Below are 115,343 nucleotides of genomic sequence, written 5' to 3'. Positions count from 1 at the left end.
TTATTTTCAGTTAAATAATCCTAATAAGCGTCATATATATCGCCGTAGAAGCCGCGATACTAAGCAGGGTATTTTTAAATTTTAGATGAATCAAAACCGCGCTAAAAACGGCTACCGCTTCGTTTAGTCCGTATGGATAAACGTCAAATTTGATGTCCTTTAGTCCGTAGCACACCAAGACGACCATTATCATCAGCCCCATGTGTCGCTCCACAGCCGTTAGCCACGGACGCGGCTTATAGTTTTTGATAACGTAAAACGGCGCGGCGCGCGTCAAAAAGGTCGCAAACGCGCTTAGCAAAACGGCGGCGAATATCGCCCACTCGCTAGAACTCACGCTTATCAAAGCTTATCCTTAAAAACTAAAATAAAAATAAAGCAAAGCGCCATCGAGCCTACCAGCATCGCTTTAGCAGGCATAAGCGCTACGCCGGCGACTCCAAAAAAGCACGCCGCGCCCAGCACTTTATAATTTTTATCGTTTTTAAACATCTCCATCACGATCACGATAAAAAGCGCCGTCAAGCTAAACTCAAGCCCGCTCGTATCGACCCTAATAAGCTCGCCGGCTAGGCATCCGACCGCCGTACCCGCCGCCCAGTAGAGCCACGAGAGCAAATTTAGCCGCGTAAAAACATAGCTACGCTCCGCTGCGTCTGCGATCTTAAGTGCCTTAAATATCGCAAAGGTTTCGTCCGTGAGAGTCGCGATATTAAAAAGGCGAAATTTGAGATCTTTGTACTCTTTTAAAAGCGCCAGCCCGTAAAAAGTATGGCGTAAATTTACCAGATACGAGACGATAAAAACCTCCAAAAGCCCCGTACCCGCGCTAAAAAGCGAGAGCATCATAAACTGCGCTGCACCGCCGTAAGCTAGAGTGCTAAGCGTTATGGCGATAAATGCGCTAACGCCCATGCTTTTAGCTAGTATCCCAAAGGCGACGCCGAGGGGAAAATAGCCCATAAATATCGGAATACTAAGCTTAAAAACGTAACTAAAATGCAAAAATTTTCCTTAATAAAAGCGCGATAATATCTAAAATTTTAAAAAATTTGGATAAAGGCGGGAGATTTGAGTAAATTTGAGCCGATGGCGCGCTGGGCAAATTTAACCAAACCAAATTTAGCGTTTAATATAAAAATTATCCAGATTTTAATAATAAATCTTATAAAATGGCGCTAATCTTTTTATAGGAGCAAAAGCATGAAAAAAATAGTCATAGCGGTAGCATGCGCGGCGGTTTTGTTTGGAGCGGGCGATGACGCAAAAAGGCTGCAAGACGCTTGCGACGGTGGAGATACAAGAAGCTGCTATAATCTTGGCTTTTCGTACGCAAGCGGTGAAGGCATAAAACAAGACTATAAAAAGGCTAGCGAGCTATACTCTAAAGCTTGAGAGGCTGGAGAAGCTCTAGGCTGCGGCAATCTCGGGCTTTTATACGAAAAAGGTCAAGGCGTAAAACAAGACTTTAAAAAGGCCACTGAGCTATACTCTAAAGCTTGCGATATGAGCTATGAGGGAGGCTGCTATAATCTCTGGGTTTTATACCTAGAGGGACAAGGCGTAAAAAAAGACTACAAAAAAGCTAACGAACTATTTTTGAAAGCTTGCGAGGCGAACTATGCAAGAAGCTGCTACAATCTGGGCGTTTCGTACGCAAACGGGCAAGACGGCGTGGAGCTAGACTATAAAAAAGCTAGCGAGCTATACGCTAAAGCTTGCGATATGGGCTTAAAACAAGGTTGCGATAATTACAAAATCCTAAGCAAATAAAGAGCCATTACAAAACGGCTAAAATTTAACTCAAATTCGGCCGTTTTGTTTAATTAAATTTAAAAAGCCGCCCACTCCGTCAAATTTGCAAAACAAATCTCGGATTAGGCGGCTCAAATTTAGCCTATTTTAGGCTATCTCTTTAGGCTATTTACGATAGAGAGCATATCGTCGCTCGTCGTGATAGCCTTTGAGTTGGCTTCGTATGCGCGCTGACCAGTGATGAGGTCGGTCATCTCTTCGACCAGTTGCACGTTACTCATCTCGACAAATCCCTGTCTGATCGTACCCAGACCGTCAAGACCTGCCGTGCCGACCACGACCTCGCCGCTAGAACCCGTAGGCAGATAGAGGTTGTCGCCCATAGAGTGCAGGCCTGCCGGGTTGATAAAATTTGCTAGCTCGATGCGACCTACCTGCGTCATCTCAGTGTTGCCAGGTTGCAGCACGGAGACGGTGCCGTCGGTGCCCACCGAAACCTGCGTAGCGTCGGCAGGGATAGTCATCTGAGGCTGAAGCACGTATCCATCGGAGTTTACGATCGTGCCCTCGCTATCTAGCTTAAAGGCGCCGTTTCTAGTGTACGCCGTCGTGCCGTCCGGAAGCTGCACCTGGAAAAAGCCGTTACCAGCGATAACCATATCGAGGTTGTTGCTCGTTTCTTTAAAATAACCTTGCGAAAATATCTTCGTTATCGCCGTCGGACGCGCGCCCAGACCCACCTCGATACCCGTCGGGCTTTTCGTCGTGGCACTAGTTGCCGTGCCTGCATACTCCATGACCTGATACATCAGATCGGCAAACTCGGCGCGGTTTTTCTTATAGCCGATAGTGTTTACGTTTGCGATATTGTGCGACGTAACGTCGATCTGGGTTTGTTGGGCGATCATGCCGGTGGCGGCGGAATAAATAGACCTCATCATTTCATTTTCCTCTTTCTACAGGCGCGTCGCGCTTTGGTTTTATACGTCGTTGTGTTTTATTTTGACTTCGGTCACATACGCCCAGTATGCTCCCTCGCCAAAATAAAACCCGCCTCGTCTAATCCGCAAATCGCTTCCGCTTAGTCATTACCTTAGCTTTGAGCGCCTTATCTTTAATTTGTTTAATTTGCAAAAAATATTCCAAATTTGCAGTCTTAAATTTTACGCTTTTGCATAAAACCGTCGCCGACTGCTTTATGCCTGGCAAAAGTCTAAAATTTACAAATTCGGCGCGATTTCTCGCATTTATTGGGTATTTAGCAAAAGGCGTTCCAAATTTGCAAATTTTGGGAAATTTGAAAATATTTTGGCGAAAGTATTTTAAAATAAAATTTTGAGAGAAAATTAGAGTTGAAGCACCTGCGATCGTAAGCAAAAAAGCAAATTTAACATAGCTATAATAAGCAAAGTATTTTTAGATGATTTTTAATGCTGTTGCAGTTTTTGCGACTGAGGCTAACCATGAAGGTTGCCGAAGAAGCAAAAACCAAACTCATTAAAAAGCGCTAAAAAGACGCAGCTTATTAGACTTTCGTATTAGCAAGCTTACTTATAGCTTCCTGATTTAGATCATCCATATGGCTCGTCATCACCTTTTGATACATCTCGACAAAGCGCTGCGTCTCGATCAGTCCGACCATCTCAGTCACGGCGTTTACGTTGGAGATTTGAGTGTATTTCCACGCGACTGCGTCTATCTCGCCGCCCACGTCCTCAAGCTCCTTTAAATTCGGCAAAACATAGAGATTATCGCCCTCTTTTGTTAAATTTCGTATCTCTTTTGGCTGCGCGATATAAAGCCTAGCTAGCGGCTCCTCGTTTGAGTAGAGATTGCCGTTTTTATCGGCGGAAAAGCGCTCTCCCTGCGGGATTTGGATACCTTGAAAATTGTTCGTAAAATAATCGCTCGGCAGCACTTTATAGCCCTCTTTTGTTACCAAAAATCCGTCCTCGTCGAGATTAAACGAGCCGTTTTTAGTTAGGCGCACGTCACCTGGCTTTACTTCGACTAGGAAAAATAGATCCTCGCGCTTCATCGCAAAGTCAAGGTCGTTGTTTGAAAATTTAAGCCCGCCCTGACTAAAATCCACGTATTGCTCAGAGATCTGCGGCACTCTATCGATAGTTCTGTTTAGGAATTTCGCCGCGTCTTTCGTGTGATTTTCTATCGGTAGCTCGTCGCGGTACTCCTTAAAAATCCTCTCAAAATCACCCACCACGACGTCGTCGCGTTTAAAACCGATAGTGTTTATATTGGCAAGATTGTTTGCGATGACGTCTAGGCGGTTAAACTGCGTCACCATGGCGCCGGTTGCTTGGTAGTAGCCGTTGTTCATTTACTTTTCCTTATTTTGGCGACTTGTCTCGCGAGCATCTTTGAATGGGTTTGCCAAAATTTAGCTCGGCAGGCCACTCGCCTAGCCTACGCAAAATTTTGGCTTCACGATATTCAAATCCACCTCACGATACTTCGCCTCACTGTTTTATTTTTACAAATTTGGCGCGATTTATCGCATTTTTCTGACAACATTAGCAACTTTCGTTCCAAATTAAATTTAATAAAATTTTCAGCAAATTTAGCCTACATAAAAACGCCCGAATAATCGTATTTTTATTAATATTTAAAGAAGTTTGGGTATAATCCTCGTTTTCTACAAAAAGAAGGAATCCCGAATGAGTACCGCAAAAAAAGAGGCATTGTCGCTCATAGAAGAGCTTTTCAAAGAAAATGCCAAAGGCTATATCACTTACGAAAAACTTGTTAAATTTCTAGACAAAGCGCCGACGGCAGCGATAGCAAAAAAAATAGAATCGCTGGCAAAAGAAAATAAAGTCCAGCTCATAACCTCGGCTGAAATCGCAAAAATGCGCAACATCGAAGATGCTAAAAAGCGCCGCGAGGAGCTAGCAAAACTAGCCGACGACAATCTGGAAGAAGAATTTGACCTCGCCAGCGAAACGGACCTGCTCGAGTGGTCGCGCTCGGATAGCCCAGTGCGTATGTATCTGCGCGAAATGGGTCAAATCGCGCTACTAACCAAAGAAGAAGAAGTAGAAATCAGCAAAAAAATCGAACTTGGCGAAGATATCATCATCGACGCATTTTGCTCGGTACCATACCTTATCGATTTTATTCTTGACTACAAAGAGCCGCTTATAAACCGCGAACGCCGCGTAAAAGAGCTTTTTAGAAGCTTTGACGACGAAGGTGAGGAAGGTAGCGAAGAGGTCGAAGAAGAGGAAGAAAACGAAGAAGTCGAGGATGATGTCGAGGAAGGCGAAGAGAAAGAAGCCAAGCCAAAAAAACACAATAAAAAAGACGACAAACGAGCCGAAAAAGTAATCGAAAGCTTTAAAGCGCTCGAAAAGGCCAAAAAAGAGTGGTTAAAAACTGCAAATAAACAAAACGAAGTAGAGACTGAGGATGAGTTTTTAGCAAAGATAACGCTTGCGTTTAAAAAGAAAATTTTAAAAGACAAGCTAATGGATCTAGGCCCTACCAGCAAGCTCATAACCGAGATCGTAAAGTCGATGGAAACGGCGCTAAAGAGCGATGATGAATTTGACAGAGAGCTAAAAAGACTCGAGTATAAGCTGCCTATGTTTAGCGACGAGCTAAAGAAAAATCACAAGTCGATCCTAAAAGATATCATCAAGCTCAGCAAAGAAGATATAATCGCGCGAGTACCCGAGGCTACGATGGTATCAACCTACGTGGAGATCAAAAAGCTATTTGCGACCAAGGAAGCGAGCAAGAGCGGATTTAACCTAGATCCGATACTTTTAAAGGAAATTTTAGAGCAGATCAAACGCGGCAAAAAGATATCCGACGAAGCAAAAGCTAGGATGGCAAAGTCAAATTTACGTCTTGTCGTAAGTATCGCCAAGCGCTACACGAACCGCGGTTTGCCGTTTTTAGACTTGATTCAAGAGGGCAATATCGGGCTAATGAAAGCGGTTGATAAATTTGAATATAAAAAAGGGTATAAATTTTCTACCTATGCGACGTGGTGGATACGTCAGGCTATTAGCCGCGCTATCGCTGATCAAGCACGCACGATACGCATACCTATCCATATGATAGAAACGATAAACCGTATCAACAAAATCAACCGAAAATACTTACAAGAAGAAGGCAAAGAGCCTGATATAAACGTAATCGCAGCCGAGGTCGGACTAAGCGCGGACAAGATAAAACAGGTCATCAAAATAACCAAAGAGCCTATCAGCCTAGAAGCTCCTATCGGCAACGAAGACGACGGTAAATTTGGAGATTTTGTCGAGGATAGAAGCTCGCTAAGCCCGATGGATCACATCCTAAAAAACGATCTAAAAGAGCAGATCGACGAAGTCCTGGATCAGCTAAACGAGCGCGAAAAAGCCGTCATCAGGATGAGATTTGGCCTTTTAGATGACGAGAGCGACCGCACGCTAGAAGAGATCGGCAAAGAGCTAAACGTAACACGCGAGCGCGTCCGCCAGATCGAAAGCTCTGCGATCAAAAAACTAAAGCACCCAAAAGTCGGTAGAAAACTCAAAAACTACATCGAGGGCTAAATTTAGCCCTCCTCTTTTATAGCCGATCGGCAAATAAAATCAACTACCAAATTTAAAGAAAATCCAAAGGCGCAAAGATGAATCAGAAGCTCCTGACCGAGATAAAATTCCGCGGCATAGCTTCTAATATTCTGCTAATCTGCGGCTACATATCTATTTGGATTTTGTGCGAATTTTGTAGCCGCGTCTCGCTGGCTGGTTTTTTGACCGCCGTGTTTTTCGTTTGGCTTATATTTCTCGCATCGATGATTTTTAGGCTTCTTGCCGCTAGACAAATTTCCAAACTATCCGCAAGCAAACTTTTTATCAAAACTTCCTCCGCGCTAATCGCAGCGGCGCTAATGGCGATTTTATGGTTATCTATGGCATTGTATTCGGTAAGTCAAGTCGGTTTTAGCGCGGTAGAGTATGCCGCGGCGCAGATCGGAGGCTCTTTTGTCGACAATGCTTATTCTGTAATCAGATCAGTCGCAAATAATTTTTTAAATATACAAGGCTCGGCCATTACGATATTTCTTACTATAGGCTCTATTCTAACTATCTATTTTTGGCTTATGCTCGGCGTTGCGTACTATCTGCTCGGCAAAGATACGCAGAACAGTGCTTTCTACTTCTACCCAGGCTTAGCCTTTATGTGCACAGCGCTTCAGCTTATCGATATTTCGCCACTTAAAGGTTCAGTAACTCCGTATGCGCTGCTTACGATAGCGCTCTTAATCCCGCTTTACGAACTAGCAGCTTGGACTAGGATCAAAAATATCACTCTTGCGCAGCCTTAAAATTTATAAATTTCAAATTTCATCGCAGCTACCACGCTTGTCGTTTCGCTAAATTTATCAAAAACTACACCAATGTCGCCCCTCAAATTTACCCGTAAAACAAAATCTGCAAATTTATAATAAATTCATCGCCGTTCTTGTAATATACTACTATTTATTTATGGGTTAAAAATACCAATTCTAAGCCAATAAATAAATATAATTTAAAAACTTAAGGAAAAAACATGAGTAAGCCTCACTCTTTCGCGCTAGCTCTTGCGCTGTGCGCGAGTTCGCTTTTTGCCGATCGCGTCGTAACCGATCAGCTAGGCCGCGATGTCACGCTACCGGATGAGGTTAAGCGCATAGTCGTGCTTCAGCACCAAAGCCTAAACGCGCTCAATGAGCTAAACGCGCTGGATAAAGTTGTCGGCATTCAGGAGTCATGGGAAAAGTCGCTCGGCAAAAACTACGTCCGCCTAGCGCCAAGCCTAAAAGACATGCAGACGCCTGGCGATCTAAAGGTCATCAACTACGAAGCGGTGCTTAAGCTAAAGCCCGACGTCGTGATCGTCACAAACTACATCCCACAAGAATACATCGATAAGATGAGCGAGCTCAAAATCCCTGTCGTCGCCGTTAGCTTTCAGCGCAGCGACGCCGCCGATAAGAGCAAGCTAAATCCGACCTTCAAAGACGACGAAGCGGCCTACACCGAGGGCTTTTACGACGGGATCGAGCTTCTTGGCAAAGTCGCAAACCGCGAAAAAGAGGCCGCCGAGCTCATAAGCTTCGTCAAAACCTCACAAGAGCAGCTAAAGGCTAAATTTAGCGACTTCATCGTGGATAAAAGGCCTAAAATTTACATGGCAAATCCCGATCTCACGACCTACGGCAGCGGCAAATACACGGGCATAATGTTTATGCGTGCAGGCGCGCAAAACGTCGCGGCAGAGAGTATAAAAGGCTACAAACAGGTATCTGCAGAGCAAGTTTTAGCGTGGGCGCCGCAGATGATCTTCGTGCAGGATCGCTACCCTCAGGTGCCCGCCGAGCTTAAATCCAACCCGCAGCTTGTAAATTTGAGCGCGGTCAAAGAGGATAAAATTTACATGATGCCCGAATACGCCAAAGCGTGGGGCTATCCGACCGCCGAAGCCATGGCGCTTGGCGAGTGGTGGCTAGCGATGAAGCTCTATCCGACGCACTTTGACGAGGCGGAGTTTGACAAAAAAGTGGAGGAATTTTATCAAAAATTCTACCGCACGAGCTATAAATGAAATTTTCCGCCCTGCTGCTGCTCTGGATCCTGCTATTTGCGGTATCGCTGGGCATCGGGCAGTATCCGGTTAGCCTAGAGGAGACGGGTAAAATTTTACTCGGCTCCTCCGCCGACGAGACGGCAAAGAGCGTTGTGCTAGATATCCGCATCCCGCGCGCCCTACTTTCGAGCCTTTGCGGCGGGATACTGGCGCTTAGCGGCCTCGCGCTTCAGGCGGTGTTTAAAAACCCGCTCGTAGGCCCGCACATCGTAGGCGTTAGCACCGCGGCGGCATTTGGCGGCGCGCTTTGTATCATGCTAGGTTTTGGCTCCTATTTTATCGTAGGCTTTGCCTTCTTTTTCGGGCTTGCAGCGCTTTTTATGCTCTATTTTATCGCCAAATTCGTCTCGCGCAGCGACGTCTTTTCGCTCATCCTAGCTGGCATCGTCATAAACGGCGTTTTTGCCGCGCTAACGAGCCTCGTACAGTATCTAGCCGACAACGAAGACGTGCTGCCAAACATCATCTATTGGCTGCTTGGCAGCTTTGTGCGGGCTGATTACGACAAGCTCGTCATGCTCGCCGCCGTTTCGGCGCCCTGCGTCGCGGCGCTCATCGCGATGCGGTGGCGATTTAACCTACTCAGCCTCGAAGACGGCGATCTAAAGGTGCTCGGCGTAAACATCGTGCGGCTGCGCTCGGTCATCCTCGTCATCTGCACCCTGCTAGTCGCCGCGCAGGTCAGCGTTAGCGGAAACATCGGCTGGATCGGCCTGGTGGTACCGCACGTAGCCAGGATGATATTTGGCAGCGATCACTTGCGCTCCATGCCCGCTTGCTTCGTCGCGGGAGCCGTTTTTATGCTCGCTATCGACGACGTATCGCGCTCGATCAGCTCTAGCGAAGTGCCGCTTAGCATCATCTCCGCGCTCATCGGCAGCCCGACATTCGCCATCCTCTTAAAAAGGAGCGCCGATGCGAACAGAAGGTAGTTTGCTCTCGATCAAAGACGCTGGATTTTTCTACGAAGAGGGCAAATTTCTTTTTAAAAAATTGAGCTTTGAGATTGAGCGGGGTCAAATTTTAGCGATTTTAGGACTTAACGGTCAGGGCAAAAGCACGCTGATGTCGTGCATGATGGGAATTCTAGGCCTCAAAGAAGGGCATCTTAGTACGCAGGCAAAATTCGGCTTTCTGCCGCAAAGCTTTAGCGTGGCGTTTGATTACAGCGTGCAAGACATCGTGGCGATGGGACGCGTGCGCGATATTTCGCTATTTTCAAAGCCGAGCAAACGCGACGTGCAGATCTGCCTGGACGCGCTTGAGAGCCTTGAAATCTCGCATCTGAAAAACAAGCGCTTTAACTCGCTCTCGGGCGGTCAAAAGCAGCTCGTGCTCTTTGCCAGGGCAATCGCGAGCAAGAGCGAAATTTTATTTTTGGACGAGCCTGCCAGCGCGCTTGATATAAAAAACCAAGACCGCGTGCTAAGCCTCATCGTAAATTTAAAGCAAAAAAGCAACGCCAGCATCGTTTTTACCACGCATCAGCCAAACCACGCTCTTGCGGTGGCAGACCGCACGCTCATTTTAAAAGACGATCTTAGCTACGTTTACGGGCCCAGCGCCGAGGTTTTGAACGAGGAAAATTTAAACGCGCTTTACCGCGTGCGGATGAAAACGGCGGAATTTGACGTTGCGGGCGAGCAGATACCCAGTATCACACAGATTTTTAGCGCGCAGGTGAAGTAGTTTTTGGGTTATTAATCGGCAAATTTTGCGCTGTGCGTAAAATTTTATGTATTTTGAAATTTACAAGTTCGTGAAATTTGCCGATTATTTAAAATTTTAGATTAGTAATTTGCGCAGACTACGAGCTTTGCGGCGTTTATTAAACTACACGTAAGCCACCCAAATTTATCAGGCGTAAATTCTATTTTCCTGTTTGCGGTCTCAAATCATCTTTCATTCTAGAAACTCAAATTTGACGCAAACGATACTTTTTCCTGCTTATGACTTCTCTTTTTTGTATTTTTATGCCGTGATTTTTACCCGGCCTGCTAGGTTAAATTTAATAAATATTTTAAACTTGTTTGTGTAAAATTTTTATTAACTTAATAAAAGGAAAAATATGCAAGAAAACTTTATAGGACGCATAAGTACGGCAAGGACGCTCGGTATGACGTCGGGGATTTTGGTTATTTTAAATTTGCTCTCGCAAGAGATGGTTTTACCAAAAAGCCTCTTTGATATCGCAACGAGCGCGCGCGTAGCGATGTTATTCGTCTCCGTCATCTGCCTTTACGGCGCTATATCAAAGGTAAACAAACTCGCAGGCGGAGGCGTGTTTAAGCTTTACCGCATTTTTATCGCTATTAGCAGCACAATGATTTTGCTAAGTTTTAGCACAAACTACGCACCAGCCAGCACGCACAAGGTCCTATTTTTCGTCATTTGCGGCACGGCGGTGCTTGCCTTTTTGCTTTGGATAAAGATAAATTTAAAACTCGGTGACGTCACGCAAAACGCCATGTTTTCAGGCTATGCCGTACTTTGCGTGATCGGCACTTTTATCGCTGCGGCGCTAAAGCTTTTACTAACCAAAGCCCTGCGCGATCCCTACCCTATCGAGCTTGCGGTGCTTGGCATCTATCTAGCGTTAGGGTTTATCTACGTGCTTGCCTGGTCGAGAGTGGATTACGTCGAAAACCGCAATCAAGACTAAGCCAAATTCGTCAAATTTGCGTTTTAGGCAAATTTAGACGATAAAAAATCGCGCGGCTATACTAAGCCCGTCCAAATTTAAGCCAGGTCAAATTTAAATTTATCGCAAATCTGCAAATTTGAGCTAACGACGGCTTTAAATTTAACTCCGCAAAACTCCAAATTTAACTCGTAAAATGTGCCTAAAAACTTTGCTTCAGTCACGTCTGCTTCGTATTTCTCGCCGCTTATTATTAGCTCCGGACGAAACATAAAGTTTCTTTGCTCCAGCCACGCTCTAAATTCAGCCGGCAAATTTTGCGCATCCCGCTCATCGATCAAATTCATATCGCCCAAAAAGCAAGCGATCTCGTAAGAAGCTGGGTTAAAATACAGCTCCCTGGGCGCGCCGAAAGCTAGGACCTTGCCGCCTTTTATCAGCGCGATTTTATCGCTTAGCAAAAAGGCGTCCTCTTTATCGTGCGTTACCATGACCGCACTGATGCCGTTTGCCTTTATCATCTGTTTTAGCTCGCCTCTTAGCGCGCTTTTTAGGTTGCGATCAAGGTTTGCGAAGGGCTCATCGAGCAAAAGCAGCTTTTCGCGGTTTGCTACGGCTCTGGCAAAGGCCGTTCTTTGCGCTTGACCGCCCGAAATTTGATCGGGAGTTTTGTCCTTTAGTTCGGAGATTTTAAATTTCTCCAGCAGCTGCGCGCTCCTTTGGGCTCGCTCGGCGCTAGGGAGTCGCCACAGCGCAAATTCTACGTTTTTACATACGCTTAAATGAGGAAAAAGCGCGTAGCTCTGAAACATCATAGCCGTACCGAAGCCGTCTTTTACGGCGATTTGCCCGCCGCTTGGCGTCTCAAGTCCCGCTATAATGCGCAAAAGTGTGCTTTTGCCGCAGCCGCTATCGCCTAAAATGCTTAAAATTTCGCCCTCGTTAAGGCTTAAATTTACGTCCTTTAAAACCTCTAAATTTCCGAATTTCTTGTTTAAATTTACGACTTTTAAAATTTCAGCCATGTTTTTATCTTTCTTGTTTTTTTCTGGAGATTATCTCTAGCCAAAGGACGGCAACTAGCGACATCGAAACGATGAGAAACGACGGCAGAGCCGCAGCATAAAGCCTCTCGTCAGCAGCGTAGAAAAACGCCCTGATACTAAGCGTCTCAAAGCCCAAAGGCCGCAAAATGAGGCTAAGCGGCAACTCCTTAATGATGTCGATAAAAACGACGATGAGCGAGAGAAAGAAAAAGTGGCGAAGCAGCGGAAAATGCACTTTGAAAAACAAATTTAACCGCGAGCCGTTTAGCAAAAGCGCGGCATCGTCGATGCTTGCCGGGATCTTGGTGTATCCGCTCTCGACGGCATATATCGAGGTCGCCAAAAAGCGCACGACGTAGCCAAAAATCAGCACTACAAAGCTCGACGAGAGTAGATGCGTACCGAAATTTCGGTCAATATAACCAAAAACTATCATCACGCAAAGCCCGATACTAGCGCCCGGCAGCGCGTAGCCTAGCGAGACAGATTTTAGCAAAAAGGCGTTTAGCGCTTTGTTTTTTATAAGTCTCGTCGCAAAAACGAGGAAAAAACTCACCGCCGTGATGAGTATCGCTGCGCCTGCAGCCATCAGAAGCGAATTTGCCGCCATCTGTACAAACTCAAATTTAAAACTATCCAGCTCGTGAATACTCCAATACAAAAGCCAGGTAAAAGGAAAGGCAAACGCCAGACAAAACACGCTCGCGCACCACAAAAACGCCGCCGCCGAGCCAAATTTACCAAGCTCCTTTTTTTGCGTAAATTTGGAGGTGTCGTGCGTGGAGAAGCTGTATTTTTTAGAGTTTTTATTAACGTGCTCAAATATCATCAAAACAAACACGAACATCATCAAAAGCCCCGCTAGCACTGACGCGGAGTACGAGTCGCCCATGTCAAACCATAGCTTAAAAATGCCCGCGCTAAAAGTCTCTACGCCGTAATAAGCCGCCGTGCCGTAATCGCTAAGCGTCTCCATGAGCACCAGCATCGCTCCGCCCACGATCGCCGGACGTGACAGAAATATCGCAACCCTAAAAAACACGGCGGCGCCTGAGAGCTTATAAATTTTACAAACATCGTAAATCGCTGCGGACTGCGTTTTAAACGAGGTTTTGGCAAACATATAGATGTATGGATAAAGCGACAACGACAGCACAAAAATCGCTCCGTAGATATTCATAAACTCTAACCTAAAGCCAAAAATTTGATGAAAATATCCACCGTAATCCATAATCCCGACGTAGCAAAAGCTAAATATATAAGCAGGAATCGCAAACGGAAGGATGAGGGCATATTCAAAGAAATTTGATAGCGCAAAGCGGTAGTTCGCCACCAGCCATGCAGAAACTACGGCGATAACGAGACTAAGCGCCAAAACGCCCGCCGCGACGGCAAAAGTACCTTGGATATACCTCATAAAAAGATACTTAAAAAAATGCTCGAGCAAGGAGTAGTCGCCCAAAGCGATCTCGAAAAATATGCTAAAAATGGGGATCAAAACGATAAGGGCGATCAAAATCGCCCCGAATTTTACTTTCATTATTTCCAGCCGGCTACGTCGTAAATTTTAATAGCTTCGTTCGTGTTTTGCACGCTTTTATAAAGCGGAGTGGAGTCTTCTTTAAATTTACCAAAGCCTTTTACGATGTCGCTAGGCTCGACCTCTGCGTTGATCGGATACTCGAAATTTATACCCGCAAGTATCTTTTGCGCCTCAGGGCTCACCATAAACTCCATAAATTTAACTGCGTTTTCTTTATTTTTAGCAGCCTTTGTTAGCGCGATACCGCTGATATTTACGTGCGTGCCGCGATTGTCCTGATTTGGAAAAATTATACCCAAATTTTTCGCAGCCTCCACGTCTTCGGCTTTTGGAGAGGTTAGCATGAGGCCTATGTAGTAGGTGTTCATAACCGCTACGTCGCCCTCACCAGCGTAGATGGCCTTAGCCTGATCCCTATCGCCGCCTTTTGGATCGCGGGCTAGATTTTTTAGCGTGCCTTCCGCCCATTTAGTAGCCGCGTCTTTGCCGTCAGCCTCGATGATAGCAGCTAGCAGCGACTTGCTATACGGAGCCGTCGCGCTTCTGATTAACAGTTTGCCTTTTAGCTCCGGTTTTGCTAGATCTTCGTAGTCCTTGATGCCTTTAGGATTGAAGTCTCTTTTATCATAAACGATGACTCTAGCGCGTTTTGAGATAGCAAACCACTGGCTGTCGTTGTCTCTATACTGCTGTGGTACGATTTTTTCCAGAGTTTCTGATTTGACCGCTTGCAACACGCCTTTAGTCTTTGCGGTGTAGAAATTTCCAGCGTCTGCGGTGATAAAGATATCCGCCGCGGAGCTACCCCCTTCAACTTCGAGCTTTTTGATTAGCTCGCCGGCTTTTGCCTGCGTGGCGTTTACCTTGATGCCCGTTTTTTGCTCGAAAAGCTTATAAAGCTCGCTGTCGGCGTCGTAGTGACGCGCAGAGTAGATATTTACCTCCGCGGCAAACAAAAAGCTTGAAAGCAAGCTAAGCGCGAAAAAACTTTTTTTCATTTTTATCCTTTGTATTGATATGGATTTGCGATTATAGCGTCTGACCGATGAAAGTAATATTAATTATTAAAAAAGAAAAATTTATGCCGGAGTGATTTTAGAATGACAAAATATTTAAAATTGAGTGCTAATATTCGCGCCGTCAAATTTAAGGAGAGAAAATGAGAAAAATTTTACTTTTAGGAGCGGCGGCAGCAATGGCTTTTGCGGAAATTTCTACGGTTCAAGTTAGTCCCGAAGCGATCAAAAACTACGAGCAGATCGTAGATATCAGGACACCTGCTGAGTGGATGGAAACAGGCGTGATAAAGGGCGCAAAGACTATCACTTTTAACGCAACCGATAAAGAGGGATTTTTGAACGAGCTTAAAGCCAATGTCGATCTAAAAAAACCGGTCGCGCTCATATGCAGAAGCGGGCGCAGAAGCGCTGCGGCGGCGATGATGATAGATTCGCCGGAACTAAATATAATAAATCTTGACGGCGGTATGGGTAGCCTCATAAATCAAGGCTACAAGACGACGCCGTATCAAAAATAATCTGCGGTTTTACTTTATAAATTTCGTCCGTCAGGCTTAAATTTACGCTAAATTTTAAGTCTGACGGCGCTGTTTTTTGTCCTACTCCCGTGAAAAACGGCAGTAAATTTTAAATTTGTCGCTGCTTTTTTTACAAATTTAATAAAATAAAACGCATCTACTTTAAATTTTAGCGGACGTAAATTTGACCAAAATTTACGCCAAAAATATCCTAGGCTTTAGCTTTAGCAAGCAAACATACGCCGCCAGCGCGCTTTGCTCTCTTATGTAGTTGCGGTCGCCGTTTAAATTTAGCCTCTCGATCATGCACTCGCCGTCTTTGGCGTAGGCTCCCACAAATACCGTCCCCACAGGCTTTGCCTCGCTACCGCCGTCAGGCCCCGCGATACCGCTGATAGCTAGCGAAAAGTCCGATTCGCTCGCCTTTAGCGCGCCTTTTAGCATCGCCATCACGCACTGCTCGCTCACCGCGCCGTATGTTTGCAAAATCTCATCGCTAACGCCCAGCCAGTCGCGTTTCATCTCGTTTGCGTAGGTCACTAGCGAGCCGTTAAACGCCGCCGAAACTCCGGCAAAAGCGCCAAATTTAGCCGCGGCAAGCCCAGCCGTACAAGACTCGGCAAACGTAAGCTTGAGTCCGCTTGCTATAAGCGTGCTCGCAACGTGGCGGAAAACATCCTCGCCCTCAAAAAATTTGCCCGAAAAGAGATTTTTCGCGCCGTTTATAAAGCCGCTCGTTTGACCGAATTTGTTTGCTTCCACTCTGATTAGAGCCAAATTTGATAAAATTTGAGACGAATAAATCTGCACTTCATAGGTTTTTGCTAGCGGTTCGAGCAGGATTTTCGCACTCTCCTCGTCGATATCGACCAGGTGAAAGTAGCCGAAATCTCGCTGCGTTTTGATATCTATGGCAGGCAGTTTTTGATTCGCGTCAGCCTTTAGTAAATTTACATAAGTTTGATTTAGTTTGATTAAAAATCCATCATCGCTAAATTTTTCAGCCCTGCTCGGAGCTAGCGTTTGCGGGGATTTTAGTTCCAAAATATCGCCGCTTAACGTAGCTAAAATTTTTGCCGCGACGGAGCAGTTTTGACTCGACGCGTAGATACAAAGACTATCCGAGCGCGCACAAAGATGCTCGATGATAAACGGCAGCTCCTTGTCGCTGCGACTAACGAATCTAAACTCGCCAAGCTCGCCGAAATGCCGCTTGTAAGCGCAAAAAATATAATCCAAAAAAGGCGCGTTTACGCCGATATCTTCGCCGATAATCAGTAGTGCGTTTTTCACTGTTTTCTCCTTTAAAAGCCGAAAACATCTTACATAAATTTAGCTTAAAATAGCGTTTTTTCAGTAGCATTTAATCGCCGTTTGGATAAAATCTACCAATTTTTTACTTCAAGGCGAACCTATGGATTACAAAGATACATTATTGCTTCCAAATACCGAATTTCCCATGCGCGGCAACCTGCCGGAAAACGAACCCAAACGCTTAAAATCGTGGTTTGACGATAGAAAAATCTACGAAAAAATGAAAGCTAAAAGGCAAAAAGCCGCAAAAAGCTTCACTCTGCACGACGGCCCTCCATACGCCAACGGCAACATCCACATCGGACACGCGCTAAACAAAACACTAAAAGACATCATCGCAAAAACGCACTATTTCTTCGGCGAAAACGTGAGATTTACGCCGGGCTGGGACTGCCACGGACTACCGATCGAGCAGCAAGTCGAGGTAAAACTGGGCGACAAGAAAAAAAGCCTGAGCAAAACGCAAATCCGCGAGCTTTGCCGCGAACACGCTAGAGAATTTATCGACGTGCAAAAGGAGAGCTTTAAGCAGCTTGGCGTCGCCAGCGACTGGGATGATCCGTATCTGACGATGAAATTTAAATTTGAAGCCGAAATTTACAAAACCCTTTGCAAAGTCGCCAAGCGCGGACTTTTGATCGAGCGAAGCAAGCCGGTGTACTGGAGCTGGGCGGCTAGAAGCGCTCTAGCAGAGGCCGAAGTCGAGTACGAGGACAAAGAGGACTACAGCATCTACGTCGCGTTTAAGCTAGGCGAAGAAGCTGCGGCGAAAATAGGCGCAAAAGACGCCCGCGCGGTCATCTGGACGACTACGCCTTGGACGCTGCCGGCAAACCAAGCCATCTCGCTAAATCCAAATGAAATTTACGTTTTAACAGCTGAAAATTTGATATTTGCCAAAGAGATGCTAAGCGAGCTGGAAAAAGAAGGGCTAACTAAGGGCGAAATTTTAAAAGAATTCGCCGCAGCCGAGCTTGAAAACCTGCACGCTATAAATCCTCTAAACAGCAGAAAATCACTATTTATCCTAGGCGATCACGTCACGATGGACGGCGGTACGGGTCTAGTGCACACAGCTCCGGGGCACGGCGAGGACGACTACCACGTGAGCCTAAAATACGGCATCGAAGTCATCATGCCTGTAGATGAAGGCGGTCTGTACGACGAGACACTAAAGGCCAAAAAGTTATTTCCAGACGGTGTAGCGGACGAGCTAATCGGCATGCATATCTTTAAAGCAAACGAGAAAATTTTAGAGCTTCTAGGCTCAAATTTGCTAAAAGTCAGCAAATTCGTCCACTCATATCCATTTTGCTGGAGAACGCACAAGCCGGTCATCTACCGCGCTACGAAGCAGTGGTTTATCGCCATGGACGAGCCGAAAATCGAGGGCAAAACGCTACGAGAAGTCGCGCTAAAAGAGCTTGAAAACGTCAAATTTTATCCTGCAAGCGGCGTAAAAAGAATAGGCTCGATGATAGAAAATCGTCCCGACTGGTGCATCTCGCGCCAACGCGACTGGGGCGTGCCGATAGCGTTTTTTAGGCATAAGGATACTAAAGAGCCGATATTTGACGATGAAATTTTAGATAACGTCGCGGCGATATTTGAGCAAAAAGGCGCTGACGCGTGGTGGGATAGCGAGATAAAAGATCTCTTACCGGCAAACTGCAAATACGAGCCGCAAAATTTAGAAAAAGTTATGGACATCCTAGACGTCTGGTTTGACAGCGGCTCGACGTGGGCTGCTGTGCTAAAAAGCGGCGACTACGATGCGGGCAGCTATCCTGCGGATATGTACCTGGAGGGCAGCGATCAGCACAGAGGTTGGTTCCAAAGCTCGCTACTACTAAGCTGCGCCGCGCAAGGAAGAGCGCCGTACAGAAGCGTGCTCACGCATGGATTTACCGTCGACGAAAACGGTCAAAAGATGAGTAAGAGCAAGGGCAACGTCGTAGCTCCGGCGGACGTCGCTAAAACCTACGGCGTGGAAATTTTACGCCTTTGGGTTGCGCTTAGCGACTACTCCAGCGACCTAAAAATCAGCGAAAACATCCTAAAACAAGTAAGCGAGCAGTACCGAAAAATACGCAATACGATAAGATTTTTACTAGCCAACGTAAACGATCTAGAGGATATCGAAACATCAAATTTCAACATCCTAGACCGCTGGATACTAAGCCGCGCGAAAAAAACATTTGATGAGACCGAAGCGGCGTTTAGAAACTACGATTTTTCAAAGGGCTTTAGCCTGCTGATGAATTTCTTAAGTGCGGATTTAAGCGGCATATACCTTGATATCTGCAAAGACCGCCTATACTGCGACGCCAAAGACAGCGATACGCGCCGCTCGGCTCAAAGCGCCATGGCGCTAATCACTAGAGCGCTACTGCCTCTCATCGCTCCGACGCTAACCTACACCGTGGACGAGGCGATGGACTATGCGCCTAAGATCATCAAAAACGGCGCGGCGGACGCATTTGATCTAGAGTATGCGTCGCTAGATTTTGAGTTTAACGTAGACGACGAGCTGCTAGTGGCTAGCCGCGAGAAGTTTTTCGAGCTAATCGATGTACTCAAAAAAGATAAAAAGATAAAATCAACCCTCGAGCTAGTGCTGCAAACCAGCTCAAATTTGATCCTGAGCGAGGATATAAACGAGATAAGCGACTGGTATATGGTTAGCGACGTCCAGAGCCTAGACAGCAGCGACAGCCTGGCTGAATTTGACGTCGGCAACGATAAATTTAAACTCGTTTTATCGACGCGTCACAAATGCCCGAGATGTTGGAAATTTACCGCTAAGCACGACGGCGAAACATGCCCGAGATGCGAAAAGGTACTAAAAAATGTTTGAGCCCATCTCCGCTTGGTTCGTCGCGGCAACCATCGCGACCATCCTCGCGGTCACAGCCGCAGGTATCGTAGCGGTAATAAAATTTAAGGATAAAAAATGATAACTTTAAAAGAGGCTCTAAAGCTAAGCGCCGGCGAAATATCCGAGCTTAGAAACGAGCTGGAAAAGAAAATTTTCGCGGATAAAGAACTTGGCGCTTACGTCGAGCAGCTGGCAAATTTGCCGCTTGACAAACTGGGCGCGGGCGTGCCGATCGCTATCAAAGACAACATCCAGGTAAAAGGCTGGAGCGTAACGTGCGCGTCTAAAATTTTACAAGGATACGTAGCGCCTTATAACGCAACCGTCGTCGAAAAGCTGCTGGCGGCAGGCTTAGCGCCGTTTGGCCGTACGAATATGGACGAATTTGCCATGGGAAGCACGACCGAGAGCAGTTACTACGGCAAAACGTTAAATCCCCTAAACCGCGAAAGAGTCGCAGGCGGTAGCTCGGGCGGCTCTGCTGCCGCGGTCGGTGCAGGACTAGCGGTGGCTGCTCTAGGAAGCGATACGGGCGGCTCGATACGCCAGCCTGCGGCATTTTGTGGGTGCGTCGGGCTAAAGCCCACCTACGGACGCGTTAGCCGCTACGGTCTTGGCGCCTACTCCAGCTCGCTCGATCAAATCGGCCCGATAACGCAAAACGTCGAGGACGCCGCGATCTTGTACGATATCATCGCAGGACACGACGACAAAGACAGTACGAGCGCGGATATAAAATTTGAAAGCGTCGCGGACAAGCTAAACGCAGATAAAAAACTAACGATCTGCGTCATCGAAAACTACATAAACGAAGCCTCAGAAGAGGCTAAAAAAGCGCTTTTAAAAGCGGTTGATGTTTTAAAAGCCGCAGGCCACAAAATAATCTATAAAAATTTAGAAAACTCAAAATGCGATATCGCAACCTACTACATCATCGCTACGGCCGAAGCCAGCGCAAATCTCAGCCGCTACGACGGAGTGAGATACGGACGCAGAGCCGAAGCTAAAAATTTAAAAGAGCTCTACATCAACTCGCGCTCGGAAGGGTTTGGCGAAGAGGTAAAAAAGAGAATTTTACTCGGTACTTTCGTACTTAGCAGCGGCTACTACGACGCGTATTACATCAAAGCTCAAAAAGCTCGCGCCCACACTAAGGCCAAGTATGAGCAAATTTTGAGCGAATGCGACCTCATTTTGATGCCTGTCGCCCCTAGCACGGCGTATAAATTTGGCGAGCTAAAAAACCCGCTAGACTCCTATCTATCAGACATCTATACGATCAGTGTAAATTTAGCCGGCCTGCCAGCCATCTCGGTTCCGGTAGCAAAAGACGCGGACGGCCTAAACGTCTCTGCTCAGCTCATCGCAAAGGCGTGGGATGAAAAAACGCTGCTAGAAGGCGCGCTCAGTTTAGAAAACTCTATAAAAGGATAAACGAATGAAGATAGTTACGAAGGCTCTCACCTTTGACGACGTTTTGCTCGTCCCGCAGTACTCCGAAATTTTGCCTAAACAAGTCGATATAAAAACGCGCTTTAGCAGAAACGTGGAGCTAAACATCCCGATCGTATCGGCTGCGATGGACACCGTCACCGAGCACCGTGCGGCGATCATGATGGCGCGCCTGGGCGGTATCGGCGTCATACATAAAAATATGGACATACAAAGTCAAGTTAAAGAAGTACGCCGTGTGAAAAAAAGCGAAAGCGGCGTAATCATCGATCCTATCTCCATCTCGCCAAACGCTAGCGTAGGCTCCGCGCTTGATATGATGGCGGATCTGCATATCTCGGGCGTTCCGGTTGTAGATGAGGAAAATAAATTGATAGGAATCCTAACCAACCGCGATTTGAGATTTGAAAACGATAGAAGCGTCCTCGTAAAAGATAGGATGACCAAAGCCCCGCTAATCACCGCTCCAAAGGGTTGCACGCTAGACGACGCGGAGAAAATTTTCTCTCAAAACCGCGTAGAAAAGCTACCTATCGTCGATAAAGACGGTCACCTAGAGGGCCTCATAACCATAAAAGATCTGAAAAAACGCAAAGAGTATCCAAACGCAAACAAAGACGCCTACGGCAGACTCCGCGTGGCAGCAGCTATCGGCGTCGGGCAAATGGATAGAGCAAAAGCCCTAGCGGAAGCAGGCGTAGACGTCATCGTCATCGACTCCGCCCACGGCCACTCAAAAGGCGTGCTAGACACGCTAAGGCAAGTCAAAGCCGAGCTAAAAGTGGACGTCGTCGCTGGAAATATCGCAAACCCGGCCGCCGTCAAAGACCTAGCAGAAGCAGGCGCCGACGGTATCAAGGTGGGCATAGGACCAGGCTCCATCTGCACCACTCGCGTAGTAGCGGGCGTTGGCGTACCTCAAATTTTCGCCGTCGATAGTTGCTCGGCCGAGGCTGCAAAATACGGTATCCCGGTCATCGCAGACGGCGGACTAAAGTACTCGGGCGACGTGGCTAAAGCCCTAGCCGCAGGCGCTAGCTGCGTGATGGCTGGTAGCTTGCTAGCGGGCTGCGAGGAGACTCCGGGCGAGGTGATAACATTCCAAGGACGCCAGTACAAAGTCTACCGCGGCATGGGAAGTATAGGCGCGATGACGAAAGGCAGCAGCGATAGATATTTCCAAGAAGGCACCGCTCAAGATAAACTCGTACCAGAAGGCATAGAGGGCCGCGTACCGTTTGCAGGCAGCATAAAAGAGGTCGTGCATCAGCTAGTTGGCGGCCTACGAAGCGCGATGGGCTACATGGGCTCAAAAGATATCAAAACCCTTCAGGAAAAAGCCCAGTTCGTCGAGATCACGAGCGCTGGACTAAAAGAGAGCCACGTCCACGACGTCGTCATAACACAAGAAGCCCCTAACTACAAAGTCAATTAGTGCTAAATTTAAAAACCGGCAAAGTAAAATTTGACGAGCCGCTCTATCTGGAGAGCGGCCGAATTTTACCCGAATTTGAGCTTGCTTACGAAACCTACGGCGAGCTAAACAAAGATAAAAGCAACGTCATAGTCGTCTGTCACGCGCTAACGGGTAGCCACCATGCCGCGGGCAGATACGAAAACGAGCAGAAATTCGGCTGGTGGGACGCACTCATCGGCGAGGGTAAGGGTATAGATACGAGCAATTTTTTCGTCATCTGCGTAAATATCCTCGGATCAAATTTCGGCTCGACAAATCCCCTCAGTATCGAAAAAAGCACGGGCAAGCAGTATCGTTTGCGCTTTCCGGTGCTAACCATCAGTGACGTCGTAAAGGCGCAGATGAGGCTTTTTGAGCACTTAGGTATCGAGCGAGCGCATGCGGTCGTGGGCGGCAGCCTAGGCGGTATGCAGGTGCTTTGCTTTGCGATCGAGTTTCCAAATTTCGCCAAAAACGTCATCATCCTAGCTAGCACCTATCAGAGCAAGGCTTGGGCGATCGCGTTTAACAAAATCGCGATCGAGGGCATCCTGCGCGATCCGGGTTTTAAAGACGGGCAATACGACGAAAACGACATCGCCGCGCAGGGGCTAACCGGCATGGCGCTAGGACGTATGGCGGGACACATCAGCTTTCTCTCGCCAAGCTCCATGGACTCCAAATTCGGCCGCAACTACGTCGAAACAGACGGTCTTTACGAGCTTACGGGGAGGTTTCAGGTCGATCGTTATATGGAGTACAACGGCCACGGCTTTCCTAAGCGCTTTGACCCGCTGAGCTACCTTTACATCGTAAAGATGATGAATATCTTTGACTGCACGCGCCATTACGACGACCTCGCGCACGCCCTTTTGCCTATTTGCGCCAAGGTTACGCTGGTCGCATTTAGCGGCGATATGCTATTTCCGCCAAGCTGTATGCGCGAGATGCACGAGACGCTACAGGGCATCGGCAAGGCGTGCGACTACCACGAGATAGACAGCGACTACGGCCACGACGCGTTTTTGGTCGAAGTAGATAAATTTGAAAAAATCATAAAAAAGGTTTTAGATGAGTGAAAATTTAAGCGAGGATTTTGAGAGCAAACTCGCCAAAGCAAATGAAATTTTAAAACAGCTCGGCGATGAAAATTTAAGCCTCGAGCAAAGCGTCAAGCTGCACAAAGAGGGCAAAAAGCTGCTCGAGGAGGCAGACAAAATCCTGCAAAACGCAAAGCTAGTCGTAAAGGACGCAGACGATGAATAACGCTACCGCAGCCGTTTGCGCCTTACAGCTGCCGACTCAGCCCATGAGCGAGTCGAGGTTAGATTATTATTTTAGGATTTGCGCCGACGAGGGCGCTAGGCTCGTGGTACTCGGAGAGTACATGCTAAACAGCTTTTTTAAAGAGCTAGAGCTAATGCCAAAAAGCCTCATCAAGGAGCAAAGCGAGCGCAAAAAACACGCGCTTGCCGCGATGGCGCAAAAATACAATCTAGAAATCCTAGCTCCGCTCGTACTGCCAAAAGGCAAAGGCTTCGTCAAGGTAGCAGCTAGATTTAGTCCTGCGTCCTCGCGCTTTTACGAGCAGCAGATCTTGATGCCCTACCCGCACTGGAACGAGGCGAAATTTTTTGCTAACAAGGCTGAAGGCGAGCTAAATTTGCCCGTTTTTAGCTACGAAAAATTTAAAATCGGCGTGATGTTTGGCTTTGAGGCGCATTTTGATGCAGCTTGGGCGTATATGGCGCACAAGAAGGTCGATGCCATCGTAGTTCCCACCGCGTGCACGTTTTTTAGCGAGTCGCGCTGGGAGGAGCTGCTAAAAACCCGCGCCTTTACGAACAACGTCTATGTCCTGCGCGTAAACCGCGTCGGCAATCACAAGGCCGCTAGCGGCGAGCAGTGGAGCTTTTACGGTGATTCGATGCTGATTAGCCCATTTGGCGAGGTGGTTTCGCGCCTAGGCAAAAACGAAGAGATGATGGTAGCAAAGCTCGAAAAAACCGAACTCGCGCAGGCTAGACACCTGTGGGGATTTTCTCAAATTTTACATAAAAGACTAGGCTAAATTTAGCTTTCAGGCGGCAAATATGGTAAAATTTGCCGCCTTTTCTCTACAAATTTTGTCGATTTTCTAAATTTACCCTGCCCTTAAATTTTATATTATCGCCGAAATTTGATCAAATATATTTTTATATCTTTAAATTTTGCACAATAAATCAACTTAATTAGACTAAATTTAAATTTATTTTTGTTCTATCCCTACCCCGATATAATCACGTCTTTAGGCTAAATAAATCTTTAAATATTACTAATAAATTGCAAATTACACCTTCATTTAAGCTTATTCTTTAAAGTTAAGTCCTATAATAACACTAGCTAAAATAAATTTAATCTAAGGAGGACGCCCAAAAGACGCCAAAAGTAATAAAGGTATTTAGAGTAGAGTCGTAAATTAAAGATTTACAAGTAGATAGCTAACATAAATTTAAAGGAGAAGCTATGAAAAACTCAAACGTTTCAAGAAGAGATTTTGTTAAGTTAAGTATGGTAGGTGCCGGAGCTTTAGCTCTAGGCGGAGTAAATGCGCAAGCTGCGGTTAACGCTAAAGACGTCAAATTCGACGAAGAGTGGGACGTAGTAATCGTCGGTTCCGGTTTTGCAGGACTAGCAGCCGGTATCACCGCAGCCGAAAAGGGCAATAAAGTCCTAATCCTAGAAAAGATGGGACGCGTAGGCGGTAACTCCGTTATTAACGGCGGAATATTTGCCGTTCCAAACAGCGATAAACAAAAAGCCGAAGGCATCAAAGATAGCAACGAGCTATTTATCAAAGACTGCCTAAAAGCCGGCCGCGGACTAAACCACGTAGATCTCATCGACACCATCGCTACTCGCGCGCAAGACGCATATAAACTAACTCTAAAATGCGGCGCTAAATACATAGATAAAGTTACTCACGCAGGCGGACACAGCGTACCTAGATCGCTTCAAACCGCTAACGGTTCAGGCTCAGGTATCGTTCAGCCGATGGTAGAATACTTTAAAAATCTACAAGGCTGCGAGCTAAGACAAAGAGCTAAATTTGACGAATTCGTCCTAGGCGAAGATGGCGGCGTAGACGGCGTGATCATCAGAGAGGATTATAAATTTGATCCAAAGAGCCAAAAAGACGACGCTGAAAACACTACCGGAACTAAAAAGACTATAAAAGCTAAAAAAGGCGTAGTACTGGCTGCGGGAGGATTTTGCCGCGACGTATTCTTTAGACAGGTTCAAGACCCATCTATCCTACCTACTACGGATAGCACCAACCACCCTGGCGCAACAGCAGGCGCTATGAAAGAGGCGTTTAGAATCGGCGCAACTCCAGTGCAGCTAAGCTGGATACAGTTTGGTCCATGGGCATGCCCTGATGAAAAAGGCTTTGGCGTAGGCTCTATGTTTAACGTAAACGGAAGTTTCCGCTACGGAATTTCAGTAGATCCAAGAACCGGCAAACGCTATATGAACGAGCTAGCGGACCGCCGCACCCGCTCTCAAGCTATGTTTAAAGTAATCGACGCAAAAGCGGATATCTATCCTATCAACTTCTGCGACTCTGAGGGCGTAAAAAATATGGTCATACCTGAACACTACACTAAACCGCTGGAATCCGGCGTACTAAAGAAATTTGAGACCCTAGACGAACTGGCTGCGGCTTATAAAATCCCTGCTGACGAGCTAAAAAAGACGGTCGAGAGATATAACAGCTTCGTTAAATCAGGCAAAGACGAAGACTTTGGCAAACCTATGGATAAAACCACTACAAACGGCGTAGATATCTCTAAACCACCTTTCTACGCTATGCGCGGTACGCCAAAACTTCACCACACTATGGGCGGTATCGATATCAATACCAAAGCTCAGGTTATCTCATTGCAAACCGAGATGCCGATCCCAAGATTATTTGCCGCAGGCGAGATCACGGGCGGCGTACACGGAGCTAGCCGCTTAGGTAGCGTAGCGATTGCTGACTGCTTAACGTTTGGTATGATAGCCGGTGAGAATATAGGCTAATTTGAGGCGTCTTTTGGACGCTTTTTGTGGAGCTTGCTAAAATTTTGCTTGGCAGACTAATTTTTGCTTCGCGCTGCTCGCAACTGCAAGCAGAAGTCTAGCCTGCGCAAAATTTTAGCCGCGCAACCCCAAAAATCGCCTCGAAATACTTGCAAATCTTATTTCGTATCGCAGGTCAAATTTAGCCTGCGATACTTTTAAATTTAAAGCCGAATTTGCAGTTAAATTTGTAAATTTGACATCCGAAAGGAATTCGCATGAAACATAAAGCGTTTCTCGCCTTGTGCGCATCTATGCTACTATGCTCTTTTGCATTTAGCGCAGGCGCACCAAGCGCAAAGATAACGTCTTTAGTAGATCTTAACGTCACCGACGAGCTGCGAGCCAAACACCCCTTAAAGCCTCATCACGAAAAACTAAGCTTCACCTGTCTTGATTGTCACGAAGGACAAGGAAACGACGCTAGTAAATTTAAATCTATCGGCGATAAAGGCTGTTTGTCCTGTCACGGCGACAAGAAAAAGATAGCTAAAAGACTAGAATACATGGATCTGCTAAAAGCAAATCCCCACAACTCGGTTCACGACGGCCCTACGCTATACTGCGACGAGTGCCACAACGAGCATAAAAAATCAACCAATATGTGCACGGAGTGCCACGAACACGAAGTTCCGCAATGGATGGGGGTAACGCCATGAAAATTTCAAAGAAAGTACTAGCGCTTATTATATTAGTAAGCGGCATTATAGGGTTTTTAGTCGTACTGCCCGTACATTACGCCCTAGAAGAAACTAGCGGAGAGAAGTTTTGCGTAGTATGCCACGAGATGGATCCTATGGTTATAGCTTATAGTAACGACGTTCACAGCGGCAAGGGTAAAAGCGGAGTAAGGGCTAAATGCGTAGACTGCCACATACCTCACGACAACCTAGCCAAATACGTCTTAGTTAAAGCCAAAAACGGACTAATGGAGGGATATATTCATTTCTTTAAAGATCCGGAGGCTATAGACTGGCATAAAAACAGAGAGAAAAGAGAGCACTTCGTATTTGACAACGGTTGCGTTAGCTGCCATACGAATTTGGTGGATAATAAACTAACGAGCCCGCAAGCTCAAAAAATGCACGCTCACTATCAAAGCTTGCTAAATACGGATAAGCAACTAACCTGCGCTAGCTGTCACGCCGAGGTAGGCCACAGCGGGCTAAACAATATGCTAAACTACTGGAAGCCTGAATACAAAATCTACGAAAAGAAAGCCGCAATCAAAAAAGAAGAGATAAAAAAGGCATATTTCGGGGAGGATTATGTGGGGCCTAAAGAGGTGAAGGGTGAAGATAAAGCGGATAAAAACGCGACTAAGTAAATTAACTCTAAAATTTAAGATAGTCTGTATAAAATCAGACTATCTTCTTAAAATATAATAAAAATTTAAAATAACTTAATACAATTATCTCAAAATTAAGTTTGGTTTACGCGATACTGCAGTACAATTTTTAATATAAAAAACAAATTTTATTAAATACTTATGTATATATAAAATTTGTAATTTAATATCTAAATTTCAAGGAGAGAATCATGGCAAAAAGTAACGTTTCAAGACGCGACATGCTCAAAATGAGCTTAGTAGGTGCCGGTGCGCTTGCGCTAGGAGCGGTAAATGCAGAAGCCACAGTAAGCGCAAAAGACGTAAAATTTGACGAGGAATGGGACGTCGTCATCATCGGCAGCGGATTTGCGGGTCTTGCAGCGGGCATCAAAGCGAGCGAACGCGGAAACAAGGTGCTAATCCTAGAAAAAATGGGTCGCGTTGGCGGAAACAGCGTCGTAAACGGCGGAATTTTTGCCGTACCAGGAAGCGAACTACAAAAGAAAAACGGCGTTAAAGACTCAAAAGAGATTTTCATCGCCGACTGCGTAAAGGCGGGTCTTGGGCTAAATCACGTCGAGCTACTTGAAGTGCTAGCCGACCGCGCCGTAGATACGTTTAACTTTACAGTCAAACACGGCGCAAAATACCTAGACAAACTCATCCTAGAGGGCGGTCATAGCGTGCCTAGAACGTACTACACCGAAAACACTAGCGGCTCTGGCATCGTGCAGCCTCTCGTAGAATCCTTTAAAAAATCAGACGGTTGCGAGCTTCGTACTCGTACGAAATTTGACGACTTCGTAACCGACGAGAGCGGTCGCGTAGTAGGCGTAACCGTGAGAGAAAACTATAAATTCGACAAAGATCTCTTTAGCGACGACCGAGAAAACAAAGGCGGCGACAAGAAAATCATCAAGGCTAAAAAAGGCGTCATACTCGCAAGCGGCGGCTTTTGTAGCGATAAATTCTTTAGAAAACTCCAAGACCCTCGCGCCGTGCCAGAGTTTGACACTACAAACCACCCTGGAGCTACTGCAGGTGCGCTCATCTCAGCGTTTAAGGCAGGCGCGCTACCGGTGCAAGTCGGCTGGATCCAGTATATCCCGTACAAATGCCCAGACGAAAAGGGCAACGGCATCACGAGCAAATTTGCCGCGCAAGCTAGCTTCCGCTACGGATTTTCCGTTGATCCGAAAACCGGCAAACGCTATATGAACGAGCTAGCCGACCGCAAAATCAGAGCCGACGCGATGTTTAAAATCATCGACGCCAAGGCAAACAGCTACCCAATAAACCTCTGCGACTCCGTAGCTGCGGCAAAACTAGTGCCGAGCGACCTCGAAAATCCGATGAATAGCGGCGTAATTAAAAAATTCGACACCCTTGAGGAGCTGGCGGCGTTTTATAAAATACCTGCGGGCGAGCTAACCAAGACCGCCGAGCGCTATAACGGCTTTGTGGCGTCGGGCATCGATAAGGATTTCGGTAAACCGATGAAACTAACCGACGGCATCACGGTCTCAAAACCGCCGTTTTACGCTATGCGCGGCGCTCCGAAGCTGCACCATACCATGGGCGGCGTAAAGATCAACACCAAAGCGCAAGTCCTAAATATCGACGACGAGCCGATCGCCGGTCTATACGCCGCGGGCGAGGTTACAGGCGGTACGCACGGAGCTAGCAGGCTAGGTAGCTGCGCGATACTAGACTGCCTAACGTTTGGTATGATAGCGGGAGAAAATATTTAACTCTACAAGGGGGAGCAAAATCCCCCCCCTCTGCGCTAAGCATTTCTGGCTTTAACAGTTTATTACTTAATATATCTACGCTATAAATTTAACTGCACCTTTCATAAATTTTGCGGTAATTGGTTGTAAATCAAATAATCAAATTCGGCGCTTAAATTTAATAACTGTTTAAAACAAATTTATGTATATTTTCTCTTTTACAATCACTTAAATTTGACGAAAATTTGAGCGTCAAATTTTGCAAATTTAAAACCAAAACCACCGAAAGAAAAAAATGAATAGAAATTTTAACAAAGCAAGAACGCAAGGCATCCTCGGCGCAGTTTGCATCCTGTGTGCGAATGCGAGTTTTCTAACTAGCGATCAGAGCCTGTTTTGGATCGTTCGCACGCTAGCGTGGCTGTTTGCGCTGACGTTTTTCCACTATGCGCTTATCCGTGCGCAGGAGCTATCAAACTCAAACGTCTTTACTATCTTTAAATACGCCTACAACGGCTTTTTAGCCGTAATCCTCTGCACGGTCGCGCTCTACGTTTTTGATAAAAATTATCTCAGCCTCATCTCTGACGTCATCATACCGCTTGCCGTATTTGCCGTCTCTATCGCGTGGGTCGTCATAAATCTCAAACTCGCAAAGGCCTCAAGCTGCGCGCTTTTTAGCATTTACGCGTGGATGCTTGCCGCTAGCCTGGGTGCAAACTTTATTTATGGCATACTAGAGGTCCTCTCGCCAGCTCTCATCGCTACCGCCGCCAAATTTGCACCTCTTGTCAACGCGCCCTTTGATCTAGCGACTTCGGGCGTATTACTCGCAGCGTGGATCAGCGTGGAAAATTTCTCAAACGAGCAAGGCGAAATCGAGATAAATTTGACCAACCAGCACGGCGATAGGCCAAATTTAAGCGCCCAAAACGCAAGCGAGCCGAATTTTAGCGCTCAACACGAGCAAGCAACGGAGCTCAAATTTGACGCCGACCAAATCAAAATAAATAGATAAAATTTGACCGAAAGGATAAACATGCAAGAGACATCATATAACCAAAAGGTGCTAAAAGAAGCCAAAAGGCAAGGTATAATCTCGTGCCGGCTTATGCTAGCGACCGTTGCCGTATCGTTTTTTGCCAAGCTTTATCTGATATTTACGCGGCCGCACAGCGAGGCACAAGAGCAGCTGATAAAACTGCTTGAAGGCTCGGTAAATTTCGTGCTTTTTCTCGCCGCGGCCGTTTATATGTGGCATGCACTTAAAAAACTAGAGGAAATTTACGACGCCGACGTGCTTAGCATCTATAAACAGATGATTTTTGTATCTATCATATTTGCGGCAGTTGGTATAGTGTTTGGCTTTATACGCGGCATAGAGGACCGACCTGCTACTGCTGGTACTGGGCTGGCGGGCTTTTTATACTGGCTATCGCCGTCTATCTTGCCGTCCTTTGGGCTAAGTTAAATTTCAGCCTTGCAAAGATTACAGAAAACAATCTTTTTAAGACTTACGTATTTTTCGCTATCACTAGCTTTGTTATCGCCTTTGCGCTGCAGATAATGCTATCCATAGGCTATTTTACGGCGGTCTTTTCCATACTGTTTGCAGCGCTAGCCATCGCGATACTCTACGTGCTGCCGACTGCGTTTTACCTATACGCTTGGACTATGATAAAGGATGAATGAGTTGAGAAAAAACGAACAAAATTTGACCGAAGACAGAGCCCAAATCATAAAAAACGCAAGAAATTTTGGATTTTTAGCGGCTCTTTGCGCGTCGCTTACTATTTTGTCGTTTTACATTGTAGCTTTTTCGCCGCAGTTTCAAAACAAAAATCATTGGGTGCTCGCATCCATAGGCGCACTCGTTTGTTTTTACGTGGCTCTTAGAGTGCTTCAGCCTCTATGCGAGTTGGATCTTATGCGGCCGTTTCATGCGAGTTGGACTTTTGGGATTGCCATGCTGACAACGGTATATTTAAAGGAAAGATTTTATAGCGCCGAGTTTATGCTTATATTTTTTACATTATTTACTTTGTCGGCGATTTCTTGGACGATTTTAAATTTTAGGTTGGCGCGTCACGCAAAATCCGCTGTTTAAAATTTATGCCTACATGTTTATACTCTCGGTTTTATCCGGCTACATCGCGGTTTTTGCAAAAGCGCAAATCGGCGGCGCGCTCCACTGGACCAATATCTTGATAACGGCGACGGCTCAAGCTCTGCTCGTTGGTGCGTGGTGTGGCGTGGAAAATATGGAGGATGTTTAGTCAAATTCTGCTGTAAAATTTCATAAAATTAACTAACACAACTTAAATCTAAGTCGTTTTATATAAAGATATTTTTTAGCAAATAAAAACTATAATAAAAGTAAATTTGGTCTCTTGGATCAAATATAATCAGTAAATTTTCAAAATTAAGAAAAAGGGAAACATGTGGAAAATGATAACGAAATTTTTAATAATAAATTAGAACACATAAAGGATTTTGCATCTTTTGCAAATGTATTTTTTATAGCCAGCTTATTTATGTGGAATAGTGAATGGTCAGTCGGAGGCATAGTATTTCGCTTAATTTGGCTAATACTTATGTATGTTGCCGTTTCAGGGATTGCCAATATCGCCAAATCATCATCTTTGATGACTTTTTATACACTATTTATTTTGGGTATAATATTTTCAAATCTCATAACTATTCCTGCTTTAGATAACCCAAACATGCCTCTAAATGCCGGTATTGCTTTAGGAGCTTTAAGTATATTATTTTTAATTTGTATGTGGGCATTGATGTTTTTTGAACTCGCTAAGATAACCGGCGTAAAGCTATTTAGATGGTGCATATATGGCTACATTCTTTGTTTTATCGCGCTATCTACTACCCTTTACATGCTTTTAAACTCATTTTGGATAACCGATGAGATAAGATACGGCTTTGGTATAACTATAATAATATTTGTAATAACACAAATACTTTACTTTATCTCTTGGAATCGTATAAATATAATTCAAGAAGAGCAGAAAAGCAAAGAGAGCTAAGCTGGCTCGTTAAATTGAATATTTTTAATCATTAAGACTAAAAAACAAGTCCATTTATGGTTTGAGTTAAATTTTAGCTTAGCTTTGTTCAATTTGCAAAAGAGGCTATTAAATTGAAACGGATAAGTGCCGATTTTGCCGTTCGTATCAAAAAGGTGCGGGACGGCCGAGTCAAATTTGACACATTTAGGCAAATTCTCGCGAGACCGTTTGCCGCGCCGCACGTCAAATTTGACCCAAGCTCGCCCTACCCGTTCATCTTGGACAACTTCTCGTTTTTGAGATTTGCCTCCATCTGGCGTATCTCTTCCTCGCCGCTTCTTACGACGTTTTCGTCGCACTCAAAGTTTTTGGCGTCTATTTTTTTCGGGTATTCGACGTTTGCTAGGATGTATCTAAAAAGATTTATGCGAGCCTGCTTTTTACTGTCTGAGACGATGATGGTCCACGGACAAAACGGCGTGTTTGAGGCTAGCAGCATCGAGTACTTGGCGATGGTGTACTGATCCCAGAGCTCCTGGCTTTTCTCGTCTACTGGGGAGATTTTAAACTGCTTTAGCGGGTCGGTGAGGCGCTCTTTGAAACGCTTTTTTTGCTCCTCTTTTGAAACTGAGAGGTAAAATTTAAAAAAAATAATGCCCGAGTTTTTAATCATCTCCTCAAATTTAGGCACTTCGCGCAAAAACTCCTTGTGCTCCTCCTGTGTGCAAAAGCCCATCACGGGCTCTACGCCAGCGCGGTTGTACCACGAGCGGTCAAAGATCACGATCTCGCCAGCGCTTGGTAAATGCGCGACGTAACGCTGAAAATACCACTGCGAGCGCTCGACGTCGCTTGGCTTTTCAAGCGCCACGATGCGGCAACCGCGCGGATTTAGATGCTCGGTTAGGCGCTTTATCGAGCCGCCCTTGCCCGCCGCGTCGCGCCCCTCGATGATTATGAGTACGCGCAGACCCTGCTCTTTTACGTGATTTTGAAATTTTAAAAGCTCGATTTGCAGCTTTCGAAGCTCGTGCTCGTAGTCGAATTTTACGCTATCCGTGCCGTTTTTACTCACTCTAAACCTCCTTTGGACATTTTTAAAATGTTACTATCAAATAATTAAAATTTAGCTAAAATACGCCTCTTAATTTAACATTTAACGCTGACTTTATGGGAGCTTGTGTAAAATGCGACAAAAATTTCAAGGAATATTATGATTTTTAGGATGATTTTTGCGGCGATTCTGACTTGCTGCGCTATGTTTGCCGAACCGCTTTCGGTCAAAGAAGCCTTCGGTCTCACCGCACACGCCGACGAGCAAAACGTCGAGTTTAGATTTGCCCCCGCGCCAAATATCCATGTCTATAAAGACAGCCTAGCAGCGAGTCTAGGCGATAAAATTTTAAACTCGCATCTAAACTTCCCAAAAGGCGAAATTTACGACGAACGCGAGGTTTATACGGATAAATTTAGCCTTTTCGTACCGATAAATTTGCTAAAAGGGCTTAGTGGCGGCGAAAATTTCACTCTAAAGCTCGAATACCAAGGCTGCGCCAAAGACGGCATCTGCTACCAACCGCAAATACTCAAATTTAGCGTCAAAAAGGGTCTTGGCGGCTACTCCGTCGCGCAGATCATAGAGGCCGCCGAGCCTGAGTTTGCCGGCTCGCAAGCCCCGCTTTCTGAGCAAGACTCCATCGCCGCAAGCCTTAGCAGCGCAAATTTCCTCCTCTCGCTCGCTACGTTTTTCGGCTACGGACTGCTACTCTCGCTCACGCCTTGCATCTTTCCGATGATCCCGATCCTATCATCTATCATCGTCTCAAAACAAGCTAGCAGCGCGCATGACGGCAAAAACGGTGCCGTAAATTTAAGTGCGTCAGACGCAAACTCGCACAAATTTGACAGCGACAACCAGCACGCTAAAAATGGCAACAGTAAAAACCCTCGCGCCACGAGCGGCTTTTTCCTCTCTCTTATCTACGTTTTTGCGATGGCGTGCGCCTACGCGGTCGCAGGCGTAGCGGCTAGCGTTTTTGGCTCGGGCGTGCAAAGCGTGCTGCAAACACCGGCCGTACTGATCGGCTTTAGCCTCGTTTTCGTCGCGCTCGCGCTTTCGATGTTCGGACTTTACGAGCTTCAGATGCCGCTTGCTATGCAAAATGCGCTTAGCAAAAAAGCCCAAAGCAAAGGCGGCATAATCGGCGTTTTTGCGATGGGATTTTTATCTGCGCTCATCGCTAGCCCCTGCGTCGCCGCACCTCTTGCGGGCGCGCTGCTTTATATCGCGCAGAGCGGAAACGCGGTATTTGGCGGGCTTGCGCTCTTTACGATGGGGCTTGGCATGGGCGTGCCGCTACTGCTGATCGGGGCGAGCTCGGGTAAAATTTTGCCGCGACCGGGCGCGTGGATGGATAAAATCAAGACGCTTTTTGGCTTTATCATGCTGATAATGGCGGTTTGGCTGAGCGCGCGCGTGCTGGGTGCTAGAGTAGAGCTGCTACTTTACGGCGTCATCGGCGTGTTTGCTAGCGTATTTTTCGGAGCTTTTGATACGATAAGTAGCGAGCAAAGCGGTGGGAAAAAGCTACTAAAAGGTGCGGCGCTGCTAGCCTTTATCTACCCCGTCTTACTGATCGTAGGTTCGTTTTCGGGCGCTAAATCGGCGCTAAATCCGCTCGAAGGCTTTAAAAATGCAGGCGGCGCAGGCGTAAATTTGAGCAAAAATGAGCCAAATTTTATCGCCGTGTCAAATTTGACCGAACTAGAAAATGCGGTAAAAAGCTCGTCCAAACCCGTGCTTATCGATTTTTACGCGACTTGGTGCGCTAGCTGTAACGAGCTTGACGAGATCACGTTTAAAGACGAAGCCGTGCTAAAAAAGCTAGAAAATTTTACTCTTTTGCGAGTGGACGTGACGAAAAATAGCAGTGACGACGCGCAGATAATGAAAAAATTCGGACTCATCGGACCGCCTGCGATCCTATTTTTTCGTGCAGGTAGCCACATGCAAGACGAGCTAAAAAACGCGCGCCTCATCGGCTTTTACCCGCCCGAAAAATTTTTAGCCCATCTTGAAAAATTCGGGCTGTGAAATTTGCGTGGCGATTTTTGCGGTTTTATTCTTAAAATTTGAGATAATTAAAGCTGATTTAAATTTCGCTCGCTATAATTTCGCCTATCGTTACCCTGTAGTTTAGTGGTAGAACTGCTGACTCTGGATCAGCTAACAGAGGTTCGAATCCTTTCAGGGTAACCATCTAATCCTTTTAAATCCCCAAAATACGGCACTTTTAATAGATTTGTTATACACTTGTTGATTTTGCTAGGCCAACACTACTAACGCTCTATTTCTCTAGTCGTTGCAGTAGATTTTTAGCCGCGGATTCTTTTGGGTTAGGCGTTTGTAATACTTCAGCTCCGCGCAGTCAAATCATTTATCAAATTTGACCTCAAACATGCTGCTTTGCGGACCCTACTCCGCCGTCTTTGAAAATGCAAATATCTTTTTAAGCTTTACAAGGCCAAGCTTCATACCACTATATCTCATTATCTTTGCCATCTGCGTCCATCTAGGCTTTTCATAGCACGGATGCAGACACTTGCGGCAGCTTGGCTTAACATCGTGCGAACAGGCCAAAAGCCGCTCGTGAGCGTAGAAAAACAGCTGTTCGCACTCGGCGCAAAGCTGCGTCTGCACGCTACGGTTTAGATTTTCGCCCTTATAGGCTAGCTCCAAATTTATCTCACGCTTTGGCTCTAGCGCATGTTTGTCGCCACAGTATGTTTGCAAAAATTTCGCCAAAGTCGTGACCTGCTCGGTAAATTTATCATTCGTCATGCATTTTTCCTTTGGGCAAATTTACCAAATTTCGGCGCTAGCGGCGTTAATTTACCTCAATTCCAAATTTTGCTCGCGCCCTTTGCAGATCCTCCTCGCAGTCGATACCGATACTGTCGCTTTGCACTTCGAGCATGAGGATTTTTTCGCCGTTTGATAGAGCGCGCAGTTGTTCTAGCTTTTCGGTATTTTCGAGAGTCGACGGCGCAAATGAGCAAAATCTTTTTAAATTTGCCGCGCTATAGCCGTAGATGCCCAGATGCGCCTTGTACGCATAAAACGGCGCGCGGTCAAACGGGATGCGCGAGCGAGAAAAATATAGCGCGTAGCCCGCGTCGTCGGTCACGACCTTGACCAGGTTTTTATCGTCCGCTAGCTCGCTGCCTACAAATTTAAAACACGAAAACATAAACGCTCTATCCGCGTTTTTCTCACAAAATTCTCTAAATTTGACGATATTTTCAGGCTCGATAAAGGGCTCATCGGCCTGCACGTTTATGATGATTTCGCTATCTTTGACGCCAAGTATGCCCGCAGCTTCGTTGATGCGGTCGGTTCCGCTTTGATGCGCCCGGCTAGTCATCACGGCTTTAAAGCCGAATTTTTGCGCGATCTGCACCACACCCTCGTCGTCTGCGGCGATGGCGACCTCATCAGCCGCGCTCACCCTGCGCGCCGTAGCGACGAACATCGGCACGCCGTTTATTTCGCGTAAAATTTTATTAGGCATTCGCGTCGAAGCTAGCCTTGCCGGGATGATAATCATCGCTCGATCCAGGCTAAAATTTTAGCTTCTATGTCGCTTTTTGCGGAGATTTCGTTATGCACGGCAGCTTTTGCAAATAGCGATCTTATCGCGACAGGCACTTCGTCGTTAAACTCCGCTGCCAAGGCCTCAAGCCCGCTTTTTTCATCTTTTAGCGTTTCGTTTTTTAGTGCCTTAAACATGCTTGGAGCAAATTTGACCCAGTGCGCGGTCGACGTTATCACGGACGGGCGCGTCAAATTTGTCGTCGCTTTAAAGCAAGTAGCCGTATGCGGATCGACGGCGACGCCTTTTGCTGCCCACTCTTTTATGTATTTCTCGCACTCAGCGTCGCTGCAAAAATCAGCGTCAAAGTCCTCTTTTAGCGCGTCTAGCTCGCTGCTTGAAAGCTCGTAAAAGCCCTCGCCGGCAAGACTATCCATCAGCTCTTTGGTTCTCACGGCGCCGAATTTATCAAAAAGCAGCCTCTCGACGTTTGATGAAACCAGGATATCCATCGCAGGACTGATTGTCTTAACCAGGCTTTTGCCGCGCAGATCGTATCGTCCCTGCGTGAAAAACTCGGTCAGGATGTTGTTTGCGTTTGAGACGATTTTGATTTTGCCGATTTTCGCGCCCATTTTTTTGGCGTAGTATGCGCCTAGGGCGTTGCCGAAGTTGCCGCTAGGCACGACGATGTCAAACTCGCCTTTTAGCTCACCCGTTTTTAGCAGATAGACGTGTGCGTAAACGTGATAGATAATCTGAAACAAAATGCGGCCGAAATTTACCGAATTTGCCGCCGAGAGCGAGAGTCCGGCTGCACTTAGACGCTCTTTAAATTTCTCGCTAGCAAGCAGGCTTTTTAGCGCGCGCTGCGCATCGTCGAAGTTGCCCTCGATGCCGATTACTTTGAGGTTTGCGGCGCCGGCATTTATCATTTGTAGGCGCTGCACCTCACTAGTGCCGTCTTTTGGATATAGGCAGACAACCTTGACGCCGGGCGCGTTCGCAAAGGTTTCTAGCGTCGCGGGCCCTGTGTCGCCGCTGGTGGCGCACATTATGAGGTACTTTTCGCCTCTTTTTGCAGCTAACTCGCTAAGTAGCGCGCCAAACGGCTGCAATGCCATATCCTTAAACGCGCGCGTAGGTCCGTGATAAAGCTCGTTTATGTAAAGATTTTCGCCGATTTTTCGCATCTGTACGGGATTTTGCGGATCGTCAAATCTCTCATACCGCTTCACCGCCCTCTCAAACATCGCCGTATCAGCGTCAAATCCGAATTTCTCTATGATTTTCAGAGCGATTTGCGCGTAGGCTAAATTTACCGCCTCCGCAAAGAAATTTTCGTCCAGCTGCGGCAGCTGCGTCGGTGCGTATAGACCGCCGTGAGCGGAGCTGGGGCTCAGTAGCGCCTGGCTAAATTCCACGCTGCTTAGGATCTCTCCCGCACTCGCTCTAGTTTGAAATAACTTCATTTACTTTCCTTTTTTATCCATTTTTTGTATTTTTTACTAGCTTTGTCCGCCTTAAAAGCGACTATTTCAGGCAGCTCGTAGTCGTGGTGCCGCGCAATAAATTTAGCGATTTTTTTAAATTTAACCGCGGTTTTTATGAGTAAAACTCGCTCCTTTTCGTCCTTTATCTCGCCGTCCCAAAAATAAACGCTATTTGCCTTAAAAACGCTAACGCAGGCGGCAAATTTAGCTTTAACGAGCTTTTTGGCTAGAGCTTTGGCTGCAGCCTTATCGGCACAAGAGGTTAGTATAAATTTCATTTAAAGCGTCCTAAATTTTTAGGAGATTATAGAATTTTCTCTTTGATAATTCGTTTAAATTTACCCGCCAGTGTCGTTTTTAGCGCGATAACGGATAGCGGCAAGCCAAACTCCTCCATCTTTACGGCGTCTTTTCGCGTAACCAAAAGCGAGGTCGCGGCGTAGCGCTCTAGGATACTCGCTAGCTCGTCCCGCGAAAACGCGTAGTGATCGGGATAAATATCGCGTCCCACGCAAAGGCTAAAATAAGGCTCCAAGCGCTGCGGATTTGCGATAGCGGTCACTAAAACCATCTTTGTAGTTTGATTTATTATTTCGCTCTCTCGAGTAAAGTCCTCGCCCTCTTTTACGACGTAGTCGGCTTTAGCGTAAAATTTACTCGGGTAGCGATACGCGCCACTAGGCATGACGAAATCAAAATACGGCTTTGCCGATGGGCGGATCAGGACGTTAAATTTTTTGATATGAAATTTACCAAAGCCGTCATCGAGCAGCACGTATTTTGCGCCCATTTTTTTGGCCTCATTTATGGCGATATCGCGGTTTTCGCTCACGATGACGTTTGCGTTTTTTACACTTTTTGCGTACTCCATCGCCTCGTCGCCGCTAGCCGTGACGCCCACCAAAATTTCGCCCGAGACTGCGACCTTGACTAGCCCTTGCGAAGCTCTACCATAGCCTCGTAGCACGACGCAACCGCCATCAAATTCGCTTAATATAGCAATACCCAGCGGCGTCTTTCCGCTGCCGCCTAAGGTTAAATTTCCGATGCTGATAATCGGAATGCCAAAATCTAAAGCTTTGCTAAATTTGGATTTTAAAATCACGCATGCGCAGTAAATCCAGCTAAGCGGCAAAAGCGCGATAGATAGGCACTTTTGCCACAAATTCGGAGCGTAAAAATACTCCTGCGCAAAGGCGTAAATTTTCCTTTTAAACACGCGTTTTGGCTACTTCTCGCACGCTCTCGCAGATATATGCAACCTCTTCGTCGCTAAGCGCGTTGTAAACGGGCAACGAAAGCACCTGCTGATATGTTTTTAGCGCATTCGGGAATGAATTTACCTTAAGCCCGTATTTGCTCTTATAGTAGCTTAAAAGGTGCATCGGCTTGTAGTGAAGCGCCGTGTGGATACCGCGCTCTAGCAGCTCCTTCGCAAATCCGTCGCGGTTTTTGTCGATCTTGATGATGTACTGGATGTAGACGTGGTCGCGCTTTTTGATCGGTAGCGAGACGTGCGGGCAGTCTGCTAGCTCTTTGTCGTAGATGGCGGCGATCTGTCTGCGTCGCGCGATAAATTTATCCGTCTTTTCAAACTGAGCCACAGCATACGCCGCGCAAAGCCCGGTTAGATCATACTTCACGCCGATATCTACGACGTCATAGACGTAGCCTAGGTTGCCGTCTTTGTCTATGCCGCCATTTACGATCGCGTGGTTTCGCAGTAGTCTAGCGCGCTCGGCGACCGCATCGTCGTCCGTTAGCATAAAGCCGGCCGTCGCGATCGGGTTAGTTAGCTGCGAATGCACGTTAAAGCAAGAGATAAGCGAGCGCTCATCAGAGCCGATTTTTACGCCGTTATAGGTTAGTCCGATAGACTTGCCCGCGTCGTCTAGTACCTTTACGTCGTACTCCTGCGCGATAGCGTAAATCTCGTCCATATCAGATGCCTGCCCCGCTACGTGGTTTACGAATATACCTTTTAGCTTTTTGTGATTGTGCAATTTTAGAGTATTTCGTAGCGACTCGGCGTTCATGTTAAAGTCGTCTTCGTTGATGTCGACGAATATCGGCTCGGCGTCAAAGTGTCTAATCGCCTGCGCCACGCTCGGAGTGGAGTTTACCGAGCAGATAATCTTGTCGCCGCGTTTTAGATCCATCGAGCAAAGCGCCAAATGATGGGCGGCGCTGTTGTTATTTGTCGTAACGGCATGCTTTACGCCAAAATACTCCCTAAGCTCGGACTCCAGCCTATCCACGATCGCCGAACCGTGATCTTTTAAGGCTTCTTTGATGAGCGTGGTTTCGGCCTCGTCGATGGTCGGTCGATAAAACGCTATCTCTTCCATTGTGCCTCCTTGTTTTTTATTTTTATCTTACCTTTTAAATTTCGTTTTTTAAATTTTACTTTAGAGCCGAATTTGCGGCAGTTTTATCTATTTTTTACTTTCAGCAAAATCATCGCGACTCTACCGTCAAATTTCACCGTTTTTGACTTTCAAAACCTCAGCCAAATTTATCGCCGTAGCCGTAAATTTAGCTCAAATTTTACTCGCCGTTCACGCTAGCAATCGGCGGCAGCGAGAGTTTAAATTTATTTGCTCTCATTCTTGAAAACACAGTCGCGACGAGCTTTGGGTCAAATTCGCACGCCAGCTCGGCCTCGCTTTTACTCTGCACTAAACGCAAAACCTCGTCCAGTCGCTGGTAAGTGTAGCCTATGTCGGCCTCGTCGCTTTGCCCTTCCCAAAGGTCGGCGGACGGGGCTTTTGCGATGATTTTCTCATCGATACCAAGCTCGCGCGCCAGCTCGTAAATTTCAGTCTTAAAGAGCTCGCCGATCGGATTTAGCGCGCACGCCATATCGCCGTAGATCGTGCCGTATCCAAGAAGGCGCTCGCTTTTGTTGCTAGTACCCACGACTAGCGCGTTTACCTTTGCCGAATAATCATAAAGCAGGCACATCCTCGCCCTTGCGCTTAGATTTCCCATACGCAAATTTGACGGCTGCTCGCCGATTTGAGCGGTAAAGCTATCCAAAATCGGCTGGATTTCGATGATTTTATGCGTTATTTTTAGATCTTTGCAAAGCTTTAGCGCGTCGCTTAAATTCCGCTCGTTTGAGTACTTCGTCGGCATCAAAAGCGCATGCGTTTCAATGCCCGTGCGCGCGCAAAGAGCGGCTACGACGGCGGAGTCTAGACCGCCGCTAACGCCCAAAACAAAGCCCTTTGCGCCGCTTTTTTCGAGATAGCTCGCCAAAAACTCGGTTAGCTTTAGGCTGATTTGCGAATAATTTTTCATAACGATTATCACCGATAAATTTAAATTCTAAAATATTATACAGTTTTTTTATAAAATTTAACTTTTAAGCTTAAAATATACAATTTATTTTAATTAAATTTTACAAAAGGACAATCGTGAAAATTTTTTCAAAACCATGCGGAGATTATCAAACCAACTGCTACATAGTATCCAAAAACGGGCGCGAGATTATTATTGATCCAGGTCAAGATTCATATGACTTTGTCGTAAAAAATTCACACGCGCCACTCACTATTTTAAACACTCACGGGCATTCTGATCACGTTCTTGACAATATTAGCTTAAAAAATTTTTTTAATGTTCCGGTATATATCCATAATAGCGATAATTTCATGCTTCACGAAGATCTTTGGGATGCCGGACAGCAGCCGATGTATGACGCGATCTGCATAGGCGGAGCGAAATTTGAGGATGTAAAATTTAACATAGAAGACTTTGAGATCGAGTTTATGCACTTTCCTGGGCATACGCCAGGATGCTGTATGGTGCGCGTGGACGACGTTATCTTTAGCGGAGATTTTTTGTTTAGAGGCTCGATCGGACGCTATGATTTTCCGTTTTCAAACGCCGAGGATATGCGCCAAAGCTTGCTAAAATGTAAAAATTTGCAAGGCGATTTTGTACTGTATCCAGGTCACGGCGACAAAACGACGCTAAAAGCTGAGCGTGCAAATTTAGATTTTTGGATAAATATGATCGGTAGGGAGATGAGATTTTAACGGGTCAAATTTGAGCTTTTAAGATTTTTTAAAAACGCATTAAATTTAAAGCGGTCAAGCCAAACAAAACGGCAAATTTGGCGTTAAATTTATGCTGGTTTTCCCAAAATACCGCCAAAAAACGGCATAAAATCAAATTTAAAAGAAAAGGCGGCGCAAATTTACCGCGCCGCCAAATTTCATCAAATTTGACCGAGCTTACGCGTTTTGCTTCGCCTCTTCTTTGCGTTTTGCTTCGTTTCGTCTTTGCGCGGCTTGTTTTTGCAGGTTCGTTTTGTAAATTTTAAAGATATGATCTTCTAAAATCACGACCTGAAAAGTCCCCTCAAACACCTTTATATCGTTCGTCGTGCCAGTTACTCGCACCTCGCGCTTCTTACTCTCGTTAAAGTGCGAGCGCGCGTCAAATTCGATCGCTTCATTTAGCTTTGTCGGGGCAAAAAAATGTATCTTAGCGCCGATAACGACGCTAAAAGTCTCATTGACCGCCGCCATCGCCGCGTAGCTAGCCGCCGAAAAAACAAACCCGCTATGTATAAGTCCCTCGCTATCGGCAACCATGTCGCTCGTGGCAAAAAAACGCGTTTTAGCACGGTTTGGCTCGAGCTGCGTCACGGCGCCGCTAAGACCGATTTTTATATTCGGCGAGGTTTTTAGCTCGTTGCGAAACGGATTTTCATCCTCTGGCAGTACGACCCCGTCGCTACTGTTGTCGTCGTAGATATTTTCGTCCATTTTTCACCTTTTTATACGCTTAGTTTTAGATAGACCCGTTTTGGCGCAGGATAGCCCTCGACCGTGCGCGCCGGGTCTGCAGGATCTAGGAAATCGCCCAAACTCTGACCCAAGATCCACTCCGTTTTTCGCTGCTCGTGCGCGTCCGTCGGCTTTGTAGCCAAAATTTGCGCGTCTTTAAAATTTGCCCTCTCGCACCAGTTTAAAAGCGCACTAATAGTCGGCACAAAGTAGATATTCGGTATCTTTGAGTATGTATTTTTCGGGCTCAGGGCAAAATCGCCCTCCATATCAAGATACATCGTGTCCAAAAATAGCTCGCCGCCCGCATTTAACGCGCCTTTTAGCTCTTTTAGCGTACGCACGGGATCGCTTCTGTGATAGAGCACGCCCAGGCAAAAGAGCACGTCAAATTTGACGCCGTAGTGCGGCAGATGCTCGACGCCCAGCAGCTCGTACTCTATGCCCGAGCGCGCGAACGCATCGATAAATTTAAACTGCAAAAAACTCATAACGCCGGGATCAAAGCCGATCAGTTTTTTTGGGCGCTGGGGCAACATACGAAAGAGATAGTAGCCGTTGTTGCAGCCGATATCGCCCACGACCTTGTCTGCTAGATCCATATGCGGCGCGAGCAGGTTAAATTTGACAAAACTCCTCCACTCGCTGTCGATAAAGATATCGTCTATCTTAAACGGCCCCTTGCGCCACGAGCGTAAATTTAGCGCCGTTTGCAGCGTCTCTTCGCGCTCCGCTGGCGTTAAATTTACGCTTATCTCGACTATATCGTCAAATTTAAGCTCAAATTCGCGTCCCTTAAATTTGGCCGCTAGCTCCTCTACTTCCCGCATCAAAGGTGCGTAGGTTTTGCCCGCCAGCTCCCTAGCCTTCGCCGCTCTAGCCGCTTCTAAGCTCATCACTCCGTCCAGTCGATGATATTTTTAGGGCACTCTTTGTGATAGACGCCCGTCGCGTCGTAGTACTCCTTGCACTCGTTATAGTACTTCGTCGTCACGCCGCGATCGTTTAAAAACACGCAACCGCCTAGCATCGCCGCCAGAGCCGAAAAAAATAAAATTTGCGCTAGAGTTTTCATTTGAAAAATTTAGCGTGCTTTTTCTTCATATATTCGACGACTTCGAGCACCTCGTCCACGCCCTCGGCACCCGAGTTTTCCAGCGCGTCGTCGATACACTCGATGTAGGTCTCGGCGGCGTCCTCAAGCCTATCTTTTTTCACGCCGGCATAATAAAGCATCGCCTCTAACATCATCGAAAGCTCGTAGCTTAGCTCGTCCACGGTAGGTTCTATTTCTTTCATTTTCTATCCTTGTAAAATCGTTTTTTTAGTTATCAGGTCGGTTATTTGCGCTTTTACGTTCTCATAGCTAAAGCTATCCTTAAAGCCAGCAAAAAGCCCGCCGCTAGCGTTCACGTGTCCGCCGCCGCCGACTAAATTTTTAGCCATCAAGCTCACGTCAACTTTGCCGTTAGCGCGAAAGCTCAGCGTCTTTTTGCTCGTAACGTCGATAAAAAAATCAATATCGGGGTTCGCAACTAAAAAATCGTTGCCGATAACGGAAGTATTGCCGATATTGTAGGTCAAAATGCCGTTAAGGTCGTTATACTTTATGCTAAATTTATCTTTTTCTTCGCTTAGTTTTTTTACAACGAAGGCTGAGATAAGGTTGCTTAGCGTATCGTTTTTATCCTCTTTGAAAAAGTCCTTTTTAAACCCGAAAATCGCCTCATCAAGCCCGACGTAGTCGTCTCCCGCGTCAAAAAACTCCCTCGCGCGCTCGATAAGATAAAAAAGATAGCGCGAATTTTCAGCCTCAAACATCGTTTTGTTTATCTCTTTTGCGTTCGCGACGAGTCCGAGCCCGACCTTACCCATTTCAAAATTTACGTCCTCTTTTAGCCAGATGTCGACCGCATTTACGACGTCGCTAAAGTGATTTAAGCTCGCATCGACCCCGTAAATTTTAGCGAAAAAATCATGCGTGATCTTAGTCGAGCACCTTGAGCTATCTAAAAAATACCAACTAAATTTGCTCGCGCACTCGACTCCGCTTTGGTGGTGATCGAGGAGCAAAATTTTAGCGTTTTTATTTGCGATCGCCTTTTCGTAGGCTTCGCACTGCTCCACGGTCAAATTTAGATCAGTTATCAGGATAAGCGCTTTTTCGTCATTTTTAGCCGCTTCGCCCTCGCCGCGATTTTCGGACGCATTTTGCGAGTTACCATTTTGCTCGCTGATTAAATTTGACTGCGTCTGGGCTACGCTTTTATCCGAAATTTGAGCCAAAATTTGATCAAATTTCTCGTCGATCTCCTTGCCGTAGTTTGAGTTGTAAAATTTAACGTTTTTAAAATAGTGATTCGTTATTACCTGCGCGCCGTATCCGTCCAGATCGGTGTGCGAGAGGTGGTGGATGGTCATTTTATTCCTTACAAATTTGATATTTCTATCGTGCCTAGCGTCTCAAACGGCGTATTTGCCGCGACTTCGGCAAAGCTAAGCACCGTGATATCTATGGCGAAATTTGCACAGATATCAGCGATAAATTTACGCAAGCTAGGCTCTACGCAAAGTATCATCGAGCCGTATTCCGAGATCGGCCGCTTCGCCCTCGCCTCACGCAGAGCCTGCACGATCGCCGAGGTCTGCGAGACGTTTATCATCAGGTGATACGCGCCGTCTTTATACTGCACGGCGTCGATTAGCTTTTGCTGCGCGGCTGGCTCCATCACGTAGAAATTTAACCGCCCGCCCTCATCGACGTAAAGCGAAGTGATAGCACGAGCAAGCGCGGTGCGGACGTGCTCGACGATCATATCGAGGTTTTTGCTAACCTCGGCGATGTCGCTTAGCGCCTCTAGGATGCTTAGCATATCTTTTATCGGGATGTGGTCTTTTAGCAGCGCTTTTAGCACCTTTTGGATAACTCCGATAGGCGCGATGCGCAGCGTATCCTCGACGATGACGGGGTACTCTGATTTTAGCTTGTCGAGCAAATTTTGCGTCTCTTGGCGGGTTAGGAGCTCGGCGGCGTTTTGCTTTATCAGCTCGCTCATGTGCGTGGAGATGACGCTCGCGGGATCTACGATCGTGTAGCCGCTTAGTATCGCGTCCTCTTTTACGCCCGCATCGATCCATAGCGCATCGAGGCCAAACGCGGGCTCTTTAGTCGGGATACCCTCGATGTTGTCGCTAACTAGCCCGCTATCCATAGCTAGAAATTTATCCGCGTAAATTTCGCCCTGCCCGATCACGACGCCTTTTAGCTTAAAGCGGTATTCGTTTGGCGGTAGCTGAAGGTTGTCGCGTATACGGATCTTTGGCATCAAAAAACCAAGCTGTGCCGCGATATTTCGGCGCATCGCTCGTATGCGCTCGATGAGATCGGTCTCGGCGATCTTTAGCAGACCGTAGCCCAGATCAAGCTCTAAAATTTCAAGCTTTAAGATATCGTTTATCTTAGCTTCCTCTTCGCGAGCAATCTCTTCTTCGCTTTTTTTAGGCGGTTTTGGTGCGGCCTGCCCCTCTTCTTCGCCTTGGGTAGAGCTTGCGCTTTGAGCCTTGGCGGTCAAATTTATCTTACCCTCTTTTACCTCTTTCATTATATAGCCCATACTTAAAAACAAAAGTGAGATAAAGCCCAGAGATAGCGTCGGAAGCCCGGGAACTAGAGCAAAGATAAATAGTATGAAGCCGACTATTAGAAGCGTTTTGTATTCGCCCAGCAACTGCGTTAGCGAGCCTTCGGCGAAATTTTCATCGTCCTTGCTAGCTCGAGTGATGATGATCGCCGTAGCCGTCGACGTGATGAGGCCCGGGATCTGGCTTACTAGACCGTCGCCGATCGTTAGGATCGTGTAGTTTTGTGCCGAGGTAGCCATATCTAGGCCGTACTGAAACGAGCCAATGAGAAAGCCGCCGACGATGTTTATGATCGTGATGATGATGCCAGCGACAGCATCGCCTTTGATAAATTTAGACGAACCGTCCATCGCTCCGTAGAAATTCGCCTCGCCGATAATGGCTTCGCGGCGCTCTCTAGCTGTCTTTTCGTCGATCAGACCTGCATTTAGATCGGCATCTATCGCCATTTGCTTACCCGGCATCGCATCAAGCGTAAATCTCGCCTGCACCTCGCTCACGCGCGTCGAGCCTTTTGTAACTACCATAAAATTTATAAGAACTAGGATCGTAAAGACGATCACGCCGATGACGTAGTTGCCGCCTACGACAAACTGTCCGAAGCTTGAGATTATCTCGCTCACGGCATCGGGACCGTTGTGTCCTTCGCTCAAAATCATGCGCGTCGTGGCTATGTTTAGCGAGAGTCTAAAAAGCGTGATAATGAGAATAAGCGTCGGAAAAGTGCTAAGGTCGGTAGGCTTTGGCACGTAAACGGCAATCAGGATAATGAGCACCGAGATAGAGATGGAAAGCGCAAGAAAAAAGTCCAAAACCGCGCTAGGAAGCGGCACGATGATGATCGCTAGGATGGCGATTATGACGCCTACGATCGTGAGCCCCTTAAACCTTACGATAGGCTCTAAAAACGGTGCGACCAGGGTTAGGATATTGCGCTTTTGTTTTGCCAAAATTTACTTCTTGATTATATTTGCTAACGTAATTGTATCTAAAAAATCGTCGATTTTAGACTGAAGCGCGCTAAACATCGGCCAAATTTGACACATTCCGCCCTTGCTGGAGGCACAGCTATCAGCCGAGATCGAGCACTCAAATACCGCCATTTTACGCTTTTCTGCGCTTTCGATTATTCTTTTTATACTGATTTCTTCAGGCTTTTGCGCGAGCATAAATCCGCCGTTTGCGCCCTTAAACGAAACCAAAATGCCTTCTCTAGCCAAATTTTGCAAAATTTTAGCCAAAAAGCTTTTTGATATCTCAAGCTCGCCCGACATCGTATCGACGTCCGAGGGAGCGTCTTTTTGCGCTATGTAAATCAGTGAAAGCAGCGCGTATTCGCTTGCTTTTGTCAAAAGCATAAATTCCCCTTAAATTTTTTGCGGATATTTTATTAAATTTTATCTGCAAATTTGATTAAATCAATATTTTTTAAAACAGGCGCCGCATTTTTTGATTTTTATGATATAATCGCCTTTTTTAATCTCACCAATCAGGAGGTCACTATGGCTTTGGATTCGGCTAAAAAAGCAGAAATTGTTGCGAAATTCGCTAGAAAAGAAAAAGATACCGGTTCTCCGGAAGTTCAGATCGCATTGCTAACCGCAAGAGTCGAGGAGCTAACCGAGCACCTAAAAATCTATAAAAAAGATCACTCGTCTCGCCTCGGACTACTTAAAATGGTCGGCCGCAGAAAACGCTTGATGAAATATCTAAAAGCTAAAGATTACGCAGCTTACACAAAAGTTATCGCTGAGCTAAATCTCAGAGATAAATAATCCTAGGCCCCGAATTTGGGGCTTTTCTTTCAAATTTTACTTCTTATTTTTTTCAAAATTTAACACATCAAATTTTAGATTCCTAAAATTTAGCGATAAAACCAAATTTAACCTACTATCTATTACATTAAATTTATTCAATTTTTCCCGCGCGCCACTCATCACACCCAATTTTTACCTTTCTAACTTTGAGCCAACTACACTAAAGTTATCTAAACAATTTTTTTTAACTATAGCCCTTGACAATTATCCGCTCAATGTTGTATAATGCGCCTAGCAATTTAAAGGAGAGAGTGCTAATATGATAAAGGTGAGCAAGCGAGATATGATACTTGATTCTATTATTCAAGCTTATCTTAGCGACAACGCTCCGATCGGCTCTAGCGAGCTTGGTTCGCGTATGGCGATGTCGATCCCGGCCTCTACGATCAGGGTTTATTTTAAAAAGCTCTCCGACGAGGGCGCGATCACCCAGTTTCACGTTAGCGGCGGCAGGATACCGACGGCTGCGACGATGAGAGATTATTGGCGAGCTAGGTTAAATTTCGATGAGACGCTAGATATCGCAAATCCTAACCTGCTAAAGTTGCTAAGCGATAAATTTGAAATTTACGCGATGATTTTTGAAAGCAAAACCCAAACGCTAAATCAGGTCTTAAATTTAAACAATAGATTTTTGATTTTGAGCTTTAGCGAGGACGAAATAGCACTCAAATTTAACTCGAAAGTCGAGAAATTTTTGAGTAATCTCATAGGCATAGATCTCGATAGACTCGAGCTTACCTGTATGCAGGTGGGACTAAATGAGCTAAGAAATAAGATAGCCGAGCTAAAGCGCACCAAAATTCGCTTTTTAGAAAACGAAAAGATAGCACTTGAAATTTTCGGCGAGAGCTTTAAAAACGCGCTAAGCCCTAGCTTTGAGATGGTTTTTGACTCAAATTTGGTATTTTTCGGCGAGAATTATCTAGGCATGAAGCTTGGCGTAAATTACGAGGGCAAAGAGGCTAAAATGCTTTGCGCGGGCAGTATTTATAATGATTACGAAAGATTTTTAAACAACCTAAAGGAGGCGGCATGAACGAGAATGAAAACGTGGAACTTGAGCAGCAAATCCCATCAAATTTTGACGAGAGTATCAGCTTTGAGGGCCTTGACGCAAAATACGTCGAGCTTCAAAAGCAGCTTGAGGAGCTAACGGATAAGTATTACAGAGCCAATGCGGACTTTGAAAACATCAAAAAGCGTTTTGAAAAGGAAAAAGCGGACATTGCGACATATGCAAACGAGAAATTTGCGCGGGATCTGCTTCCGGTGATAGACGCGCTTGAGATGGCGGTAAATTTTGAAACCGAAGGCGACGAATACGCGGCAAAAATCAAAGAGGGAATTTATATAACGATAGATCAGTTTAAAAAATGTTTCGAGAAAAACGGCATCACCGCGATCGAAGCGAACGAGGACTTTGATCCGAATTTCCACAATGCTATGCTGCAAGTAGAAAGCGAAGACGTGGAAAAAGGCAAGATCGTACAAGTGATACAAAAAGGTTACCTCATCAACGGCAGAGTTTTGCGCCCTGCGATGGTGTCGATAGCGAAGTAAAATTTGAAAGAAAAATTTAATAAAAAGGATAAACAATGGCAAAAGTAATAGGTATAGACCTAGGAACGACGAATTCATGCGTAAGCGTGTATGAGAGAGGTGAAAGCAAGGTAATCCCGAACAAAGAGGGTAAAAACACGACTCCTTCGGTCGTAGCGTTTACAGATAAGGGCGAAATTTTAGTAGGCGACAGCGCAAAACGCCAAGCCGTCACAAATCCTGAAAAAACCATATACTCTATCAAAAGAATAATGGGCCTAATGAGCAACGAGAAAAACGCTCAGGAAGCTAAAGCTAGGTTGCCGTACCACGTCGTAGATAGAAACGGCGCGTGCGCTATCGAGATCGCGGGCAAAGTCTACACTCCGCAAGAAATCTCGGCCAAAGTGCTAATGAAGCTAAAAGAGGATGCGGAAAGCTATCTGGGCGAAACGGTCGTAGACGCCGTCATCACGGTGCCTGCTTACTTTAACGACAGCCAAAGAAAAGCAACTAAAGAGGCTGGCACGATCGCTGGACTAAACGTGCTTCGTATCATAAACGAACCTACCGCGGCGGCTCTTGCTTACGGTCTAGATAAAAAAGAGTCCGAGAAGATCATGGTTTACGACCTAGGCGGTGGTACGTTTGACGTTACCGTACTAGAAACCGGCGATAATGTGGTCGAGGTTTTAGCTACCGGCGGTAACGCGTTTCTAGGCGGCGATGATTTCGATAACCGCCTAATTGATTGGCTAACGAACGAATTTAAAAGTGACTCGGGCATCGATCTAAAAACCGACGTGATGGCTATGCAGCGCCTAAAAGAGGCAGCCGAAACGGCTAAAAAGGAGCTTAGCTCGGCTCAAGAAACGACTATAAATTTACCGTTTATCACCGCTGACGCTACGGGTCCTAAACACCTTACAAAAACGCTAACTAGGGCTAAATTTGAAGGCATGATCGAAGATCTGGTCGCTCAAACGATCACCAAGATAAACGAGGTCGTAAAAGATGCCGGACTTGACAAAAAAGATATAAAAGAAATCGTCATGGTGGGCGGCTCGACGCGCGTGCCTTTAGTTCAAGAAGAGGTCAAAAAGGCGTTTGGCAAAGAGCTAAATAAAAGCGTAAATCCGGACGAGGTCGTAGCTATCGGCGCGGCGATCCAAGGCGCGGTTATCAAAGGCGACGTAAAGGACGTGTTGCTCCTAGACGTCACTCCGCTAAGTCTAGGCATCGAGACTCTAGGCGGCGTGATGACGAAAATCATCGAAAAAGGCACGACTATCCCGGTTAAGAAAAATCAAGTATTTTCAACCGCCGAAGACAATCAAAGCGCCGTCACGATCCACGTGCTACAAGGCGAGCGCGAATTTGCCCGCGACAACAAGTCTTTGGGTCAGTTTAACCTAGAGGGTATCCCTGCTGCTCCTCGTGGCGTGCCTCAGATCGAGGTCGAGTTTGATATCGATGCCAACGGCATCCTAACGGTCTCCGCTAAAGACAAGGCTACCGGCAAAGCCCAAAATATCACGATCTCAGGCTCAAGCGGTCTAAGCGAGGACGAGATCAACAACATGGTCAAAGACGCCGAGCTACACAAAGAGGACGACAAAAAGCGCAAAGACGCGGTCGAGGCGCGCAACCAAGCCGACGCTCTAGCACACCAAACGCAAAAGAGCCTCGACGAGCTAGGCGAGAAAATCCCAGCCGAGGACAAAGAGCGTATCCAAAAGGCGCTTGATGAGCTAAAAGAGACGCTAAAAGACGAAAATGCGAGCAAAGAGCAGATCGACGCGAAGGTCAAAACTCTAAGCGAAGCCAGCCACAAGCTAGCCGAAGCGATGTATAAAAAAGACGGCGCCGCGGGCGAGCAAGCAAACGGCGGCAAGAAAAAAGACGACGACGTCATCGATGCCGAAGTTGAGTAAAATTAGCCCTTGTTTCGGCGAGAGCTTCAAACGTAAATTTAAGGTTTTAGCGTTTTTATGCACCCTTAAATTTGCCCCGCCCGTTAAATTTGACGGGCGGATTTTTATAAATCTCTAAATTAGTTATCTCAAATTTACCCAATCCAAATTTGAATTCAAGTAGTTTTTGACCCGCTTGTTTTTGCAAATTTGCCGCTTCGCCGATAAATTTTAAATTTAATCCTCTTTCGCGCAATCCTTAATCAAAATCATCAGTTTGGACTACCGATTTAAATATAATCAAACAAAAAAGGTCCTAAATGTATCTATTTTTCCTGATCGTTCATATTTTGAGCGCCGTAGCTTTCGTCGGTTACGTATTTTTCGACGTTTGTATATTTCCGTTTGCCAAAAAGCACGTAGACGAGGATACGCTCGCTCGTGTCAAAAAAGCCTACACCAAAGGCAGCGCAAAGGTCTTTGGCACTGCGTTTTTGCTTCTTATTATCAGCGGCGTTTACATGGCAAAGGATTATTTTGGCGGCGAGAACGGATGGCTCGGTAGCTCGTTTCAAATTTTGCTCGCGACCAAGATTGGCGTGCTGGGGTTAATGTGCCTAATCACGGCGATATCGCTCTTTTACGTCTATAGGCTAAAAAAGCCAGATCCATTTGGCAAATACTCGCACGTTATCGCCCTTGTTTTATGTGTCATAATGATAATCCTAGCAAAGCTAATGTGGAGGGTTTAAGTAGATTTGACGAGTACGCAGCCCGACTCGGCAAATTTAACTTGGCAAGCATTTATATTTTAATCGCAAAGCGCGAGACTAACATTAAACGCGAAAGTAAAATTTGACCGACTGTAAGGCGCGATAAAATCGCCAAAGTAGAATAAAATAAAAGAGCTTTAGCCGCCAATGAGCGTAGCGGCTAAAATATAAAGCAGTTAAATTTAGCCCAAAAGCCTGTTAAACTGGCTTTGCAAGCTTGCGGTATTGTGCGCTTGAGCAAGGATAGCGGCGTTTGCTTGCAGGTCGTTTTGCTTAAAAGCGCTTAGATTTTTAGCTATGTCGTTATTTTGCAGCTGCGACTCGCTTTGTTTTAACGCGACATTTTTGGTTAGGCTTGCGTTGATGCCCGAGATTATACCGTTTTGCGCCGCGCCGATCCCACCTCGCAGAGCGTTTACGCTACCGATAAATTTACTCACGCTCTCGCCGTTGCTCACGTCTATACCACTAAAATCAGGCGCGTTTAAATTTACGCTCGCCGAGCCGTTACCGGTTAGGAAGCTCATCTGCCCGCCAAATACGTTTTTACCGTTAAAACTCGCCTGCTGCGTGCTCTCTTTCATCGCGCCCACTAGAGCGTCCGCCTCGCTTTTTATCATTTTTTGCTGGTCGGAGTTTAGGATGCCGCCATTATATCTGACCGATAGCTCGCCGATGCGGTCGGCGCTTTGCGTGATATTTGCTAGCGTGGAGTCTGCGATCTGCAGGATGCCGATAGCGTCGTTTGCGTTTGCGACGCCCTGCTCTAGCGTGGAGCTTTGGGAGCGAAGCGAATCGGCGATAGCTAGATTTGCGCTGTCGATGCCGCTTAGAGCGCGCTGTGCTGAGATGTTATTTAGGGCTTTTGCGCTGTTATTTTGAGCTTGTTCTAGGTATTGATTGCTTAGGCTTGAGTTTGCGGAAAAATTTCCCAGTTTCATTTGCACTCCTTTTAAATTTGCCCCGATTTTAGCAAAAATTTGATTAAAATTTGCTAGCGGCGAGCACAGCGTCAAATTTGAACTTTTTAAGCAAATTTACCGTCCAAATTTTGCCTTGCCTCGAGGTTTTGTCGCTTTTTCTTTTTCTACCGCTTTCGCACGGTTTCTATACTCGTACGCTTTGCCCGCGATCGCCGCCAAAATCGCAACCGCCACAAATATCCAAAGAGCATACCTCTCCTCGCCGTCATAGCTAGTAACCGCTTCAAAAACTAGCTCACCTTGCGCCGGCACGAGCCGCTCATCTTTTATCATCTTGCGGATATCCTCGCTGCCCAGATTTTTGCCGCGCGGGTCATACGGCCGCATCAAGACCTCTATGACGGCAGTATCCGCGATCTCGTAGACGCTAGAGTCTATGAGCTGCCCCGTCCCAAGCGCGTCAAAATAGTAAATTTTATCGCCGTTTGCATAAACAGCGCCGTATACGCCGTTACGCACGAGCCCTATTTTGCGCCATTGCTCGCTCGTTTTCAGCCTAAAAAGCTCCGTATGGCGCGAGCCCAAATGCCTGCCGTTTTTAGTTCTATGCCACACTTCGCGGCTCTGCACGAAATAAGTCTGTCCGCCGCTAATAAAAACGCTACCCACAAGCGGCGAAATATCACCCGCAAAAGGATCGTCTCCTGCGCGTTTTAGCTCGCCGCTTTCACGCTCCCAAAAGTAAATCCCGCCCTTGCCGCGAAAAAGTAGATGATAAGCGTGCGCGCCGGAGACGCCAAAGGGTAGCGAGTAAGGCGCAAATTTGGGCTCAAACTTATGCTCATCCGCGTAAACTACTCCGCTAACGGGCTCTAAAAGATAGTGCACGCCGTTAAAATACGCCGCCTCGTGCAGCTCTGCCGTAAATTTGACCGCGAGCCGTGAGCTCTTAAAATAGACGTTTCGTCCGTCCGTAACGTAAAAATCGCTAGCTCGTCCGCGCGCGTCTAGCACGTATCTTAGCGCCCTGGCGTCTGCGCCATCTAGCTGCTTGCCCTCAAAATATACCTTGCCGCTTTCGCCGCCCAAAGCTGCTTTTTCCGCCGAGAAGCCAAAATCCAAAATCGGAGTCAAATTTACGCTAGAAACGCGCTGGGTTTTGTAGATATAGCTTTGCGGTTTATCAGCGCCTAGTATCGCGTACCTCACGGTTTGAACCGCCTCAGCAAAAGCTCCTAGCTCGTAGTTTCTCTCGCCTACGTCGCTACAAAAATAGCCAATCTCGCCGTCCGTAAAGTATCCATTGCCAATCGCCATAGTGCGAGCCGGATCTAGCCCGGTCATCGCGAGATTGCCGCAGTAGACGGCGTTTTCGCCCATGCCGACGTTTCGGCCGCGGTAACCCTCAGACGCGAAAACCCTAAATTTATCCGCCCGCACGCCCTTTAGCTCAAATTTGCCTCCGCTTGGGATGAGCGCGTAAATTTTACCCTGCGGCGTAGCGTAAAATTCGCTGTTACCTATCTGAGTAAAATCATTCTCCTCCTCATAGCTAGCGACATAAACCATGAAAAATACCGTAAAAAGCACAGCAAAAAGCGCGAATAAGCAAAGTAGTATAAATTTTTTATCTTTCAAAGTGCCGCCTATTTTTAGAAGCTCTGATGTTTATCGAGCTCAAATTTTACGCAAAATGCCTCAAAATTTTAAATTTTCCTATCGCATGGTAAGCTAGCGACCAGACAAGGAAGCAAATACAAATAAGCCGAATAATATCGGTAAAATCGCGAATCTCAAATCTGCCCGTAATCAAAGAAAAAATCACTCCGCCCGCGATACAAAGAGCAAGAAGCGTCAGCGAGATAAAAACCGCAATGTTCATGATTTTTGCCGTCTTGCTCCTGTTTTCGCTATTTTTAGCCAGGGTTTCAAGCAGGGTTATTCTATTTATAAAGCCGTCTCTTTCATACTCTACGCGCACGAGATCGCCCTGTTCCAGACTAAAATCCGCCGAAAAAACGCCGCTAAATTTAATCCCGTCCAGCTCAAAACTAGCGCCGATGAACTCGTCTCGCTTAATCGTACGTAAATTTAGAGCGCTAACCCTACCGGTTTTAGTTAATTTTTTCAAATTTGCTCCAAATTTTCGGCGATTTCTAAGACTTCAAAGTATTCGTTTTCAAGCGTCTCCAGCTCGCTTTTTACCGCTTCTAGATCGTTATAAAGCGCGGTTAGGCCGATTTGTTGATAGATTTTAGGATCGCTAAGGCCGGCGTTTATCTCTTTTATCTTAGCTTCCAGCGCGGCGATTTTCTCTGGGTGCGAGGATAAAATTTGCGTTTGCTTGTAGCTTAACTTTGCGCCGGTTTTGCTCTTTTGCTTTTGCGCTTGCTCGGCTTCGCTTGCTAGGCTCGCTTCAAATTTACCAAGCTCGGCTAATTCGTCTTCTAGCTCGAGATAGACGCTGTACTCTTGATGTAGCACCTCTATTTGCGTGCCCTCAAAGGCCCAGAGTTTGTGCGCGATCTTATCGACAAAGTAGCGGTCGTGACTCACGATGATTATAGCGCCCTCAAAGCTTTGCAGGTAGTCCTCAAGGATGTTGATAGTTGCGATATCCAGGTCATTTGTCGGCTCATCTAGTACGAGCACGTCGTACTCCTTGCTAAAAAGCAGAGCCAGCGCAACGCGGTTTTTCTCGCCGCCGCTTAGCACGCCGATGGGTTTATCGAGGAATTCTTTAGGAAATAGGAAATTTTTAAGGTAGCCATAAACGTGCATATTTCGCCCACGCACCATGACGTGATCGCCGCCGTTTGGACAAAAGGTCTCAATAAGGCTCTTGTCGTCGTCTAGCGCGCTTCTAGACTGATCAAAGTATCCCACTCGCACCTCGCCTCGCTTGATCTCGCCGCTACTAGGCTTTTCAAACCCGAGTAAAATTTTAATAAGAGTGCTTTTGCCGCTACCGTTTCGCCCGACTATCGCGATACGCTCGCCTTGCAAAACCCGCGCGTTAAAACCCGAAAAAAGCTGCTTGCCGCCGATATTTTTGCTTAATTGCTTGATCTCAAATAGCATCTTTTTGCGGTTTACGCTTTGAGTTTGGTTAAAATTTTTACTCGCTCGCTCAAGCTCGAGCCTAACGCGGCGTATCACGCCCGGGTTTTTCTTCGCCTCCTCGCGCATGGCTAGCACTCGCTCTTTGCGCCCTTCGTTGCGTTTTAGACGCGCTTTGACGCCGCGGCGCAGCCACTCCTCCTCGGCTTTTAGCTGTTTTAGCAACGTCTCGTGAGATTTAGCTAGACTGGCTAAAATTTCCTCTTTTTTAGCTAGATAGTTTGCGTATCCGCCGTCAAATGACGCCAGCGCGCCCTCCTCGATCTCGACGCTTCTGGTTGCCAGCGCGTCGATAAAGTAGCGATCGTGCGAGATAAAAACTATCGTCTGACGCGAGCTTTTTAGCATATCCTCTAAAAATCTCACCATATAAACGTCAAGGTGGTTCGTAGGCTCGTCAAGCAGCAAAATATCGGGCTTTTTAAGTATCAGCGCACCCAGAGCTACGCGGCGTATCTCGCCTCCGCTAAGGCTAGAAACAGCGCGGTTTTCATACTCTTTTAGCTTAAACTCCTCCAGCACGCGCTCGATCTTGCGCTCGATCTGCCAGCCGTCTTTTGCTTCGATAAATTTGATTAGTTCGTCTTGCCTCGCGTTTAGCTCTTTGTTGTGCGCATCGCGGCCGAGCGCTTCTAGCACCGCGGCATACTCGTCACGCGCATCAAATATCTCTTTTAGCTCCAAATTTAGCGCATCTTTTACCGTCGCTGCGTCGTCAAATTTAGGATTTTGCGCGAGCATTTCTACTTTTACGCCGCCTTGCACGATACGCCTGCCACTATCAGGCTCTAGCGAGCCTGCTACTAGCTTCATCAGCGTACTTTTGCCGCTGCCGTTTTTGCCGATGATAGCGATACGCTCGCGCTCGTTTACGCTGAGGCTTATTTTGTTTAAAATTTCATTCGGACCGAATTTTTTACTAACGTCGATAAGGTCAATTAGAGCCACGCGCAAGCCTTAAAACGAGATATGCATGCTAAGTGCGATGATACAAAGCGTAAGCGCCATCGGCACGTAGATATATCTGCCCGTAAAATACCAAAACGCGCCTTGCTTTTTTGCCGCGCCCGTGTTGATCTCGTCCATGATCTCCTCTTTTTTGATAACCCAAAACCATGACACCGCGCCGATAACCGCGCCGATAGGGATGATGTAGATCGACACGAAATCCATCCACGGCCCCCAGCTAGTTATGGCTTCCATATTTACGCCTATGCCAAAACATATTATGCAAAGCGCGATCAGCACGACGCCACGCTTTAGGCTAGGAAATTTGTGCATTATCGACTCGGCGACGGCTTCGAACATATTTTGCAGCGAGGTCACACCGCCAAAAATCACCGCCGTAAATAAAATAATCGCGAAAATTTGACCGCCCGGCATATCTTGTAAAATTTTAGGCAGCGTTACGAAAAGTAACCCGGGTCCCGCCGCCGGATCCATACCGTAGGCAAATACCGCAGGCAGCATAACGAGCGCCGCCGTCATCGCCGCGATCGTATCAAAGATCGCTGTCTTTTGCGCGCTATCGACGACGTCTTCGTCCTTTGATAGATACGCGCCGTAGACGATCATACCCGAGCCCGTGATAGATAGCGAGAAAAAGGCCTGTCCCATCGCCGCCACCCACACCATCGGATCGGCTAGCTTGCCCCAGTCGCTGTGAAAGACGAATTTATACCCGCCAAACGCCCCGTCTAAAAACGCCACTCTGATAGCTAGGATAAAAAATAGCACGAAAAAAAGCGGCATCATGATTTTGTTTGTCTTTTCGATACTGTGCGCGCCGAAAAATAGCGTAATTAGCGTACCCGCAACGACGATAAAGTGAAACAGCACGACCGAGTAGGACGAAAGTGCAAAGGACTCAAACCAAGTGTTCGTATCCACCGTCATCAGCGAGCCCGTGATCGCCTGAAATAGCGCCTTTAAAACGTATGCGATGATGACAGCGTAGCCTATAGCGATACACATCGAGCCAGCTAGCGGTATCCAACCTAAAATTTTACCGAACATGCCCCAGTTTCGGCTCTTCCACGCGTATTCGTATGAGCCTAGAGTGCCGGTTTTGGCGCGTCTGCCGATAGCGTACTCCGCAGAAAGCCCGACGTATGAAAATATCGCGATAAAAAACAGATAAACGAGCAAAAACGCGCCGCCGCCGTTCGTACCGACCTTATAAGGAAACCCCCAGACGTTGGCCATACCGATAGCCGAGCCCACGCAAGCGATGATAAACGCCCAGCGTGACGTGAAATTTGTTTTGTGCATTTGATATCCGTTTAGATTAAATTTTCTCAATTATACTTGATTAAGCTAATAAAAAGATTATGCCCGCTCGCCCGCAAAGCACGCAGCGCCGCCTTAAAACGCTTTAAATTTATATTTGGGTATAATCGCGCGTTATTTAAAATCCACGTTACAAAAGAGAATTTATGAATTTATCGCTCAAAAAACTCACTATCCCGATATTTTTAGATATGTTTTTGCACTTCGTGACGCTCATCATAAACACATATATGGTGACTAAGGTCAGCGTCCATCTAGTCGGCGCCATGGGCGCTGGCAACCAGATAATGGATCTTTTTATGACCATTTTTAGCTTCCTTAGCGTGGGCTGTTCGGTCGTAGTAGCTCAAGCTCTGGGTGCTAAAAATATAAATTTAGCCAAACGCGTCATACACGCTAGCATCACGTTTAACACGATCATCGGGCTTGGCAGCGCGGTTTTTATTTACTTTTTCGGATTTGAGATTTTAGAGCTTTTAAACGTCCCCGAGCAGCTAAGAGCCGAGAGCTTTGGCTACTTGCATATGCTTGGTATCGCATTAGCCTTTGACGGCATCGGCATGGTGCTTGCAGCCGTGCTTCGCGTTTACAACTTCGCTACCGCCGTCATGCTGGTTTCCCTACTCATGAACGTCATCACCCTTTGCGGTAACGCTATCGCGCTTTTTGGCTGGCTAGGACTGCCAAACTACGGCCTTTACGGCGTCGCGGTTTCGACCGTCGTCGGACGACTGGTCGGCGTTATCGTGCTATTTTTGATACTGACTCGCTACGCGAAAGTTAATATTTTCTTTAAACGTCTATTTAGCCTGCCGTTTGCCATTTTGCGTAAAATTTTATCCGTCGGGCTTCCGAGCGCGGGCGAAAATTTGCTCTGGATGGCGCAGTATATGGTGGCTTTTGGCTTTGTAGCGAGCATGGGCGAGGCCAGCCTAAACGTGCAGACCATCTACTTTCAGATCACGCTTCTTATCCTGCTTTGCGGGGCCAGCATCAGCGTGGCAAACGAAGTCATCGTCGGACACCTAGTCGGCGCGATGAGATTTGACGAGGCCTACTCGCGCACTTTCCGCGCGCTTCGCATCGGTTTTATAGCGACTCTCGCGGTCGTTGTGGCGGCGTATTTTGGCAAATTTGAGATCATGGAGCGATTAAATTTGACCGAGGAGCTAAAGGCCGTCATGCTGCCGCTTTTTACGCTTTCTATCGCGCTTGAGACGGGTCGAACCTTTAACATCGTCATCGTAAACGCCCTGCGCGCGAGCGGAGATGCTAAATTTCCGCTGATGACTGGAGCGCTGTTTATGTGGGGCGTGAGCCTGCCGCTGGGGTACTATCTGGGCATCGTGCAGGGCATGGGGATCATCGGCGTTTGGATCGGATTTACCGCCGACGAGTGGCTGCGCGGTCTTGTTAATACCTGGCGCTGGAGAAGCAGAAAATGGCAATCAAAACGCCTCGTGTAAAAACCGTTTGCGTAAAATGCGGCGAATTTGACGTCGCGCTAAATTTTAAAAAAGGCGTCAAAACAACTAGACTAAAAGTCGCTAAAACCGGCGAGATCTCAGTCTCACTGCCCTTTTACGCCGCGCAAAAATATGCGCTAGAGTTTGTGCAAAAACACTACAAATGGCTAAAATCAGCTCACGAAAAGACGCTATCAAATTTACCGCGCGAGGACGAGTTTAGACTACTGGGCGAGGTTTATCGCATCAAATTTGAGCCGAATTTAAAGGGCGTAAATTTAAGACGCTTTGCAAGCGATTCGGAGATTTTTAACGGCTTAAATTTTAGCGCGGACGGGCTAGACCCGCACCTTTACGGCGCTAAATTTGACGGCAAATTTGACGCTAGCGAATTTACCCAGCACCTTGATGAGCTTAAATTTAAAAGCTCGGACGAGCGTAAATTTGACGGCGAAATTTACGCTGCGAGTTTAGCTGCGCTAGAAAACTACAAAAAAGCCTTTGCAAGGCGTGTTTACGAGCATTTTATAGCCAAATTTGCCCCAGCCGTCAACCGCAAGATAAACCGCGTCGTCGTTCGCAAAATGACTACTCGCTGGGGTAGCTGCAACTCGCGCAAAGGGTATATAAATTTAAGCCTAAATTTGATCGAAAAAGCCCCCGAACTAGTCGAATACGTCGTGCTTCACGAGCTAACCCATCTCATCTACCCCCACCATCAAAAAAGCTTCTATGACTTTATCGCAGGGCTGATGCCTGATTTCAAAACGCGAGAACAACGGCTAAACAAAAAATAATTTTAAATATGCTAAAATAGAATATTTTTAATTTAAAGGGAGATAATGAAAAAACTTCTAATGCTAGTTGCCGCGGTTTTTGCTCTGGGCGGCGATTTTGAGGACGGTGTAAAAGCCTACGAGAGCTCTAAATTTGTAATGGCTCGCGAGAAATTTGCAGCTGCCTGCGACGCGAACAACGGCCTAGCCTGCGCAAAACTAGGCGCGCTTTATCAGCTGGGCAAAGATATCCTGCCTGACACTAAAAAAGCGCTTGAGCTATACGAAAAAGGCTGCGAACTAGGCTCTAAAGAGGCCTGCTCGGGTGCTGGCGGCATATACGTATCAAGCGACAAAGAAAAGGCGCGTGCACTGCTAAATAAAGGCTGCGAGCTTGGCGACGGCTTTTCATGCGCGACTGTGGGATCGTATCTACTAGAGGAGAAAAAATTTAAAGAAGCCTACGCGCTTTTTGAAAAAGCATGCAAGACAGGCGATAGTCTCGGATGCCAATTTGCAAGCGATCTAAAACGCTCAAAAAGACTTTAATTTTGCTTACTCGGGTTAAATTTGACCGTCAAATTTAACCCAAATTTATCTTTTCTATACGCTATTTCCAAAACGCAAGCTTCTAAAATTTACGAGAGAGTAATTAGCAAACCAAGAAAGCGCAGGCTCTAAACGCCTACGCCGACTCTCTTTTCCGCTTTATTTTGTATCCATTGAAACGCAAATAACGCCGCATAAAGCGACACGCCGATCGCGTAAGAAACGTATTCGTTCGCGATAAACGGGATGTATTTAGCGCACATATTTGGCACCAGGGTTAGCGGCACTACGCATAAAAGCAGCGCACGCTCGAGCATGCTTACGCGTTTAACGAAATACCCCTGAAGCGCCGAAGAAAAGGCAAACATACCCACTAGCGCCGTACCGAAAATCAGCGCCATCTCGAGCGGATTTGTTATCCACACTATGCCTTTTGCGTCGTTTGGATTGGCCGAGTTTACGCTCTCTATCAAAAGCAGCTTGTTGTTAAACACGAACGAAAACGGCAAAATCGTCGTGCGCAGGTCGTAGAAAAAGCCCTGCACGCCCACGGTTACCGGGTTTGCTTTGGCGATACCGGCCGCAGCGTATGCCGCGATGCCGACCGGAGGTGTATCGTCTGCTAGGATACCAAAGTAAAAGACGAAAAGATGCACCGCGATGGCTGGAATGAGAAAGCCGTTTTTGTGCGCCAAAAACAAAATCACAGGCGCGACTAGCGAGCTAACGACGATGTAGTTTGCCGTCGTCGGCAAGCCCATGCCAAGTATCAGCGACATTATCGCAGTGAGAAATAGGATGAGCACGATGTTGTTGCCGGCTAAATTTTCCACGACTTCAGATAGCACTTGACCGACGCCCGTTAGCGAGATCGAGCCTACGATGATGCCGGCTAGACCCGTAGCTATCGCGATCGTAGTCATGCTTTTAGCCGCCGTTACCATCGCCCAAAATATATCCGCAAAGCCGATGATAAAGTCCTCTTTGCCGACGTCCTCGCCGTGAGCCATTTTTTTAACGGGTTCCTGAAAAAGGATAATCAAAAACAGCACGCAAATGGCGTTAAAAGCCGCTGAGATCGGAGATTCGTTTGCGATTAATAATGTATAGAGCAAAACCAAAATCGGGATAAGATAGTGCAGACCGCTCACGAAAATTTTAAGCTTCGATATGCCGGCACCCTGCTCCATGCCTTTTAGCCCTAGCTTACAGCTCTCAAGGTGCACGATGAAAAACAGCGACAAGTAGCACACGAATGCCGGAATCACGGCCGCGATCATGACGTTTGTGTAGCTAAGTCCCAAAAACTCGGCGATGATAAAGGCCGCCGCACCCATGATAGGCGGCATCAGCTGACCGTTTACACCTGCGGCCACCTCGATCGCGCCGGCTTTGGTGCTAGTTAGGCCCGCCTTTTTCATCAGCGGGATCGTAAACGTACCCACCGTCACGACGTTTGCCGTAGAGCTACCGCTCACCATGCCGGTTAGTCCTGACGCGATAACCGAAGCTTTCGCTGGTCCACCGCGAAATTTACCAAGCAGCGCAAAGGCTAAATTTATAAAGTACTGCCCTGCTCCAGCGCGCTCCAAAAGCGAACCAAATAAGACGAAAAGATAGATAAAACTCACGCTAACGCCAAGCGGCACGCCAAAGACGCCCTCGGTCGTAAGGTACATGTGACCGGCGAGTTTGTTTAGGCTAGCGCCCTGGTGCGCGATGATGTCGGGCATGTACTGGCCGAAATAATCATACGCCAAAAATATCGCCGCGATGATAGGAAGCGCCGGGCCGATGATCCTGCGGCCCGCCTCAAACAGAACGACCACGGCGACGCAAGACACGGCTATATCAAAGCTAGTGTAGTCTCCCGGGCGCTGCGCTAGAGCGTAAAACTCTATGAGCGGATAGAGTGCGGCTAGCGTGCCCACAACGCAAAGCGCAATATCATAAAACGGCAGGCTGGAGTGGGCTTTTTTGTGAATTTTGAGCGGATAGAGCAAAAACAGCAGACAAATAGCAAACGCGAGGTGCGCCGAGCGCGACATCGTCGTGTTCATCGGAAAATACGCGATATAAAGCTGAAAAACCGACCACGCAAAGCAGATAATGCTCGTAAAATAAATATAAAAGCTCGAGTTTATCTCGCGCGTCTTTACCTCGACGAACTCCTCTTTTTCCTGCGCCGACTCGGTATTTGTTCGTATATCGTTTAGATTTTTATCCATATTTGCTCTTTTCTTGACTTCTTAAATTTTTTCTAAAATTTGGCGATTTTGCCCGCGTAAACCGGACTTTAGTTTTTCAAATTTGACCTACTTTTCCAGCGCCTCAAAATTTGCTTATAAATTTAACCTCGTGCCGTAAAGATACGGGCTTTGCAAACAGCAAGCAAAACTAGCCAAAAACTCGCGCATGAGCCAAATCTAAAATTTGACGCTTTATGCGGCTAAAGCAAACTCGCCGCCGTCCAAAAACAAGCTAGCAAAGCGTCAAATTTTAAATCCTCAAAAACTAAAAATAAGCCCTAAATTTAACAAAAAGACAAGCCGCGCAGGTCAAATTTAACCCGCACGGCTTAGCTAGTTTATTTTATTATGCCGGCTTTTTTAAACTCGGCCTCGGCAGCAGGGTGCAAAGGTGCGGAAAGCCCCTCTATCAGGCTCTCTTTAGTAACGGCTGCAAGTGCCGGATGTAGGCTCTTATACTCGTCGAAGTTATCTAAAATAGCCTTCACGACCGCAGCCACCGCAGTATCGCTCATGCTCTTATCCGTGACTAGGACGGCTTTAACGCCGATGCTGTTTACGTCGTGGTCCACGCCCTCATAGGTGCCTTTTGGTATCGTACCTTTGGCAAAATACGGCATCGCAGCCAGCATCTTATCGACTTGCTCGCCCTCGATATTTACGATGTCGATAGGTAGCGAGTTTGCCGCGTCAGTGATGTTAGCCGTCGGATGGCCGACCATGTAGAAGTAGCCGTCGATTTTCTTATCTTTTAGCGCGTGCGGGCATTCGCCAGCAGTTAAAACGCCGTGATGTTTTAGCTTTTTCTCGTCAAAGCCAAATGCCTTAAACACGCCAAGCGCGGTCATTTCATTGCCGCTGCCAGGGTTACCGACGTTGATCGCTTTGCCCTCGAGGTCGTTTATCGAGCCGATGCCGCTTGATTTTGAGACGACGAACGCGAGAAGCTCAGGGTAGATCGAGACGACTGCGCGCAGATTTTGATCGCCGTTTCCGTCAAATTTGCCTACGCCGTTAAATTTATCATAAACCACGTCACTTTGGACGAAGCCGAAATTTAGCTCTTTTTTTAGCACGTTATTTACGTTATAGACGGATCCGCCGGTTGATTGCACCGAGCATTTCATTTGCGGGTCTTTATTTACGAGGCGACATATCGCTCCGCCGACTGGATAATACGTGCCCGTCATCGCTCCGGTACCGATAGATACAAACTCCTTTGCGCCCAGCGCAGACGCGAAAAGCAAGCCGGCTAATGCCAAAGATGTAGTTTTCATTTAACTTCCTTTCAAAGAATTTTTCTGATTTTACTCTCAAAATCCGCATTTTGCGTATAAATTTCACTCTTTTTACGAGCTTTTTCAAAAATTTGCGACTATTTTACCCACTTTAGCCTTAGAAAAATATTTCTTAAGGTAAAATTTATATATTTTTTACAAGCGAAGCGAAAATCGTACTTTTTGCATGGAGATATTTCTAGATTTTACGCACCGAGACCTGCGTCTTTACGATGCTAAATTTGGATTAGTTAAATTTAGATGTTGTTAATTAAAGCTAGTCTTTTTTAAAAAATGATGGAGCTTAGATTACGCCCTATCCGTAGCCGCAAACACTAGTAAAGCGAAAAGCTAGCTTTTTTCTCTTTTTCTTCGGGAGAGGAAGGGGTTCTACTTACGAAGCATCGCCCCTTCCTCTCCCAAGCCCTCTCTAACCCCACTGCACGTGAGAGGTTGCTGCACTACGTGCAGGTTTAAATTTGGCGCTATCGCGCCGCAAATTTTAAATCTGAGTTTTCAATATGCAGGTCTCGGCAAGTAAAATTTGTAAATTTGAACGTAAAACGATAAGGCGAAGTATCGTGAGATGATTTTGAAAGTTGTGCAGAAAATTTTAATCAAGACTAGGCATATAGCCTGCGGAGCGAAAATTTTGCAAAATCTCGGGAAAGCGCTCACGAGACAAGCCGTAAAATTTCTTACTTAAAAGCAACAAACGTCGCAAAATTCGCCCACCTAAATATACACTCCACATTTTTAAACCCAGCGCTCAGCGCCAAATTTCTATTTTCCGCTTCGGTGTATGGTATGAGCACGTTTTCTAGCGCCTCGCGTTTTTGTGCGATCTCGTAGCGCGAGTATCCTTGTTCAAGTTTGTATTTTTCGTAGATTTCAATTATATTTTTGCTTAGCGTCTTATCCTCAAATATAAGCTTCTCGCTAAAAACGAACACGCCGCCATCATTTAGCGCGCGGTAAATTTTGGCTACGAAATCCTGACGCTTAGGCGGGCGGATAAACTGTAGTGTATAGTTCATCAAAATGGCGTTCTGCGCGTCAAATTCGCACTCTAAAATGTCCGCTAGCCCAAGCTCGATCCTAGCGCCGTAGGCCTCTATCTTGGCGCGCGCGTTTTGCAGCATCGCAGGTGCGTTATCTACGCCTTTTAGCGCGAGGTCGTTTCTCTTGCGCCAAAGAGCCAGTAGCGTCGAGGCGGTCGAGCAGCCAAGATCCACCGCGCTTGCGCCTTGCGGTAAAATTTGCGCTAAAAAATCGGCGATCAGCTTTTGCGAAGCGTCGTAATACGGCACCGAGCGCCCGATCATATCGTCAAACACCGACGCCACGCTCGCATCAAATTCAAACTGCTTTTTTATCGGCTCTTTAAAGATTTCGTCTTTCACGGCTCGCTCCTTTGCGTCGCAGTATCGCCCACAACGTAGAGATCGCACACGCCGACGAACTCCATCGCCTGCTTGATGTCGGTCCCGATCTGCTCTTTTAGCTCCCCTAGGCTTTCAAATTTTCGGTTATCGCGCAGTCGCTTGATAAAGCAAACCGCGACGTCGCTGGCGCCCTCGATATTTTCGTTTAGCACGTGCGTCTCGACGCTAAAGTTGCCATCCGTGCTCACGCGGTTGCCGATAAAGGTAACCGAGCCGTAGGTCTTGTAGTCGATGCGAGTCCTCGTCGCATAGACGCCCTCGCGCGGTAAAAGGTAGCTTTTGATGTCCAAATTTAACGTCGGCACGAGCTCGCGCGATCCGATGCCCTGACCCTTTATCACGCGGCCTTCGATCGAGTATTCGCGGCCTAGCAGGCGGTTTGCCTTGTAGATCTCGCCTTGTTTGATATACTCGCGTATGGCCGAGCTATGCACGCCCATACCGTCAAAGCAAACCTCGTCTACTACGATCACCTCGCCGTCAAAAATACGCCGCAAATCATGCTTGTCCCACGCCCTGTTTCGCCCGAAACGAAAATCAAATCCCACGACGATTTTTTGCAGATTTTTAAAATCCCGCTTCAAAAGCGCGATAAACTCATCGCCGCCAAGCCCTTTTATGCTCTCAAAATCATACAAAAAACACGGATAGCTCGAGTACTCAGCACGCTTTAGCTTTGGCGTGATGTTGGCTTTATTTTTGTCGATCACGACTAGCCCGCCGTACTCGCCCAGCTGCTTTAAAAGCTGCTTGTGGCCGCGATGCACGCCGTCAAAGTGCCCGATCGCAACGGCCGTGATATTATCTTTTGTTAAAAGCGTAGAAAAATTCGGCATTTCCTTCCTTTCCTTTTACCTCGCATTCGAGCGTTTGGCGCATTATCCAGCCCAAATTTGCCGCCGCAAGCTCAAATTTCGCCCTCGCCTCGCGAACAGCCTTTGTGTCCGTTACGACGCCTTTTTTATTTCGCTTGGCGCTCCTGCCGACCTCAAACTGCGGCTTAAAAAGCAGGATAATGTCGCAGTTTTGGCTCGCTAGCGCGTCGATAGAGGGCAAAATTTCTTTAAGCGAGATAAAACTCACGTCGCAGGTGATGAGATCAAATTTGCGTGCATCGTTTTTAGCGGCATGGGGGTCAAATTTGGCGTTTTGGGTTTTTGCCGCGAAATCTATGCCGGTCAAATTTGACTCGTCCGTCTTGGCTCCGGCCTGTGTTAAATTTGACGGAGCAAAAGCTAGTTCGCTTGATTCATTTAAAAATTCGTCCTGCTCGGCAAAATTTGATTTGCCGGGATTAAAATTCGGCTTGATTTGGGTTTTTAAATTTTGCTTTGTGCCGTCAAATTTACCCTCTTTGACCGAGTTATGAAATCCAGCCGCAAACTCGCGCACGTCGGTATTTTCGGCTACTATCACGCACGCATCGGCTCTCAGGCTTTTATCCAGCTGGGAGCTGCCCACGTCTAGCGCCGTGACGCTTTTTACGCCGTTTTGCAGCAAAATTTGCACGAAACCGCCCGTGCTCGATCCAACGTCTAGGGCGTTTTTGCCTTTGATTTCTAGCGGACAAGCCGCCAAAAAGCTTTTTAGCTTTAGCGCACCGCGTCCAACGTAAATTTCGCCGACGAGCTCGATTTTTGCGCTGTTTGGGTTTAAATTTAGCTCGCCGATACAGGTCTTTTTACGCACGGTTTCGACGGCATCCGTTAAATTTGTTTCGCGTAAATTTTTAGTTTCCGCTACCGCACTCTTTTTTGCGTCGTCGTTTTTGCTAGCCTTTAAATTTAGTCCATCCGCGCCGTCAAATTTATCAAATTCGCCCACCTCAAAGCTAGGTTTAGAACAAATTTTACCGTTTAGTAAAATTTTTCCGCTCTTTATGAGCTCGGCGGCCTTGTTTCGGCTGATATTTAGGCGGCTTGCGGTAAACAGATCAAATCTCAATCATCTGCCTTAGCTCGTCCTCGGTTATCGCCTTGACGCCAAGCTCGCGCGCTTTATCCAGCTTGCTGCCCGCCTCATCGCCGTAAAGTACGAAGTCCGTTTTCTTACTCACCGAGCCGCTTACTTTCGCGCCGTTTACCTCCAGAACCCTTTTAAACTCATCCCTGCCCTTGCTAAGCGTGCCCGTTATCACGAACGTTTTGCCGCTTATCGCGCTTTGTTTTGTCTCAAAACTCTGCGCTTGCGGGCTAACAAAACGTAAAATTTCGTCCAGATTTTGCCTATTTACCTGCATAAACTCGGCATAGCTCTCCGCCATCGCCTCGCCAAAGCCTTCGATCGCGGCTACCTCGCCAAAGCTTAGCTCGCGCCAGTTTTGCGGGTAAATTTGCGCTATCTTTTTGGCAGCTACTTCACCGATATGCTCGATGCCCAGGCTCGCTATAAAGCTATGCAGAGCGGGTGTGCGGCTAGCCTCAATGGCGCCGAGCAGATTTGCGATCTTTTTATCTTTAAAGCCCTCTAGCCGCGCCAAATCCTGCGCCGTAAGCTCGTAAATGTCGGCGATTTTGGCGACTAAGCCCGCCTCAAAAAGCTGATTTACGATCGCGTCGCCAAGACCGTCGATATTTAGGCACTTTTTGCTCGCAAAATGTATGAGCGAATTTATCACACGTGCCTTGCACTCGAGGTTTTGACACTTGACGAAAACGCCCTCGTCTAGTAGCATAGACCCGCATACCGGGCACTCGTGCGGCCGCTCTATCGGAGTCTGCGAGCCGTCTCTGCGCTGTTTAAAGACGCCAGTGATCTTTGGTATCACGTCGCCCGAGCGGATAATGCTGATAAAATCGCCCTTTTGCACGCCTAGGCGCTCGATCTCGTCAAAGTTATGCAGCGTGGCGGACTTTACTATCGCGCCGTCGATATTTACGGGCTCAAGCACGCCCACAGGAGTCACGACGCCGCTGCGTCCGACCTGAAACGCGACGTCAAGCAGCCGCGTGGTCTTTTCGATCGCGGGGAATTTATACGCGACCATAAATTTTGGAAATTTCTCCGTGTAGCCAAGCTCCTCGCTAGCTGCGATACTCTGCACGCGCACCACGAGTCCGTCCATCATAAAAGGCTTGCTGTCGCGCTGTGCTACGAGCTGCTTATACGCCTCCTCGATCTGCTCGGCGCTGCGGCAAATTTTAAAAAACTCCTCGCGCTCAAAGCCCTGCGAATAGATAAAATCCATCATCTGCGAGTAGGTTTCAAGGCCTAAATTTTGCTCGCCGTAGCCCCAGGGCTTAAACCTTAGCCTGCGCGATGCCGTCACGGCGCTATCTAGCTGACGCAGGCTGCCGGCGGCTGCGTTTCTAGGATTTGATAGCTGCGACTCGCCCCTTTGCGCACGGGCGAAATTTATCTCGTCAAAGTCGTTTTTAGCGATCACAACCTCGCCGCGGATCTCGATCCTGCCGCTATAGGCGATTTGTAGCGGGATATTTTTGATGACTTTTGCGTTGCTCGTGACGTCCTCGCCCGTTATGCCGTCGCCGCGCGTGATAGCTCGCACGAGAGCGCCGTTTTCGTAGAGCAAATTTAAGCTAGCACCGTCAAATTTAGGCTGAAGCGCGAACTCCAGCCCCTCCTTGTCGCCGCGCTTTAGCCACGCCAGCAGCTCATCAAAACTAAAAATATCCTCCATCGACCACATGCGCGCGCCGTGGCGAGCCTTTACAAAGCCCTCGCTAACCTCGCCGCCTACGCGCTTTGTCGGGCTAAACATCGATATTTCGCCGAGATTTGCCCTCTCAAATTCTAGCACTTTATGATAAAGCTCGTCATACTCCTCGTCGGTGGCTATGGGCGCGTCGTCGGTGTAGTAGGCCTTCGCCCACGCGTTTAGCGTATCTACGGCCTCTAAATACTCTTTTTTATCCATTTTTCCTCGTTAAATTTGCTTTGCTTACCATGCCGCGAGCTTTCTCATCGCGTTTTCCAGCCTGAACATCTGCGCATGCTCGGCCACGTCGTGCGTGCGGATGATCTGAGCGCCGTTTTTAAAGGCCTCAAGATGCAGATAAAGGCTGCCGGGCAAGCGGTCTTTGATCTCGCTGGGGCTATAAAAATTTATGACCGATTTGCGGCTAGCGCCAGCTAAAAGCGGTAAACCGAAGCGTAAAAAATGCTCCAAATTTTTTATCAAAATCATATTTTGCTCCGCCGTCTTGCCAAAGCCGATACCCACGTCTAGCACGATATCGCGGCATCCAAGCTCATTTGCGGCAGCGATTTTAGCCTCGAAAAACGCGTCTATCTCGCCTAGCAAATCCTCATAATGCGGATTATCCTGCATATTTTCGGGGCTATTTTGCATATGCATGAGGCAGTAGCTCGCGCCGTAGCGCGCCGCTAGAGCACAGAGGCTAACGTCGCCCGTGATATCGTTTATCATCTTAAAACCGTGATTTAGCGCGCACTCTAGGCAGTATGGATCAAAGCTATCTAGGCTAAATATCGCCTTTTCGTGCAAATTTAAGCGGTAAATTTCGGCGAGTATCTTTTCAAGCCTGGCAAACTCAATCTCGCGTCCGACGTATTTGCTACCAGGACGCGAGCTAACCGCGCCCACGTCGATATACTCGGCACCCTGTTCGATCATCGCTTCGATTCTCTCGATGCCGCTTTTTTCGTTCACTCGGCTTGCGGCGTTAAAGCTATCCTCATTTACGTTTACGACGCCCATAATCTGCGCTTGCTGCGGTTTTTTAAACGGAGATTTTAAAAATTTAGCCAATTTTTTTAGTCCGAAATCCTGCGCGGCCTCTTTTTTGGCAAGTGCCTGCACCTGCGCATCGGTGGCAATGAGGAGTGCGGCAGAGTTTGCGCCGCCCAGAATCACGTCACGGTTAGTCACGAGCTCCGCGCCTACGCTTAGCGCATCTTGCTTTAGGATATTTGCGGCAGGTGAGCGTAAATCTTTAATCAAAAAAAAGTTGATCGCCGACTTTTTTTTCATCAAATTTCGCCCCTCGTCGCTAGGACGGATAATCTCGCAAATCTCGTTAAAGTCGGTCTGAGGATTGATTTTAAAAATTTTCATCTAAGCCCTTTTTCGTAAATCATGAGAAGTATCGGCGTAAGAAGCGCGTGAGTTTTGGTATTTAGCTCGGCTAGGCGCACGGCTTTGAAAAAATACTCAAGCTCTTCGGCGCTAAATTTGACCCCCTGCGCCGTAGCCTCCAGAGCTATCGCGGCGATTAGCTCTTTTAGATCGTTTTTGCCAAGCTTTTCGGAGCGCTCGAGAGCTGATTTTTCATCGATAAACGCACAAATTTCTTTTAGCTCGAGACGTTTGTAATCTAGCCCCGTTTTTTCTCGTTGCTTTTTTTCGAGCCTGTTTTCGGTAACTAGGCGCGAGCGAACGGTTGGCAGGAGCATATTTTTCGACTCGCAGGCGATGATAAAAAAGATATTTTTAGGCGGCTCTTCGATGATTTTTAGTAGAGAGTTTTGAGCCTCGACACGGAAATTTTTAGCGCACAAGACCAGTAGTTTAGGCTCGCTCTCCGCGATATATGCCTCGGCGGCGACCTCTTTTGCGTTTTCTAGCAAAAAGTCCTCGGTGAAAAAAAATCTAACCGAATTTACGCCGTAAAGCCCTAAAATTTCCTCTTTTAAGGCTTCAAAATCGCTCGTGATTACGATTTTGCTTCGCATAGATTAAAGCGTTACTTTCGCAAATAAAGCAGCGTCTATGCTCTTATCAAAGAGCCTAAACAGCGACAAAAGCTTGATATCTAGCGCACCGTCGGAGGAGCTTAGATAAAAGCTATTTTGCGCCTGCTCATCAAAAAGCCACATGTAGCTATCGTCCTTGCCTTTGGCGATCTGCGAGCTTTTTTCAGCGCTTTTGCCGATGTAAAAAAACACGTAGCCGTTTGGAAAAGCAAGACTAAGCATATCTAAAAGCAGCGAGACCTCCTCTTTTGAGCCGATATTTTCAAAAGATGGATAAAGCGCCTTTAGTGAGAAAAAGGGCAACACAGGGCGGGCGTTTGTCGGTTTGTTTATATTTTTTAAAAAATACTCTTCAAACCATCCGCGCTCGCTATCGGTTATCAGAATAAACGCGCGCCCTTCTAGTAAAAATTTAAGCTTCGAGGCGAGCAGAGGCGTCCACTCGGTGCGCCTCTCCTCCATCCAGCTCATCAGCGAGCCCTCCTCGCGGATCGCCTCGAGCGTCCATTTTATAAAATCGCTCATTTATCGAGTTTATAAGCTTCGTGTAGTGCGCGAACCGCTAGCTCGCCGTATTTTTGATCGACTATCATCGAGATTTTTATCTCACTAGTCGAGATCATTTGGATATTTATACCCTCGTTTGCCAGCGTCTGGAATGCTAGCGAAGCAACTCCCGTGTGGCTTTTCATACCAACGCCAACAACTGAGACCTTGACTATCTCGTCGTTGTATAAAATTTCCCTAGACGCGCTTAGCTTATCCATGCACTCCTTTGCGACGTGAAGCTCGTTTTGCGGTATAGTAAAGCCCAAATTCGTAGTGCCATCCTGGCCTACGTTTTGGATTATCATATCTACGTTTATGTTTTTTTCTGCAAGCGCGGTGAAAATCTCTGCCGCGATACCCGGCTTATCGACCACGCCTCTTAAAGTTACTCTAGCTTGGTTTTTATCTAGCGCGATACCGCTTACTAGTACTGCTTCCATACTCTCTTCCTTTGTTATTAGTGTTCCTTCGTTGTGATTAAAGCTGCTTCTGGTGACTAAATTTACGTTTAGCTTTTTAGCTAGCTCGACTGAGCGGTTTTGCAGCACTTTTGCGCCTAGGCTCGCAAGCTCTAGCATCTCGTCGTAGCTGATTTTATCTAGCTTTTTGGCCTTTGGCTCTATGCGAGGATCGGTGGTATAAACTCCGTCTACGTCGGTGTAAATCTCACAAAGATCCGCATTCAGCGCGCCCGCGATCGCCACGGCGCTAAGGTCGCTACCGCCGCGTCCCAAAGTCGTCACGTCGCCCTTTTCGTCTATACCCTGAAAGCCCGCTACTACGATGATCTTGCCCGCCTTTAGCTCCTCTTTCATACGCTTAGTATCTATCGCCTCGATCCTAGCCTTAGTATGCACGCTATCGGTGATGATGCCAGCTAGCCTACCGCTTAGACCAACTGCGGGATAGCCTAAATTTATCAGTGCTATCGTTAAAAGTGCGCAGGTAACGCGCTCGCCGGAGCTAAGCAACATATCCATTGCTACGCCGTCTGGGTCTTTGGTGTAGTGCAAGGCGTAGTCCACCAGCTGATTAGTCACGCCGCTCATCGCCGAGACCACGACCACGACGTCCGCGCCGCTTTTTTTAGTTTCTATCACTCTCGCGGCGACGTTTTCTATCCTCTCAAGCGTCCCAACGCTCGTGCCGCCGTATTTTTGGACGATTAACATTAAATAAATCCTTTCTCTTTAAAGTAGCCGATAACCTTACCGTAGATCGGCTTTTTGAAGTGGTTTACGTCGCTCAAAACCTCGCTTGAGTTTATAAATCTATATTCGTCAAATTCGGGCTTTTTGGTGTTTATATTTATCTTCGCGCTAGGTCTTAGCCGCACTAAAAAATACTTTTGCGTCTGCCCGTCAAAGTTATAAAATTTCCTACTCGTCGTACCCTCAGGGAAGTCGTAGCTGAGCCACTGCGGATACTCGCTAAGCACGTCCACGTCGTCCGTACCTATCTCCTCTTTGAGCTCTCTTTTTAGAGCCTCGCGCGGCGTCTCGCCGTCGTCTATACCGCCCTGTGGGAACTGCCAGATACCCGTCATATCGCACCTTTGCGCGATAAATATCCTGCAATCAAACGGATAAGAGGGCGCAAGTATGACCGCCGCGACGTTTGGTCTATATTTCTTTTCCATCTTTTTTTCCGAGAATTTTTAATTGTCGATTTTAACGAAAAATAGTTAAGATATAGCTAAATATCGCGAGGTTAGCGGAAAAATTTGACGCTTAGGCTTAAAATTTTTATTTAAATTTTTAAACTACGAATTTTACTTTTTGCGGCGCCGTAAATTTTGCGCGTTTAGCCCAACTGTCCGTCAAATTTTACCGCCTTGATGGCTAAATTTGAGCCGTCTATTTTAGCTCCAGTATCGCCCGCACCTCTTCGTCGGTAAACAAACTTGCGCTTTCGTGCTTTTTGCGTTCAAGCGCGGTTTTGGATTCGGCGCGCGACGTCAAATTTTGCCCAGACTCGTTAAAATCAAACAACGCAGCCTGAGCAAAATCGTCTAAAACGGCCGTTTTTGCGGCTTCGTTTGAGGTAGCCGCTTTGCTAAACGGAGCCGTTTGAGTAGCTCCGCCCGAGGCGCAAGCTTCTTGCTGAGTGGTAGTTTGCACGCTCTCAGTTAAAACCGCGGTTTTTGGCGCTTTGCTTAAAGAACCTGTTTGCAAGATAGCCTTTTCCTCGCAGCTTCTCTCTTGATACGGCGCGACAAGTGGCCTATCTTGTAAAATTTGCTCCCGAGCAAAAGCGGTTTTTTGCTCGCTCTTAGCCGCTAAATTTGTCTCAAATTCGGCGTTGCCAATCGCCTGATGCGCATTTTCAAATTTAACGTTTTCATCAAATTTAACCGCCGCACTCTCGCCGCTCTCGTTAAATTTCTCGTCCTGCAAAAATAAAGTTCCGTCCGACAAAAGCTCGTACCGCTCGTCTTGGCGTGCAAAGAGCTCGCTTACGTTGATGGCGTCGCTGTTTTCTAGGCTAGGCACCCCATCGTTTACGCTCTCGCCGAGCTCCTCGATGCCCGTTATACGCAGGCTTGGCATCACAGCCTTAAAGCTTTGCAAAATCGGCAAAAAAGAGCCGTCAAATCCATCCAAAATCACTCGCATATTTAGCCTTTTTCAGTTTTTTCGAGCGATTTTATCAAATTTATCTTTTGAGCCGTTTTAAGCTCATCCAAAAGCCGCTTATAACGAAAAACAAAACCGACGCCGAAGCCAAACAAAATATAATTTTACCGACCGCACCCAAAAAATATCCCGAATGCAAGCTCAAAACCGCTTTATGAATCGCAAAAGGTCTAGGCATCGAACTTTTCGCGTCGTCAAACCTCGCATGCCTGATGATTTGCCCCTTAGCGGCGTTTATCGTCATCGTATTTACCTTATCGTCCTCTTCTAACCCTTTGTCAAAGTAAAATATCATAAAATTTTCGCCGTCTTCTTGCGTGATGACGTTAAAAAGCTCGTAATCCTCTCTATCTCGTTTAAAAATATCTATCGCGGCCTCTAAATTTGCTATCTTGCCCTCGTCCTCCAGCGAAAATCCCCTTACCTGTGTAAAGCTCTTTTTTCTAAAAATTTCTTTTTCGCCAAGCGCGTTATTTACGAGCTTTGCCGCCCAGTCATACGACCAGTAAAGCCCCGTAACGCTTATAAAAGCCAAAAATAAACAAAGATAAACGCCCGCAAATCCGTGCAGGCTGTATAAAAACGCATAGCCTTTGGCCTTGATTTTTAAAGTAAACGCACGTATAAATTTAGTTTTAAAACTAGGATAATAGATTATCAATCCAGATATAACCAAGACCACCAAAGCGATAGAACAAATCGCGACGATATGCTTGCCTATAAGCCGTAGCGTCTCGTTTTTGCTAAGTCCAAGGCCTAAGTTAGTATGTAAATTTAGCATCAGTCCGATAAATTTATCGCCGAAATTTTCACCCGTTATCTCGCCCGTGTATTGGTTTATAAAATACGACTTAAACTCGCCTTTAGCATTCGTGCCGGATATGCCTAGAGCGTGATTTGCGTTCGAGTTTATCTTGTAGTAGCTAAGCGTAAAATTTGGTTCCTTAGCTTTAAAAATATCTAAAATTTCTCTCGTGCTAAGCTCTTTTTCGCCTCGCTTGACGAAGGTTTTTTGCGAGTTTGCAAGGTCTATAATCTCGTCGTGATAGGATATGACCGCGCCGCTAAGAGCGACAATAAGTAGCGGCAAAACACAGGCTAGGCTTAAAATCAAATGGACGTTAAACCAAAATTTCTTTTTCTTTAAAAACGGCATCTTTCTCCTTAAATTTAAACTCGAATTTTAAAAACCGGTAGCAGAGCGGCGATCGCTACGCGCCGCCCCGCTTAAATACTGCTAAATTTAAAAATTTACGTTAAATCCGAGTCTATATTTAACCCCGTCGGCGATCAAAATTTCATAGCGTCCCGATTTTGTCGTTACGTATTCGTTAAAGATATTATAAACGCTAAAATTTACGCTCGCATTTTTAGTTATCTTGTAGCTTGCGCCAGCGTCAAATAGCGTATAATCCTTTATCTCCTCGTCTCCCGGCGATCCGTAAACGGCTCTGGTTTTGCCTAGATAGTTCATCTGCGTCCAAAAATTTAGATCAGGCGTCATATCGTAGTCAAGCCCTATTTTTACGGTATGTACGGGTAGATTGTTTAGAGATTTGCCCTCGTACGCGCCCGATTTTTGCTTTGATCTAGTGTAAACGTAGCTTGAGTGCAGGGCTAAATTTGATAGTATCTGCCAGTCTGAGGCTAGTTCAATGCCTTTTACTTCGGCTTTGCCGATATTTACGCTCTCCCAGATGCCGCGCCTATAGGTCTTGCCATTATGCACGCAAGGAACGCCCGGGCGCGCGACGCAAACGGGCTTCGTGCCTAGACCGTCTTTTATGCTCGTATAAAACGCCATCGCCGAGACGTTAAGGCTCTCGTTCCCGTACGCGACGCCCGCCTCGTAGTTTAGGCTGGATTCGGGTTTTAGGTCGCTTTTACCCAGCTGCGCTCCCATGCCGCCGGCAAAAGGCAGGGCAAGCCCGTCGGTTCGCATCTTGATATCAGGCGTCGAGTAGCCTGCCGATACGCCGCCTTTTAGCGATAAATTTTCGCTTAGATGATATACGGCATATCCGCGCGGCGATACGTGTCCGCCGTAGTCTTTGTCGTGATTGTATCTTAGACCGGCAGTTAGCGTGAGCGCGTCGGTTACGTCAAAATCGTCCTCGCCGTAGAGCGAAAAATCATACCTTTTTACGTTTGCGGCATCGGCGGTCGTTGCCTTTTCGTTTAGCCTTTCTCTTCTGTATTCGGCTCCAAGGCTTAGCGTGTTGTTATCAAAAAAATACGTTCCTTTGGTGTTTAGCGTCGTCGTTTTTAGCGTGAGGTCTTGCTGGCCGCTTTCTTTCATATTATCGTGCATTAAAAAGCTTTCAAGCAGCAGCTTGTCGTATTTGCCCGTATGCGAGAGCGAGGCGGTATATCCGCTCATCTTTTCAAACGCAACGCTCGTATTATCACCGGTAGCCCTTCTTAGCGTCTTGCCTTCGGTGCGCTCGTATTTATTTACTACGCGGCGCAAATCAAGCGCTATTTCGTCGTTTTCGGTGGCGTTATACATGATTTTCGCGCCGAAATTTACGTCCTCGTTTTTGCGGTTCGTAAAGACTCGCTCGTCTTCAAATTTATGAAAATACCGCCCGTAAAGCGCGATGCCTAGCACGTCCGGGATCACTGCGCCGTTTGCGTAAAATCCCGCCTGATAGTCGTCATTTATCCCGCTTTTGCCCGCAAGCGTGTAGTAGCCGTTTACGTTACCGCTAAATTCGTTTGAAAAGCCCTTGGTGATGATGTTTATGACGCCTCCCATCGCATCCGAGCCGTATAACGAGCTCATCGGCCCTCGCACGATTTCGATACGCTCGATCGTGTTTGCCGGCGGGAGGAAATTTTGAGCGCTACCGACCGCGCGAAGCCCTCTATACGCGCTATCGCTTGTCGCAGGACGACCGTCTATTAAAATTTTAGTGTATTTTTGACCGAGGCCTCTCATAGTGATACCGCGTCTGCTAGCCGCCCCCAGCGTCGCGCCGAAAACGCCCGGAGCGTCTTTTACGACACTTTCTATATCTTGATGATTGCGCCTGGCTATCTCTTTTTGCGAGATTACCGAAACGGAAGCGGGCGCGTCTTTGATATTTTGCTCAAAACCCGTCGCGCTAGTTACGGTAACTTCGTTTAGTTTCACTTCGTCTGCCGCCTGCGCGCAAGATAGTGCTAGGCAAGCTAGCATAGAAATTTTAGGCATACTTTTCATCTTTAAACTCCTTAATTTAGATTTAAACCCTATTTTACTATAATCAGATAATTATTATCAATACTTAGGCAAACGGTAGAGGGATTTTTATCAACGCTAAAAGGATAAAAGCAAATGAAAGTCGAATTTAAAGATATTTTACGAGCAAACGAACAAGAAATCGCGCAAAATTCGGTGCGCTACGGACAAAGCGCGTGGCAAGAGCAAGATAGAAAATGCAAGGTCGAGTTTTTTAAAGGCGTAAGCGGCGCAAGCTACTGCAGAAGCGAAATAATCTGCAACAAAAGCGTAAAAAGACGGCTTGAAAGGAGCGCCGGCTACTGCTTTTTGCTCTTTAACGACGCAAGAGCGGACGCCGGACTTAAAGCGGGTAAAAAAACTTTTTGCCTAAAGGCCGGAGAGTTTTGGATGGGGCGCGTGGATAGCGGATTTGAGGGTATCTGTGAGTATCAGAGCAATAACTATACGGGACGATGTATCGTACTAAAAAACGAGCTGGCCCGCGAGCTAGCGGCATTTAAAAATCTAGGCGAAGAAAACGAAATCTGCATCCAAACGGCTAAGATAAATTTAGCCCAAAGCCTGATTTTACGGGAGCTTTTAGCTGCGAGTGAGTTTGAGGGTAAGATGCGCGAAATATTTATGGAAGCTAAAATTTTAGAGCTAATCCACAAAAGCTTAGGCGCGCCTAGAACGCCCGAAGCTGATGAAAAAAAGCGCGATTTTAGCGACGAATACGTAAAAATTTTAAATAAAGCAAGGCAAATTTTACTAAGCGACGTCCAAAATCCGCCCAGCATAAAAGAGCTAGCCAGAGCGTGCGCGACGAATGAATTTAAGCTAAAAACGGGCTTTAAAAGCTACTTTGGCGATACGATCTACGGGCTGCTAGCGACCGAGCGGCTAAACGCGGCAAAAAAACTTTTAGAGCGCGGGGATATCGGCGTGAGCGAAGCAGCAAAAATCGTCGGATACGCCAGCGCTCCGCACTTTGCAAAGATTTTTAGAGAAAAATTCGGCATTTTGCCAACGCAAATTTTAAAACAAAAGAAATTTTATACGTAAATTTAACGCTCTTGCGGGGCTTTGGAGATAGCAAAGCTAAGGACAAATCTAAAGGTAATCATCACAATAAACCGCGTAAATTTGACAAGCAATAAAATATTTTAAGGCTCAACGAAACTTAAACAGATTCTATCTTATCGATTTTAATACGATTATGATAGAGTTCTTTTGCAACAAAATAGCAAATTTAGCAAATATAAAATACGTTTAAATTTTTGATAAATCGCAGAGCAACCAAATGACAAAAATTATAAAATTTACGCGGCTTAGCGCTCCTATTGTTTGATTAAAAACTTCTCTCCGTCAAATTTAAAGCTTTCATATTGGCTAGTAAGCTTGCCGTCCGGGTATTTGTCTGCGTAAACGGCCTTTAGCACCTTTAAAACGCCGTTTTTGTAGACGATAACTTTATCGTTATACCATTTTTCTTGGATGTCGTCGCTACCGTCTACGACTGAAAAATAATCAAAACCTACTCCGTAATAAGATTTGATACTGCCGTCGTCATAAACAAAAATTTTAGCTTGTTTTATACCATCCGTTTCAATGCGAAATGCTTTAACGACGCCTTCGGCTAGTTTGGAAGAAGCAGTAGCGATACTATAGACTAGATATAAACCATCCTTGACTTTGTAGATTTTATTTGCATAAGGTGCGCCTAGACTAAACCAGCTTAAACATGCGCACTCGCCTCCCCTGTCGCACTCTTTCATATACTCGTCAAAAAAATCCGCAACGTAGTTACGCTTTCCATCTGCAAACTGATAGACATTATAAAAAGACGCCATGCTTCCTCCGCCGGTAAATACCGAATATGCGCGAAATTTACCGTCATCAGATACCGCAATATGCGGTTTTTCGCCTTTAGTATTTTGCAAAAATTTAAGTGCGTAATCGCCGCCTAATTTTAAAAACTCGGTCATTTTAGCTCTTAAGAGTATCTCATTTTCGCACGAACCGCTCCACCTCCAATCTAACCCCAAAAGCCCATTAAGCTCCTTACCCAATCTTTCCCGTTCTTCACCAAAAAGCAGACTTAAAATACAAAACAATATAAATAAAAATTTCATCTTTTTCCTTTTTGAACGGATTTTAGATATTTTATCAAAATTTACGCTAGAAAAATTACGAAAAACAGATATAGATGCGCTCAAATTTAACGTAAACCGGCACGCAAGCTTGCACAAAAGCAAAATATCAAACGCCGCGCGATAAAGCCGCAAAATCTGCTAAAATACGGCAAAAACAAAGGTCAAAATGCTTCTTTACGTCCACATCCCTTTTTGCGAGAGCAAATGTCCATACTGCGCCTTTGGCTCGGTAGTGGGCAAACGAAATTTAACTAGCGCGTATTTTGACGCGATGATTGCGGATTTTAGGGGGCAAATTTTAAAATTTGACGTAAAAAACGGCGAGATCGAGACGCTTTTTATCGGCGGAGGGACGCCAAGCGCCGTGGACGGGAGCTACTACGAGCGACTATTTGAGGCGGTCGCGCCATATCTAGCAAAAGACGCCGAGATCACGGCGGAGGCAAATCCAAACTCGGCGAGCCTAGCGTGGCTCTCGCAGATGAAATCATACGGCGTAAATCGCGTAAGCTTCGGCGCTCAGAGCTTTTTTGAAGATAAACTCAAATTTCTCGGTCGCATCCACGACGCAAGACAGATCTATGAAGCCATCATAAGCGCCAAAACCGCGGGGCTAGAAAATATCAACGTAGATCTCATCTACGGTACGAAGCTAGATACCAAAAAACGCCTCGAGCAAGAGGCGCAAAACATCCGAAATCTAGGCGTTTCGCACGTATCGGCGTATTCGCTAACGCTTGAAGAAAATACCCCCTTTGCCGGCAAAATAAGCTACGCAAAAGATAGCCCGAGGCTTGCTAAATTTATGATAGACCGCATCGAGGAGGTCGGCCTAAAACAGTACGAAATCTCAAATTTCGGTCAAATTTGCAGGCATAATCTTGGCTACTGGCAGGGCAAAAACTACCTTGCCATCGGTGCTTACGCAGTCGGATTTTGGCGCGATCATCGCTTTTATAACGCTTCAAATTTAAACGCCTACGTCAAAAATCCGCACGCTAAAAAAATAGAAAATTTAAGCGCGGACGAGCTAAATTTAGAGCGGATATTTTTAGGCGCCAGAAGCATCGTCGGTATCTGGCAAAATAGCCTAAACGCCGAGCAAGAGCAAAGAGCGCGACTGCTAAAAAATAGCGGGAAATTAAAATTTAAAAACGGGCGATATTACGCCAAAAATTTCCTGACCGCGGATGAAATTTCTTTATTTATCGCGGGCTGATTTATGCAAATTTGAGATAAAAAACGATAAAATGAGCGCTTTAAAATAAAATTTAGGATAAAAAAATGTTTGGCATGAGCTTACCCGAGATCATCGTCATAGCCGTCATCGCGGTATTATTTTTGGGGCCCGATAAGCTTCCTAGCGCGATGGTCGAGATAGCGAAATTTTTTAAAACCGTTAAAAAAACGGTCAATGACGCAAAAAGCAGCTTCGATCAAGAGATAAAAATCCAAGAACTCAAAGAGGACGCGAAAAAGTACAAAGAAAGTATCGCAAAAACCACTGAAACCGTGCGAAAAAAGCTCACCTTCGAGGAGCTTGACGAGCTCAAAAAAGGCGTAAACGACGTCACTAGCGGCATCACGGACGGCCTAAACGACGTAAAAAAGAGCGTCGAAGCGGTCAAAAACCCGGGCGAAGCGGTCAAAAACGCCGTTCTAGGCGATAACGAGAAAAAAGAGGCGTAATGTTTGAAGAGCTAAAACCGCATTTAGTAGAACTTAGAAAAAGGCTTTTCATCAGCGTCATGACCGTGATCGTGATGTTTGTAGTGTGCTTTAGCTTTTGGAATCAAATTTTAGACTTTATCATCGCGCCACTGCAAAACACCCTGCCCGATAACCAAAAAATGGTCTTTCTCGAGGTGCAAGAGCCATTTTTCGTAGCGATGAAGGTGGCGTTTTTTACGGGTTTTTTGCTTTCGCTACCGATTATTTTTTGGCAGTTTTGGCTGTTTGTAGCGCCGGGACTTTACGAAAACGAGAAAAAGTACGTAATCCCGTTTGTTATTTCGGCCACTTTTATGTTTTTAGTTGGCGCTGCGTTTTGCTACTACGTCGTCGTTCCTATCGGATTTGCTTTCCTTATAAATTTCGGCCAGCAGCTCTTTTCCGCGATGCTAAATATCGGCGGCTACGTCGGCTTTTTTACGAAACTGGTGATTGCATTTGGCATCGCGTTTGAGCTTCCGGTTATCACCTTTTTCCTCGCCAAACTCGGCCTAGTCGATGATAAGATGCTCAAAAACTCCTTCCGCTACGCTATCGTCGTGATTTTTATATTTGCCGCGATCATGACGCCTCCGGATATCCTCAGCCAGTTTTTGATGGCGGTGCCTCTCATCGGTCTTTACGGGCTTTCTATCTTTATAGCCGCCCGCGTAAATCCGGCTAAAGACGAAGAACCCGAGCAGGAAACCGACGAAGAAAAAGAGGACGAATAGTCATGAAACAAAGTAGGCTAGCCAAATGAGTCGAATTTTAAATCCAAACTCGCTTGACGCCTACGACTACGACCTACCGCCGGAGCTAATCGCAAATTTCCCGACCTTTCCCAAAGAGAACGCTAGACTACTAGTCTACGAGCGAGCTAGCGAAAAAATCTCTCATCTAAAATTCGGCGATTTGCCAAAAATTTTACCGCCTTGCGATATTATTTTTAACGATACCAAGGTGGTAAAGGCTCGAATTTTCGGCAAAAAAGATAGCGGCGGCGAGACGGAGCTTTTGCTAAACTCTCCGCTTGCGGACGCTAAATTTAGCGTCTATATAAAAGGCAAGGTTCGCGCGGGCAGCATTTTAAATTTTGGCGAAAATTTGACCGCCGAGGTCTGCGAGCTCTTTGAGGACGGCTCGCGCACGGTCAAATTTAGCCAAAACGGCGAACTTTTGGACACGGCCGCGCTTTATAAAATCCTATCTCACATCGGCCACGTGCCTCTGCCGCCCTACATCAAACGAAGCGACACCAAAGACGACGAGAGCTGGTATCAAAGCGTGTTTGCCAAAAACGAGGGCGCGGTGGCGGCTCCGACGGCGAGCTTGCACTTTAGCGACGAGATGATTGCGCGCCTAGCCAAAGACCGCGAGATAGCCTACCTCACGCTGCACGTGGGCGCAGGGACGTTTAAGGGCGTGGAGAGCGAGGACATCACGCAACACAAGATGCACGCGGAGTTTTACGATATCCCGCAAGATACGCAAAATTTGATCCGCTCAAACAGACCGATCCTGGGCGTGGGCACGACGGTAACGCGCTGCGTAGAGGAGTTTGCTAGAAGCGGCAAATCTAGCGGCGAGTGCAGGCTGTTTTTAAATTTAAACAACAAACCCATCCGCCAAAACTACCTGCTGACGAATTTTCACCTGCCAAAATCAACGCTAATCATGCTCGTTACGAGTTTCGTCGGGCTTAGGCAGACTATGCGGATTTACAAAACCGCCGTGGAGCAAAAGTACAAATTTTACTCCTACGGCGACGCGATGCTGGTTGTATAGCCGTGAGTTTCGCGTATATTTTTCTGATTTTTGCCGCGTTTTATATAGCGGTTTTGGGCGGTTGCTATTTTATGGATAAATTTAAAAGGTCAAACGGCGTGATAAAAAAAGAAACTATGCAAAAAAACGGCGCGAGCGAGATCGGCGAATCCAGCAAGACAAACACGCTGCCAAAAGTCGATATCGCGGGCGGTTTGCTGTTTTTAGCCTCCTCGCTAAACGAGGACGCGCAAAAAAACACGAACTACGTCTTGCTAGACTACGATATCGCCTATCCTAGGCTATTTTACGCAGATATCGCCGCTCTTGCAAAGCTCATCGACGCGATGGCTCAAATTTTCCTTTTAAACGTCTCAAACTCGACCGTTACGATCAAATTTTTGCTCTCGAACTACTACAAAAACAACATCAAATTTACACTTAGCGTCCACTGCGATCACGATTTTTTTACGGTCAAAAGCACGCCTCGCGTAAATATGAACGCACAAAGCCGTAAATTTTACGAAACGGCAATGGCGCTGGCCGAGCAAAACGGCTCGAGCATCAGATTTGAGTTTGATCACGGCGTGCGCGCTAGCACCGAGATTTCGCTGCGTCTTTGCGGCGATAAGCTCGATCTCATGAAAAGCTTTAAGATAAAAAATCCCAAAAATTTTAGCGCCCTCATCGCAGAGCCCAACCCGCACTCATTTAATATCATCAAAAAAGATCTCGAATTTATCGGTATCGACGTGAAGCCGAGCAACGAGTGGAGCATCGTAAAACGCCACATAGAGGATATGATATTTCGCCCAAACGCCGTTTTTATCGAGGAGAGCTTGCTGCGCGAGATAGATGACGCTCTATCTACGCTTTTGATAGAAAAAAAGATCGCGCTAGTCGTGCTAAAAACCACGAACGCGGCGATAAATTTAAACCCGAAAATCCGCGTCTGGACGCTAGTTCAACCCTATCTCTCCGACACTCTCGTGCGTATCTTAAACGAAGCTTACGAATTTGAGACGCAAAACGGGGATAAAATTTAGCTTTTTGAAATTTTACCCGCATTTTTTAAAGCTCGCCCAACTGCCCTGCTTCGTTTGATAAGCTCAAATTTGACCCAAAACCGCTACCTCAAAATGATATAATAAGCCCAAATAACGGAGGCTAAAATGAATAAAATAACCTGCATTTGTCTAGGCGTGCGAAGCATGCAAAGGGCGCTAAAATTTTACAGAGACAGCCTGGGATTTAAGACGGATTGTAAAGACGACGACCCGCCGGTATGCTTTTTTAATACGCCCAGAACCAAATTTGAGCTCTATCCCTTGGACGCGCTGGCGCGAGATATCAGCGAAAACGATCCACCCAGAGGCAGCGGATTTGGCGGCATCACGCTAGCGTATAACGTAAAAAACAAAGAGGACGTAGCTAGCGTCATAGAGCTAGTAAAAAAGGCGAGCGGCATCATCGTCAAGGAGCCCCAAGTTGCGTTTTGGGGTGGATACCACGCGTATTTTGCCGATCCGGACGGATACTACTGGGAGGTGGCTTGGGGGCCTGGTTTTAAATTTGACGAGGACGGGCTACTCAAATTTTAGAGCAAACGGCTGCAAAGCTAAATTTTAGCGGCAGCAAAAAGGAAAAATCATGAAAAATATAGTCGTGTATATACACGGTAAAGGCGGAAGCGCGCAAGAAGCGGCTCATTATCAACCGCTTTTTGCAGATAGCGACGTGCTAGGATTTGATTATGAGGCTCGCACGCCGTGGGATGCGAAAGAGGAATTTGTGCCGTTTTTTGAGCACATCCTTAAAAACCGCAGATCCGTGACAATCGTCGCAAACAGTATCGGAGCGTTTTTTGCCATGCATGCCTTACAGGGCATGGGGATAAAAAAGGCGTATTTTATTTCGCCGATCGTAAATATGCAAAAATTGATCGAAAAAATGATGTCGCAGGCGCGCGTGAGCGAGGATAAGCTGCGAGATAGGGGCGAGCTGGACACGGGGTCTGGAGAAAAACTTTCGTGGAAATATCTTTGCTACGCTAGAGAGCATCCTATCTGCTGGACGGTGCCGACGCATATTTTATACGGCGAAAAGGACGATCTAACCTCTTTTGAAACAATTTGCGAGTTTGCAAACCAAGCCCAAGTAACGCTTACCGTTATGAAAAACGGCGAACACTGGTTTCACACGGCAGAGCAAATGCGTTTTTTAGATGATTGGCTGCGGAGCTATAGCTGATAGCGGCTGGCTTTTGGATAAAATTTGACTCCGAGTCATAGCTCGCCCAGTCCATATGATCAAATTTGACTCGCAAATCCGCCGCTCAAGTCGTTTTTAATTTTTATGCAAAATCTCGGCTAAATTTAGCGCCGAGCCGTAAATTTGACTCAAATTTTACTCACTCTATACGAGGCAACGATCAGCCGAGACGGCCTGGGCGTAACCAAGGCGCAAAACTCAAATTTACCGCCGTTTTACCGCGCGCCAAATTTTGCAAACCGCCTCAAAGCCCCAAATACCGCTTTAAAACAATCATCGCCGCGATGCTATCCAGGCGTCCGTCGCGCCTGCCTTCGGCGTAAATTTCGCTCGCCTCAAAGCTACTCATCGCCTCGTCCTGATAGACCACTTCGCCGTCAAATTCCAGCAGCGACACGAAGTGCGCGATCCGCCGCCGCATCTCGTCCTCGCTAGATCCCCCAAGCGGCACGCCCACGACTAGCTTTTTTGCTCCGTATTCTCGTAAAACAGTGCTAACGTCACGCGCAGCTTGATTGCGATTTTTGCGCAGCACGGGCGTTTGCGGCATCACGGTTTGCCCGACGGCTAGCGCCACGCCGATACGTTTTAGCCCTACGTCGATGGCCATTATGCTCATTTTCGTCCTTTAAATTTTCTCAAATTTAGCGATAAATTTGACGGCGGACAAGCTCAAATTTGATAGCCACGCTCCGTCAAATTTACAAAATCATACGTCGCCAAAACGAATTTACCGCCGTCAAGCTACTAAATTTTGCTTCAAATTTTATCGCCGTTTTATCAAAACTCGCGCGGAGCAAATTTGAGCTCAAAAGTCGCTAAATTTTACCCAGCAAATACCGTAAGCCCAGATATTCGCAGCTTACCTTCTAGTTCGTATTCGTAAATTTTATCGCCGAATTTTGCTAAGGCCGCATCGAGACTCGCGCCGTTTTTGCAAAATTTTATCACCTCATCCTCTTTCGCAGGTGCGGGTTTCCCACCGAAATGAAGCGCAAATTCGTCAAAATCGTTTATCAAATTTGCCGCACCGCTAGCTACTAGCTCGTTTGTCCCCTCACTCTCGCCTAGGCGCTGAGGTAGCGTAAATATCGGCACGCCAAGCTCTTTTGCCATGCGAGCGCTTTGCATCGAGCCGCTTTTAGCGTCAGCCTGCGCCACGACTAGAGCCTGCGAGAGCGCGACTGCGATGCGGTTTCGCTCCAAAAATCTATAAGCAAGTGGCGGCTCATCGGGGGCGTATTCGCTCAGAGCCAGCGCGTTTTGATATATCTCTTTGATGATTTTGGCGTTGCTTGGCGGGTAGATTTTGTTTAGTCCGTTGCCAAAAACCGCGATGGTATGCGGAAAAGCCCCCTTGTGCGCGGCGATATCCACGCCGATGGCCGCTCCGCTAACCACGCAAACGCCGCTGTTTGCCAGCGTCCTAGCCAGCGCCTCTACGCACTGCTTGGTATAGGCGCTGGCCTTTCTCGAGCCCACGATCGAGACCATCGGTCGCTCAAGCAGGGCTAAATTTCCCTCAAAATATAGCTTTGCCGGCGGCTTTTTAAGACGCAAAAGGCCGCGTGGAAGCTCGGTTAAGACGTTCAAAAAAGATCCTTTAGATAGACGACCTCGACCTCTTGCAGGAGTTTGGCGCTTTCTTGCAGGACTTCGAGCGTATTTTTGTGCGGGTGGCCGATCGCGATGGCGTATGAGCGATTTTTGGCTAGCTTGACGGCGTATTTTAGCTGCTTTCGCACGGCCGCTTTTGATCCGTCGTGATCCAAAAACACGTCGCGCGCGATGTATGGCATCGAGTATTTTTTCGCTGCGCCGTAGACCTTAGTCGGCGAGGTCGTCTTACTATCGACAAATATCAAATTTTCGTCCCGCACCGCCCGCATCATTCTATCCATCGCGGCCGCATCGCTTGTAAATCGGCTACCCGTGTGGTTGTTGATGTATTTTAGATTCGGAAAGTCTCGCTTGATACTTTGCAGTTTTTTAGCGATCTTTTCATAGTCGTCGTCGACCGTGAGAGTGCCGATCTCAGCACCCTTAAAGCCGCCTAAAGCCTGCATGGGCAGGTGAATCATATAAAAGCTAAAGCGCCGCGCCAAAACAGGCGTCTCGGGGTGGGCGGAAGTAGCTGGGAAAAATGACGGCGTGAGCTTTAGATTTACCGCTTTTATCGCGTCTGCTTGGTGCTTGTACGCCACGTCGTCGATGATGATGACTAGGCGCGGTTTGTAGCCAGCTTTTACGGCGGCCTTTACCTCGTTTGTCTCGGTTGCGCTTTTTTTATCCGTCTTTTTTGTGTCTGCAAATTTGGCCTTTTCGTCCTTTTTAGACTTTTCTTTTTCGCTCTTTTCTTGCTCGTTTTTCTCAGCAATCTGCGTCGCATTTTCGGCGTCAAATTCTACTTCGACCTGCCCCGCCTGATCGTTTGTGACACTTTTTACGTCGCTAAATTCGATATGGATTTTTTCTTTTTTTAACGCCTGCTCGAGGGGGTTATTTTGAGCTTGCGGCATAGGCGTATCATCAAAGATCACAGCCTCTGAATTTGCAAAAATATGCGTTCGCTGAGGCGATTGCGAGCCGTCAAATTTGACGCTATCGCCGCTATTTTGTGCGGATTTGGCGGGCTCGTTTTTAGAGCTTAAATTTGACGAATTTAGCTCGCCGACCTTTTTGGCGTTTGCGCCGTCCAGCTCGGAGGTATCGCGGGAGGCCAAATTTCCGCCCTCAAGCGAGATTTTATCCTTTATACTCTGCGCATTCTGCTCGTCTTTATTAAATTTAGTCTGCTCGTTTGGCAAATTTTGATAGTTTTTTTCTTCAGCTCTAGCTTTTTCGCCGCCGATTTTTACTTTACCTTTAGCTTCCGCCTCGTCAAAAAGTGCCTTTATATCGGTCAAATTTGCTCTTGAGCGCACGCCCGATGCGGCTTGCGCGTCTTTTATGGTGACTTTTTCGGAGTCGCTTGAGGCCGAAAGACTTGGCTTGTGGCTTAAATTTTGCTTTTGCTCGGGCTCGCTTTTATTGCCGAAATACTGCTCGATTTTAGCGATTAGCGCGTTGTCGCTCTTAACTTTTACTCTGACGTCCAGCAGATAAAACGCCCCGACAAGCAAGATACAGGCGATGAGAAAAGCGGAAAGTAGTAGCTTTAGGCCGCCGCGCGAGCGCCCCTTTTTGGAGCGCCTTTTCGCGGCTTTTTTTCTAGGTTTCGAGTTCAATTAATTTTTGCTTTGATCGATGAGTTTGCCCGCACTTATCCAAGGCATCATGGAGCGTAGTTTTTTGCCAGTTTGATTTAACAGGCTTCTTTCGGCGATGCCGCGCTCTGCGTTCATGCGTACGTATCCGGCCTTGCGCTCGAGGATGAAGTCTTTTGCAAATTTACCGTTTTGGATCTCTTTTAGGATTTCTTTCATCGCTTTTTTGCTATCTTCGCCGATGACGCGCGGACCGCTCACGTAGTCGCCGTATTCTGCGGTGTTTGAGATAGAGTAGCGCATATCGGCCATGCCGCCTTGATACATTAGATCGACGATTAGTTTTAGCTCGTGCAAGCACTCAAAATACGCCATCTCAGGCTCATATCCAGCATCTACCAACGTCTCAAAGCCCGCGTTTACCAGTGCGCAAAGTCCGCCGCAAAGTACAGCCTGCTCGCCAAAAAGATCGGTCTCGGTCTCGTCTTTAAAGGTAGTCTCAATGATGCCCGTTCTACCGCCGCCGATCGCGCTAGCATAGCTTAGAGCTAGTTCTTTGGCCTTTCCGCTTGCGTTTTGCTCTACGGCGATTAGATCAGGGATGCCGCCGCCTCGTACAAATTCGCTTCTTACGGTATGGCCAGGTGCTTTTGGAGCGATCATGATGACATCGATGCCTTCAGGAGCTTTGATCTGTCCGAAATGCACGTTAAAACCGTGTCCAAAGGCTATCGCGTCGCCTTCGTTTAAATTTGGCTTTATATCTCTTTCAAAAATTTCAGCTTGAAGCTCGTCCGGAGTCAATATCATTATGACGTTTGCAGCCTTTGCCGCTTCGGCTACTGTTTTTACCTCAAAGCCCTTTGCTTCGGCTTTTGCCCAACTTTTACCGCCCTTTGCCAGACCCACGATCACCTTTACGCCGCTATCGCGCAAATTTTCAGCATGCGCGTGTCCTTGCGAGCCAAAACCTATCATTGCCACGGTTTTGCTTCTAATCAAGCTTAAATCGCAATCTTTGTCATAGTAAATGCTTACTGCCATATTCTCTCCTTTTAAAAAATTTGCGAGATTATACTATTTAGTCGCTAAAATAAGCTTAACGCGTATATTTAAGTTTTTTAAAAAGCCTTTTAGTGTAGAATTGTCACTCATGAAATCTTGATGCAAAGTGTAGAAAATGAATGAATCAATTTATAAACATATAAAAGCTCTTCCACCACTTGACGATACGATAATAAAAATTCAAACCGTTTGCTCAGACGAAAATAGCTCGCTCAACGAACTATCTCAAATCGTCGAAAAAGACCCGATGCTAACGGCGAATATACTGCGCTCGGCAAACTCTCCCCTTTATGGATTTAGCAGAGAGATTACTACGATATCAAGAGCCGTTACGCTATTTGGCATGGCGACTATACGCGGTTTTGCTCTATCAAGCGCAGTCAAAAAAAGCTTTAAGATAAATTTAGATCCTTACGGTATCACTAGTCAAGATTTTTTAAATATTTCTATAATGCAAAATGCTTTGATGTATAACTGGTATTCAAAAATCAACGCTAGCGAGCTTACAGTTTTAAGCCCTGCTTCGTTCATGCTAGAAGTCGGCAAAATCGTTATATCCAACGAGCTAAACGAAACAGGAAAAGCTGATGAATTTAAGGCAAAATTAAAAAGCATATCAAGCCCATTTGATCTATCGGAGCTAGAAAACGAGATGGTTGGTATCTCAAACGAAACCGTGACCGCTAAAATTTTCGAGCAATGGAACCTTGAGCCCGAGCTTGTCGACGCGATTTTATATTCAAACAACCCGGACGATGCGCCTGAACACATAAAAAGCTACTCAAAAGCGCTTAAAGTCGTAAAAAATGCTGTCAATATCTTTAACCAACTAAACGACGACAATCTGCAAAATACGTTAATGTGCCTCGACGAATACGGCTTTGCGCAAGATAAATTCCTAGAAGCCGTCGCAAAAGTTAAAGCTAATTTGTGAAAGAATTTTTAACCAAACTACTTGACGGAGTGAGCGAAAAGGAAGTCGCCTCCTCCGATAAAGAAATCCTACGAAATTTACTAAATTTAAACGCCGTTAACCACCACAAAGATCGCTACTATCTAAATAATGGTTTTGTCTGCGGCAAACTCGATATAAGCGCAAACGGCACGGGTTTTTTGGCGCCTTACGATAAACGCTTTAAGCAAGATATAATAATAGAAAACAAAAATTTAAACGCCTCACACTACGGCGATATCGTGCTCGCAAAGCTTTTGCCGCTAAAGAAAAAACGTCAAAGCGCTAAAGTAGTGATGACGCTAAAACTAGCCAATGAAACAAGCGTAGTCTACACCAAGCAAATAGGCTCGGTAATCCTTGGCGTAAACGTAAAAACTGCGCTTAGCTCGCCGCTAAAAGCGTCCCAAAAATCTCTAAAAATGCTGCCGCCCGGCACTCTACTAAAAATCGGTAATTTAAATAACGAAATAGTAGAGGTCATCGGCAACATAAACGACCCGCTCAGCGACGAGAAAATTTCGCTCGCCGTATTTAACAAAAACGACGAATTTAACGAAGAGTGCGAAGCTGAAGCGATCGCATGGGGCGACGAGGTCGATCCTACGATGTACCCGCAGCGAGCGGATTTGCGGGATTTGCCATTTTGCACGATAGATCCCGTCGATGCAAAAGACTTTGACGACGCGATATATTTTGACGAGAAAAAACGCGAAATTTACGTTGCGATCGCCGACGTGAGCGAATACGTCACGCCATACTCTCCGATAGATGCAGAAGCCAAAACACGCGGATTTTCTATATATTTTCCGCACAAAGCCGTGCCGATGCTGCCGCGAAATTTGAGCGAAAACATCTGCTCGCTCAAGCCAAATACCGCGCGCCTTGCGTTTTGTTTTAAAATCACGATTGACGAAAATGATGAAGTTATAAAAGAAGAGCTCTTAGAAGCCATCATCATCTCACAAAGACGCTTTAACTACGACGAGGTCGATCAAATTTTACGCGGCGAACTCAAGGATGAAGCCGGCTGGATAAAGCCGCTTTTCGCGCTTACCTCGCGCCTACGCAAAAAACGCCTAAAAAATGCATTTGACTTTAGGACGCAGGAGCTTCGCATGAGCCTTGATGAGGGCGGCGGGCTTGCCTCTACGAGATTTGAGACCGATACCGACTCGCACAGACTAGTCGAAGACTGCATGCTGCTAGCCAACGTCGCGGCGGCAAAACGCATCGGCAAAGGCGTTTTTAGAAATCACGGCTCGCCAGATCTGCGAAAAATACAAATTTTACTCGAAGACCTCGGAGCTCTGGGCTTTGACTTCGTTTATGAGAGCGATATCGCAAATTTGGTTCGTAAAATCCAAGCGCAGGCCGATGCCGTAGGCAACCGCGAGGAGATAGATAAGCTCATCATAAAATCGCAAAAAAAGGCCGAATACGGCGCACAAAATTTAGGCCACTTCGGACTGGGATTTGAGCGATACACGCACTTTACGAGCCCGATCCGCCGCTACTCCGACCTCACGCTACACCGCCTTTTAAAGGCCAAACTGCGCAACGACGAGAAATTTTTCAACTACCTGCTTTTAAATATCGAAGCGACTTGCTCAAATTTAAGCGAACTCGAACGCGAAGCCGACAGGGTAGCATTTGACTTTATGGATAGAAAATTCGCGCGCTGGGCAAAAGAGCGCATCGGACAGCGCTTTAACGCCTATATCAGCGAAAATCAAAACGTCGCGATAGCTAGGCTTGACGACGAGATAAAAGGCGCTAGGATATTTTTGGGCGCGTACAGCGTAAATTTACTGCAAAAAGTCATCGTCGAAATCACGGACGCAAATATCGCAACGGCCGAAATTTTCGGTAAGGTCGTAAAGAAAATCGATGTATAGAAAAGAGCTAGAGGCCGCGCTAAATTCGGCCAAATTTCCAAATTATTTCTTGCTTTACGGTGCGGACGAATACCAAATCGAGCTTTTTGCGAAGGAAATTTTAGCCAAATTTAAAGATTTTGAAATTTTGAGTCTTTACTACGACGAGTACGATTTTGAGGCTGCGCGCTCGCATCTTTGCGAGCCTTCGCTATTTGGCGACAGCCCGCTTTTGCACGTAAAAAGCAATAAAAAAATCCCCACAAAAGAGCTAAAAATTCTGATAGAGGTTTGCAAAAACGGTGGCGCATTCGTTTTCGAGCTTTTTGAGCCCGACTCCAAAGCCGTTTTTGATACGCAAAAGGCTTTCGGAGTAAATTTTGCGAGATTTTTTAAACCGGGCTCGCCCGAAGAGGCCGTAAATTTACTCGGCAGACAAGCCGTAAAAATGAACCTAAATATCACGAAAAACGCACTTTTTGAACTCTACCGCATACATAACGAAAATTTATATCTAGCCGCAAGCGAGCTAAACAAACTAGCCTCTCTAAATGAGCCCGTAAACGAAAATATCGTAAGAAGCTTGGTTTTTTCGCTATCAAGCGTGAGTTTTGACGATTTTTTCGACAAATTTATAGCGCTAAAAGATATCAGGGCCGATTTTTTCTCATGCGCGGACGATGGAAATTTTAATGAAATTTTGTTTATAAACTCGCTTTACCGCGCGTTTTTTAGACTCTTTAAACTGCATGCAGGTATCAAAATAACGGGACAATTTGACATCAAAGAAACGCTCGGCTATGCGCCGCCGCCAAACGTCGCAAACGAACTAAAAAGACAGTGTCTGGCGGTAAATTTAAAAGCGTATAAAGAAATATTTACCGCGCTAAATTTGGCGGAATTTGAGCTAAAGACAAATTCTGCCCTCGATAAAAAAACTTTTCTACTCTCCTGCGTGCTGGGCCTACAAAATCTTATCGGCAAAAACAGCAAATATTAAGTAAAAAAAAGATAAAATCAGCTCTTGTCGAAAGACTTCCTTGCCCGTTTGCAACCGCGCAAACGAGCTTAATACCCACAAGGAGAATCAATGAAGCATTACGAGCTTTTATTCATTTTGAAGCCTACTTTGACGGAAGAAGAAGTAAGCGCAAAAGTTGATTTCGTTAAAGAAATCCTAACCAAAAACGGCGCAAATATCGCGTCTGTGCAGTCTATGGGTACTAGAAAATTAGCCTATACCGTAAAAAAATATGAGCGCGGAACTTATTTCGTCGTGTATTTCGAGGCTCCGACCCAAGCTATCGCCGAAGTCGAGCGTATCATCAGAATCACCGAAGATATCATCAAATTCTTAACGGTCAAATTTGAAAACAAAAAAGAGATCGCCGCTTGGGAAAAGATGAGCAAGGGTATCAAACTAAACAAAAAAGAACCGAAAGTCAAAGCAGAAGAAGCTCCGACAGCGCAAGAATAAGGACAAAAAATGTTTAATAGAGTCGTTTTGGTAGGAAATTTGACAAGAGATATCGAGCTTAGATATACGACTGCGGGCGCAGCCATAGGCAACAGCGCCATCGCCGTAACGAGAAAATTTAATGTAAACGGCGAAAAACGCGAAGAAACGTGCTTTATTGATATAACATTTTTCGGAAAACAAGCGGAAATAGCAAACCAATATCTTTCCAAAGGTTCAAAGCTTCTAGTCGAGGGTCGCTTAAAATTCGACCAATGGACGGACAACAACGGACAAAATAGAAGCAAACACACGATCAGCGTGGAAAATATGGAGATGCTAGGCGGAGGACAACAGCAAGGCGGATACAATCAAAATAGTAATCAAGGCTATCAGCAAGGCGGTTACCAAAATAACGGCTACGGCGGCGGCTATCAAGGCGGACAAAATCAGCAAAATAGCTACGCTCAAGGCGGCGCACAAAGGCAAAATTTGAATAAACCGCAGCAACAAAAGCAACAGCCAAAAGACGAATACTATGGCGATAACGTCCGAGAAATAGATATAGATGCCGACAAATACGATGACGGCGACGAAACGATACCATTTTAATTAAGGAAAAAACGATGGCTGAAAAAAGAAAATATTCACGCAAATACTGCAAATTTACAGAGGCAAAGATAGATTTTATCGACTACAAGGACACTTCGCTTTTGAAGTACTGCTTGTCGGAGAGATTTAAAATCATGCCAAGACGCCTAACTGGCACTTCTAAAAAATACCAAGAGATGGTCGAAAAGGCTATCAAACGCGCTCGCCAAGCAGCTTTGATACCTTACGTAGTCGATCGCGACGACGTAGTAACCAATCCTTTTGAGGGACTATAATTTTTAAGCCCTTTTTAGGGCTTAATTTTTAAATTTTATTTCCACCCCCTTACACCACTTTTCTAAGCTTAACAAGAAAAAAGTACAAATCATATTTAAAATATACCCAACTAGGTTTAAGTTAATTTTTAACTACAACTTACATTACTGCCCCAATATCTCATATTTTATTTAATAAAAATTATAGAACTCTTTTTGTGTATTTACCATTGTTGCGTCCAAACTATTGCCGTCTTTTAGTATATCTTTTTATTGGCTCCCACCATGATACCATCTCCTCCGTTTGCGTCTATGAGTATATTTTCGGCATTTCTATCGCCTGTTAGGAGATGATCTATCTCGTTTAGTTCCAGTATGTTTGATTCTACCAATATATTGTTTTTTAGGAATTTTACTCTACCTTCATCTGCCAGCCAAGTGTTTAGCTTTAGCAGCTCTTTAGTAACCATACCGTTTCTTTGAGCTATGGTTGATAGAGTATCTCCGCTTTTTACTTTGTACATTCCCTTGCTTCCCAGATCCAGCTCTTCACCCGTTCTTATTAATATGTCGGAAAGCAGGAATGATACGGGAGGTATCTTATCGATCACATTTCTTATCTCTAAATTTGAAAGGTTTCTTATGTTGTATGTGTGGGAGTTGAGGGTTACGGGTGATGTTAGGCATAGTGTTTATGATCTCAAATATCTCGGTAGCTTGTTTTATGCTACCTACCTCGGAGGCTGTTTTTATAGCAAGTGCATTTTTGTTTTTTTTCGAGCGTAATTCTTTGGATAAAATCAGAATTTGAAACCGTGCTGATATCTACTTTGCTTAAATCCCTAGTTTGGATGCATCTTGCGTACCAAGGAAATACTTTTTTGCAAAAATTTCCATTGCTGCTTTCCACTTCTTTGAGAATAAATTCCTCTTTGGTTATTTTGCCGTAGATGGTAGGAGTGTAGAGTTCAATTTCTTTATTGGTATAATGATCAATAAATTGATTAATAATTTCTTCTAAATTATTTAATAGATAATCTGTGCCATATGATACAACTATAAATAAGCTTGTTGTTCCAACTACTGCCAATCCTGTTGCCATTACACCAGTTCCCAAAAACAATGTTGCTCCAGCAACAATTGCAGGTGCCAAAGTCGTAGTTGCCCAATAATTTTATAGCATCTTTTGTGGTTGTTGAAGCGATCGTATAAACTATACTACCATCTTTATTTTTAGATATATTTATTGTTAAATCAGCTACCAACCCAGTAACAAATCCTACTTTTGCAATAAAAGTGGTCCCATTTTTTGCAAATTCATCTCCTTTATTTAAAGTTTGAATCAGCGCACTAGATGTATCAAAAACACACCAGGAACTCTTCTAATATCTTCTTCTGTAAAACTTTTTGTTTTGTTACTATCCTTGCTGCTTAGCATTATTGTCTCCTTATATTAATTTAAATCTAACCGAATTATCGATTACGGCTTTAGCTCTTAGCTCCTTTGGACCAAATCTAAAAATACTTTTATTTCCAGATATATCAACTAAAGAAAATATAAATATATCTAGTTTAATATCATCTTCTAAACATTTAATTTCCAGGATATTTTTCCATCCGTTGCATACGCAAAATTCTTTATTTTGACGAGCGCTTGTGTCAAGTATGTATATGGAATCTAAGTCAAATTTATTTCCATTAAAGGATATCAAATGTTTATTTGTTAAATATAGACCTTTGTGAATCCAATTGGTTATAAAAAGATATACCAGTAAAATGCAAAAAAATAATACATGCTTTTACAAATGCGCTTTGTTGCTCAAAATTTTGCCCAAAAAACAATGTATATAAAAATGTTACAATGCAAAGCAAGGCAAATAAAAACCTAACAAAGTGCTCTTTGACGTGATTTCCTTTATATCGGCAGATGATGTACTCATCCTCATCAAGCTTAATATTTTCAGGCAAATCCATAAACTCGTTATCATCTTTTTCCATCTCACCCCACCCAAATTCAAGTTCCCATATTTTACCCCCGCCTGCTTTAAACCACATTATTGTGATTAAATTTAGCCGTAAATTTCAGTATAGTTAGGGAAGTAGATTTTGCGAAAGATATCTTTTTTGTTTTTTATCGTTTACTTTTTTGGCGTCTCTCTACCCGCCAAATCAGTATCTTTCCCCTCCCTTGCTAAATCCCTACAATCCACTAACCCTTCCATCCCATCTTCCAAGCTTCAAACCATGCTAGCAAACAAAGAGACAAACGCAGCTAAATCAAGCCTATATCCCCGTGCAAACAGCAAATACTAAGAAATACGCACGCTCAATAAAACTTAAGTAAATTTTAGCGGCGATTTCGTTCTATTGTTTGTAAAGCGTCTTGTCGATTTTAGTAAAACGCTATATAGTCTTTTTCTGTCTTTAAGATTGCTGAATGCAAACTCTGTTGCGCCATGCTCGCTACTTTTAAGAATATCGGTAAAATCATGGCGTTTGTGCTATACAAAAATTTTAAATTTTCTTGATCATAAATGAAATTTTAATCGTAAATTGATGATATTAAAGTAGAAATTTAGCCCCACTACCGAGGCTAAATTTAATCAAATTTAGTAGTTATTTTGTGACGAACGCATTTTTCAGCACGTCTTCGATGACGTCCACGGGGATGATTTGCATATCGTTTTTGACGTCTTGCGGTATGTCGCCTAGATCGCGCTCATAGTTTTTGCGCGGTATCAGAGCGGTTTTGATGCCGGCCTTATGCGCGGCGATGAGCTTTTCTTTTAGCCCGCCGATAGGTAGCACGCGGCCGCTGAGCGTGATCTCGCCCGTCATCGCCACGTCGCTTCGCACTTTGGTATCCGTTAGGATCGAGGCGATCGCCGTCACCATCGTGATACCTGCACTCGGTCCGTCTTTTGGCGTGGCGCCCTCTGGCACGTGAATGTGCAAGTCATAACGGCGATACACTTCGCTAGCGCTAGGCTCTTTTTTTACGCCATCTTTGACGTCGTCCGGCAGGCTCGGGATGATTTTAGCAGGCACTTTTATCTTTTTAGCGTCGATCAGCACTTTAACGAGGCTAAATGCGATATATGCGCTCTCCTTCATCACGTCACCCAATGACCCGGTGATCTGCAGACCGCCTTTACCCTGTATGCGGATAGCTTCGATCTTTAGCACGTCGCCGCCCACGCTCGTCCACGCTAGCCCGTTTACCTGGCCGATCTGGGGCTTTTTGTCGGCATGCTCGATCTCATAAACCTTCTTTTCTAAAAATTCGCTCAAATTTTTAGTCGTTACGGTTATCTTTTGCGCCTCGCCCCCCAGTAGCCTTTTTGCCGCCTTTCTAAAGATATCGGCCAGTCGGCGGCGTAGATTTCGCACACCGCTTTCTCGCGTGTAGTCTGATATGATGAGGCTTAGCACGTCTTTGCCTAGAGTCACTTCGCCGGGCTTTAGGCCGTGTTTTTTTAGCTCTTGGGGGATTAGATATTTTTTAGCGATCTCAAATTTTTCCTGCGGGGTGTATGAGCTAAGCTCGATAAACTCCATCCTATCGCGAAGTGCTGGTGGTATGGCGCTCACATCGTTTGCCGTCGCAACAAAAACGACCTTGCTAAGGTCGATATTAAAATTTAAATAATAATCTCTAAATTTGTTATTTTGCTCAGGGTCTAGGATCTCCAGCAGTACCGCAGTCGGATCTCCGCGAAAGCTCCTGCCGACCTTGTCGATCTCGTCTAGCACGATGACGGGATTCATCTGTTTTGCCTCTATCAGCCCTTGCACGATACGACCGGGCATTGCGCCTATGTAGGTGCGGCGATGTCCGCGCAACTCGTTTACGTCCTCAAGGCCGCCCAAAGCCACGCGTACCAGCTCGCGCTTTAGCGCCTTTGCGATAGAGTTTGCCAGGCTCGTTTTACCGACGCCCGGAGGTCCCGCAAAGCATAGTATCGCGCCGTTATTTACCTTACCCGCGATGCCTCGTAGCTGCAAAAGCTCGCGCAGAGCAAAGTACTCCTCTATCCTATCTTTTGGCCTCTCAAGCCCGTAGTGATCGGCGTTTAGCTGCTTTGCGACCTCTTGCACGCTTAGCTTTTTGTTGGCCAGGTTTTCAAACGGCACCTCCACGACCCAGTCGAGGTAGCTTTGCGTCGTGTTGGCGTCGGCGGAGTCCGGATGCATGCGAGCCAGCTTGTCGATCTGTTTTTTTATCTCCTTATACGCGTCCTCTCCCATAAATTTTTTCTTAGCTTCTAGTTTTTTGCGGTACTCCTCGATCTCCTCTTCGCGGCTCGTGTCTGAGCCGAGCTCTTGCTGGATCTGTTTTAGCTGCTCTTTTAGAAAATACTCCTTATTTACCTTATCGATCCTTGAGTGGACTTTGTTTTTTATCTCGCGCTGGAGCTTGTTTGCCTCGATCTCCTCGATGACATAGTCGATGAGCTTTAGTAGCTTTTGCTCCAAATTTTCCTCGATAAAAAACTCGTACGCCGTTTTTTTCTTTAGCCTTAGCGAACTTAAAATCAGATCGCAAACGCGGCTAGGCTCGGCACTCTCCTCTATCGTTTTTAAAAGATCGGGCGGAAAAAAGTGGCTAAGTGCGGCCAGATCTCGCACCTTTTCGCGAAGCACGGTTAGTAGCGCGTCGCTTTTGGTATTTTCGGGTCTTTTTTCATGTAGTACGTCTACGATGGCTTGCAGCGGCTTTGAGGATACTTTTGAGACTATACGGCCTTTGCTAGTGCCTTGAAATAAAATTTTCACTCTACCGTCTGGTAGCGGCACTCGCCTCATCACAGTGCCTATGACGCCGGCGTCATAGATGGAGTCAAATTCTCGTACGCCTTCATTTTGCGCTTTCGTCGGCACGACCAGGATTGGGCTTTGCGACTCGAGGGCTAAATTTAGCGCTTCGATATTTTCCTCGTCGCTCAAAAAAAGCGGCGTGATCATAAAAGGATATAAAAATAGCTCGTCCTCGACGATAACGGGTAGCTGGGCGGGGAACATTTTTGATTCGTAAATTTGCAAATTTAGCTCCTATTCAAACATTTTTCTATACCAAGGAAGCTGCGGAAGCACGATATTTGCGTCGTTTAGCGGCGATGCCTGGACCTTTTCTTTATAAATTTGCGCCGACTCATCCCTGCCAGTGCGCTCATATAGATCGGCTATCTGCACGTCCAGGTTGTAGATCGCGAGCTTAAATTTAACCAGCATAGTTTCGATCAGCGGGCGATACTGTGTGTTTGGGTATATGTAGAGAAATTTTTCTATCTCGGCGATGCTGTCTTGCATTAGCTTTTGGTTGCGATTGGGTTGCGAGAATGAGTCAAAATTCGCTTTTATTTTTAGATACTGCGCAAATTCGCTCCTAGGGCCACCGTCGCCGTATCTTTTGAGGTATTCGTCAAGGTAAAAATTCGCCATCAGATACTCTTCGTCGTTAGCGTGAGCTTGAGCTAGTATCAGTAAAATTTGCTCCAAAAGCGGGCTAGCTACATGCTCGCTAGACATCGCCGTATAGTGTTTGTCGGCGCTTTCTAGGTCACGATTTTTGATATCGCCGATGATCTCAGAGTACCACTGGTCGGGCGTTAGATTATAAAGCTCGGTGTATTTGTCGGCACAACCGCCAATTAAACAAACAAAAAATACCGCAGATAAAAATTTGATCAAATTTTTCATACGTTCCCTTAAATTTTAAATTTTTTAAAACGGACTATTTTACCATTGTTTTTATTGCTTTTCGGTAAATTTGATTTCATTTTATGCTTAAAAATAGGAAATTTTGGATACAATTCGCGTAAAAAGTAAATATTTAATTAAGGAGATATATATGATTTTTCAAGTCAAAAGTCCGATTTTAGGCTTTGAACATATTAAAAGTTATGAATTAAAAGAACTGGATCAATTTTTCATAAAGCTTCAAAGCAAGGACGACGATACATCTTTCACCGCGATAAATCCGTATGCCTTGAGAAATTACGAATTTGAGATACCGACGTACTATCAGGAGCTGATGGACATAAACGACAAAAGCGAGCTAAGGATTTATAATATTATGGTCGTTAGCACCCCGATCGAGACATCGACGGTAAATTTCATCGCTCCTATCGTTTGCAATATGACAAATATGACGCTCTCGCAGGTAGTACTTGACGCATGGGCTTATCCGATGTATAAACAGGCTGAAAAAATTTCGGATTTTATTGAGAAGTAAAAATTTTAAGGAAAACCAAGTGAAAAATTCTAATTTTTTTCTAGTTATGATTTTTTTACTAAGCGCAAGTAGCGCCTTTGCAGTAAAAGATAAAAATTATCTGGAACATAATTTAGCTTCCGCATCATCTGGCAGATATTTAGACAATAAAGAAACCGCCAACCTTCAAAAAAGAGTCATAAATGAAGAGGTAATAGACCAGTACGGCATTAAAAGACTAGAAGAAAGAAAGATAATATACGGCGATATAGAGACTATCGGGGCCTCCGTATTAAGAACCGTAGGCAATAGCTCTCAAGGATACGGCTATAATTACAGGCCTATTTTAAGTTCCACTACGATACATACGTCCATTACAAATGTTGTATTTGAAAAAGAGGATACAAGCTATAGCTTAAACTCATCAAAAGCGACTTTTGACTTTTCCGATAGGAAAAATACCGACGGAGCAAGCATAGCAAATGATATAGTAGGAAAAAGAATTGTTTATGCTAGACTTTATTGGGCCGGAAGTTTTTCTTTAGGTTGGAGTATTTCAAACGATAACACGGCTAGAGATAAATACTTTGATACGATAAAAAACTTCAATACGATAAGATTCGGAACACCAAAAGGATACTATAATATTACCGCACACGAAAAAGATACGTTTTGGTTTGGGTCGCTCTCAAGTAGGGGCATGAGATTTCAATATCAAACAAGCGCTGATGTTACCGAGCTAGTAAAAGAGTCCCTAGGAAATACCGTAGCAAGCAGAACTTTTAGCGCAGGAAATATAAAAACTCATGATGGAATACCTCCGGGCCTATATTCATACACCGACGGTAAATGGTTTAACAATCTACAATCCCCTAGATACGGAGGATGGGCGCTAGTTATCGTATATGACTTTGGTAGCAAAGACGGTAAAAAAATAAAACCCAAAGGCGTCAATATATTTGACGGCATCAAGCTACTAACGCCGCTAGATTTAAACAAGGGAGCTAGCAGAAGCGCAGACATAACGGTTAGCGGCTTTTATACTCCAGTGAACGGTGCGGTAGTTTCCTCTCTTACCACTCTTTCATTCGGCGCAGCGAGCGAGATCTCGGCTGAAGACATAGAGATTAGAAAAGATAGCTACTCGACGTATAGCTCAATATTTGACAACACCCTAAATCAAAAAGGCGACCAGTTTAACTCCACTATATCTAAATTTAATAAGCATTTAAACCCTAGCAAAAAATATAACGCGAGTATGGATTTAGATACATACGATATTACCGGAAAACTTACCAATAAACAAACGTCTGCCGACATACGGCTAACTGCAAAAATAATCAAAAGACCTGGTGGTAGCCTACAAGGCGACGAAGCCACCGTGGGTATGCTGGCGTTTTCTACCGATCTGTATGTACCGAAAGTATGTTATATAGAAACTCTATATGTTAGGGACAAAAATAAAACTAGCGAACAAGACTTTGAACCGGTTAGCACCAATGCCAGCAACAAAACTATCGCAAAAAAAGGGGATACGCTAAGAGTTAGGCTTCAAATAGTAAACAACGGAAACGAAGAAGCACAAAAATTATCTGTAAACACTGCGCTAGATCCAAAAAATTCGACCTATGTAAACAATACTACATTTATAAGACCTAATGTTGGAAGAGGATCGACATTTGCGGTAGGAGCCGGAGATAAAAACCCAGATAATACAAATTTGCAAACTTATGCCTCAGGTAAGCTAAAATTCCTAGTCGGTCAAGGCGCCGGTGGAGGCAACGGCGGTACTATAGGAAGTAGTAACCAAGCCTTTATACAATTTGATACGGTACTCGGAGAGGCTTTTGCTAGAAATTCATATACCGCAAATTTTGAAAATCCTAGCATAAAGCTAGTGTATAAGGGCGCTATCGAAGAGTGCACCGAAACAAAATATCAACTAAGAGTAGGAAGTATAGCATCAAAAGTTGTAAATAAAAAATTCGGCGCATTGGGTAATTCGGAAAATTTATTCACTCAACTTGCCGCAAGAAAATTTGATGTTAAATTAGTAAATTTATTCATAAGCGAAAAAAACGGCAACGAGGTTAAAGAGCTTGACGATTTTAACTTTGCCAACGACGTTTACGTAGACGTAATAGAAGCAAATAAACCTTGCAACAATGCACCAAGCGTAATCGAAGGCGGCCAAGCGATTCGAGTACTAAAAACAGACCTGGCCAGCAAAAGCATAATAGATCTAAAAAATATCTTGATCAAAAAAGCTTATCCAAATTTGATATTTAGACTTTCATATAAAGACGCAAAAAATATAGACCACAAAGTTTGTAGTTCCGATTCGTTTTCGATAAGGCCGAAGGAGCTGAGAATTTACAACAGTACCACTAATTCGACAAATTTTGGAAACATGGTCGGAGGACGAGCGTATAAAAATATATGGGTACAAGCCATAGATAATGAAAACAATACGGCAGCCAACTACTCGACAAATATAAAACCTATTACGCTTAGAAGATCGACTCTAGTTCCGGCAACTTGCACCGACGGTTTTACGTTTTTAAACGGTATAAACCTAGAAGCCGATACCACTAACGGACTAGGAGAAATAAAAATATCCCAAGGCGGCGGCGCTACTAGCGACTTCGTATATCCAAATATAGGGCATGTCGCCATACACGCCAAAGATACGAAGTGGACAAACGTAGATAGAGGCACCGGCGGCAATCCTAGCGACTGCATAACAGATAGCGATACCACGACAGAAGACGCAAATGGCAAGATAGGTTGTGATACCCAAACTAGAGGCGAGCAAAATTTGCTATTCGTACCAAATGATATAGCGGCGCAGAATTTAACCGTAACTAACTTTGCCGGCGGAAATATGACATATATGTCAAACGTCGCGCCTATGGGAGCAAACGTAACGTTTAATCTAACGGCTAGATTGGGCGATGCTGCCAGGACGGCTGCTACGCTATACCGTGCCGGTTGCTATTCTAGAAACAATAGCTTTACCTTGGGGATAGATCAAATTTTAGGCGACTTTAGAACAAACAACGGCGGCGTGGCGACGCTTGCAGATATTCGAGATGCAATTATATTTTTTGATAACAATCCGCCTAGTTTCGTAAGAAAAGTAAACGCCGTAGCAAACAATGGCGCATATAGCGTAAACGCCAACGCTTTTAACGGCGGCACGGCACCTGTAACTGTAAGGCTAAATTTTGCAAGAAGCGTAAATATACCTAAAAATCCATTTACTTTAAGCAACCAAAACTTAACGATAGGCAATATATCGGATACAGACTCCGTAGCCGGCGCTGCATACGCAAAACCTACCGTCGTCAGTACAACGCAGTTTTACTACGGCAGGGTATATGCGCCGACATACACCGGACCGCAAGCGGGATTTAACGAAAATCTATACTACGGCATATATTGTAACGCTTGCAATAACGCCATATATGCTCTAGCCGCAGGCACTCAGCTACCGCAAGCGAGTAATTGGTTTGTAAATGCGGCTCATACAAATTTAGCTCAAGGAACGAGCGGGGCACTAGCAGGCGCTGCTACGACTACTATAGCTCCGGCCACTCCGATTCCGGCAAACGGAATAGGCAACATGGGGCTATCAAGCACCATAGTAGGTACGGACGTGATCAGTATGCCTGCCTCAAGTTGGCTTATATTTGACCCGATAAATGCTTTGGCTGCCGTAAATCGCTTTACCGTTAACTTTACGTCAAATAACGTAAACTGGGGAGGACAAGCGCTAGATGAAAACGGAACGGACGTAGGCGTAGGTAATGTCGTGGGTACGCGAGGCGGCGGCAGGCTAAATAATATCATAAATAAACCAAGCAAGAGAATAGAATGGTAAGAGCAAAAAAGGGCTTTTCTTTAATAGAACTTATACTAGCCATCGTTATTATGGGATTGACGATGGCTGTAGTGCCAAATGTATTTTCTAGAGTATCGGAAAATAACAGCCTAGCCATAATACAAGAAACAGTAATGGACGCAAAAACGAGACTAGCTATCATCTCTACCGCAGCTTGGAGTTGCACCGGACGGGGCGATTTCCAAAGACTTTCGACTCCGATATTTGGAAATTTGGCAAATTTTTATACCCGAAACGGCATACCGCAAGAGGGAAGAAGAATTTTTTCCAATATAGCAAGAACAGGCGTAGCGTGTAGTCCATGGGAAAACAGAACAGGCGTTTTGAACTCATTTAACGGAAGACGTACGCAGATAATTAGCGCCGCAGGATACGATAGAGATAGCATAATAACGGCAAATTTGGTAAGCAACGTAAATCTCTCGCGAAATATGTCCGGCGCAGCAGACAATGACGTACGGGAGATTGCCGTAACGGCAACCACTCAAAACACTAGAGGACAAGGAAACGGCCATCAGATAATCCTGCGAGCATATTCGGCCAATATCGGCGACGCGCCCGTGATTTTAACCAAGGTCTGGTAGGTAAAATGAAAAAAGCTTTTACGCTACTTGAACTAATGGTCGTTATAGTGATAATAGGACTATTATCGCATATGGGCATCCAAATGACTCTTAATATATATAGAAGCTATCTCCAAAGTAGAGCCATCAATACCCTAGAAACGCAAACCGAATTAGTTCTAGAGCAAATTTCAAAAAGACTTGCCATACGAGTTAGGGGTTCAACAATAGGAAAACAGCCGGCCGCCAACGGAAACGGAGCTTTCGTATCTACTAGCGCGGCGGGACTAAACAGCACCTATCCTATTCTTGAATGGATAACCTATAGCTACGAGAGCTTTCAGGACGGAGGATGGAGCGGTTTTGCAGACCTGAGTAGTCCAAATACCGCAATAGCAGCCATAGCCGGAAGCGGAACAATATCGACTCCCGGAAGCAGATTGGCCGTAGCCGCGGCTGCACCTAACTTCTCAGCCGATCAAAATATAAGAGATCTCACCAACAGTGCAGCCAGCATAGCCAACGGCAATATAGGCATAGTGTTTAAAAACATGAGTCTTAACCCCGCTACTTCTTTTGGCTATAACAGAACGAATGCAAATTCCATAGGCACCATAGTAGCCAATGGTCAAAATAACATACTAAGTATAGCAAACTACAGAGATGCTCTTATCTCGGAACAATACTACTTACTTCATACGGCTTATGCGGTAGTTCCTGGCGTGGCTAGCGCCAATGGAGATTTTAGCTTATTCCTTCATTATAATTTTCGCCCATGGGCAGGACAAGAGTACAATAACGGAAACTCAGATCTGCTAGCTACAAACGTAACGAGATTTAACTTTACGGAAGCAAACGGTATTATAGTTTTAAAACTATGCATAAGGGACGCCGGCAGATCGCTAGAGCCTGCAGAGGCCGAGACTACTGTATGCAAAACAAAGGCGATATACTAATGAGAAAAGGATTTAGTTTAGTAACGGCGATTATTTTTATAGTTTTGATAGCTACTTTGGCTATGTTTTCGCTAAATACTTCTGCAACTACGGCAAAACAAACATCGGACGTATTCTTGCGAGAACAAGCCGAACTCTTAGCTCAGGGCGCTACCGAGATAGCTGTTTTCAATCTCCTAAACACAAATTTCACGCAAGTAGCAAACTGCGCATTTTTAAACGCGGGTAATCCTACTCCTATTTTACAAACAACTTTTCCAACCAACAACGTCGCCACCTCTTTGTTTACAGTAACAGTAACAGCAAATATGGCACTCGGCACCATAGGAGCTTGCGACGGTACTGCCGGCAGAGGTACGGCAGTAATCCCGATATCTACCGCTGCATCTGCCGGAACGGTTATATTAGACGTAGTCGTTAGGTCGGCAAATGCCAATGTCCCTCCGATAAGAATTCACAGACGCACGATTCAAAAGCTCTAAAATAATACTTTATATGCTATAATGTTAGCACTTTAACGTAAAGGAGAGATGATGAATCTAAGCATCGTAGGTAAACAATTTGACCTAACAGACTCAATCAAACAACACATAGAAAACGCATTTGATGCGCTTAACAAATACGGACTGGATATTATTTCGGGTCGTTGCGTAGTTTCTGCGGACGAAAAAAACGGTAAAAAAGGCTTTAGCGTAGAATTTGCGCTAAATTTGGCAAAAAAAGACACGATCGTAATCCGCCACAAAGATAAAGATCTGTACGCTGCGGTTGATCTTGCACTTGAGCGCGCGTCAAAGGTGCTTCGCCGCGAGCATGACAAAAACACCACCGTCAAAAACAAAGACGACGGCAAAGCTGTTAGAGCTGCGATCGCAGAAGAGCAGACGAGTGACGGCGAAGCAGATGAGATAATCCCTATGGAGCTTGAGCTATATAAACCCCTAGAGATCGAGGAAGCTATGCAAAAGCTAAAAGATAGCGATGCACAATTTTACGTATTTAACGATATGGACGCCAAAATGCGCGTGATCTACAAGCGCTCTGACGGCAAATTCGGACTTTATTAATCAAATTTAGGCGAGATAAACTCTCGCCTTTTTACTTTCACATCCACAAAACCACTAATCAAACTTCGATCATTTATTACCGACTTCGCGACGCATTGCTTAAATTTTAATGATAAGCAAATTTGTGCAACACCGATAGGTAGCTTTAAATACAAGATTGTTTAATTTAGCAAGATCAAATTTGAAAAGCTATTTTTTAAATTTAATGATCGCAAGAAAAACAGCCATTTTGTTTTTTGAGGATACTTTACAAAATTCTTTTTATTGTCAATCAAAAAGCTCATCGGTAGCCACACTTAAAACATATGAGTTCTAGTATATTACAAAATTTAGCCTCAGCGAACTTTTAAGGCTTTAATCACTAAGCATCAAACTCAAATTTTACCGCCGACTCGCCGCGACTTAAAACTACGCCAAATTTATACGATACCTAAAACCGTGCCCAGCATCGACGGATTTTTATTTTGCAAAGATTGCTGTTTTTCTAGCAAGGAGTTGCTTTGCAAACTAGCTCGTAGCTCTTTTTCATATTTGGTCAAAAGATCGTCCAGTACGGTTTCAAGCTCATCTCTTAGGCTTTTTTTCATATCGGTATTTAGCCCTAGAGCCTCCATCAGCTCCTCTTTTTTGATACTTAGCTTTTCCTGGATTTTTTGTTCGTTCATCTGTGATAAAAATCCTGCTGCGCCAAGCTGCGTAAGAGTCTTTTTAAAACCTTCCACATCAGGCTCTTTGGCGGTTTTTATCGGCTCAACGGCTTTTTTGAGCTCTTTTTCAAAGTCGGCGCCTTTTACCGCCTTTGCAGTCTTTTCTATGGCTTTTTGCGCAAGCTCGGCCAAAATCTTTTGGATAAATTTTTGCTCTTCGATCGTCATTTCGCATCCTTTATAAAAGATACATTATCGCAAGCAAATTTTATTCCTTAGCTTTCTCGGCAATAAATTTAGCAAATTTTTCACTATCGTTTGGACAGCCTACGACGTCATAAAAATCAAAATTTAACTCACTGGCGATATGGCGAAATTCCTTTGATAGCTCAAAAACGGTTTCAGAGTTGTCGATACAAAAGGAGATCGGATAAACGAGCACTTTTTTGTCTTTTATCTCGGCTAGCACTTGATTTAGTGAGGGTTCGAGCCATTTTACAGGGCCTAGCTTTGACTGGTATGCGAGCAAAATTTGCTTAAATTTGACTCCTCGCTTCTCCAAAATTTCGGTTAAAATTTGAACGTGACGCTTGACATGCTCCTCATAAACGTCGCCAGCATCGATCATCTTTTGCGGCAAAGAGTGAGCCGAAAATACCAGCATTATATCGCCTGAGTTTAGATTACGCGCAGCTTTTTCGATGTCATCTACGACAACCTCGTTATATCTCTCATCCTCAAAAAACGGCTCGATGATTTTTACTTTCGCCTTTAAATTTAGCTCGGCTTGCGCCTTTTCAAAGTCGCTTATACTAGACGTTACGGTCGTAAACGAGTGGTGTGGGTAGAGAGGAAAAACAACAATCTCCGAAGCCTCCGTAAACTCAGCTAAAACATCCTTCGCAAAAGGCGGCGTGTAGTTCATCGCAAAAGCTACCGCCGTATCATCGTCTAAAAAATGCGAAATTTTACCGCATAGTCTCGCCGTAAGCTCACAGATAGGCGATTTTCCGCCGATTTGACGGTAGTTATTTTGCGCGGCTTTTAGGCGAGATTTGGTTATCATAAACGCAACAAATTTGCGCAAAAACGGGCTTTTTATCCCCAGGATATAAGGATCGTTAAACATATTTTTTAAGAATACCTCAACCTCGCTAAGGTCGTTTGGTCCGCCCATATTTAGCAGTAAAATTAGCCTCATTCGCAAACCTCCTGAGCCTTTAGTGTGTCTTCGAGCGTACTTAGATCGCTTTTTGCGCCGCAACATGCCTGATAAAACTCATTTAGTAGTGCTTTAACCGGCGAAACGTCGCTGTAAACTTTCAAATTTTGCTGCCCGTCAAGCGTGTATTTGTTTAGCTTAAGGCCCAGCATATCGCCGAAATACACGCCCCCGTTCGCGGCAAATTCGATCGTAAAGCGTTCTGCTTTAAAGCGCTTTGAGTTGTGGATACTAGCTAGCGTCTGATTTTTAAATTTAAGCTGGAAAAGTGAGTCTGTTTCGCTTCTTTTGTCGTCGTTTTGGATTGAAACTTTATTGCTAAAGATTATCTCGCTACCCGTTATAAACCTTGCAACATCGATGTTTTGTAAAATTTCAAGCTGCAAATTTACGCCCCTACTAAACCCTCGAGCGATATTTATCGAAAAAATATCTTTTTCTTTGGCGAGTTCTTTTTTTATAGAGGCGATAACGGGATTAAATCTATCTATAAAAGCCACGTAAGCGCCTATATTTTGGGATTTAAAGCAGTATTTTAGTTCCCTTATCTCGCCTGATTTGCAAAGCCAAGGATCAAGCATGATAAATTTTATAAAATTTAGGCATTTAGGTATCAAATTTAGATATTTATGCGTGTCGGTAACGATGAGAGCGTCGATGCGCACGGAGTCCAAAAGGTCGTTTATATTATCGTAAAAAGGAATCCGTCCGCAAATTTCGCTATTTTTAACGCCGTCAAAAATCGCCGCCAGCTCGAAGTGTTCGGAGCGACGAAGCTCGTTATAGTAGTGCTTCGCGTCGTTTCCAAATCCTATTATCGCAACTCGTTTTTTCATAATCTTTTTTCCAAAATTTAATGTTTTTTAGGCAATTATAGTCAAAAATAGTAATTAAACGGATAATGCGAGCGATTTTTAAATTTTACCGACGCCTTTTTATAGCGGGCCTCAAACAAGTTTTATCAAATTTATGATAAAATCAGCCCTATTTTAAAACTTTAATCAGGAAAAACGATGGATATTAGAGAGGCTTATTTAAATTTTTTTGCAAGCAAGGGTCATGAGATCATCCCGTCCGCGCCACTAGTGCCAAACGACGCTACGCTACTTTTTACAAACGCCGGCATGGTGCCGTTTAAGAGCATTTTTACCGGCGAAGTACCGCGCCCTACTCCGCCGATCCGCACGAGCTGTCAGACCTGCATCCGCGCAGGCGGCAAGCACAACGACCTAGATAACGTCGGCTACACCGCGCGCCATCACACGTTTTTTGAAATGCTGGGAAACTTTAGCTTCGGCGAGTACTTCAAAAAAGACGCTATCGCGTATGCGTGGGAGTTCGTCACGCAGGTACTAAAACTACCAAAAGACCGCCTATACGTGACCGTCCACGAGAGCGACGACGAGGCGTTTGCGCTATGGGAGCAGCACATCGCAAAGGAGCGCATTTATAGATTCGGCGATCACGATAACTTCTGGCAGATGGGCGATACGGGACCGTGCGGACCGTGCTCGGAGATCTTTTACGACCAAGGCGGCGAGCATTTTAACACGCCTGAGGACTACATGGGCGGCGACGGCGACAGATTCCTTGAAATTTGGAACCTAGTCTTCATGCAGTACGAGCGTAGTAGCGACGGAAAGCTAACTCCGCTACCAAAACCGAGCATCGACACGGGCATGGGGCTTGAACGCGTCACGGCGATAATGGAAGGCAAATTTAGCAACTACGATAGCTCGCTTTTTATGCCTCTTATCGAAGAAGTCGCAAAGCTTTGCGGCAAGCCTTACGCTTACGAGAGCGGCGCTAGCTACCGCGTCATCAGCGATCACATCCGATCGGTGACTTTCCTACTAGCCCAAGGCACTACATTTGACAAAGAGGGCCGCGGCTACGTGCTTCGCCGTATCCTGCGCCGCGCGATCAGACACGGATATCTGCTTGGAATCAGAGAACCATTTATGTACCGTCTCGTCGATAAAGTCTGCGAGCTAATGGGCGGTCACTACGCCTACCTAAACGAGAAAAAAGCGGCAGTAAAAGAGCAAATCAGGCTCGAAGAAGAGAGATTTTTAGCCACGATCGCAAGCGGACTAGAGCTTTTTGAGAGCGAGCTAGCGCGCACGAAAGATATTTTTAGCGGCAAGGCTGCGTTTAAGCTTTACGATACGTTCGGATTTCCGCTTGATCTTACCGCCGACATGCTACGCGAAAAAGGACTCAAAGTCGATGAAGCTAAATTTGACGAGTTAATGAGCGAGCAAAAAGCGCGCGCTAAGGCTGCTTGGAAAGGCAGCGGTGACAAGAGCGCAAAGGGCGATTTTAAGGCGCTTTTAGAGAAATTCGGCGAAAATAAATTTAGCGGTTACGAGGAGCTTGAGCGCACGAGCAGGGTTTTAGCACTGCTCGACGAGGATTTTAAAGAAACTCAAATTTTAAAAGCGGGCGAACAAGGCTGGGCGATGTTTGACGTGACGCCTTTTTACGCCCAAAGCGGCGGCCAGGCAGGCGACAGCGGCGAGATAGAGGGCGTGGCCGATGTACTAGATACGCAGAAGTTTTTCGGGCTAAATTTATCAAACGTTGCGGTTAAAAAAGAGCTTAAAATCGGCGATACCGTGAAGCTAAAAGTAAGCGAGCAAAGAGCCGAGATCGCGCGCCACCACAGCGCCACGCACCTACTCCATGCCGCGCTTAGAAGCGTTCTGGGAACGCATATCGCGCAGGCCGGATCTAGCGTCGAGGCTAGCAGGCTCAGGTTTGACTTCTCGCATCCAAAGGCAGTGACGGCGGAAGAGCTAACAAAGATCGAAAATTTCGTCAATAGCGCAATCGCCGAAAGTATCGCGGCAAAAACAGAGATAATGGACATCGAGGAAGCCAAAAATAGCGGCGCAATCGCGCTATTTGGCGAAAAATACGCCGACAAGGTGCGCGTGCTAAGCTTCGGCGAGGTTAGCAAGGAGCTTTGCGGCGGTACACACGTAGCAAATTTAAGCCAAATCGGAGCGTTTTTCATCACTAAAGAAGGCGGCGTGAGCGCGGGCGTACGTAGGATCGAAGCGGTGTGCTCTAAGGCCGCGCTAAATCTAGCAAAAGCCTGGCGCGGCGAGATCGAAGAGCTAAAAACCGAGCTAAAAAGCGCTGAGCCGATGAATGCAGTAAAAAAACTAAAAGCCGAGATAAAAAGCCTAAAAGATAAAACTAAGCAGGCAAAAGACGCGCACGCGCTAGCCGTGGTGAACGTAAACGAGACAAAACTTTGCGTCGCAGTGATTGACGGCGGCGATATAAAGGCAACGATAGACGAGTTTAAAAACGAGAACGAAAAGGCCGCGATCCTGCTCGTGCAAGTAAACGAAGAGGGCAAAATTGCTATGGCCGCAGGCGTGAAAAACGCGCCGTTAAAAGCGGGCGAATGGGTCAAATTTACGGCGCAAATTTTAGGCGGAAACGGCGGCGGCAAGGATGATTTCGCCACCGCAGGCGGCAAAAACGTACTTGCGATCGAGGATGCGATCAGGCAGGCGTTAGAGTTTGCTAAAATCAAACTTGAAAAATAAGCTTGGCGTCGGTCAAATTTAAGAAAATCGCTTAAATTTGACCGCGGTTTTTGCGGCGTAAAATTTAAAAGCCAGATTTGACACCGTAAAGCAAATCCGAAATTTGCGTTTTACGAACCGAGATAAAATTTAAAGGAAAATATAAGTTTATGAGTTTATTTTATTCGCGCATTTTGGCGCCGAGTTTTACCGCCGTCAATTTTACTTTAGCGCGAGAAAATTTTAGATCAAAGGGGACAAATGCCCGAATTTAACATAGCTTTTGCAAAGATTAGCAGCGCCCTGCCCTTTATCCACATCCTCTCCGTAGTTGTTTTCATCGGATTTCAAGCAAATTTTTTACTCATCGCTAAATTTTTTATGAAAAATATCGAAGGCGACACGCAAAAATACCAAACGATAATCTCCATGCTAAAGCGCCTAGGCTACGCTATCTACGGCTCGATCGCAGTAATGGGCGTAACGGGCGCGATACTAGCCAAACAAAACGCGATCAAAAACGCTGATCCGATGTTAAATACGATCTTAACGACGAAATGGGCGATCTGGGGGTTTTTGTTTTTAAACGTTATTTACGTCACGTACCGCCTAAACAAAGCCTCAAAATCCCTGCAAAATAGCGAATACATCGAGCTTCACGAGAATCTCATCGTTACGATTTATTATTTCATCCCGCTAAACGTCGCATTTGCGCTGCTGGCGGCA

111 protein-coding genes, 1 tRNA gene and 2 pseudogenes (1 of these 114 cut by a window edge) are annotated in these 115,343 nt (G+C 45.8%); 58 read left to right on the top strand and 56 right to left on the bottom strand.

From position 1 onward, the window contains the following. Window positions 1-10: 10 nt before the first annotated feature. Entirely contained in the window at window positions 11-346 is a 336-nt protein-coding gene (locus tag CSHOW_RS04260) for a branched-chain amino acid transporter permease (protein ID WP_002948130.1), read from the bottom strand. Beyond that, complete coding sequence (locus tag CSHOW_RS04255) at window positions 343-1,005, bottom strand: AzlC family ABC transporter permease (RefSeq protein WP_002948132.1); 663 nt, start codon at window positions 1,003-1,005, stop codon at window positions 343-345. Before CSHOW_RS04255 ends, CSHOW_RS04260 begins: the two co-directional genes overlap by 4 nt. Window positions 1,006-1,203: 198 nt before the next feature. Here CSHOW_RS04255 and CSHOW_RS04250 point away from each other — a divergent pair, with 198 nt between their 5' ends. The 3 genes and pseudogenes from CSHOW_RS04250 (at window position 1,204) to CSHOW_RS04245 (ending at window position 1,773) form a co-directional block, all read left to right on the top strand. Then, the gene (locus CSHOW_RS04250; RefSeq protein ID WP_002948137.1) at window positions 1,204-1,395 is read left to right on the top strand and encodes an SEL1-like repeat protein; all 192 of its coding nucleotides are present in this window, start codon (window positions 1,204-1,206) and stop codon (window positions 1,393-1,395) included. 33 nt (window positions 1,396-1,428) lie between these two features. Further along, window positions 1,429-1,500: pseudogene (locus CSHOW_RS10640) on the top strand (SEL1-like repeat protein); the annotation flags it as partial. A gap of 6 nt (window positions 1,501-1,506) precedes the next feature. Beyond that, window positions 1,507-1,773, top strand: coding sequence for a tetratricopeptide repeat protein (locus CSHOW_RS04245; protein ID WP_002948140.1), 267 nt, complete (start codon window positions 1,507-1,509; stop codon window positions 1,771-1,773). Between the two features lie 134 nt (window positions 1,774-1,907). Here CSHOW_RS04245 and flgG read toward each other — a convergent pair whose 3' ends face one another. Together flgG and CSHOW_RS04235 are read right to left on the bottom strand one after the other, a co-directional pair. Next, a complete protein-coding gene (gene flgG, locus CSHOW_RS04240) occupies window positions 1,908-2,696 on the bottom strand; it encodes a flagellar basal-body rod protein FlgG (protein ID WP_002948143.1) in 789 nt (262 codons plus the stop codon). A 584-nt stretch (window positions 2,697-3,280) separates the two neighbouring features. Continuing rightward, window positions 3,281-4,093, bottom strand: a complete 813-nt coding sequence (locus CSHOW_RS04235; RefSeq protein ID WP_002948146.1) for a flagellar hook-basal body protein — start codon at window positions 4,091-4,093, stop codon at window positions 3,281-3,283. A 337-nt stretch (window positions 4,094-4,430) separates the two neighbouring features. Here CSHOW_RS04235 and rpoD point away from each other — a divergent pair, with 337 nt between their 5' ends. The 6 genes from rpoD to CSHOW_RS04205 all read left to right on the top strand — a co-directional run bounded on the left by rpoD (window position 4,431) and on the right by CSHOW_RS04205 (window position 11,056). Beyond that, window positions 4,431-6,314 (top strand): RNA polymerase sigma factor RpoD, encoded by a 1,884-nt coding sequence (gene rpoD, locus CSHOW_RS04230; protein WP_002948148.1) that lies wholly within the window; start codon window positions 4,431-4,433, stop codon window positions 6,312-6,314. A 77-nt stretch (window positions 6,315-6,391) separates the two neighbouring features. Continuing rightward, on the top strand, window positions 6,392-7,093 hold the full coding sequence (locus CSHOW_RS04225; RefSeq protein WP_002948149.1) for a hypothetical protein: 702 nt from the start codon (window positions 6,392-6,394) through the stop codon (window positions 7,091-7,093). A 224-nt stretch (window positions 7,094-7,317) separates the two neighbouring features. Then, entirely contained in the window at window positions 7,318-8,352 is a 1,035-nt protein-coding gene (locus CSHOW_RS04220; protein ID WP_002948150.1) for an ABC transporter substrate-binding protein, read from the top strand. Then, on the top strand, window positions 8,349-9,326 hold the full coding sequence (locus CSHOW_RS04215; RefSeq protein ID WP_002948151.1) for a FecCD family ABC transporter permease: 978 nt from the start codon (window positions 8,349-8,351) through the stop codon (window positions 9,324-9,326). The genes CSHOW_RS04220 and CSHOW_RS04215 overlap by 4 nt, the downstream gene beginning before the upstream one ends. Then, window positions 9,310-10,083, top strand: coding sequence for an ABC transporter ATP-binding protein (locus CSHOW_RS04210; protein ID WP_002948154.1), 774 nt, complete (start codon window positions 9,310-9,312; stop codon window positions 10,081-10,083). Before CSHOW_RS04215 ends, CSHOW_RS04210 begins: the two co-directional genes overlap by 17 nt. A gap of 379 nt (window positions 10,084-10,462) precedes the next feature. Beyond that, the gene (locus CSHOW_RS04205) at window positions 10,463-11,056 is read left to right on the top strand and encodes a hypothetical protein (RefSeq protein WP_002948158.1); all 594 of its coding nucleotides are present in this window, start codon (window positions 10,463-10,465) and stop codon (window positions 11,054-11,056) included. Between the two features lie 77 nt (window positions 11,057-11,133). Here the strand turns inward: CSHOW_RS04205 and CSHOW_RS04200 are convergent, their stop codons facing one another. The 3 genes from CSHOW_RS04200 to CSHOW_RS04190 are packed head-to-tail and all read right to left on the bottom strand — an operon-like array spanning window position 11,134 to window position 14,622. After that, a complete protein-coding gene (locus CSHOW_RS04200) occupies window positions 11,134-12,060 on the bottom strand; it encodes an ABC transporter ATP-binding protein (protein ID WP_002948160.1) in 927 nt (308 codons plus the stop codon). Window positions 12,061-12,064: 4 nt separating this feature from the next. Further along, a complete protein-coding gene (locus tag CSHOW_RS04195; protein WP_002948163.1) occupies window positions 12,065-13,621 on the bottom strand; it encodes an ABC transporter permease in 1,557 nt (518 codons plus the stop codon). After that, complete coding sequence (locus tag CSHOW_RS04190) at window positions 13,621-14,622, bottom strand: Fe(3+) ABC transporter substrate-binding protein (RefSeq protein ID WP_002948165.1); 1,002 nt, start codon at window positions 14,620-14,622, stop codon at window positions 13,621-13,623. The genes CSHOW_RS04195 and CSHOW_RS04190 overlap by 1 nt, the downstream gene beginning before the upstream one ends. Window positions 14,623-14,783: 161 nt before the next feature. Between CSHOW_RS04190 and CSHOW_RS04185 the strand changes: the two genes are divergently transcribed. Beyond that, window positions 14,784-15,161 carry a rhodanese-like domain-containing protein gene (locus CSHOW_RS04185; RefSeq protein ID WP_002948167.1) on the top strand — a complete coding sequence of 126 codons (378 nt, stop codon included), beginning with the start codon at window positions 14,784-14,786 and terminating at the stop codon, window positions 15,159-15,161. 195 nt (window positions 15,162-15,356) lie between these two features. Here CSHOW_RS04185 and CSHOW_RS04180 read toward each other — a convergent pair whose 3' ends face one another. Continuing rightward, window positions 15,357-16,454, bottom strand: a complete 1,098-nt coding sequence (locus tag CSHOW_RS04180; protein WP_002948173.1) for a CinA family protein — start codon at window positions 16,452-16,454, stop codon at window positions 15,357-15,359. Window positions 16,455-16,575: 121 nt separating this feature from the next. Here CSHOW_RS04180 and ileS point away from each other — a divergent pair, with 121 nt between their 5' ends. The 15 genes from ileS to CSHOW_RS04110 all read left to right on the top strand — a co-directional run bounded on the left by ileS (window position 16,576) and on the right by CSHOW_RS04110 (window position 32,463). After that, window positions 16,576-19,332 carry an isoleucine--tRNA ligase gene (ileS, locus tag CSHOW_RS04175; RefSeq protein ID WP_002948180.1) on the top strand — a complete coding sequence of 919 codons (2,757 nt, stop codon included), beginning with the start codon at window positions 16,576-16,578 and terminating at the stop codon, window positions 19,330-19,332. 96 nt (window positions 19,333-19,428) lie between these two features. Beyond that, a complete protein-coding gene (gatA, locus tag CSHOW_RS04170; protein WP_002948187.1) occupies window positions 19,429-20,787 on the top strand; it encodes an Asp-tRNA(Asn)/Glu-tRNA(Gln) amidotransferase subunit GatA in 1,359 nt (452 codons plus the stop codon). Window positions 20,788-20,791: 4 nt separating this feature from the next. Then, window positions 20,792-22,240, top strand: a complete 1,449-nt coding sequence (gene guaB, locus CSHOW_RS04165) for an IMP dehydrogenase (RefSeq protein ID WP_002948188.1) — start codon at window positions 20,792-20,794, stop codon at window positions 22,238-22,240. Beyond that, window positions 22,240-23,340 (top strand): homoserine O-acetyltransferase MetX, encoded by a 1,101-nt coding sequence (gene metX, locus CSHOW_RS04160; RefSeq protein ID WP_002948189.1) that lies wholly within the window; start codon window positions 22,240-22,242, stop codon window positions 23,338-23,340. The genes guaB and metX overlap by 1 nt, the downstream gene beginning before the upstream one ends. After that, on the top strand, window positions 23,333-23,527 hold the full coding sequence (gene xseB / locus CSHOW_RS04155; protein WP_002948190.1) for an exodeoxyribonuclease VII small subunit: 195 nt from the start codon (window positions 23,333-23,335) through the stop codon (window positions 23,525-23,527). Before metX ends, xseB begins: the two co-directional genes overlap by 8 nt. Beyond that, window positions 23,520-24,332 carry a carbon-nitrogen hydrolase family protein gene (locus tag CSHOW_RS04150; protein WP_002948191.1) on the top strand — a complete coding sequence of 271 codons (813 nt, stop codon included), beginning with the start codon at window positions 23,520-23,522 and terminating at the stop codon, window positions 24,330-24,332. Before xseB ends, CSHOW_RS04150 begins: the two co-directional genes overlap by 8 nt. A 434-nt stretch (window positions 24,333-24,766) precedes the next feature. Next, on the top strand, window positions 24,767-26,323 hold the full coding sequence (locus CSHOW_RS04145; protein ID WP_002948649.1) for a flavocytochrome c: 1,557 nt from the start codon (window positions 24,767-24,769) through the stop codon (window positions 26,321-26,323). Window positions 26,324-26,580: 257 nt separating this feature from the next. Then, complete coding sequence (locus CSHOW_RS04140; protein ID WP_002947156.1) at window positions 26,581-27,021, top strand: cytochrome c3 family protein; 441 nt, start codon at window positions 26,581-26,583, stop codon at window positions 27,019-27,021. Continuing rightward, window positions 27,018-27,689, top strand: coding sequence for a cytochrome c3 family protein (locus CSHOW_RS04135; RefSeq protein WP_171992838.1), 672 nt, complete (start codon window positions 27,018-27,020; stop codon window positions 27,687-27,689). Before CSHOW_RS04140 ends, CSHOW_RS04135 begins: the two co-directional genes overlap by 4 nt. A gap of 212 nt (window positions 27,690-27,901) precedes the next feature. Beyond that, window positions 27,902-29,443, top strand: a complete 1,542-nt coding sequence (locus CSHOW_RS04130) for a flavocytochrome c (RefSeq protein ID WP_002946557.1) — start codon at window positions 27,902-27,904, stop codon at window positions 29,441-29,443. A 274-nt stretch (window positions 29,444-29,717) separates the two neighbouring features. Next, a complete protein-coding gene (locus tag CSHOW_RS04125) occupies window positions 29,718-30,440 on the top strand; it encodes a hypothetical protein (RefSeq protein WP_002946553.1) in 723 nt (240 codons plus the stop codon). Between the two features lie 21 nt (window positions 30,441-30,461). Then, window positions 30,462-30,893 (top strand): hypothetical protein, encoded by a 432-nt coding sequence (locus tag CSHOW_RS04120; protein ID WP_002946552.1) that lies wholly within the window; start codon window positions 30,462-30,464, stop codon window positions 30,891-30,893. Window positions 30,894-30,988: 95 nt separating this feature from the next. Continuing rightward, window positions 30,989-31,114, top strand: a complete 126-nt coding sequence (locus CSHOW_RS10530) for a hypothetical protein (protein WP_002946551.1) — start codon at window positions 30,989-30,991, stop codon at window positions 31,112-31,114. A 428-nt stretch (window positions 31,115-31,542) separates the two neighbouring features. After that, window positions 31,543-31,698 (top strand): hypothetical protein, encoded by a 156-nt coding sequence (locus CSHOW_RS04115; protein ID WP_002946549.1) that lies wholly within the window; start codon window positions 31,543-31,545, stop codon window positions 31,696-31,698. 165 nt (window positions 31,699-31,863) lie between these two features. Then, a complete protein-coding gene (locus CSHOW_RS04110) occupies window positions 31,864-32,463 on the top strand; it encodes a hypothetical protein (protein ID WP_039895046.1) in 600 nt (199 codons plus the stop codon). 247 nt (window positions 32,464-32,710) lie between these two features. On the opposite strand, the gene ppk2 is transcribed toward CSHOW_RS04110, so the two are convergent. Then, window positions 32,711-33,520 carry a polyphosphate kinase 2 gene (ppk2, locus tag CSHOW_RS04105; protein WP_002946546.1) on the bottom strand — a complete coding sequence of 270 codons (810 nt, stop codon included), beginning with the start codon at window positions 33,518-33,520 and terminating at the stop codon, window positions 32,711-32,713. A gap of 138 nt (window positions 33,521-33,658) precedes the next feature. On the opposite strand from ppk2, the gene dsbD reads away from it, so the two are divergent. Both dsbD and CSHOW_RS04095 read left to right on the top strand, forming a co-directional pair. Beyond that, complete coding sequence (dsbD, locus tag CSHOW_RS04100; protein ID WP_002946545.1) at window positions 33,659-35,539, top strand: protein-disulfide reductase DsbD; 1,881 nt, start codon at window positions 33,659-33,661, stop codon at window positions 35,537-35,539. 91 nt (window positions 35,540-35,630) lie between these two features. After that, a tRNA-Gln gene (locus CSHOW_RS04095) sits at window positions 35,631-35,704 on the top strand. 216 nt (window positions 35,705-35,920) lie between these two features. Here CSHOW_RS04095 and CSHOW_RS04090 read toward each other — a convergent pair. From CSHOW_RS04090 to CSHOW_RS04060, 7 genes are all read right to left on the bottom strand, one after another. After that, on the bottom strand, window positions 35,921-36,286 hold the full coding sequence (locus CSHOW_RS04090) for a nitrous oxide-stimulated promoter family protein (protein ID WP_002946543.1): 366 nt from the start codon (window positions 36,284-36,286) through the stop codon (window positions 35,921-35,923). Between the two features lie 46 nt (window positions 36,287-36,332). Next, the gene (gene kdsB, locus CSHOW_RS04085; RefSeq protein ID WP_002946542.1) at window positions 36,333-37,052 is read right to left on the bottom strand and encodes a 3-deoxy-manno-octulosonate cytidylyltransferase; all 720 of its coding nucleotides are present in this window, start codon (window positions 37,050-37,052) and stop codon (window positions 36,333-36,335) included. After that, on the bottom strand, window positions 37,049-38,509 hold the full coding sequence (gene thrC / locus CSHOW_RS04080; RefSeq protein WP_002946541.1) for a threonine synthase: 1,461 nt from the start codon (window positions 38,507-38,509) through the stop codon (window positions 37,049-37,051). The genes kdsB and thrC overlap by 4 nt, the downstream gene beginning before the upstream one ends. After that, window positions 38,506-38,808, bottom strand: a complete 303-nt coding sequence (gene cutA / locus CSHOW_RS04075) for a divalent cation tolerance protein CutA (RefSeq protein WP_002946540.1) — start codon at window positions 38,806-38,808, stop codon at window positions 38,506-38,508. Before cutA ends, thrC begins: the two co-directional genes overlap by 4 nt. A 26-nt stretch (window positions 38,809-38,834) precedes the next feature. Further along, entirely contained in the window at window positions 38,835-39,749 is a 915-nt protein-coding gene (locus CSHOW_RS04070; RefSeq protein ID WP_002946538.1) for a tetraacyldisaccharide 4'-kinase, read from the bottom strand. Further along, window positions 39,742-40,878, bottom strand: coding sequence for a DegT/DnrJ/EryC1/StrS family aminotransferase (locus CSHOW_RS04065; protein WP_002946533.1), 1,137 nt, complete (start codon window positions 40,876-40,878; stop codon window positions 39,742-39,744). Before CSHOW_RS04065 ends, CSHOW_RS04070 begins: the two co-directional genes overlap by 8 nt. A gap of 199 nt (window positions 40,879-41,077) precedes the next feature. Beyond that, window positions 41,078-41,833 carry an NAD+ synthase gene (locus CSHOW_RS04060; protein WP_002946529.1) on the bottom strand — a complete coding sequence of 252 codons (756 nt, stop codon included), beginning with the start codon at window positions 41,831-41,833 and terminating at the stop codon, window positions 41,078-41,080. 116 nt (window positions 41,834-41,949) lie between these two features. Here CSHOW_RS04060 and CSHOW_RS04055 point away from each other — a divergent pair, with 116 nt between their 5' ends. After that, a complete protein-coding gene (locus tag CSHOW_RS04055; RefSeq protein ID WP_039895041.1) occupies window positions 41,950-42,573 on the top strand; it encodes an MBL fold metallo-hydrolase in 624 nt (207 codons plus the stop codon). Between the two features lie 198 nt (window positions 42,574-42,771). On the opposite strand, the gene CSHOW_RS04050 is transcribed toward CSHOW_RS04055, so the two are convergent. Genes CSHOW_RS04050 through CSHOW_RS04020 form a run of 7 tightly spaced genes read right to left on the bottom strand, consistent with a single transcriptional unit; the run spans window position 42,772 to window position 48,329 of the window. Continuing rightward, window positions 42,772-43,308 carry a hypothetical protein gene (locus tag CSHOW_RS04050; RefSeq protein WP_002946525.1) on the bottom strand — a complete coding sequence of 179 codons (537 nt, stop codon included), beginning with the start codon at window positions 43,306-43,308 and terminating at the stop codon, window positions 42,772-42,774. An 11-nt stretch (window positions 43,309-43,319) separates the two neighbouring features. After that, window positions 43,320-44,225, bottom strand: a complete 906-nt coding sequence (gene cmoB, locus CSHOW_RS04045) for a tRNA 5-methoxyuridine(34)/uridine 5-oxyacetic acid(34) synthase CmoB (RefSeq protein ID WP_002946524.1) — start codon at window positions 44,223-44,225, stop codon at window positions 43,320-43,322. Then, on the bottom strand, window positions 44,225-44,404 hold the full coding sequence (locus CSHOW_RS04040; protein WP_002946522.1) for a hypothetical protein: 180 nt from the start codon (window positions 44,402-44,404) through the stop codon (window positions 44,225-44,227). Before CSHOW_RS04040 ends, cmoB begins: the two co-directional genes overlap by 1 nt. After that, a complete protein-coding gene (locus CSHOW_RS04035) occupies window positions 44,401-44,628 on the bottom strand; it encodes a hypothetical protein (protein WP_002945055.1) in 228 nt (75 codons plus the stop codon). Before CSHOW_RS04035 ends, CSHOW_RS04040 begins: the two co-directional genes overlap by 4 nt. Window positions 44,629-44,631: 3 nt before the next feature. Then, window positions 44,632-45,750, bottom strand: a complete 1,119-nt coding sequence (locus CSHOW_RS04030) for a DHH family phosphoesterase (protein ID WP_002946521.1) — start codon at window positions 45,748-45,750, stop codon at window positions 44,632-44,634. An 8-nt stretch (window positions 45,751-45,758) separates the two neighbouring features. Then, window positions 45,759-47,921, bottom strand: a complete 2,163-nt coding sequence (gene flhA, locus CSHOW_RS04025) for a flagellar biosynthesis protein FlhA (protein ID WP_002946520.1) — start codon at window positions 47,919-47,921, stop codon at window positions 45,759-45,761. Window positions 47,922-47,924: 3 nt separating this feature from the next. After that, the gene (locus CSHOW_RS04020) at window positions 47,925-48,329 is read right to left on the bottom strand and encodes an RrF2 family transcriptional regulator (RefSeq protein ID WP_002946513.1); all 405 of its coding nucleotides are present in this window, start codon (window positions 48,327-48,329) and stop codon (window positions 47,925-47,927) included. A 144-nt stretch (window positions 48,330-48,473) separates the two neighbouring features. Between CSHOW_RS04020 and rpsO the strand changes: the two genes are divergently transcribed. The 5 genes from rpsO (at window position 48,474) to CSHOW_RS03995 (ending at window position 52,995) form a co-directional block, all read left to right on the top strand. After that, window positions 48,474-48,746, top strand: coding sequence for a 30S ribosomal protein S15 (rpsO, locus tag CSHOW_RS04015; RefSeq protein ID WP_039895052.1), 273 nt, complete (start codon window positions 48,474-48,476; stop codon window positions 48,744-48,746). 301 nt (window positions 48,747-49,047) lie between these two features. Continuing rightward, window positions 49,048-49,827 (top strand): HrcA family transcriptional regulator, encoded by a 780-nt coding sequence (locus tag CSHOW_RS04010; protein WP_002946507.1) that lies wholly within the window; start codon window positions 49,048-49,050, stop codon window positions 49,825-49,827. Then, the gene (grpE, locus tag CSHOW_RS04005) at window positions 49,824-50,351 is read left to right on the top strand and encodes a nucleotide exchange factor GrpE (RefSeq protein ID WP_002946505.1); all 528 of its coding nucleotides are present in this window, start codon (window positions 49,824-49,826) and stop codon (window positions 50,349-50,351) included. The genes CSHOW_RS04010 and grpE overlap by 4 nt, the downstream gene beginning before the upstream one ends. Before the next feature lie 35 nt (window positions 50,352-50,386). After that, the gene (gene dnaK, locus CSHOW_RS04000; protein ID WP_002946504.1) at window positions 50,387-52,264 is read left to right on the top strand and encodes a molecular chaperone DnaK; all 1,878 of its coding nucleotides are present in this window, start codon (window positions 50,387-50,389) and stop codon (window positions 52,262-52,264) included. A 299-nt stretch (window positions 52,265-52,563) separates the two neighbouring features. Continuing rightward, on the top strand, window positions 52,564-52,995 hold the full coding sequence (locus CSHOW_RS03995; protein WP_002946501.1) for a hypothetical protein: 432 nt from the start codon (window positions 52,564-52,566) through the stop codon (window positions 52,993-52,995). 203 nt (window positions 52,996-53,198) lie between these two features. Here CSHOW_RS03995 and CSHOW_RS03990 read toward each other — a convergent pair whose 3' ends face one another. From CSHOW_RS03990 to CSHOW_RS03970, 5 genes are all read right to left on the bottom strand, one after another. Then, window positions 53,199-53,957 carry a flagellin gene (locus CSHOW_RS03990; RefSeq protein WP_039895049.1) on the bottom strand — a complete coding sequence of 253 codons (759 nt, stop codon included), beginning with the start codon at window positions 53,955-53,957 and terminating at the stop codon, window positions 53,199-53,201. A gap of 96 nt (window positions 53,958-54,053) precedes the next feature. Continuing rightward, window positions 54,054-55,577 (bottom strand): DKNYY domain-containing protein, encoded by a 1,524-nt coding sequence (locus tag CSHOW_RS03985; RefSeq protein WP_002946498.1) that lies wholly within the window; start codon window positions 55,575-55,577, stop codon window positions 54,054-54,056. Window positions 55,578-55,623: 46 nt separating this feature from the next. Continuing rightward, window positions 55,624-56,070, bottom strand: coding sequence for a hypothetical protein (locus CSHOW_RS03980; protein WP_002946497.1), 447 nt, complete (start codon window positions 56,068-56,070; stop codon window positions 55,624-55,626). After that, a complete protein-coding gene (gene abc-f / locus CSHOW_RS03975) occupies window positions 56,067-58,007 on the bottom strand; it encodes a ribosomal protection-like ABC-F family protein (RefSeq protein WP_002946496.1) in 1,941 nt (646 codons plus the stop codon). Before abc-f ends, CSHOW_RS03980 begins: the two co-directional genes overlap by 4 nt. Before the next feature lie 9 nt (window positions 58,008-58,016). After that, entirely contained in the window at window positions 58,017-59,330 is a 1,314-nt protein-coding gene (locus CSHOW_RS03970) for a sodium-dependent transporter (RefSeq protein WP_039895037.1), read from the bottom strand. A gap of 164 nt (window positions 59,331-59,494) precedes the next feature. Between CSHOW_RS03970 and CSHOW_RS03965 the strand changes: the two genes are divergently transcribed. The 3 genes from CSHOW_RS03965 to CSHOW_RS03955 are packed head-to-tail and all read left to right on the top strand — an operon-like array spanning window position 59,495 to window position 62,139. Further along, window positions 59,495-60,814: an MATE family efflux transporter gene (locus CSHOW_RS03965; protein WP_002946489.1), complete on the top strand. Its 1,320-nt coding sequence runs from the start codon at window positions 59,495-59,497 to the stop codon at window positions 60,812-60,814. Further along, a complete protein-coding gene (locus CSHOW_RS03960; protein ID WP_002946487.1) occupies window positions 60,790-61,611 on the top strand; it encodes a M48 family metallopeptidase in 822 nt (273 codons plus the stop codon). The genes CSHOW_RS03965 and CSHOW_RS03960 overlap by 25 nt, the downstream gene beginning before the upstream one ends. A gap of 45 nt (window positions 61,612-61,656) precedes the next feature. Beyond that, window positions 61,657-62,139, top strand: coding sequence for a tetratricopeptide repeat protein (locus CSHOW_RS03955; protein ID WP_002946485.1), 483 nt, complete (start codon window positions 61,657-61,659; stop codon window positions 62,137-62,139). Between the two features lie 128 nt (window positions 62,140-62,267). On the opposite strand, the gene CSHOW_RS03950 is transcribed toward CSHOW_RS03955, so the two are convergent. The 15 genes and pseudogenes from CSHOW_RS03950 to CSHOW_RS03885 form a co-directional block, all read right to left on the bottom strand. Further along, window positions 62,268-64,367 carry a TRAP transporter permease gene (locus CSHOW_RS03950; protein WP_002946483.1) on the bottom strand — a complete coding sequence of 700 codons (2,100 nt, stop codon included), beginning with the start codon at window positions 64,365-64,367 and terminating at the stop codon, window positions 62,268-62,270. Between the two features lie 359 nt (window positions 64,368-64,726). After that, complete coding sequence (locus CSHOW_RS03945; protein ID WP_002946478.1) at window positions 64,727-65,665, bottom strand: TAXI family TRAP transporter solute-binding subunit; 939 nt, start codon at window positions 65,663-65,665, stop codon at window positions 64,727-64,729. A 698-nt stretch (window positions 65,666-66,363) separates the two neighbouring features. Further along, complete coding sequence (gene cmoA, locus CSHOW_RS03940; protein ID WP_002946472.1) at window positions 66,364-67,068, bottom strand: carboxy-S-adenosyl-L-methionine synthase CmoA; 705 nt, start codon at window positions 67,066-67,068, stop codon at window positions 66,364-66,366. Beyond that, window positions 67,065-67,946: a bifunctional riboflavin kinase/FAD synthetase gene (locus tag CSHOW_RS03935; RefSeq protein ID WP_002946471.1), complete on the bottom strand. Its 882-nt coding sequence runs from the start codon at window positions 67,944-67,946 to the stop codon at window positions 67,065-67,067. Before CSHOW_RS03935 ends, cmoA begins: the two co-directional genes overlap by 4 nt. Beyond that, complete coding sequence (locus CSHOW_RS03930; RefSeq protein WP_415874022.1) at window positions 67,912-68,799, bottom strand: SAM-dependent methyltransferase; 888 nt, start codon at window positions 68,797-68,799, stop codon at window positions 67,912-67,914. Before CSHOW_RS03930 ends, CSHOW_RS03935 begins: the two co-directional genes overlap by 35 nt. Before the next feature lie 132 nt (window positions 68,800-68,931). Continuing rightward, window positions 68,932-69,054 (bottom strand): annotated as a pseudogene (locus CSHOW_RS10405) (S4 domain-containing protein); the annotation flags it as partial. Next, window positions 69,044-70,987, bottom strand: a complete 1,944-nt coding sequence (ligA, locus tag CSHOW_RS03925; RefSeq protein WP_002946469.1) for an NAD-dependent DNA ligase LigA — start codon at window positions 70,985-70,987, stop codon at window positions 69,044-69,046. The gene ligA and the pseudogene CSHOW_RS10405, both read right to left, overlap by 11 nt. 24 nt (window positions 70,988-71,011) lie before the next feature. Beyond that, window positions 71,012-72,148 (bottom strand): dihydropteroate synthase, encoded by a 1,137-nt coding sequence (folP, locus tag CSHOW_RS03920; RefSeq protein WP_002946466.1) that lies wholly within the window; start codon window positions 72,146-72,148, stop codon window positions 71,012-71,014. Beyond that, window positions 72,145-72,765, bottom strand: coding sequence for a DNA polymerase III subunit delta' (locus CSHOW_RS03915; RefSeq protein ID WP_002946465.1), 621 nt, complete (start codon window positions 72,763-72,765; stop codon window positions 72,145-72,147). Before CSHOW_RS03915 ends, folP begins: the two co-directional genes overlap by 4 nt. A gap of 3 nt (window positions 72,766-72,768) precedes the next feature. Continuing rightward, window positions 72,769-73,311: a HobA family DNA replication regulator gene (locus tag CSHOW_RS03910; RefSeq protein WP_002946460.1), complete on the bottom strand. Its 543-nt coding sequence runs from the start codon at window positions 73,309-73,311 to the stop codon at window positions 72,769-72,771. Next, entirely contained in the window at window positions 73,308-74,507 is a 1,200-nt protein-coding gene (locus CSHOW_RS03905; RefSeq protein WP_002946458.1) for an aspartate kinase, read from the bottom strand. The genes CSHOW_RS03910 and CSHOW_RS03905 overlap by 4 nt, the downstream gene beginning before the upstream one ends. Further along, a complete protein-coding gene (locus CSHOW_RS03900) occupies window positions 74,507-74,974 on the bottom strand; it encodes an RNA pyrophosphohydrolase (RefSeq protein ID WP_002946456.1) in 468 nt (155 codons plus the stop codon). Before CSHOW_RS03900 ends, CSHOW_RS03905 begins: the two co-directional genes overlap by 1 nt. A 217-nt stretch (window positions 74,975-75,191) precedes the next feature. Next, window positions 75,192-75,950, bottom strand: a complete 759-nt coding sequence (locus tag CSHOW_RS03895; protein WP_002946454.1) for a hypothetical protein — start codon at window positions 75,948-75,950, stop codon at window positions 75,192-75,194. A 40-nt stretch (window positions 75,951-75,990) separates the two neighbouring features. Continuing rightward, the gene (locus CSHOW_RS03890) at window positions 75,991-77,127 is read right to left on the bottom strand and encodes a PepSY-associated TM helix domain-containing protein (RefSeq protein WP_002946452.1); all 1,137 of its coding nucleotides are present in this window, start codon (window positions 77,125-77,127) and stop codon (window positions 75,991-75,993) included. 87 nt (window positions 77,128-77,214) lie between these two features. Continuing rightward, a complete protein-coding gene (locus tag CSHOW_RS03885) occupies window positions 77,215-79,176 on the bottom strand; it encodes a TonB-dependent receptor domain-containing protein (protein WP_002946447.1) in 1,962 nt (653 codons plus the stop codon). Window positions 79,177-79,290: 114 nt separating this feature from the next. On the opposite strand from CSHOW_RS03885, the gene CSHOW_RS03880 reads away from it, so the two are divergent. Then, complete coding sequence (locus CSHOW_RS03880) at window positions 79,291-80,241, top strand: helix-turn-helix transcriptional regulator (RefSeq protein ID WP_002946446.1); 951 nt, start codon at window positions 79,291-79,293, stop codon at window positions 80,239-80,241. Between the two features lie 275 nt (window positions 80,242-80,516). Here CSHOW_RS03880 and CSHOW_RS03875 read toward each other — a convergent pair whose 3' ends face one another. Further along, window positions 80,517-81,164, bottom strand: a complete 648-nt coding sequence (locus CSHOW_RS03875) for a hypothetical protein (protein WP_157753465.1) — start codon at window positions 81,162-81,164, stop codon at window positions 80,517-80,519. Between the two features lie 334 nt (window positions 81,165-81,498). Between CSHOW_RS03875 and hemW the strand changes: the two genes are divergently transcribed. The 7 genes from hemW (at window position 81,499) to CSHOW_RS03840 (ending at window position 87,059) form a co-directional block, all read left to right on the top strand. Beyond that, the gene (gene hemW / locus CSHOW_RS03870) at window positions 81,499-82,551 is read left to right on the top strand and encodes a radical SAM family heme chaperone HemW (RefSeq protein WP_002946441.1); all 1,053 of its coding nucleotides are present in this window, start codon (window positions 81,499-81,501) and stop codon (window positions 82,549-82,551) included. Window positions 82,552-82,616: 65 nt separating this feature from the next. Further along, the gene (gene tatB, locus CSHOW_RS03865; protein ID WP_002946440.1) at window positions 82,617-83,021 is read left to right on the top strand and encodes a Sec-independent protein translocase protein TatB; all 405 of its coding nucleotides are present in this window, start codon (window positions 82,617-82,619) and stop codon (window positions 83,019-83,021) included. Further along, a complete protein-coding gene (gene tatC, locus CSHOW_RS03860) occupies window positions 83,021-83,776 on the top strand; it encodes a twin-arginine translocase subunit TatC (protein WP_002946438.1) in 756 nt (251 codons plus the stop codon). Before tatB ends, tatC begins: the two co-directional genes overlap by 1 nt. A gap of 25 nt (window positions 83,777-83,801) precedes the next feature. After that, a complete protein-coding gene (gene queA, locus CSHOW_RS03855; RefSeq protein WP_002946436.1) occupies window positions 83,802-84,830 on the top strand; it encodes a tRNA preQ1(34) S-adenosylmethionine ribosyltransferase-isomerase QueA in 1,029 nt (342 codons plus the stop codon). Between the two features lie 71 nt (window positions 84,831-84,901). Next, complete coding sequence (locus CSHOW_RS03850) at window positions 84,902-85,855, top strand: hypothetical protein (RefSeq protein WP_232501985.1); 954 nt, start codon at window positions 84,902-84,904, stop codon at window positions 85,853-85,855. 126 nt (window positions 85,856-85,981) lie between these two features. Further along, on the top strand, window positions 85,982-86,410 hold the full coding sequence (locus CSHOW_RS03845; RefSeq protein ID WP_002946434.1) for a VOC family protein: 429 nt from the start codon (window positions 85,982-85,984) through the stop codon (window positions 86,408-86,410). A 49-nt stretch (window positions 86,411-86,459) separates the two neighbouring features. Next, a complete protein-coding gene (locus CSHOW_RS03840) occupies window positions 86,460-87,059 on the top strand; it encodes an alpha/beta hydrolase family protein (protein WP_002946433.1) in 600 nt (199 codons plus the stop codon). A gap of 265 nt (window positions 87,060-87,324) precedes the next feature. Here the strand turns inward: CSHOW_RS03840 and ruvX are convergent, their stop codons facing one another. From ruvX to ilvC, 4 genes are all read right to left on the bottom strand, one after another. Then, on the bottom strand, window positions 87,325-87,699 hold the full coding sequence (gene ruvX, locus CSHOW_RS03835; RefSeq protein WP_002946432.1) for a Holliday junction resolvase RuvX: 375 nt from the start codon (window positions 87,697-87,699) through the stop codon (window positions 87,325-87,327). A gap of 206 nt (window positions 87,700-87,905) precedes the next feature. Beyond that, the gene (gene dprA, locus CSHOW_RS03830; protein WP_002946430.1) at window positions 87,906-88,673 is read right to left on the bottom strand and encodes a DNA-processing protein DprA; all 768 of its coding nucleotides are present in this window, start codon (window positions 88,671-88,673) and stop codon (window positions 87,906-87,908) included. Beyond that, a complete protein-coding gene (locus CSHOW_RS03825) occupies window positions 88,670-90,307 on the bottom strand; it encodes a divergent polysaccharide deacetylase family protein (protein WP_002946429.1) in 1,638 nt (545 codons plus the stop codon). The genes dprA and CSHOW_RS03825 overlap by 4 nt, the downstream gene beginning before the upstream one ends. Beyond that, window positions 90,308-91,330 (bottom strand): ketol-acid reductoisomerase, encoded by a 1,023-nt coding sequence (gene ilvC / locus CSHOW_RS03820; protein WP_002946427.1) that lies wholly within the window; start codon window positions 91,328-91,330, stop codon window positions 90,308-90,310. It lies immediately after the preceding gene. Window positions 91,331-91,466: 136 nt separating this feature from the next. Between ilvC and CSHOW_RS03815 the strand changes: the two genes are divergently transcribed. The 6 genes from CSHOW_RS03815 to rpsR all read left to right on the top strand — a co-directional run bounded on the left by CSHOW_RS03815 (window position 91,467) and on the right by rpsR (window position 96,523). Continuing rightward, window positions 91,467-92,285 carry an HDOD domain-containing protein gene (locus CSHOW_RS03815; RefSeq protein ID WP_002946426.1) on the top strand — a complete coding sequence of 273 codons (819 nt, stop codon included), beginning with the start codon at window positions 91,467-91,469 and terminating at the stop codon, window positions 92,283-92,285. Then, window positions 92,282-94,201 (top strand): RNB domain-containing ribonuclease, encoded by a 1,920-nt coding sequence (locus CSHOW_RS03810; RefSeq protein WP_002946424.1) that lies wholly within the window; start codon window positions 92,282-92,284, stop codon window positions 94,199-94,201. The genes CSHOW_RS03815 and CSHOW_RS03810 overlap by 4 nt, the downstream gene beginning before the upstream one ends. Further along, window positions 94,194-95,180 (top strand): DNA polymerase III subunit delta, encoded by a 987-nt coding sequence (gene holA, locus CSHOW_RS03805; protein WP_002946423.1) that lies wholly within the window; start codon window positions 94,194-94,196, stop codon window positions 95,178-95,180. Before CSHOW_RS03810 ends, holA begins: the two co-directional genes overlap by 8 nt. 90 nt (window positions 95,181-95,270) lie before the next feature. Beyond that, a complete protein-coding gene (gene rpsF, locus CSHOW_RS03800) occupies window positions 95,271-95,657 on the top strand; it encodes a 30S ribosomal protein S6 (RefSeq protein ID WP_002946419.1) in 387 nt (128 codons plus the stop codon). 9 nt (window positions 95,658-95,666) lie between these two features. Continuing rightward, window positions 95,667-96,248, top strand: a complete 582-nt coding sequence (locus tag CSHOW_RS03795; RefSeq protein ID WP_002946418.1) for a single-stranded DNA-binding protein — start codon at window positions 95,667-95,669, stop codon at window positions 96,246-96,248. Between the two features lie 14 nt (window positions 96,249-96,262). Beyond that, a complete protein-coding gene (gene rpsR, locus CSHOW_RS03790) occupies window positions 96,263-96,523 on the top strand; it encodes a 30S ribosomal protein S18 (protein ID WP_002946417.1) in 261 nt (86 codons plus the stop codon). A 236-nt stretch (window positions 96,524-96,759) separates the two neighbouring features. On the opposite strand, the gene CSHOW_RS03785 is transcribed toward rpsR, so the two are convergent. The 5 genes from CSHOW_RS03785 to CSHOW_RS03765 all read right to left on the bottom strand — a co-directional run bounded on the left by CSHOW_RS03785 (window position 96,760) and on the right by CSHOW_RS03765 (window position 102,202). Further along, a complete protein-coding gene (locus CSHOW_RS03785) occupies window positions 96,760-97,113 on the bottom strand; it encodes a LysM peptidoglycan-binding domain-containing protein (RefSeq protein WP_157753464.1) in 354 nt (117 codons plus the stop codon). Window positions 97,114-97,229: 116 nt separating this feature from the next. After that, window positions 97,230-97,655, bottom strand: a complete 426-nt coding sequence (locus CSHOW_RS03780) for a hypothetical protein (RefSeq protein WP_039895027.1) — start codon at window positions 97,653-97,655, stop codon at window positions 97,230-97,232. Between the two features lie 563 nt (window positions 97,656-98,218). Next, window positions 98,219-98,557: a hypothetical protein gene (locus tag CSHOW_RS03775; RefSeq protein WP_039895024.1), complete on the bottom strand. Its 339-nt coding sequence runs from the start codon at window positions 98,555-98,557 to the stop codon at window positions 98,219-98,221. Between the two features lie 561 nt (window positions 98,558-99,118). After that, window positions 99,119-101,545 carry an endopeptidase La gene (gene lon / locus CSHOW_RS03770; RefSeq protein WP_002946406.1) on the bottom strand — a complete coding sequence of 809 codons (2,427 nt, stop codon included), beginning with the start codon at window positions 101,543-101,545 and terminating at the stop codon, window positions 99,119-99,121. A gap of 9 nt (window positions 101,546-101,554) precedes the next feature. Then, on the bottom strand, window positions 101,555-102,202 hold the full coding sequence (locus CSHOW_RS03765; protein ID WP_002946404.1) for an outer membrane protein assembly factor BamD: 648 nt from the start codon (window positions 102,200-102,202) through the stop codon (window positions 101,555-101,557). A gap of 151 nt (window positions 102,203-102,353) precedes the next feature. Here CSHOW_RS03765 and fliW point away from each other — a divergent pair, with 151 nt between their 5' ends. Genes fliW through hpf form a run of 6 tightly spaced genes read left to right on the top strand, consistent with a single transcriptional unit; the run spans window position 102,354 to window position 109,206 of the window. Then, entirely contained in the window at window positions 102,354-102,737 is a 384-nt protein-coding gene (gene fliW, locus CSHOW_RS03760) for a flagellar assembly protein FliW (protein ID WP_002946402.1), read from the top strand. Between the two features lie 19 nt (window positions 102,738-102,756). Further along, window positions 102,757-106,599, top strand: coding sequence for a hypothetical protein (locus CSHOW_RS03755; RefSeq protein ID WP_002946395.1), 3,843 nt, complete (start codon window positions 102,757-102,759; stop codon window positions 106,597-106,599). Then, a complete protein-coding gene (locus CSHOW_RS03750; protein ID WP_002946394.1) occupies window positions 106,593-107,204 on the top strand; it encodes a prepilin-type N-terminal cleavage/methylation domain-containing protein in 612 nt (203 codons plus the stop codon). The genes CSHOW_RS03755 and CSHOW_RS03750 overlap by 7 nt, the downstream gene beginning before the upstream one ends. A 5-nt stretch (window positions 107,205-107,209) precedes the next feature. Continuing rightward, the gene (locus tag CSHOW_RS03745) at window positions 107,210-108,139 is read left to right on the top strand and encodes a type II secretion system protein (RefSeq protein WP_002946393.1); all 930 of its coding nucleotides are present in this window, start codon (window positions 107,210-107,212) and stop codon (window positions 108,137-108,139) included. Next, complete coding sequence (locus CSHOW_RS03740) at window positions 108,139-108,621, top strand: hypothetical protein (RefSeq protein ID WP_002946392.1); 483 nt, start codon at window positions 108,139-108,141, stop codon at window positions 108,619-108,621. The genes CSHOW_RS03745 and CSHOW_RS03740 overlap by 1 nt, the downstream gene beginning before the upstream one ends. Before the next feature lie 51 nt (window positions 108,622-108,672). After that, window positions 108,673-109,206 carry a ribosome hibernation-promoting factor, HPF/YfiA family gene (gene hpf, locus CSHOW_RS03735; protein WP_002946391.1) on the top strand — a complete coding sequence of 178 codons (534 nt, stop codon included), beginning with the start codon at window positions 108,673-108,675 and terminating at the stop codon, window positions 109,204-109,206. A gap of 419 nt (window positions 109,207-109,625) precedes the next feature. Here hpf and CSHOW_RS03730 read toward each other — a convergent pair whose 3' ends face one another. The 3 genes from CSHOW_RS03730 to CSHOW_RS03720 are packed head-to-tail and all read right to left on the bottom strand — an operon-like array spanning window position 109,626 to window position 111,911. Next, a complete protein-coding gene (locus CSHOW_RS03730) occupies window positions 109,626-110,081 on the bottom strand; it encodes a hypothetical protein (protein ID WP_002946386.1) in 456 nt (151 codons plus the stop codon). 40 nt (window positions 110,082-110,121) lie between these two features. Further along, window positions 110,122-111,054, bottom strand: coding sequence for a ferrochelatase (gene hemH, locus CSHOW_RS03725; RefSeq protein WP_039895021.1), 933 nt, complete (start codon window positions 111,052-111,054; stop codon window positions 110,122-110,124). Next, complete coding sequence (locus CSHOW_RS03720; RefSeq protein WP_002946367.1) at window positions 111,051-111,911, bottom strand: Gfo/Idh/MocA family oxidoreductase; 861 nt, start codon at window positions 111,909-111,911, stop codon at window positions 111,051-111,053. The genes hemH and CSHOW_RS03720 overlap by 4 nt, the downstream gene beginning before the upstream one ends. Before the next feature lie 177 nt (window positions 111,912-112,088). Here CSHOW_RS03720 and alaS point away from each other — a divergent pair, with 177 nt between their 5' ends. Continuing rightward, on the top strand, window positions 112,089-114,638 hold the full coding sequence (gene alaS / locus CSHOW_RS03715; protein ID WP_002946364.1) for an alanine--tRNA ligase: 2,550 nt from the start codon (window positions 112,089-112,091) through the stop codon (window positions 114,636-114,638). Window positions 114,639-114,878: 240 nt separating this feature from the next. Continuing rightward, window positions 114,879-115,343 carry the 5' portion of a hypothetical protein gene (locus CSHOW_RS03710; protein ID WP_002946363.1) on the top strand. It continues 30 nt past the right edge of the window, so only the first 465 of its 495 coding nucleotides appear in the window; the start codon lies at window positions 114,879-114,881; the stop codon falls past the right edge of the window.

Origin of the sequence: Campylobacter showae (genome assembly GCF_004803815.1) — a bacterium.
GTDB classification, from domain to species: Bacteria; Campylobacterota; Campylobacteria; order Campylobacterales; family Campylobacteraceae; genus Campylobacter_A; species Campylobacter_A showae.
Note: the sequence above shows the minus strand (reverse complement) of the source record. Positions and strands in the feature narration are given on the sequence as shown.

Excerpts from the sequence above, each read along its gene's own strand:
- CSHOW_RS03775 (WP_039895024.1), bottom strand. The coding sequence starts at position 98,557 with ATGTGGTTTAAAGCAGGCGGGGGTAAAATATGGGAACTTGAATTTGGG.
- queA (WP_002946436.1), top strand. The coding sequence starts at position 83,802 with ATGAGTCGAATTTTAAATCCAAACTCGCTTGACGCCTACGACTACGAC.
- CSHOW_RS04010 (WP_002946507.1), top strand. The coding sequence starts at position 49,048 with ATGATAAAGGTGAGCAAGCGAGATATGATACTTGATTCTATTATTCAA.
- CSHOW_RS03880 (WP_002946446.1), top strand. The coding sequence starts at position 79,291 with ATGAAAGTCGAATTTAAAGATATTTTACGAGCAAACGAACAAGAAATC.
- CSHOW_RS03995 (WP_002946501.1), top strand. The coding sequence starts at position 52,564 with ATGTATCTATTTTTCCTGATCGTTCATATTTTGAGCGCCGTAGCTTTC.
- xseB (WP_002948190.1), top strand. The coding sequence starts at position 23,333 with ATGAGTGAAAATTTAAGCGAGGATTTTGAGAGCAAACTCGCCAAAGCA.
- CSHOW_RS04040 (WP_002946522.1), bottom strand. The coding sequence starts at position 44,404 with ATGAAAACTCTAGCGCAAATTTTATTTTTTTCGGCTCTGGCGGCGATG.
- rpoD (WP_002948148.1), top strand. The coding sequence starts at position 4,431 with ATGAGTACCGCAAAAAAAGAGGCATTGTCGCTCATAGAAGAGCTTTTC.
- folP (WP_002946466.1), bottom strand. The coding sequence starts at position 72,148 with ATGAAAATTTTTAAAATCAATCCTCAGACCGACTTTAACGAGATTTGC.
- CSHOW_RS04140 (WP_002947156.1), top strand. The coding sequence starts at position 26,581 with ATGAAACATAAAGCGTTTCTCGCCTTGTGCGCATCTATGCTACTATGC.
- cmoB (WP_002946524.1), bottom strand. The coding sequence starts at position 44,225 with ATGAGCTTAGAAGCGGCTAGAGCGGCGAAGGCTAGGGAGCTGGCGGGC.
- CSHOW_RS04065 (WP_002946533.1), bottom strand. The coding sequence starts at position 40,878 with ATGGAAGAGATAGCGTTTTATCGACCGACCATCGACGAGGCCGAAACC.
- CSHOW_RS04060 (WP_002946529.1), bottom strand. The coding sequence starts at position 41,833 with ATGAAAAATTATTCGCAAATCAGCCTAAAGCTAACCGAGTTTTTGGCG.
- hemH (WP_039895021.1), bottom strand. The coding sequence starts at position 111,054 with ATGAGGCTAATTTTACTGCTAAATATGGGCGGACCAAACGACCTTAGC.
- ilvC (WP_002946427.1), bottom strand. The coding sequence starts at position 91,330 with ATGGCAGTAAGCATTTACTATGACAAAGATTGCGATTTAAGCTTGATT.
- rpsF (WP_002946419.1), top strand. The coding sequence starts at position 95,271 with ATGAAGCATTACGAGCTTTTATTCATTTTGAAGCCTACTTTGACGGAA.
- CSHOW_RS03765 (WP_002946404.1), bottom strand. The coding sequence starts at position 102,202 with ATGAAAAATTTGATCAAATTTTTATCTGCGGTATTTTTTGTTTGTTTA.
- CSHOW_RS04050 (WP_002946525.1), bottom strand. The coding sequence starts at position 43,308 with ATGGACGAAAATATCTACGACGACAACAGTAGCGACGGGGTCGTACTG.
- CSHOW_RS03840 (WP_002946433.1), top strand. The coding sequence starts at position 86,460 with ATGAAAAATATAGTCGTGTATATACACGGTAAAGGCGGAAGCGCGCAA.
- CSHOW_RS04190 (WP_002948165.1), bottom strand. The coding sequence starts at position 14,622 with ATGAAAAAAAGTTTTTTCGCGCTTAGCTTGCTTTCAAGCTTTTTGTTT.
- fliW (WP_002946402.1), top strand. The coding sequence starts at position 102,354 with ATGATTTTTCAAGTCAAAAGTCCGATTTTAGGCTTTGAACATATTAAA.
- CSHOW_RS03895 (WP_002946454.1), bottom strand. The coding sequence starts at position 75,950 with ATGCGAGTGATTTTGGATGGATTTGACGGCTCTTTTTTGCCGATTTTG.
- CSHOW_RS03730 (WP_002946386.1), bottom strand. The coding sequence starts at position 110,081 with ATGACGATCGAAGAGCAAAAATTTATCCAAAAGATTTTGGCCGAGCTT.
- CSHOW_RS04200 (WP_002948160.1), bottom strand. The coding sequence starts at position 12,060 with ATGGCTGAAATTTTAAAAGTCGTAAATTTAAACAAGAAATTCGGAAAT.
- rpsR (WP_002946417.1), top strand. The coding sequence starts at position 96,263 with ATGGCTGAAAAAAGAAAATATTCACGCAAATACTGCAAATTTACAGAG.
- CSHOW_RS04115 (WP_002946549.1), top strand. The coding sequence starts at position 31,543 with ATGTTTATACTCTCGGTTTTATCCGGCTACATCGCGGTTTTTGCAAAA.
- tatC (WP_002946438.1), top strand. The coding sequence starts at position 83,021 with ATGTTTGAAGAGCTAAAACCGCATTTAGTAGAACTTAGAAAAAGGCTT.
- CSHOW_RS03970 (WP_039895037.1), bottom strand. The coding sequence starts at position 59,330 with ATGCACAAAACAAATTTCACGTCACGCTGGGCGTTTATCATCGCTTGC.
- CSHOW_RS03900 (WP_002946456.1), bottom strand. The coding sequence starts at position 74,974 with ATGGAAAAGAAATATAGACCAAACGTCGCGGCGGTCATACTTGCGCCC.
- CSHOW_RS04130 (WP_002946557.1), top strand. The coding sequence starts at position 27,902 with ATGGCAAAAAGTAACGTTTCAAGACGCGACATGCTCAAAATGAGCTTA.
- flgG (WP_002948143.1), bottom strand. The coding sequence starts at position 2,696 with ATGATGAGGTCTATTTATTCCGCCGCCACCGGCATGATCGCCCAACAA.
- CSHOW_RS03915 (WP_002946465.1), bottom strand. The coding sequence starts at position 72,765 with ATGCGAAGCAAAATCGTAATCACGAGCGATTTTGAAGCCTTAAAAGAG.
- thrC (WP_002946541.1), bottom strand. The coding sequence starts at position 38,509 with ATGAAGTTATTTCAAACTAGAGCGAGTGCGGGAGAGATCCTAAGCAGC.
- CSHOW_RS04150 (WP_002948191.1), top strand. The coding sequence starts at position 23,520 with ATGAATAACGCTACCGCAGCCGTTTGCGCCTTACAGCTGCCGACTCAG.
- alaS (WP_002946364.1), top strand. The coding sequence starts at position 112,089 with ATGGATATTAGAGAGGCTTATTTAAATTTTTTTGCAAGCAAGGGTCAT.
- CSHOW_RS04215 (WP_002948151.1), top strand. The coding sequence starts at position 8,349 with ATGAAATTTTCCGCCCTGCTGCTGCTCTGGATCCTGCTATTTGCGGTA.
- kdsB (WP_002946542.1), bottom strand. The coding sequence starts at position 37,052 with ATGATTATCATCCCGGCAAGGCTAGCTTCGACGCGAATGCCTAATAAA.
- CSHOW_RS04030 (WP_002946521.1), bottom strand. The coding sequence starts at position 45,750 with ATGACCATCCACCACCTCTCGCACACCGATCTGGACGGATACGGCGCG.
- CSHOW_RS04210 (WP_002948154.1), top strand. The coding sequence starts at position 9,310 with ATGCGAACAGAAGGTAGTTTGCTCTCGATCAAAGACGCTGGATTTTTC.
- CSHOW_RS03745 (WP_002946393.1), top strand. The coding sequence starts at position 107,210 with ATGAAAAAAGCTTTTACGCTACTTGAACTAATGGTCGTTATAGTGATA.
- CSHOW_RS04125 (WP_002946553.1), top strand. The coding sequence starts at position 29,718 with ATGAATAGAAATTTTAACAAAGCAAGAACGCAAGGCATCCTCGGCGCA.
- hemW (WP_002946441.1), top strand. The coding sequence starts at position 81,499 with ATGCTTCTTTACGTCCACATCCCTTTTTGCGAGAGCAAATGTCCATAC.
- CSHOW_RS04220 (WP_002948150.1), top strand. The coding sequence starts at position 7,318 with ATGAGTAAGCCTCACTCTTTCGCGCTAGCTCTTGCGCTGTGCGCGAGT.
- tatB (WP_002946440.1), top strand. The coding sequence starts at position 82,617 with ATGTTTGGCATGAGCTTACCCGAGATCATCGTCATAGCCGTCATCGCG.
- CSHOW_RS04035 (WP_002945055.1), bottom strand. The coding sequence starts at position 44,628 with ATGAAAGAAATAGAACCTACCGTGGACGAGCTAAGCTACGAGCTTTCG.
- rpsO (WP_039895052.1), top strand. The coding sequence starts at position 48,474 with ATGGCTTTGGATTCGGCTAAAAAAGCAGAAATTGTTGCGAAATTCGCT.
- CSHOW_RS04225 (WP_002948149.1), top strand. The coding sequence starts at position 6,392 with ATGAATCAGAAGCTCCTGACCGAGATAAAATTCCGCGGCATAGCTTCT.
- CSHOW_RS04090 (WP_002946543.1), bottom strand. The coding sequence starts at position 36,286 with ATGACGAATGATAAATTTACCGAGCAGGTCACGACTTTGGCGAAATTT.
- dnaK (WP_002946504.1), top strand. The coding sequence starts at position 50,387 with ATGGCAAAAGTAATAGGTATAGACCTAGGAACGACGAATTCATGCGTA.
- CSHOW_RS03960 (WP_002946487.1), top strand. The coding sequence starts at position 60,790 with ATGGCAATCAAAACGCCTCGTGTAAAAACCGTTTGCGTAAAATGCGGC.
- CSHOW_RS04135 (WP_171992838.1), top strand. The coding sequence starts at position 27,018 with ATGAAAATTTCAAAGAAAGTACTAGCGCTTATTATATTAGTAAGCGGC.
- CSHOW_RS03945 (WP_002946478.1), bottom strand. The coding sequence starts at position 65,665 with ATGAAAACTACATCTTTGGCATTAGCCGGCTTGCTTTTCGCGTCTGCG.
- CSHOW_RS03905 (WP_002946458.1), bottom strand. The coding sequence starts at position 74,507 with ATGTTAATCGTCCAAAAATACGGCGGCACGAGCGTTGGGACGCTTGAG.
- CSHOW_RS03795 (WP_002946418.1), top strand. The coding sequence starts at position 95,667 with ATGTTTAATAGAGTCGTTTTGGTAGGAAATTTGACAAGAGATATCGAG.
- CSHOW_RS03990 (WP_039895049.1), bottom strand. The coding sequence starts at position 53,957 with ATGAAACTGGGAAATTTTTCCGCAAACTCAAGCCTAAGCAATCAATAC.
- dsbD (WP_002946545.1), top strand. The coding sequence starts at position 33,659 with ATGATTTTTAGGATGATTTTTGCGGCGATTCTGACTTGCTGCGCTATG.
- CSHOW_RS03955 (WP_002946485.1), top strand. The coding sequence starts at position 61,657 with ATGAAAAAACTTCTAATGCTAGTTGCCGCGGTTTTTGCTCTGGGCGGC.
- CSHOW_RS03935 (WP_002946471.1), bottom strand. The coding sequence starts at position 67,946 with ATGCCGAATTTTTCTACGCTTTTAACAAAAGATAATATCACGGCCGTT.
- CSHOW_RS04145 (WP_002948649.1), top strand. The coding sequence starts at position 24,767 with ATGAAAAACTCAAACGTTTCAAGAAGAGATTTTGTTAAGTTAAGTATG.
- CSHOW_RS03875 (WP_157753465.1), bottom strand. The coding sequence starts at position 81,164 with ATGACCGAGTTTTTAAAATTAGGCGGCGATTACGCACTTAAATTTTTG.
- CSHOW_RS03850 (WP_232501985.1), top strand. The coding sequence starts at position 84,902 with ATGGATAAATTTAAAAGGTCAAACGGCGTGATAAAAAAAGAAACTATG.
- gatA (WP_002948187.1), top strand. The coding sequence starts at position 19,429 with ATGATAACTTTAAAAGAGGCTCTAAAGCTAAGCGCCGGCGAAATATCC.
- CSHOW_RS04195 (WP_002948163.1), bottom strand. The coding sequence starts at position 13,621 with ATGAAAGTAAAATTCGGGGCGATTTTGATCGCCCTTATCGTTTTGATC.
- CSHOW_RS03965 (WP_002946489.1), top strand. The coding sequence starts at position 59,495 with ATGAATTTATCGCTCAAAAAACTCACTATCCCGATATTTTTAGATATG.
- CSHOW_RS03950 (WP_002946483.1), bottom strand. The coding sequence starts at position 64,367 with ATGGATAAAAATCTAAACGATATACGAACAAATACCGAGTCGGCGCAG.
- CSHOW_RS03720 (WP_002946367.1), bottom strand. The coding sequence starts at position 111,911 with ATGAAAAAACGAGTTGCGATAATAGGATTTGGAAACGACGCGAAGCAC.
- CSHOW_RS03910 (WP_002946460.1), bottom strand. The coding sequence starts at position 73,311 with ATGAGCGATTTTATAAAATGGACGCTCGAGGCGATCCGCGAGGAGGGC.
- CSHOW_RS10530 (WP_002946551.1), top strand. The coding sequence starts at position 30,989 with ATGCTATCCATAGGCTATTTTACGGCGGTCTTTTCCATACTGTTTGCA.
- CSHOW_RS04020 (WP_002946513.1), bottom strand. The coding sequence starts at position 48,329 with ATGCTTTTGACAAAAGCAAGCGAATACGCGCTGCTTTCACTGATTTAC.
- CSHOW_RS03740 (WP_002946392.1), top strand. The coding sequence starts at position 108,139 with ATGAGAAAAGGATTTAGTTTAGTAACGGCGATTATTTTTATAGTTTTG.
- hpf (WP_002946391.1), top strand. The coding sequence starts at position 108,673 with ATGAATCTAAGCATCGTAGGTAAACAATTTGACCTAACAGACTCAATC.
- holA (WP_002946423.1), top strand. The coding sequence starts at position 94,194 with ATGTATAGAAAAGAGCTAGAGGCCGCGCTAAATTCGGCCAAATTTCCA.
- ligA (WP_002946469.1), bottom strand. The coding sequence starts at position 70,987 with ATGGATAAAAAAGAGTATTTAGAGGCCGTAGATACGCTAAACGCGTGG.
- ileS (WP_002948180.1), top strand. The coding sequence starts at position 16,576 with ATGGATTACAAAGATACATTATTGCTTCCAAATACCGAATTTCCCATG.
- cutA (WP_002946540.1), bottom strand. The coding sequence starts at position 38,808 with ATGAAATTTATACTAACCTCTTGTGCCGATAAGGCTGCAGCCAAAGCT.
- ruvX (WP_002946432.1), bottom strand. The coding sequence starts at position 87,699 with ATGAGCATAATGGCCATCGACGTAGGGCTAAAACGTATCGGCGTGGCG.
- grpE (WP_002946505.1), top strand. The coding sequence starts at position 49,824 with ATGAACGAGAATGAAAACGTGGAACTTGAGCAGCAAATCCCATCAAAT.
- CSHOW_RS03890 (WP_002946452.1), bottom strand. The coding sequence starts at position 77,127 with ATGCCGTTTTTAAAGAAAAAGAAATTTTGGTTTAACGTCCATTTGATT.
- CSHOW_RS04235 (WP_002948146.1), bottom strand. The coding sequence starts at position 4,093 with ATGAACAACGGCTACTACCAAGCAACCGGCGCCATGGTGACGCAGTTT.
- CSHOW_RS04120 (WP_002946552.1), top strand. The coding sequence starts at position 30,462 with ATGCAAGAGACATCATATAACCAAAAGGTGCTAAAAGAAGCCAAAAGG.
- CSHOW_RS04185 (WP_002948167.1), top strand. The coding sequence starts at position 14,784 with ATGAGAAAAATTTTACTTTTAGGAGCGGCGGCAGCAATGGCTTTTGCG.
- guaB (WP_002948188.1), top strand. The coding sequence starts at position 20,792 with ATGAAGATAGTTACGAAGGCTCTCACCTTTGACGACGTTTTGCTCGTC.
- CSHOW_RS03845 (WP_002946434.1), top strand. The coding sequence starts at position 85,982 with ATGAATAAAATAACCTGCATTTGTCTAGGCGTGCGAAGCATGCAAAGG.
- CSHOW_RS03815 (WP_002946426.1), top strand. The coding sequence starts at position 91,467 with ATGAATGAATCAATTTATAAACATATAAAAGCTCTTCCACCACTTGAC.
- CSHOW_RS04250 (WP_002948137.1), top strand. The coding sequence starts at position 1,204 with ATGAAAAAAATAGTCATAGCGGTAGCATGCGCGGCGGTTTTGTTTGGA.
- CSHOW_RS03750 (WP_002946394.1), top strand. The coding sequence starts at position 106,593 with ATGGTAAGAGCAAAAAAGGGCTTTTCTTTAATAGAACTTATACTAGCC.
- CSHOW_RS04205 (WP_002948158.1), top strand. The coding sequence starts at position 10,463 with ATGCAAGAAAACTTTATAGGACGCATAAGTACGGCAAGGACGCTCGGT.
- CSHOW_RS04245 (WP_002948140.1), top strand. The coding sequence starts at position 1,507 with ATGAGCTATGAGGGAGGCTGCTATAATCTCTGGGTTTTATACCTAGAG.
- CSHOW_RS03885 (WP_002946447.1), bottom strand. The coding sequence starts at position 79,176 with ATGAAAAGTATGCCTAAAATTTCTATGCTAGCTTGCCTAGCACTATCT.